The 113,729-nt window shown below is 70.3% G+C and carries 105 protein-coding genes (2 of these 105 cut by a window edge); 57 read left to right on the top strand and 48 right to left on the bottom strand.

What is annotated here, in order from left to right:
• The 3 genes in view from QSK18_RS20375 to QSK18_RS20365 are tightly spaced (each overlapping or abutting the next) and all read right to left on the bottom strand, a layout consistent with a single transcriptional unit that may run on beyond the window.
• Nucleotides 1–229, bottom strand: the start of a protein-coding gene (locus QSK18_RS20375; RefSeq protein WP_285621826.1) for an FtsX-like permease family protein. It extends 1,244 nt beyond the left edge of the window; the window shows 229 of its 1,473 coding nt (coding positions 1–229); it begins with the start codon at nt 227–229; the stop codon falls past the left edge of the window.
• Entirely contained in the window at nt 226–948 is a 723-nt protein-coding gene (locus tag QSK18_RS20370) for an ABC transporter ATP-binding protein (protein ID WP_285621817.1), read from the bottom strand. Before QSK18_RS20370 ends, QSK18_RS20375 begins: the two co-directional genes overlap by 4 nt.
• Nucleotides 945–1,463, bottom strand: a complete 519-nt coding sequence (locus tag QSK18_RS20365; protein ID WP_352396598.1) for a PadR family transcriptional regulator — start codon at nt 1,461–1,463, stop codon at nt 945–947. The genes QSK18_RS20370 and QSK18_RS20365 overlap by 4 nt, the downstream gene beginning before the upstream one ends.
• A 214-nt stretch (nt 1,464–1,677) precedes the next feature.
• Between QSK18_RS20365 and QSK18_RS20360 the strand changes: the two genes are divergently transcribed.
• Nucleotides 1,678–1,974 carry a hypothetical protein gene (locus QSK18_RS20360; protein ID WP_285621815.1) on the top strand — a complete coding sequence of 99 codons (297 nt, stop codon included), beginning with the start codon at nt 1,678–1,680 and terminating at the stop codon, nt 1,972–1,974.
• 53 nt (nt 1,975–2,027) lie between these two features.
• On the opposite strand, the gene QSK18_RS20355 is transcribed toward QSK18_RS20360, so the two are convergent.
• Nucleotides 2,028–2,336, bottom strand: coding sequence for an ArsR/SmtB family transcription factor (locus tag QSK18_RS20355; RefSeq protein WP_285621812.1), 309 nt, complete (start codon nt 2,334–2,336; stop codon nt 2,028–2,030).
• A gap of 132 nt (nt 2,337–2,468) precedes the next feature.
• Between QSK18_RS20355 and QSK18_RS20350 the strand changes: the two genes are divergently transcribed.
• Nucleotides 2,469–3,197: a class I SAM-dependent methyltransferase gene (locus QSK18_RS20350; RefSeq protein ID WP_285621809.1), complete on the top strand. Its 729-nt coding sequence runs from the start codon at nt 2,469–2,471 to the stop codon at nt 3,195–3,197.
• Nucleotides 3,194–3,385: a ferredoxin gene (locus tag QSK18_RS20345; RefSeq protein ID WP_285621804.1), complete on the top strand. Its 192-nt coding sequence runs from the start codon at nt 3,194–3,196 to the stop codon at nt 3,383–3,385. The genes QSK18_RS20350 and QSK18_RS20345 overlap by 4 nt, the downstream gene beginning before the upstream one ends.
• A gap of 55 nt (nt 3,386–3,440) precedes the next feature.
• Here the strand turns inward: QSK18_RS20345 and QSK18_RS20340 are convergent, their stop codons facing one another.
• Together QSK18_RS20340 and QSK18_RS20335 are read right to left on the bottom strand one after the other, a co-directional pair.
• On the bottom strand, nt 3,441–9,962 hold the full coding sequence (locus tag QSK18_RS20340; RefSeq protein WP_285621802.1) for a non-ribosomal peptide synthetase: 6,522 nt from the start codon (nt 9,960–9,962) through the stop codon (nt 3,441–3,443).
• A gap of 17 nt (nt 9,963–9,979) precedes the next feature.
• Nucleotides 9,980–11,659, bottom strand: a complete 1,680-nt coding sequence (locus tag QSK18_RS20335) for a (2,3-dihydroxybenzoyl)adenylate synthase (protein WP_285621799.1) — start codon at nt 11,657–11,659, stop codon at nt 9,980–9,982.
• Nucleotides 11,660–11,839: 180 nt separating this feature from the next.
• Here QSK18_RS20335 and QSK18_RS20330 point away from each other — a divergent pair, with 180 nt between their 5' ends.
• From QSK18_RS20330 to QSK18_RS20300, 7 genes are read left to right on the top strand one after another with little or no spacing between them, the layout of a single operon-like run.
• The gene (locus QSK18_RS20330; protein ID WP_285621796.1) at nt 11,840–17,317 is read left to right on the top strand and encodes a non-ribosomal peptide synthetase; all 5,478 of its coding nucleotides are present in this window, start codon (nt 11,840–11,842) and stop codon (nt 17,315–17,317) included.
• A complete protein-coding gene (locus QSK18_RS20325; RefSeq protein ID WP_285621793.1) occupies nt 17,314–18,477 on the top strand; it encodes an NAD(P)H-binding protein in 1,164 nt (387 codons plus the stop codon). Before QSK18_RS20330 ends, QSK18_RS20325 begins: the two co-directional genes overlap by 4 nt.
• Nucleotides 18,474–20,303, top strand: a complete 1,830-nt coding sequence (locus QSK18_RS20320) for a Gfo/Idh/MocA family oxidoreductase (protein ID WP_285621786.1) — start codon at nt 18,474–18,476, stop codon at nt 20,301–20,303. Before QSK18_RS20325 ends, QSK18_RS20320 begins: the two co-directional genes overlap by 4 nt.
• A 7-nt stretch (nt 20,304–20,310) precedes the next feature.
• On the top strand, nt 20,311–21,540 hold the full coding sequence (locus QSK18_RS20315) for a cytochrome P450 (RefSeq protein ID WP_285621784.1): 1,230 nt from the start codon (nt 20,311–20,313) through the stop codon (nt 21,538–21,540).
• A complete protein-coding gene (locus tag QSK18_RS20310; protein ID WP_285621782.1) occupies nt 21,537–22,316 on the top strand; it encodes a thioesterase II family protein in 780 nt (259 codons plus the stop codon). The genes QSK18_RS20315 and QSK18_RS20310 overlap by 4 nt, the downstream gene beginning before the upstream one ends.
• On the top strand, nt 22,313–23,065 hold the full coding sequence (locus tag QSK18_RS20305) for a class I SAM-dependent methyltransferase (RefSeq protein ID WP_285621780.1): 753 nt from the start codon (nt 22,313–22,315) through the stop codon (nt 23,063–23,065). Before QSK18_RS20310 ends, QSK18_RS20305 begins: the two co-directional genes overlap by 4 nt.
• Nucleotides 23,065–24,330 (top strand): salicylate synthase, encoded by a 1,266-nt coding sequence (locus QSK18_RS20300; RefSeq protein WP_285621777.1) that lies wholly within the window; start codon nt 23,065–23,067, stop codon nt 24,328–24,330. The genes QSK18_RS20305 and QSK18_RS20300 overlap by 1 nt, the downstream gene beginning before the upstream one ends.
• Here the strand turns inward: QSK18_RS20300 and QSK18_RS20295 are convergent.
• Nucleotides 24,308–24,943, bottom strand: coding sequence for a TetR/AcrR family transcriptional regulator (locus QSK18_RS20295; RefSeq protein ID WP_285621774.1), 636 nt, complete (start codon nt 24,941–24,943; stop codon nt 24,308–24,310). The genes QSK18_RS20300 and QSK18_RS20295 overlap by 23 nt on opposite strands.
• 122 nt (nt 24,944–25,065) lie before the next feature.
• On the opposite strand from QSK18_RS20295, the gene QSK18_RS20290 reads away from it, so the two are divergent.
• Genes QSK18_RS20290 through QSK18_RS20265 form a run of 6 tightly spaced genes read left to right on the top strand, consistent with a single transcriptional unit; the run spans nt 25,066 to nt 33,178 of the window.
• Nucleotides 25,066–26,589, top strand: a complete 1,524-nt coding sequence (locus QSK18_RS20290) for an ABC transporter substrate-binding protein (protein ID WP_285621771.1) — start codon at nt 25,066–25,068, stop codon at nt 26,587–26,589.
• Nucleotides 26,586–27,539: an ABC transporter permease gene (locus QSK18_RS20285; protein ID WP_285621768.1), complete on the top strand. Its 954-nt coding sequence runs from the start codon at nt 26,586–26,588 to the stop codon at nt 27,537–27,539. The genes QSK18_RS20290 and QSK18_RS20285 overlap by 4 nt, the downstream gene beginning before the upstream one ends.
• Nucleotides 27,536–28,327 (top strand): ABC transporter permease, encoded by a 792-nt coding sequence (locus QSK18_RS20280; RefSeq protein WP_285621765.1) that lies wholly within the window; start codon nt 27,536–27,538, stop codon nt 28,325–28,327. The genes QSK18_RS20285 and QSK18_RS20280 overlap by 4 nt, the downstream gene beginning before the upstream one ends.
• Nucleotides 28,324–29,757 carry an ABC transporter ATP-binding protein gene (locus QSK18_RS20275; protein WP_285621762.1) on the top strand — a complete coding sequence of 478 codons (1,434 nt, stop codon included), beginning with the start codon at nt 28,324–28,326 and terminating at the stop codon, nt 29,755–29,757. Before QSK18_RS20280 ends, QSK18_RS20275 begins: the two co-directional genes overlap by 4 nt.
• On the top strand, nt 29,754–31,475 hold the full coding sequence (locus tag QSK18_RS20270) for an ABC transporter ATP-binding protein (RefSeq protein WP_285621758.1): 1,722 nt from the start codon (nt 29,754–29,756) through the stop codon (nt 31,473–31,475). The genes QSK18_RS20275 and QSK18_RS20270 overlap by 4 nt, the downstream gene beginning before the upstream one ends.
• The gene (locus QSK18_RS20265; RefSeq protein WP_285621756.1) at nt 31,475–33,178 is read left to right on the top strand and encodes an ABC transporter ATP-binding protein; all 1,704 of its coding nucleotides are present in this window, start codon (nt 31,475–31,477) and stop codon (nt 33,176–33,178) included. The genes QSK18_RS20270 and QSK18_RS20265 overlap by 1 nt, the downstream gene beginning before the upstream one ends.
• 42 nt (nt 33,179–33,220) lie before the next feature.
• Here the strand turns inward: QSK18_RS20265 and QSK18_RS20260 are convergent, their stop codons facing one another.
• Together QSK18_RS20260 and QSK18_RS20255 are read right to left on the bottom strand one after the other, a co-directional pair.
• Nucleotides 33,221–34,399: a sensor domain-containing phosphodiesterase gene (locus tag QSK18_RS20260; protein WP_285621753.1), complete on the bottom strand. Its 1,179-nt coding sequence runs from the start codon at nt 34,397–34,399 to the stop codon at nt 33,221–33,223.
• Nucleotides 34,400–34,551: 152 nt separating this feature from the next.
• Entirely contained in the window at nt 34,552–34,971 is a 420-nt protein-coding gene (locus tag QSK18_RS20255; RefSeq protein WP_285621751.1) for a nuclear transport factor 2 family protein, read from the bottom strand.
• Between the two features lie 31 nt (nt 34,972–35,002).
• Between QSK18_RS20255 and QSK18_RS20250 the strand changes: the two genes are divergently transcribed.
• Nucleotides 35,003–35,479 carry a MarR family winged helix-turn-helix transcriptional regulator gene (locus tag QSK18_RS20250; RefSeq protein ID WP_285621747.1) on the top strand — a complete coding sequence of 159 codons (477 nt, stop codon included), beginning with the start codon at nt 35,003–35,005 and terminating at the stop codon, nt 35,477–35,479.
• Nucleotides 35,480–35,488: 9 nt separating this feature from the next.
• On the opposite strand, the gene QSK18_RS20245 is transcribed toward QSK18_RS20250, so the two are convergent.
• The gene (locus tag QSK18_RS20245; RefSeq protein WP_285621745.1) at nt 35,489–35,884 is read right to left on the bottom strand and encodes a nuclear transport factor 2 family protein; all 396 of its coding nucleotides are present in this window, start codon (nt 35,882–35,884) and stop codon (nt 35,489–35,491) included.
• Between the two features lie 106 nt (nt 35,885–35,990).
• Between QSK18_RS20245 and QSK18_RS20240 the strand changes: the two genes are divergently transcribed.
• Entirely contained in the window at nt 35,991–36,584 is a 594-nt protein-coding gene (locus QSK18_RS20240; RefSeq protein ID WP_285621742.1) for a hypothetical protein, read from the top strand.
• Nucleotides 36,585–36,636: 52 nt separating this feature from the next.
• On the top strand, nt 36,637–37,308 hold the full coding sequence (locus QSK18_RS20235) for a GntR family transcriptional regulator (protein WP_285621739.1): 672 nt from the start codon (nt 36,637–36,639) through the stop codon (nt 37,306–37,308).
• A gap of 7 nt (nt 37,309–37,315) precedes the next feature.
• Here the strand turns inward: QSK18_RS20235 and serA are convergent, their stop codons facing one another.
• The 9 genes from serA to QSK18_RS20190 form a co-directional block, all read right to left on the bottom strand.
• Nucleotides 37,316–38,527, bottom strand: coding sequence for a phosphoglycerate dehydrogenase (serA, locus tag QSK18_RS20230; protein ID WP_285621736.1), 1,212 nt, complete (start codon nt 38,525–38,527; stop codon nt 37,316–37,318).
• The gene (locus QSK18_RS20225; RefSeq protein WP_285621733.1) at nt 38,524–39,906 is read right to left on the bottom strand and encodes an aldehyde dehydrogenase family protein; all 1,383 of its coding nucleotides are present in this window, start codon (nt 39,904–39,906) and stop codon (nt 38,524–38,526) included. Before QSK18_RS20225 ends, serA begins: the two co-directional genes overlap by 4 nt.
• Nucleotides 39,903–40,334 (bottom strand): cupin domain-containing protein, encoded by a 432-nt coding sequence (locus QSK18_RS20220; protein WP_285621729.1) that lies wholly within the window; start codon nt 40,332–40,334, stop codon nt 39,903–39,905. The genes QSK18_RS20225 and QSK18_RS20220 overlap by 4 nt, the downstream gene beginning before the upstream one ends.
• 41 nt (nt 40,335–40,375) lie before the next feature.
• Nucleotides 40,376–40,681: a putative quinol monooxygenase gene (locus QSK18_RS20215; protein WP_285621727.1), complete on the bottom strand. Its 306-nt coding sequence runs from the start codon at nt 40,679–40,681 to the stop codon at nt 40,376–40,378.
• Nucleotides 40,682–40,738: 57 nt separating this feature from the next.
• Nucleotides 40,739–41,137: a putative universal stress family protein gene (locus QSK18_RS20210; RefSeq protein WP_285621725.1), complete on the bottom strand. Its 399-nt coding sequence runs from the start codon at nt 41,135–41,137 to the stop codon at nt 40,739–40,741.
• A gap of 25 nt (nt 41,138–41,162) precedes the next feature.
• The gene (locus tag QSK18_RS20205; RefSeq protein WP_285621722.1) at nt 41,163–42,458 is read right to left on the bottom strand and encodes a CitMHS family transporter; all 1,296 of its coding nucleotides are present in this window, start codon (nt 42,456–42,458) and stop codon (nt 41,163–41,165) included.
• Nucleotides 42,459–42,687: 229 nt separating this feature from the next.
• On the bottom strand, nt 42,688–43,851 hold the full coding sequence (locus tag QSK18_RS20200; protein ID WP_285621719.1) for an MFS transporter: 1,164 nt from the start codon (nt 43,849–43,851) through the stop codon (nt 42,688–42,690).
• Nucleotides 43,852–43,856: 5 nt separating this feature from the next.
• Nucleotides 43,857–44,339: a ribonuclease E activity regulator RraA gene (gene rraA / locus QSK18_RS20195; protein WP_285621716.1), complete on the bottom strand. Its 483-nt coding sequence runs from the start codon at nt 44,337–44,339 to the stop codon at nt 43,857–43,859.
• A 78-nt stretch (nt 44,340–44,417) separates the two neighbouring features.
• Nucleotides 44,418–45,095, bottom strand: coding sequence for a GntR family transcriptional regulator (locus QSK18_RS20190; protein ID WP_285621713.1), 678 nt, complete (start codon nt 45,093–45,095; stop codon nt 44,418–44,420).
• 220 nt (nt 45,096–45,315) lie between these two features.
• Here QSK18_RS20190 and QSK18_RS20185 point away from each other — a divergent pair, with 220 nt between their 5' ends.
• Complete coding sequence (locus tag QSK18_RS20185) at nt 45,316–46,461, top strand: ABC transporter substrate-binding protein (RefSeq protein WP_285621710.1); 1,146 nt, start codon at nt 45,316–45,318, stop codon at nt 46,459–46,461.
• Between the two features lie 217 nt (nt 46,462–46,678).
• On the opposite strand, the gene QSK18_RS20180 is transcribed toward QSK18_RS20185, so the two are convergent.
• Together QSK18_RS20180 and QSK18_RS20175 are read right to left on the bottom strand one after the other, a co-directional pair.
• Nucleotides 46,679–46,921 (bottom strand): hypothetical protein, encoded by a 243-nt coding sequence (locus QSK18_RS20180; RefSeq protein ID WP_285621707.1) that lies wholly within the window; start codon nt 46,919–46,921, stop codon nt 46,679–46,681.
• A 39-nt stretch (nt 46,922–46,960) separates the two neighbouring features.
• Entirely contained in the window at nt 46,961–47,110 is a 150-nt protein-coding gene (locus tag QSK18_RS20175; protein WP_285621704.1) for a hypothetical protein, read from the bottom strand.
• Nucleotides 47,111–47,121: 11 nt separating this feature from the next.
• Here QSK18_RS20175 and QSK18_RS20170 point away from each other — a divergent pair, with 11 nt between their 5' ends.
• The 11 genes from QSK18_RS20170 (at nt 47,122) to QSK18_RS20120 (ending at nt 60,208) form a co-directional block, all read left to right on the top strand.
• Entirely contained in the window at nt 47,122–48,222 is a 1,101-nt protein-coding gene (locus QSK18_RS20170) for an ABC transporter permease (RefSeq protein ID WP_285621701.1), read from the top strand.
• Nucleotides 48,215–49,330 carry an ABC transporter ATP-binding protein gene (locus QSK18_RS20165; RefSeq protein ID WP_285621697.1) on the top strand — a complete coding sequence of 372 codons (1,116 nt, stop codon included), beginning with the start codon at nt 48,215–48,217 and terminating at the stop codon, nt 49,328–49,330. The genes QSK18_RS20170 and QSK18_RS20165 overlap by 8 nt, the downstream gene beginning before the upstream one ends.
• Nucleotides 49,331–49,376: 46 nt before the next feature.
• Nucleotides 49,377–50,459 carry an isocitrate/isopropylmalate dehydrogenase family protein gene (locus tag QSK18_RS20160; RefSeq protein WP_285621692.1) on the top strand — a complete coding sequence of 361 codons (1,083 nt, stop codon included), beginning with the start codon at nt 49,377–49,379 and terminating at the stop codon, nt 50,457–50,459.
• Nucleotides 50,456–51,121, top strand: coding sequence for an aspartate/glutamate racemase family protein (locus QSK18_RS20155; protein WP_285621689.1), 666 nt, complete (start codon nt 50,456–50,458; stop codon nt 51,119–51,121). Before QSK18_RS20160 ends, QSK18_RS20155 begins: the two co-directional genes overlap by 4 nt.
• Nucleotides 51,118–52,356, top strand: a complete 1,239-nt coding sequence (gene otnK, locus QSK18_RS20150; RefSeq protein WP_285621688.1) for a 3-oxo-tetronate kinase — start codon at nt 51,118–51,120, stop codon at nt 52,354–52,356. The genes QSK18_RS20155 and otnK overlap by 4 nt, the downstream gene beginning before the upstream one ends.
• Nucleotides 52,353–53,009, top strand: coding sequence for a 3-oxo-tetronate 4-phosphate decarboxylase (gene otnC / locus QSK18_RS20145; protein ID WP_285621686.1), 657 nt, complete (start codon nt 52,353–52,355; stop codon nt 53,007–53,009). The genes otnK and otnC overlap by 4 nt, the downstream gene beginning before the upstream one ends.
• Nucleotides 53,006–54,079: an Ldh family oxidoreductase gene (locus QSK18_RS20140; RefSeq protein ID WP_285621684.1), complete on the top strand. Its 1,074-nt coding sequence runs from the start codon at nt 53,006–53,008 to the stop codon at nt 54,077–54,079. The genes otnC and QSK18_RS20140 overlap by 4 nt, the downstream gene beginning before the upstream one ends.
• Nucleotides 54,076–54,381, top strand: a complete 306-nt coding sequence (locus QSK18_RS20135; RefSeq protein WP_285621682.1) for a putative quinol monooxygenase — start codon at nt 54,076–54,078, stop codon at nt 54,379–54,381. The genes QSK18_RS20140 and QSK18_RS20135 overlap by 4 nt, the downstream gene beginning before the upstream one ends.
• Nucleotides 54,382–54,400: 19 nt before the next feature.
• On the top strand, nt 54,401–57,028 hold the full coding sequence (gene acnA, locus QSK18_RS20130; RefSeq protein ID WP_285621681.1) for an aconitate hydratase AcnA: 2,628 nt from the start codon (nt 54,401–54,403) through the stop codon (nt 57,026–57,028).
• Nucleotides 57,029–57,035: 7 nt separating this feature from the next.
• Nucleotides 57,036–58,496: a hypothetical protein gene (locus QSK18_RS20125; protein WP_232812633.1), complete on the top strand. Its 1,461-nt coding sequence runs from the start codon at nt 57,036–57,038 to the stop codon at nt 58,494–58,496.
• A gap of 77 nt (nt 58,497–58,573) precedes the next feature.
• Nucleotides 58,574–60,208, top strand: coding sequence for an FGGY-family carbohydrate kinase (locus QSK18_RS20120; RefSeq protein WP_285621680.1), 1,635 nt, complete (start codon nt 58,574–58,576; stop codon nt 60,206–60,208).
• 46 nt (nt 60,209–60,254) lie between these two features.
• Here QSK18_RS20120 and QSK18_RS20115 read toward each other — a convergent pair whose 3' ends face one another.
• On the bottom strand, nt 60,255–60,710 hold the full coding sequence (locus QSK18_RS20115) for a lysozyme inhibitor LprI family protein (RefSeq protein WP_232812635.1): 456 nt from the start codon (nt 60,708–60,710) through the stop codon (nt 60,255–60,257).
• A gap of 68 nt (nt 60,711–60,778) precedes the next feature.
• On the bottom strand, nt 60,779–61,159 hold the full coding sequence (locus QSK18_RS20110; RefSeq protein ID WP_232812636.1) for a winged helix-turn-helix transcriptional regulator: 381 nt from the start codon (nt 61,157–61,159) through the stop codon (nt 60,779–60,781).
• Between the two features lie 76 nt (nt 61,160–61,235).
• Between QSK18_RS20110 and QSK18_RS20105 the strand changes: the two genes are divergently transcribed.
• Complete coding sequence (locus QSK18_RS20105) at nt 61,236–61,688, top strand: nuclear transport factor 2 family protein (protein ID WP_285621676.1); 453 nt, start codon at nt 61,236–61,238, stop codon at nt 61,686–61,688.
• 3 nt (nt 61,689–61,691) lie between these two features.
• Here the strand turns inward: QSK18_RS20105 and QSK18_RS20100 are convergent, their stop codons facing one another.
• Nucleotides 61,692–62,369: an SDR family NAD(P)-dependent oxidoreductase gene (locus QSK18_RS20100; RefSeq protein ID WP_285621666.1), complete on the bottom strand. Its 678-nt coding sequence runs from the start codon at nt 62,367–62,369 to the stop codon at nt 61,692–61,694.
• A 140-nt stretch (nt 62,370–62,509) separates the two neighbouring features.
• Between QSK18_RS20100 and QSK18_RS20095 the strand changes: the two genes are divergently transcribed.
• From QSK18_RS20095 to QSK18_RS20080, 4 genes are all read left to right on the top strand, one after another.
• A complete protein-coding gene (locus tag QSK18_RS20095; RefSeq protein WP_285621659.1) occupies nt 62,510–63,364 on the top strand; it encodes a helix-turn-helix domain-containing protein in 855 nt (284 codons plus the stop codon).
• Nucleotides 63,365–63,436: 72 nt separating this feature from the next.
• A complete protein-coding gene (locus QSK18_RS20090; protein ID WP_232812640.1) occupies nt 63,437–64,381 on the top strand; it encodes an alpha/beta hydrolase in 945 nt (314 codons plus the stop codon).
• 93 nt (nt 64,382–64,474) lie between these two features.
• Entirely contained in the window at nt 64,475–66,157 is a 1,683-nt protein-coding gene (locus QSK18_RS20085; RefSeq protein WP_285621656.1) for a long-chain-fatty-acid--CoA ligase, read from the top strand.
• 21 nt (nt 66,158–66,178) lie between these two features.
• A complete protein-coding gene (locus tag QSK18_RS20080) occupies nt 66,179–67,084 on the top strand; it encodes a heme-dependent oxidative N-demethylase family protein (RefSeq protein ID WP_285621653.1) in 906 nt (301 codons plus the stop codon).
• A gap of 27 nt (nt 67,085–67,111) precedes the next feature.
• Here the strand turns inward: QSK18_RS20080 and QSK18_RS20075 are convergent, their stop codons facing one another.
• From QSK18_RS20075 to QSK18_RS20060, 4 genes are all read right to left on the bottom strand, one after another.
• Entirely contained in the window at nt 67,112–68,050 is a 939-nt protein-coding gene (locus QSK18_RS20075; RefSeq protein WP_285621650.1) for a TIGR03619 family F420-dependent LLM class oxidoreductase, read from the bottom strand.
• Between the two features lie 36 nt (nt 68,051–68,086).
• Nucleotides 68,087–68,581 carry a CBS domain-containing protein gene (locus QSK18_RS20070; RefSeq protein ID WP_232812644.1) on the bottom strand — a complete coding sequence of 165 codons (495 nt, stop codon included), beginning with the start codon at nt 68,579–68,581 and terminating at the stop codon, nt 68,087–68,089.
• Nucleotides 68,582–68,666: 85 nt separating this feature from the next.
• Entirely contained in the window at nt 68,667–70,016 is a 1,350-nt protein-coding gene (locus QSK18_RS20065) for a carbohydrate-binding protein (RefSeq protein ID WP_232812645.1), read from the bottom strand.
• Between the two features lie 77 nt (nt 70,017–70,093).
• Nucleotides 70,094–71,542 carry a glycosyl hydrolase family 18 protein gene (locus tag QSK18_RS20060; RefSeq protein WP_285621645.1) on the bottom strand — a complete coding sequence of 483 codons (1,449 nt, stop codon included), beginning with the start codon at nt 71,540–71,542 and terminating at the stop codon, nt 70,094–70,096.
• Nucleotides 71,543–71,681: 139 nt separating this feature from the next.
• On the opposite strand from QSK18_RS20060, the gene QSK18_RS20055 reads away from it, so the two are divergent.
• Nucleotides 71,682–72,365: an HAD family hydrolase gene (locus tag QSK18_RS20055; protein ID WP_285621642.1), complete on the top strand. Its 684-nt coding sequence runs from the start codon at nt 71,682–71,684 to the stop codon at nt 72,363–72,365.
• Here QSK18_RS20055 and QSK18_RS20050 read toward each other — a convergent pair.
• Nucleotides 72,358–73,098 carry a S1 family peptidase gene (locus QSK18_RS20050; RefSeq protein ID WP_285621639.1) on the bottom strand — a complete coding sequence of 247 codons (741 nt, stop codon included), beginning with the start codon at nt 73,096–73,098 and terminating at the stop codon, nt 72,358–72,360. The two genes, QSK18_RS20055 and QSK18_RS20050, sit on opposite strands and share 8 nt — an antisense overlap.
• 421 nt (nt 73,099–73,519) lie before the next feature.
• On the bottom strand, nt 73,520–74,734 hold the full coding sequence (locus QSK18_RS20045; RefSeq protein ID WP_352396597.1) for a GNAT family N-acetyltransferase: 1,215 nt from the start codon (nt 74,732–74,734) through the stop codon (nt 73,520–73,522).
• A 121-nt stretch (nt 74,735–74,855) separates the two neighbouring features.
• Here QSK18_RS20045 and QSK18_RS20040 point away from each other — a divergent pair, with 121 nt between their 5' ends.
• Both QSK18_RS20040 and QSK18_RS20035 read left to right on the top strand, forming a co-directional pair.
• Nucleotides 74,856–75,398 carry a DUF4334 domain-containing protein gene (locus QSK18_RS20040; RefSeq protein WP_285621629.1) on the top strand — a complete coding sequence of 181 codons (543 nt, stop codon included), beginning with the start codon at nt 74,856–74,858 and terminating at the stop codon, nt 75,396–75,398.
• 236 nt (nt 75,399–75,634) lie between these two features.
• Nucleotides 75,635–75,805 (top strand): hypothetical protein, encoded by a 171-nt coding sequence (locus tag QSK18_RS20035; RefSeq protein ID WP_285621625.1) that lies wholly within the window; start codon nt 75,635–75,637, stop codon nt 75,803–75,805.
• Between the two features lie 117 nt (nt 75,806–75,922).
• On the opposite strand, the gene QSK18_RS20030 is transcribed toward QSK18_RS20035, so the two are convergent.
• Complete coding sequence (locus QSK18_RS20030) at nt 75,923–77,500, bottom strand: S53 family peptidase (protein WP_285621622.1); 1,578 nt, start codon at nt 77,498–77,500, stop codon at nt 75,923–75,925.
• A gap of 440 nt (nt 77,501–77,940) precedes the next feature.
• Here QSK18_RS20030 and QSK18_RS20025 point away from each other — a divergent pair, with 440 nt between their 5' ends.
• The gene (locus tag QSK18_RS20025; protein WP_285621619.1) at nt 77,941–78,063 is read left to right on the top strand and encodes a hypothetical protein; all 123 of its coding nucleotides are present in this window, start codon (nt 77,941–77,943) and stop codon (nt 78,061–78,063) included.
• A 115-nt stretch (nt 78,064–78,178) separates the two neighbouring features.
• Nucleotides 78,179–79,996, top strand: coding sequence for a sialidase family protein (locus QSK18_RS20020; RefSeq protein WP_285621616.1), 1,818 nt, complete (start codon nt 78,179–78,181; stop codon nt 79,994–79,996).
• Nucleotides 79,997–80,004: 8 nt separating this feature from the next.
• Here QSK18_RS20020 and QSK18_RS20015 read toward each other — a convergent pair whose 3' ends face one another.
• Nucleotides 80,005–80,685: a nucleosidase gene (locus QSK18_RS20015; protein WP_285621613.1), complete on the bottom strand. Its 681-nt coding sequence runs from the start codon at nt 80,683–80,685 to the stop codon at nt 80,005–80,007.
• 1 nt (nt 80,686) lies between these two features.
• On the opposite strand from QSK18_RS20015, the gene QSK18_RS20010 reads away from it, so the two are divergent.
• From QSK18_RS20010 to QSK18_RS19980, 7 genes are read left to right on the top strand one after another with little or no spacing between them, the layout of a single operon-like run.
• Nucleotides 80,687–81,670, top strand: a complete 984-nt coding sequence (locus QSK18_RS20010) for a tetratricopeptide repeat protein (protein ID WP_232812655.1) — start codon at nt 80,687–80,689, stop codon at nt 81,668–81,670.
• A 45-nt stretch (nt 81,671–81,715) separates the two neighbouring features.
• On the top strand, nt 81,716–82,444 hold the full coding sequence (locus QSK18_RS20005; protein WP_285621610.1) for a FadR/GntR family transcriptional regulator: 729 nt from the start codon (nt 81,716–81,718) through the stop codon (nt 82,442–82,444).
• Between the two features lie 7 nt (nt 82,445–82,451).
• Nucleotides 82,452–83,123, top strand: a complete 672-nt coding sequence (locus QSK18_RS20000; protein ID WP_285621608.1) for a cache domain-containing protein — start codon at nt 82,452–82,454, stop codon at nt 83,121–83,123.
• Nucleotides 83,124–83,167: 44 nt separating this feature from the next.
• Entirely contained in the window at nt 83,168–84,214 is a 1,047-nt protein-coding gene (locus tag QSK18_RS19995) for an ABC transporter ATP-binding protein (protein ID WP_232812658.1), read from the top strand.
• A complete protein-coding gene (locus QSK18_RS19990) occupies nt 84,211–85,386 on the top strand; it encodes an extracellular solute-binding protein (protein ID WP_232812659.1) in 1,176 nt (391 codons plus the stop codon). Before QSK18_RS19995 ends, QSK18_RS19990 begins: the two co-directional genes overlap by 4 nt.
• Entirely contained in the window at nt 85,335–86,249 is a 915-nt protein-coding gene (locus QSK18_RS19985) for an ABC transporter permease (RefSeq protein ID WP_269810568.1), read from the top strand. The genes QSK18_RS19990 and QSK18_RS19985 overlap by 52 nt, the downstream gene beginning before the upstream one ends.
• Nucleotides 86,246–87,055 carry an ABC transporter permease gene (locus QSK18_RS19980; protein WP_232812661.1) on the top strand — a complete coding sequence of 270 codons (810 nt, stop codon included), beginning with the start codon at nt 86,246–86,248 and terminating at the stop codon, nt 87,053–87,055. Before QSK18_RS19985 ends, QSK18_RS19980 begins: the two co-directional genes overlap by 4 nt.
• Here the strand turns inward: QSK18_RS19980 and QSK18_RS19975 are convergent.
• Nucleotides 87,052–87,522 (bottom strand): DinB family protein, encoded by a 471-nt coding sequence (locus QSK18_RS19975; protein WP_232812662.1) that lies wholly within the window; start codon nt 87,520–87,522, stop codon nt 87,052–87,054. The two genes, QSK18_RS19980 and QSK18_RS19975, sit on opposite strands and share 4 nt — an antisense overlap.
• Nucleotides 87,522–88,148: a class I SAM-dependent methyltransferase gene (locus tag QSK18_RS19970; RefSeq protein ID WP_285621598.1), complete on the bottom strand. Its 627-nt coding sequence runs from the start codon at nt 88,146–88,148 to the stop codon at nt 87,522–87,524. The genes QSK18_RS19975 and QSK18_RS19970 overlap by 1 nt, the downstream gene beginning before the upstream one ends.
• Nucleotides 88,149–88,215: 67 nt before the next feature.
• Here QSK18_RS19970 and QSK18_RS19965 point away from each other — a divergent pair, with 67 nt between their 5' ends.
• Nucleotides 88,216–88,782 carry a helix-turn-helix domain-containing protein gene (locus QSK18_RS19965; protein WP_285621595.1) on the top strand — a complete coding sequence of 189 codons (567 nt, stop codon included), beginning with the start codon at nt 88,216–88,218 and terminating at the stop codon, nt 88,780–88,782.
• On the opposite strand, the gene QSK18_RS19960 is transcribed toward QSK18_RS19965, so the two are convergent.
• The gene (locus tag QSK18_RS19960; protein WP_285621592.1) at nt 88,783–89,163 is read right to left on the bottom strand and encodes a GntR family transcriptional regulator; all 381 of its coding nucleotides are present in this window, start codon (nt 89,161–89,163) and stop codon (nt 88,783–88,785) included.
• Between the two features lie 116 nt (nt 89,164–89,279).
• Here QSK18_RS19960 and QSK18_RS19955 point away from each other — a divergent pair, with 116 nt between their 5' ends.
• Nucleotides 89,280–89,837, top strand: coding sequence for a hypothetical protein (locus QSK18_RS19955; protein WP_232812666.1), 558 nt, complete (start codon nt 89,280–89,282; stop codon nt 89,835–89,837).
• Here the strand turns inward: QSK18_RS19955 and QSK18_RS19950 are convergent.
• Nucleotides 89,815–90,579, bottom strand: coding sequence for a cutinase family protein (locus QSK18_RS19950; RefSeq protein WP_285621585.1), 765 nt, complete (start codon nt 90,577–90,579; stop codon nt 89,815–89,817). The genes QSK18_RS19955 and QSK18_RS19950 overlap by 23 nt on opposite strands.
• Nucleotides 90,580–90,696: 117 nt before the next feature.
• On the opposite strand from QSK18_RS19950, the gene QSK18_RS19945 reads away from it, so the two are divergent.
• Complete coding sequence (locus QSK18_RS19945) at nt 90,697–91,923, top strand: flavin monoamine oxidase family protein (protein WP_285621582.1); 1,227 nt, start codon at nt 90,697–90,699, stop codon at nt 91,921–91,923.
• Between the two features lie 2 nt (nt 91,924–91,925).
• Here the strand turns inward: QSK18_RS19945 and QSK18_RS19940 are convergent, their stop codons facing one another.
• The 4 genes from QSK18_RS19940 to QSK18_RS19925 form a co-directional block, all read right to left on the bottom strand.
• Nucleotides 91,926–93,968 carry a beta-galactosidase gene (locus tag QSK18_RS19940; RefSeq protein ID WP_285621577.1) on the bottom strand — a complete coding sequence of 681 codons (2,043 nt, stop codon included), beginning with the start codon at nt 93,966–93,968 and terminating at the stop codon, nt 91,926–91,928.
• Between the two features lie 70 nt (nt 93,969–94,038).
• A complete protein-coding gene (locus QSK18_RS19935) occupies nt 94,039–95,094 on the bottom strand; it encodes a DUF2332 domain-containing protein (protein ID WP_285621575.1) in 1,056 nt (351 codons plus the stop codon).
• Nucleotide 95,095: 1 nt separating this feature from the next.
• Nucleotides 95,096–95,902 (bottom strand): FAD-dependent thymidylate synthase, encoded by an 807-nt coding sequence (locus QSK18_RS19930; protein ID WP_285621573.1) that lies wholly within the window; start codon nt 95,900–95,902, stop codon nt 95,096–95,098.
• Between the two features lie 193 nt (nt 95,903–96,095).
• Nucleotides 96,096–96,719: a superoxide dismutase gene (locus tag QSK18_RS19925; RefSeq protein WP_232812672.1), complete on the bottom strand. Its 624-nt coding sequence runs from the start codon at nt 96,717–96,719 to the stop codon at nt 96,096–96,098.
• 190 nt (nt 96,720–96,909) lie between these two features.
• Here QSK18_RS19925 and QSK18_RS19920 point away from each other — a divergent pair, with 190 nt between their 5' ends.
• Nucleotides 96,910–97,491 (top strand): hypothetical protein, encoded by a 582-nt coding sequence (locus tag QSK18_RS19920; RefSeq protein WP_285621570.1) that lies wholly within the window; start codon nt 96,910–96,912, stop codon nt 97,489–97,491.
• Here the strand turns inward: QSK18_RS19920 and QSK18_RS19915 are convergent.
• Nucleotides 97,475–101,041, bottom strand: a complete 3,567-nt coding sequence (locus QSK18_RS19915) for a serine/threonine protein kinase (RefSeq protein ID WP_285621567.1) — start codon at nt 101,039–101,041, stop codon at nt 97,475–97,477. The genes QSK18_RS19920 and QSK18_RS19915 overlap by 17 nt on opposite strands.
• Before the next feature lie 175 nt (nt 101,042–101,216).
• Here QSK18_RS19915 and QSK18_RS19910 point away from each other — a divergent pair, with 175 nt between their 5' ends.
• The 5 genes from QSK18_RS19910 (at nt 101,217) to QSK18_RS19890 (ending at nt 105,093) form a co-directional block, all read left to right on the top strand.
• A complete protein-coding gene (locus QSK18_RS19910; protein ID WP_232809496.1) occupies nt 101,217–101,765 on the top strand; it encodes a Chromate resistance protein ChrB in 549 nt (182 codons plus the stop codon).
• An 8-nt stretch (nt 101,766–101,773) separates the two neighbouring features.
• Nucleotides 101,774–102,913, top strand: coding sequence for an MFS transporter (locus QSK18_RS19905; RefSeq protein ID WP_269809774.1), 1,140 nt, complete (start codon nt 101,774–101,776; stop codon nt 102,911–102,913).
• 46 nt (nt 102,914–102,959) lie between these two features.
• The gene (locus tag QSK18_RS19900) at nt 102,960–103,289 is read left to right on the top strand and encodes an ArsR/SmtB family transcription factor (RefSeq protein WP_285621562.1); all 330 of its coding nucleotides are present in this window, start codon (nt 102,960–102,962) and stop codon (nt 103,287–103,289) included.
• On the top strand, nt 103,289–103,954 hold the full coding sequence (locus QSK18_RS19895) for a cation diffusion facilitator family transporter (protein WP_232809499.1): 666 nt from the start codon (nt 103,289–103,291) through the stop codon (nt 103,952–103,954). Before QSK18_RS19900 ends, QSK18_RS19895 begins: the two co-directional genes overlap by 1 nt.
• A gap of 131 nt (nt 103,955–104,085) precedes the next feature.
• Complete coding sequence (locus tag QSK18_RS19890; protein WP_285621558.1) at nt 104,086–105,093, top strand: outer membrane protein assembly factor BamB family protein; 1,008 nt, start codon at nt 104,086–104,088, stop codon at nt 105,091–105,093.
• A 9-nt stretch (nt 105,094–105,102) separates the two neighbouring features.
• On the opposite strand, the gene QSK18_RS19885 is transcribed toward QSK18_RS19890, so the two are convergent.
• The 7 genes from QSK18_RS19885 to rhaI all read right to left on the bottom strand — a co-directional run.
• The gene (locus QSK18_RS19885) at nt 105,103–106,203 is read right to left on the bottom strand and encodes an aminotransferase class V-fold PLP-dependent enzyme (RefSeq protein WP_232809501.1); all 1,101 of its coding nucleotides are present in this window, start codon (nt 106,201–106,203) and stop codon (nt 105,103–105,105) included.
• Between the two features lie 35 nt (nt 106,204–106,238).
• The gene (locus QSK18_RS19880; RefSeq protein ID WP_232809502.1) at nt 106,239–107,012 is read right to left on the bottom strand and encodes a sulfite exporter TauE/SafE family protein; all 774 of its coding nucleotides are present in this window, start codon (nt 107,010–107,012) and stop codon (nt 106,239–106,241) included.
• Nucleotides 107,013–107,074: 62 nt separating this feature from the next.
• Nucleotides 107,075–107,959 (bottom strand): alpha/beta hydrolase fold domain-containing protein, encoded by an 885-nt coding sequence (locus tag QSK18_RS19875; protein WP_285621552.1) that lies wholly within the window; start codon nt 107,957–107,959, stop codon nt 107,075–107,077.
• A gap of 2 nt (nt 107,960–107,961) precedes the next feature.
• Nucleotides 107,962–109,203, bottom strand: a complete 1,242-nt coding sequence (locus QSK18_RS19870; RefSeq protein ID WP_232809504.1) for an alpha-hydroxy acid oxidase — start codon at nt 109,201–109,203, stop codon at nt 107,962–107,964.
• 13 nt (nt 109,204–109,216) lie between these two features.
• Nucleotides 109,217–110,680, bottom strand: coding sequence for a rhamnulokinase (locus QSK18_RS19865; RefSeq protein WP_232809505.1), 1,464 nt, complete (start codon nt 110,678–110,680; stop codon nt 109,217–109,219).
• Complete coding sequence (locus tag QSK18_RS19860) at nt 110,677–112,713, bottom strand: bifunctional aldolase/short-chain dehydrogenase (protein ID WP_232809506.1); 2,037 nt, start codon at nt 112,711–112,713, stop codon at nt 110,677–110,679. The genes QSK18_RS19865 and QSK18_RS19860 overlap by 4 nt, the downstream gene beginning before the upstream one ends.
• 45 nt (nt 112,714–112,758) lie before the next feature.
• Nucleotides 112,759–113,729 carry the 3' portion of an L-rhamnose isomerase gene (gene rhaI / locus QSK18_RS19855; protein WP_285621548.1) on the bottom strand. Its footprint extends 193 nt past the window's final position, so only the last 971 of its 1,164 coding nucleotides appear in the window; the start codon falls outside the window, past its right edge — the gene reads right to left on this strand; the stop codon is at nt 112,759–112,761.

Below are 113,729 nucleotides of genomic sequence, written 5' to 3'. Positions count from 1 at the left end.
TCACGATGCCCGGGTGCAGGCCGGGCTGGTTGAGCAGGTCGCTGGTGTAGGGCCCGTCGCCGTGACCGGCGGCCGCCACCGTGGCCGCGGCCAGCAGGGACATGGTGCCCAGGGCCGCACCCACCGCGGTCAGGACGATCCGGGTGCCGTCGTCTCGGCCGCCCTTGCCGGCCAGCCACAGCACCGTCCGCCAGGACATCCGGCCGTCGCGACGGGGCGAGGTGCTCATCGAAGACCGCCCGCAGCAGTTCCCGGCGTGTACGGGTCGCCCTCGAGCCGGCCGTCCGGGCCCTCGACGAGTCCGTCCCGCACCACCACCTCGCGGTCGGCGTAGGCCGCCACCTTGGCATCGTGGGTCACGATCAGCACGGTGGTTCCGACCGACTTGGCCACGTGCACCATCTGCGCCATCACGGCCTCCCCGTTCACACTGTCCAGGGCGCCGGTGGGCTCGTCGGCGAACAGCACCCTCGGCCCGGTGACCAGCGAGCGCGCGGTGGCCACCCGCTGGGCCTGACCACCCGACATCTGCCCCGGCCGCTTGCCGGCCAGCTCCTGCACCCCCAGCCGCTCCAGCCAGGACGAGGCGGTTCGCATCGCTTCGCGGCGGCGGGCTCCGGCCAGCAGCAAGGGAAGGCCGACGTTCTCGACGGCGGTGAGCTCGGGCACCAGCTGGCCGAACTGGAAGAGCACGCCGAAATCGGTGCGGCGCAACCGGGAACGCTCGGAGTCCGAGGCGGTGTCCAGCCGTTTGCCGGCGAAGTGGACCTCCCCGGAATCCGGTCGCAGGATGCCCGAAAGGCACAGCAGCAGAGTGGACTTGCCGGATCCGGAGGCCCCGGTGACGGCGATGACCTCACCCCGGTCGGCGGCGAACGAGATTCCCCGCAGGGCCGGTGAAGCCCCGTACGACTTGACCACCGCCCGGCAGCTCAGCAGTGGGTTCATGAGTTGATCTCCTTGTCCAGAAGTGAGACCCGGGTCAGGGCGTTGTCCATCCACCGCAGGTCGGCGTTCAGGTGCTCGATGGCGTAGTCGGCCTCCAGCACCATCACCAGGCTGCTGGCCGGGTTGGTCTTGACCTGCGTGTACTCGCGCATGCGCTGCAGGTGCGCGGCCCGCTGCCGGCGCAGGTAGCCGCGCGCGCCGTCCTGGCCGGCGGTGAGCAGGAACAGCGTCACCTTGATCGCCAGGGGGTTGGAGACGAACGGGCTGGGCGGTTCCACTTCCTGCAGCCAGGCGGCCAGTTCGTCCTGCCCGGACTCGGTGAGCGTGTACGTGGTGCGGTCGGGCCCGGCGACCCGCTCGGGCTCGCCCGCCACGACCAGCCCGTCGCGGGCCAGGCGGGCCAGCGTGGCGTAGACCTGGGCACTGGCCAGCGGCCGGGCCGCCGGGAAACGCACGTCGTACGAGCGTTTGAGCTCGTAGCCGTGCTGTTCCCCGGCCGTCAGCAGGCCGAGCATGACGTATTTCAGCGAGGACACAGCGGAACTATAAACCGAGTTGCTAGTCGGTTGGCTACCCCCGGCGGGACCGGAGCGGTTCCGCGCTGCGCCTGAGAGTGACTCTCAGTTGCATAGTCATATTGCAATGTTTGCATGTATCTGGTCCACTTCTCTCGGGCCCACTCCCGGGCCGCAGCGGCCGCAGGGTCGCCGAACGAGAGGAACGGGCCTGATGAGCGTCATCGACACGCATGCCGAGCACTCGGTCACCGAGCACCGTCACGGTGCCGACTGCGGACACGAGGCCGTCCAGCACGGCGACCACGTGGACTACCTGCACGGCACGCACCGTCACGCCGAGCACGACGGCCACTATGACGAGCACGAGTCGCCGGCCGAGCACAGCACCGCCGACCACACCCACGGCGGCGACTGCGGCCACGCGTCGGTCGAGCACGGCGACCACGTCGACTACGTGCACGACGGCCACCGTCACGCCGTTCACGGGGATCACTACGACGAACACTGAGACTGTGTCCGGTGAATGAGGCGGCCCGACGGCTGCCTCGTTCACCAGGCCGCTCACTCCTCCAGGACGTGGGCGACGGCGTCGGCGATCACGTGCGTGACGTGGGTGTCGGCGATCTCGTAGGTGACTTCCTTGCCGCTGCGCTCGGCGGTGACCAGGCCGCCGTGCCGCAGGGAGCGCAGGTGCTGGGAGACCAGGGGCTGGGACATGTCGGTCAGGTCGGCCAGTTCACCCACGGTGCGGGGCCGGTCGCCGATCAGGCGCAGCAGCCTCAGCCTCGACTCGTGCCCGAGGATCTTGAACAACTGGGCGGCCTCGGCCAGCCCCGGTTCCGCCTGCACCACAGTCACTCCAGCGTCCACATAAACAGTTTGCAATACGTTGAACTGTACCCCGGGCGATCGCATTGAGAATGATTCCCAGTAAAGCTACTGTGGCGTCAATGATCGATCCGACCGCCCGGAAGGCCCGCGATGAGCAGTGACCATGGCCCGGTGAGCGACCCGTACGCGGCCACCGCCGGCGCCTACGACCTTTTCAACGCGGCCGCCCGGGCCGGGCAGATGGATGCCTTGCAGGTGTGGCTGCCCCTGGTCAGGCCCCGAACGGGGCCGGTGCTGGATGTCGGGGCCGGTTCCGGCCTGAACGTGGCCGAGGTTCTGGAGTGCGTTCCCGGGGCCGAGGTGCTGGCTCTGGAGCCCAGCGCGGCCATGCGCTCCCTGCTCCTGACCCGGATCGCGGCCCGGCCGGACTGGCATGCCCGGGTCACGGTGCGGCCGGAGGACTTCTTCTCGGCGCCCTTGCCGCAGCAGATCGGTGGTGCGGTATTGCTCGGCGTGCTGGGGCATTTCGACCCGGGGGAGCGACTGGCCCTGCTGGCCGAACTGGCTGACCGGCTGCCGGTGGGCGGGGCCGCGCTGATCGATCTCCAGGCTCCGGAAAGCCCGCGGCGCATCGAGCCGTTCGAATTCAGGGCCGCGACCGTGGGGCAGCTGACCTACAAGGTCATCGGTGAGGCCTGGCCGCTCGAGGGTGAGGTGATGCGCTGGCGCATGAGCTATCTCACGCTCGAGGGCGAGCGGGTGCTGGTCGAGGAGACCACCGAGCACCGGTACCGGCATCCGGCCGTCGATGACGTCGTTCGGGAGGCCACGTCGGTGGGGCTGGCGCTGGAGCGGCTTGGGCAGAGCACCTTCTGGATGCTGAGAAAGGCGCAGGCGTGAAGGTTCTGGTGGACAAGAACCGGTGCATCGGCGCCGGGCAGTGCGTGCGGTGGGCGCCGGAGCAGTTCGATCAGGACGAGGAGACCGGGCTGGTCCGGCCGGTCGCCGACCTGATCGACGGCGATCTGAAGGGGGTCGGCGGGGCGGTGAAGGCCTGCCCCTCCGGAGCCATCCGTTTCCAGGACTGAGCCGGGCAGAACGAGAAGGGGCCGGTGGGCGACCACCGGCCCCTTCTCGCTTCGCTCACAGCGTTCCTTCGTCCACCTCCATCCCCGCGGCCTCGACGAGCCGGGCCAGCGCGGCCAGGGTCGGGGTGGCGAACAGGTCCCGGGCCGAAATCGGTACGGCGAACCGCTCACGCACCGTGGCCACGAGTCTCAGTGCGGCCAGGCTGTCGCCCCCGGCAGCGAAGAAGCCCTGTTCCGGGTCGACCTCACGGTTACCGGTGGCCTCGATCCACAGCGGGCTCAGGGCCGTTTCGATCTCCGACAATGGACGTCCGTGAGCGCCTTCGGAGGCGCCGGTGGCTTCCGCGAGGGTCAGGAGAGCGGCCCGGTCGACCTTGCCGTTGGGAGTGAGTGGCACCCGCTCGACGAAGCTGATGCGAGACGGAACAGCGTGCGCCGGCAGCACTGCCCGCAGCGCCTGGCGGATGGACTGGCTGTCTCCGGACGGGCATTCCAGCACCGCATGCAAGGTGCGCCGGTTACGCGGCCCCGGGGCAACTACCACCGCTCGCTCGACCCCGGCCAGGCTTTCCAGCGCGGCCTCCACCTCGCCGAGCTCGAGACGGTGTCCGTTGACCTTGACCTGATGATCGGTGCGCCCCAGGAACTCCAACGTCCCATCGGCCCAGAAACGACCCAAGTCGCCGGTGCGATACCAACGCTCGCCCGCTACGTCGACAAATCGCTCTGCTGTACGCACCGGATCGCCGAGATACCCACGGGCCACCCCGCGTCCCCCGATCCACAACTCGCCGGCAACACCGTCGGGAGCATCCCGCCCGGCCGGGTCGACCACCCGGTAACGCTGCCCGGACAGGGCAGATCCGTAGGGGACGGACGTCCAGTGCGACGGGATCCCGGCCACGTCGTAGGCGTTGGACCAGATCGCCGCTTCGGTGGCCCCACCCAGAGCGACCAGGTGAGCCGTACCGCGGCTCGCCGTGCGCAGTTTCCCGGCCAGGTCCAGGCCGACCCAGTCGCCCGAGACCAGGGCCAGGCGGAAGGTGTCGGGCAGGTCGCCCTCGCCCAGAAGCAGGTCCAGCAGCGCAGGAACGGTGTTCCACAACGTCACGCCGTGCTGGTGCACGTGACTCAGCCAGCGGGCCGGATCGCGGCGTTCCTCCTCGCTGGGCAGCACCAGCGTGCCGCCGGCGCCCAGCACACCGAAGATGTCGAACACCGACAGATCGAACTCGAGGGCGGAAAGACCCAGCACGCGGTCGTTCTGGTTGATCTGATAGCGGGAGACGATGTCCCGGCAGGTGTTCGCGGCCGCATCGTGCGTGATCTCCACGCCCTTGGGTTCGCCGGTGGAGCCCGAGGTGAAGATGACGTAGGCCAGGTCACTCGGAGCCGCCTGCACCGGAGCCCGGCGCGAGGCGCCGGACAGATCAGCCGGGTCGATGCTGGGTGGGCCGGTCGGCGCTGCCTCGTCCGTGATCACGTAGTGGGTTCTGGCGAAGAGCATCTCGCGTCGCGTGGCTGGTGCGGTGCGGCTGACCGGCACATAAGCCGCCCCTGCGGCCAGCACTCCCAGGGCGGCGGTCACCTGGCCCGGGCCCTTGGGCAGGCTCACGGCCACCAGATCGCCCCGCCGGACGCCGTTCTGGGCGAGCAAGCCTGCCCAGCGTTCGATGTCGGCCTGTAGTTCACCGAAGGACGTGGTGGGCGCGCCCGGTTCGTCGGCGGCCACCAGTGCGCAACGATCGGGATGTTGAGCAGCCTGCTCCAGGATCGGGACGAGCAGGGTGGCTGGAGGGCCGCCGTCACCGGTGGCCGAAACCTGCTCGCGCACCCGACGTTGCGCCGGTGGAAGAAGATCGGGCTCATCGTCCCAGTCGTGATCGGCCAGCCAGGTGAGCAGCCGCAGATAGACCTGGAACATCTCCTCCACCACACCGTCGGCCAGCACCCCCTGGGCCGAGTCCCAGGTGATCTGCAGCCCGCCTCGCGAGGGCAGAACCTGGTTGTCCAGGCAGACCTGCGGCGACTGGGACAGGCCCCAGACCGGCTGCGGGAAGCCTTCTGAGCGGTCCATGCTGACGTGTTCGCCCACCCCGACCGCACTGGTGAACACCACCGGCACGGGCTGGCCGTCACCGCTGGCGGAGGCCAGACGGCGCAGCAGCCACGAGGCCGGGACCTCACTGTGATCCAGGTCCTCACCGGTGCGACGGTGAACCGCCCGCACGGCCTCGGTGAAGCTCGTGTCTGCCCCCCTTTCGTAGCCGGCCGGGGCCAGGGAGGTGAAGTCGCCCACCGCCAGGTCGATCTGCGGGTGAACCGGACGGCGCTCGAAGCGGGTGAGGGTGACTGTGACGCCGGTACTGCCGCTCCAGTGGGCCAGGACCTCCCCATAGGCCGCGAACAGGACTGAGGGTGTAGTGACCTTCAGGGCGCGGGCCCGGTTCTGCAGCGCTTGCCAGACGTTCGGCGGAAGGAGGTGCTGGCGGCGCTCGAAGACCGGGACGTCGATGGGGTGCGGCGCCCGGGGCAGGGCAGGGGCCGGTGGCAGTTCGGCCAGACGGTTCTCCCAGTGCCGCAGGTGTTCCGGGTTAGGTTCGCGGTCGGTGTGCGCCACAACGTAGTCGCGGAACGAGGGCCCGACCGGCCCGAGGTCCGCCTCCGGATCGTGGTAGAGGCGGTCCAGCTCGGTCAGCACACGCATGATCGACAGGGCGTCCAGCACGATGTAGTCGTAGCCCAGGCCCAGCCGGGTGCGGACCTGCCCGTCCTGGTGGTAGCGCACCGCCTCGATCTCCACCAGCGGCCCACGGGCCAGATCGACCAGACGGTGCGACATCCGCGATCGCAGTTCGGCCAGAACCGGCGCCGCGTCGGTGCCCGGGGGCACGTCGTGCACCGCGATCCGGGTCGGCGCGGGGTCTTCGTTCACCCGCTGCCGGCCGTCGACGACGACCGCGCGGAGCATGTCGTGACGGGCCTGGACGATGTCCCAGGCCTTCTGCATCCGGCCGAGATCCACGTCAGGGCCGTCGAACTCGTTGTACTGCCAGGTGCCCACGCCGCCCAGGGGGAGTTCCGGACTGCGTCCGATCAGATAGGCCTTTTGGACGTCGGTGAGCGGGAAAGGCGCGAAGCGGCCAGTGGGGTCGCTGGTCAGGGTGGTGGACGCGGGTGCGGCCGGGGTGCCCAGGGACAGGTGCGCGCACAGGTCGGCCAGTTTCGGGTGGCTGAAGACGGCGCCCAGACCGGCACCGCGTACGCCCGCCTGGTTCAGGGCCACGAGCAGGCGGGTGGCCAGGAGGGAGTCGCCGCCCAGGGCGAAGAAGTCGTCCTCGCGGCTGATCTGGTCCGCACCGAGGAGAGTGCGCCAGGCCTGGGCCACGACCCGCTCCACGTCGGTGCGGGGCGGCTCTCCGGTCGCGGAGGTCGGGGTCGCGTGGGCGGCCAGCAGCAGAGAACGTACTGCGGCCCGGTCGATCTTGCCGTTGCGGGTCAGTGGGAGCGCCTCAGCGGTGACGAACCAGGCGCACCGCATGTGCGGGGGCAGGTGTTCGTGCAGCCAGTTGCTCAGATCGCCGGGACCGGGCCGGTCCGCGACCACCAGCGCCGCCAGTTGCACGCCCGGGCCGGTGCCGATCGCCTGCACCGAAGCGGCTTCCACATCGGGATGGGCGGTGAGCACGACCTCGATCTCACCCAGCTCGATCCGGTGGCCACTGACCTTGACCTGGTGATCGGCGCGACCGGCGAACTCCAGCGCTCCGTCGGCCCGGACCACCGCCAGGTCGCCCGTGCGGTACCACCGGCGCCCTTCGGCCTCGACGAATCTTTCGGCCGTGCGCTCCGGATCGCCGCGGTAGCCGCGGGCCAGACCAACGCCGCCCATCCACAGCTCACCCACCACGTCCTGCGGCCGGTCCCGCCCGTCGGCGTCGACCACACGGCAGGCCACGCCGTCGAGCGGCAACCCCCAGGGCAGGCTCGGACTGGCCGGATCGATCTCGTCACCGGGCCGCACCTCGAACACCGTCGAGTGGATGGCGGCCTCGGTCATGCCGCCCAGTGCAGCGAACCGGGCGGCCGGGGCCAGCGTGTGCAGGCGGCCCGGCAGGTCACCGGTCACCCGGTCGCCGCCCAGCAGGACGGTGCGCAGTGGGAATCCCGTGGGGCCGGCGTGCTCGGCGGTACGCAGCAGCAGGTCGAAGATCGGCGGCACGGTGTTCCAGACGGTGACCCGGTGCCGGGTCACGGCGGCGTACCAGGCCACCGGGTCGGCCCGGTGCTCCTGGGGCAGCACCACCAGCGTGCCCCCGGCCGAGAGCAGGCCGAACACGTCGTAGACGGACAGGTCGAACTCCAGCGCCGACAGTGTCAGGACACGGTCGTCCGGGCCGATGCCGAAGCGCTCGTTGATCGAGTCGATGGTGTTGGCGGCCGCCGCGTGCGAGATCTCCACCCCCTTGGGCTCGCCGGTGGAGCCCGAGGTGAACAGCACGTAGGCAACGTCGTCGGCCGAGGCCAGGTCGGCGCCGATCGGGCTGTGGGCGGCCTCGGTGGGCACGAACACCGGCCGGGCCCCGGCCGGCTGGACGAGCCCGGCGTGGGCCGGGTCGGTCAGCGCCACAACGGCCCCCGAGGCCCGATGGATACGGGCCCGGCGGGTGGCCGGCTGGTCGATGCCGACCGGCACGTAGGTACAGCCGGCCAGCAGCACCCCCAGAGCAGCCACAATCTGCTGCGGTCCCTTGGGCAGGGTGATGACGACGCTGTCGCCCGGCCTCACCCCGGCCTCGGCCAGTTCGCGCGCGGTCAGGGCGGCCAGGTCGTGCAGTTCGGCGTAGCTGAGCACCTCGTTGCCGAAGAGCACAGCGGGCCAGTGCGGATCACGGCGCACCTGTTCCAGGAAGCCGGCCTGCAGCAGACGCGGACGATGAGCGCGCGCGGTCGCGTCCAGCCCCCGCCGGGCCTGCACCTGTTGCTGGGAAAGGTCCGCAGCACCCGGGCGCTCCCAGGCCGCCGGGTCGACGGCCAGCGCGGTGACCAGCCGCTGGTAGGCGTCGAAGGCGGCCCGGGCCGGCTCTTCGCGCAGCGCGTCCAGCCGCACGTCCCAGTTCAGCAGGAGCCCGCCGTCGTGCTCGGTGACCTGGGCGTCCAGCCACACCTGCGGGCCCTGCGAGACCGTCCACACCGGCGAGCCGAAACACGAGCGCACCTGTGGGCCGTAGATCTCACCCAGGCCCACGGCGCTGGTGTACACGACCGGTGCCAGCACCGTGCCGCCGCGCAACCGGGCCAGGTCACGCAGCACCTCCACGCCACCGTAACTGCCGTGCGCGACCGCCGCGTGCAGGTCGGTGCGCACCTGGCGGGCCCGGTCGGCGAAGCTCAGGCGGCCCGACACATCCACCGCCAGCAGGACGGACGAGGAGAAGTCACCGAGCAGACTGTCAACATCGGCCACGATCGGGCGCCGGTTGAACAGGGGCAGGTTCAGCAGGAACTCGGGCTGCTCGCACCAGGTGCCGATGCTTTCGGCGAAAGCCGTTGCCAAGGCCGCGGCCAGGGTGACGCCGTGGGCCGCCGCCGCCCGGTTCAGCGCCGCGGTGGTCGCCGGACTGGCCCAGTGGTGCAGCCGCACGCTGCGGGCCGCAGTGCCGGGGGCACCGGCGTCCGGCCGAAGCGGGAGCATCGGGGCGCCGGGCAGGTCAGGGGCGCGCTCGGCCCACCACGATCGGTCTTCGGCCCGGCGCTCGTCCGGCGCGGCCGAAAGATACTGCCGATAGGTGGATCCGGGGGCCGGGGCTGCCCAGTCCGGATCGGCGTAGGCCCGGGCCAGATCGGCCATCAGCACGCGCAGGCTGAGCGCATCGGCGGCAATCATGTCCAGATCCACGTGCAGACGGGTGGCGCCGTGCGGCAGCAGGCTCAGCTGGAGATCGAGAACCTGGCCCTCGTCCACCGCCATCCGCCGATGGGTCAGGCGCTCGCGGGTCTGCTCCAGGGTTCGCTGCAGTTCGTCCCGGCCCAGGGCGCGCAGGTCGTGCACGGTGATGTCGGCCTGCTCGGCGGTGGATGCGGGTGCCGTCCACTGCCGGCCTTCTGGAGTGATCCGCATCCGCAACATGGCGTGCCGGGCCACGATCCGGCGAAGGGCACCGCGCAACCGGCCCGGATCGACGCCGTGCCCGTCCAGTTCGACGTAGAAGTGCGCGGCCACCCCGCCGAAGGGCTGCCCGTCCTGCCGGCCCACCCAGTAGGCGTGCTGCAAGGTGGCCAGCTCGAAAGGTTCCCCATCGGCCTCGTCGGCCAGTCCGTGCGGCTCGGGCGGGACCGGTCCGGGCGCGGCAGCGGCCGAGCGGGACAGGGCCTGGCGCCAGCCGGCCGGGGTGGGGTTCTCGACCAGGTCGGCGAAGCCCACCTCGAACCCGGCCCGGCGCCAGCGACCGATGAGCCGGATCACGGTCAGGGAGTCGAGGCCGAGCTCGAAGAGGTCGCTCTGGTCGTCGAACTCGGACGGGTCGAGCTGCAGCGCGGCAGCCAGGTCGGCGATCGGGTCGGACTGGACGGTCACGGGTTTCCCTTCGGTGGTCATCGGGCCAGCCGGGCCCGGAGCGCCTGTTTGTCGACCTTGCCGACGGGCGTCAGGGGCATGGCGTCGATGCTGTGAACTCGCTGCGGTGCCTTGTAGGCGGCCAGTCCGCGCTCGCGCAGATGGGTGGCCAGGGTGCGGACCGTGGGGGCGGGGCCGTCGTGGACGAGTACGGCCACCGCGGCCTCGCCCCAGTCCGGATCCGGCAGTCCGACGATCGCGGCCGCCTTCACCCCGTCGAGGTCGAGCAGGTGCTCCTCCACCTCGACGGCCGCGTACTTCTCACCTGCGCGGTTGATCTGGTCCTTCACCCGGCCGACCACGACCACGGGTCCGGAGGGCAGTCGGCGGACCTCGTCGCCGGTGCGGTAGAAGCCCTCGGAAGTGAAGGCCGAGTCGGCCGCCGGGGCGTTGTAGTAGCTGCGCAGGGTGTAGGGCCCGCGCACGAGAAGCTCACCGCTCTCGGCCGGTTCGGTGGTGCCGGGCCGGACGATGAGCAGTTCGTCGTCCTCGCAACCGGGCCGACCCTGCGTGGTGGCGACGAGTTCGGGGTCGTCGTCGAGCGCGGTGTAGCAGATCAGCCCCTCGGCCATGCCGTAGACCTGCTGGATCGTGGCCCCCAGGGCCGGCCCGGCCCGGCGGGCCAGTTCGTCGGGCAGTCGGGCCCCGCCGACCTGGACCACCTGCAGGGTGGCCAGTGCCTCACGACGGGTCTCGGCCTCGGTGAGCCAATGGGGGACGAGGGCCGGCGTCAGGGCGGTGTGGGTCACCTTCTCGGTGGCGATCAGGTCGAAAGCCGTGGCTGGGCTGGGATCGGGCGCCAGTACGACGGTGCCGCCGACCGAGAGGGTGCCCAGGATTCCGGGGCAGGCCAGGGTGAAGTTGAAGCCGGCCGGGAGTACCGCGAGATAGACCGTGGCGGAGTTCATTGCGGCTGCGCGCACGCCGAGCCGGACGTTGAGGTCGTAGTCGGTGTGGCTGCGGGGAATCAGCTTGGGCCGGCCGGTGGTGCCGCCGGAGATCAGCAGCAGCGCGAGGTCACCGGCGGCCGGGCCGTGCGGGTCGTCCGGATCGGGCTCGGCCACCGGGAGCAGGCGTGCGTCCGTGGAATGGCTGAGGCCGGCCGACACAGGTGCGGCGGACGGCGCCGGGGCGAGTCGGCAGAGCTCGGAAAAGGCAGTGCCCCCGGACTCACCCGGCTCGCCGACGACCACCACCTCGGGAACCGCCAGCCCTCTCCTGCCCAGTTCGGCTCCTACCTCCACGGCCATGGTCCGGAAGTCGAACCGGCCCTGGCGTTCGCCCACCACCAGTGCAGCTGCCCCCGAAGTAGCAGCCAGGTGGACGATCTCGTCGCGGCGGTGGGCCGGCATGGCATGCACCGGCACGGCGCCCAGGCGTTGCAGGCCGAACCACACCTGCAGGAACTCCACCTGGTTGGGCAGCTGGACCACCACCCGGTCGCCGCGCCCCACCCCGAGCCGGGCGAACCCGGCGGCGACGCGGTCGGCGTTCTCGTCCAGCTCCTGGTAGGTGAGCCGTTGACGTGGGTCGACCACGGCCACGGTATCGGACCAGAGCCGGGCCCAGCGTCGCAGTGATCCGCTGAAAGTAACGGGTCGCCAATGTTTTACATAGTGCTGCGGGATTGTCAAGAAATCGGTCCCCGTCCGGTTCATCCCCGTTCCCCTCTGGCGCGATCGTGCTCGGTTGTGCTTGCATGAGGCCACCTGAAGGTGAAAATCATTCTCAATTAGTAGTCAGTCCGAGGCGCCCGGCGCAACCCCCGGCCGGGTGCTCGAACCAGCGGGGGAGACGTCTCGCGGCGTGGTCCGCGACGTGAAAGGACAACCATCTCCGTGGAGCTTGACGACCTTGTGCAGAGTCTCGAGAGCGCCGGCGTCCGCCTCTGGGTGGACGGTGGTGAGCTGCGGTTCCGGGCCCCGCGAGGGGCTTTCGGTCAGGACCTGAAGGATCAGGTGAGGCTTCACCGGCAGGCCCTGGTCGAGCGTCTCGACGGCGCGCTCGGGCTGCCCCGGGCCGTGCCCGACCCGCAGGGGGCGCACCGGCCCTTCCCTCTGACGGAGGTGCAGGCTGCGTATCTCACCGGCCGTAGCGCCGCCTACGAGTACGGCGGGATTGCCTGTCATGCATATGTCGAGATCAGGTATGCAGACCTGGAGCCGGAGGCGGTCCGGAGGGCCTGGACGGAGCTGGTTCGTCGTCACGGCGCGTTGCGAACCGTGGTGCACCCAGACGGGACTCAGCATGTCCTGGAGCAGGTGCCGGAGCTTCCGGTCGGGGAGGACGACCTGCGCGGCCAGGCCTCCGAGGTCGTCGAGCGGGCGGTGGTGCGCACCCGTGAGCGCCTTCAGGCCCGAGACGTCCCGCCGGACCGCTGGCCCCTGATCGACCTGCACCTCACCCGGGGGGACGGCCTGGCGGTGCTGCATCTGGGCATCGAGCTGCTGGCGGCCGACTACGCCGGGGTGCAGCAGTTGCTCGCCGAGTCCGACCTTCTGCTCTCCGGGCGGCAGCAGGACGTGCCGGTTCCGGAGCTCACTTTCCGCGACTACGTCACTGCCCGTCGGGCGATCTCTGAAACCGCCCACTTCCAGCGCGATCGCGCCTACTGGCGCAAGCGCGCCGGAACCCTGCCGGGTGCGCCGGAGCTTCCCCTGGCCGGCGCAAGCGCACGGGCCACCCAGTCCGTGCCCACCTTCAGCCGCTACGAACGCCCGGTCGAGGCCGTCCGCCTGGAGGCCCTGGAGCGCCGGGCCCGAGAGCGCGACCTCAGCCTCTCGTCGGTCCTGATGACGGCCTACGCGCTGACCATCGCCCGCTGGAGCCGCAATCGTGCGTTCACGCTCACCGTGCCCACCTTCGGCCGGCTGCCGCTGCATCCCGACGTGACGCGACTGGTCGGCGACTTCACCACGATCGAGCTGCTCGAGGTCGACCTCACCGCCCGCCGGAGCATCACCGAGCACGCCCGGGCCATGGCCGGTCGGCTGCTCGAAGACCTGGACCATGCCCTGTTCCCCGGAACCGAGGTGGCGGCCGAGGTCGCCCGTCGCACCGGCCGGAGGCCATTGCTGCCGGTCGTGTTCACCAGCACCCTCGACCTGCCGACGGGGCCGGTCGCACCCAGCACCGGCACGGTGGCCTACGTCTCGACCCGCACACCGCAGGTCTGGATCGACTGTCAGACCGTACGGCGTGACGATGCCCTGGTCCTGTCCTGGGACGTGCGCGACGGTGTGCTGGCCGAAGGGGTCGCGCCGGAGGCGTTCGAGGCGTTCGCCGACCTGGTGAAGGAACTGGCCGAGGACGACTCGGCCTGGGACGCGTACGGCCCGGGTCTGCCCGCGCCGCAGGCGGCTCGCCGGGCCGAGGTCAACGCCACACAGGCGCCGGTGCCCGAAGGGCTCCTGCACGAGGCCTTTCTCGCCCAGGCCCGCCGCACTCCCGATGCGATCGCGGTCGACGGGCCCACCGGCGTCCTCACTTATGCGCAACTGAACGAGCGCGCCGGTGCCGTGGCAGCGGCCCTGACCGCAGTGGCGGCCGGCGAGCCGGTCGCGGTGTACCTGGACAAGGGCGCCGACCAGATCGTCGGCGTGCTAGGGGTTCTGCTGGCGGGTGCGGCCTATCTTCCGGTGGAGACCAGCCAGCCGGCCGCCCGGCGCACGGTCGTGCTGGACAGTGCTCAGGTCACCACCGTGGTCACGTCTTCCGCTCTGGCCGTGCACGCCGATCCCAGCGGGTCGCGGCGTGTCGTGGTCGTGGACGAACTCGACCCGGTCACCGCCCGGCCGGGACGACCGGCCCGGCCGGAAGATCTTGCCTACGTCATCTACACCTCGGGGTCGACCGGTGTGCCCAAGGGGGTGATGATCAGCCACCGGGCCGCCCTGAACACTCTGCAGGACGTGGCCGACCGGATCGGCCTGGGGCCGGACGACGTGGTGCTCGGCCTGGCCGGGCTGGGTTTCGACCTGTCCGTGTTCGACGTCTTCGCCACCCTGGGAAGGGGCGGCACCCTGGTCCTGCCCGATCCGCAGCGTCGCGCAGACCCGTCGCACTGGGCCGAACTGGCTGTCAGTCATCGGATCTCGGTCTGGAACTCGGTGCCCGGCCAGCTGCAGATGCTGATCGACTACCTGCGCACCGATCCGGGTACGGTTCCGGCCTCGTTGCGGGTGGCGCTGCTGAGCGGAGACTGGATCCCGGTCACCCTGCCCGACGCCGCCCGCGCCCTGATGCCCGAACTGCAGGTGATCAGCATGGGGGGCGCCACCGAGGCCGCGGTCTGGTCGATCTGGCACACCATCGACGGGGTGGATCCGGACCGGCCGAGCATCCCGTACGGAAAGCCGCTGGCCAACCAGAGCTTCCAGGTGCTCGACGCAGATCTGGAACCGGTGCCCGACTGGTGCCCGGGCGAGCTGTTCATCGGCGGCCTGGGGGTGGCCATGGGCTACCTGGGCGATGCCGAGAAGACGGCCGAACGATTCATCGTTCACCCGGTCAGCGGCGAGCGCCTCTACCGCACCGGCGACCTGGGGCGCTACCGGCCCGACGGCGAGATCGAGTTCCTCGGCCGCGAGGACACTCAGGTGAAGCTCCGTGGCTACCGCATCGAACTGGCCGAGGTCGAGGCGGCGATCCTGGCCGATCCGGCGGTGGGGGCAGCGGCCGCCGTGGTCGACACCGAACCTTCGGGGGCACGGACCCTCGTCGGCGTGATCGAGCCCGCGGTCCTCGAGCCGGGCCCGGTCGACCCATGGCGTGCCGAGTGGGAAGACACCGTGGGAAAGGCCAGGTCGGCGTCCACCCGGGTACAGCAGGCGATGGATCTGAGCGCGTTCGCGGCCTTCCGGGAGGCGCTGGGGCAGGCATCGGTCGTGGCGATGACCAGGTTGCTGCGCGAGCGCGGGGCGGTGCCCGCGACGGGGGCTACTCCGGACGAGATCTGTGCGGCGCTGGGGGCCACCGCCCTGACTGCACCGGTGGTCCGGCGATGGCTGCCGGCCCTGGAAGAAGCCGGAGTAGTGAAGGCGGCCGAGAACGGTCGGTGGCGGTTCACGGACACCGCCCCGGAAGACGCCTCTGAGAGCCTCAAGAACGTCGCAGCAGCCGTGGAGCACGGCGCCGATCTGGCCCGCATCGTGACCATCGGCATCGAGAACCTCGGTGGCCTCGTCGACGGGACCACCGACGTCCGTGAGCTGTTCTTTCCCGGTGCCCAGCCGGAACTGATGCTCGGCGCCTACCGGGACAACCTGGCCGTCGCCCACCTGCACGAGGCCCTCGGAGCCGCCTTGGGCGAGGTGGCCGGGCGCCGCCCGCAGCCGCTGCGCGTGCTGGAGGTGGGCGGAGGCATCGCCGGAACCACCTCGAAGCTGGTACCTGCCCTGGCCGCCCACCGGCCCGACTACCTCTTCACCGACCCGGCGGCCTTCTTCGTCGCCGAGACCACCGACCGCTTCCCCGAACACCCCTGGGTCCGCACCGCCCGTCTCGACCTGCGCGAGGACCCGGCGCTCCAGGGGCTGGGAGCGAACAGCGTCGACGTGGTGGTGGCCGGTAACCACCTGCACGCTCTGCCCGACATCGATGCGGCCCTGCGCCACGTGCACGGCGTCCTCGGACCCGGTGGCTGGATCGCCGTGATCGAGCAGACCCACGACGACGACCCGGCCCTCCTGGTCTCCACCGAGTTCCTCGAGGCCGCGGCCGGCCCGGTGCACGATGCCCGGGCCGTCGACGGGCGGGCCTTCCTCAGCGACACGCAGTGGCGGCAGGCCCTCCACGCGGCCGGATTCGTTGTACGGGGCGAGCTTCCGGGTCCGGACGAGCCGCTGGCCGCCACCGGCCAGCGCCTGATCCTGGCGCAGGCCAAGACCATCCGGGCGGTGGTGGAACCGCAGGAGCTCACCCGTCGGGCCTCCGAACTGCTGCCCGGCTACATGGTGCCCAGCCGCTGGGTGGTCCTCGACCGGATGCCGTTGTCCAGCAACGGCAAGGTCGACCGCACCGCCCTGGCCGCCGTCGTTGCCACCACCGCAGCCACCGCCGGTCCGGCCGGCGCCGGAGGTACCCCTCAGGGCGCATTGGAACGTCAGCTGTCCGAGCTGTGGGCCGAACTGCTGGGCGTGGAACAGGTCGGCCGCGACGACGACTTCTTCGCGCTGGGCGGGGACTCCCTGCTCGTGGCCCGCCTAGTCGCACTTCTGCGCGAGCGGGTGCCGGGGGTCGTCACCGCGGAGTGGGAGGTGGTGCTGCGCGAGATGTTGCGCCGTCCCACCATCGCCGCGCTGGCCGGTTATCTGCGCGGTCTTTCGGGAACCAGAACTGAGAACGAGGGCCAGGAAACAGTGCCCAAGCGCACCAATGCGGTGGTCCCGTTGCACGGAGACCCGCACGGCAACGGCCCGCTGACCGTGCTGGTGCACGCCGGCACCGGCACCGTCATGCCCTACCGGGCCCTGATCACCGAGATCCGCCGCCGCTCGGCCGGAACCGGGCACGTGGTCGGCGTGGAGGTGCCGCACCTGCCGGACTTCCTCCAGGCCGAACCGGAGGGGCTGATCGAGGAGGTCTCGGCCCGCTACGTGAAGGAGCTCCTGCCCCTGGCCCGCGGGCCGGTGCACGTGATCGGCTACTGCCTGGGCGGTCTGATCGCCACCGAGATCGCCCGCGGGCTGGCCGAGGCCGGGGCCGACGTCGCCACCTTCACCGCGATCAGCAGTCACAGCCCTCGTTTCCGCCTGGACGACGAGCTGCTCAGCGAGTACTCGTTCGCGATCATGATGGGCATCGATCCGCAGGCCCTCGGGTTCCCGGCCGACGAACTGCGGGTGGCGGCCGCTGCCGATGCCGCTCTGGCGGCGGGCAACGGCGTGATCGAGAGCGGCGCATTCACCCGGTTGGGAGCCGACTTCGCCGACGTGCGTGAGCGTTTCACCGCGCTTTCGGCGCTGCCCAAGGCGCAGCGGGTGGAGCGGCTGTGCGAGCTGGTGCCCGCCACGGCCGGGATGTACGAGCCCGAGCACATGGACCGGTTGCGCGAGACGTTCCGCCAGAGCGTCTTCGCCATCACCCGCTACCAGCCCGAGCCCTACGCGGGAGACATCACCTTCCTGCGCCACAGTGGCGCCTACCCCTTCCCGGGCAGTCGCGATGCGGTCACTCAGCACTGGTCCGAGCTGTGCCTGGGCGACCTGGACATCGTGGACGTGCCCGGAGACCACTTCACCTGCATCGACGTGGACCATGCGGCCGGTCTGCTGGACACCCTGGTGCGGATCACCGATGGGGCGGTGCTGCGATGAGGCCGATCGCGGTGCTCGGTGCCTCGGGTGAGGTTGGATCAGCCGCCGTCGAAGCGTTGCGGCGGCTCGGGCTCGGCCCGGTGCGGCTCGGAGCACGCAACCGTGCCCGTCTGCAGGCCGCCTTCCCCGGTGAGAATGACGTGGTTGCCGTAGATGTGACCGACGCGGCGGCACTGCGCGCCTTCGTGCGGGGTTGTGCTGTGGTGCTCGACTGCACCGGTCCCAGCTACGAGTTGGGTGAGGCGGTACCGTTCGCGGCGCTGACCGAGGGCGTGCCGTGCGTGCTGGTGACGGGGGAGCAACCGGTCTTCGAGGCGCTGACGGGCGCGGGCAGTGTGGCGAGCGAGACGCCGGTCGTACTTTCCGCGGGCACCCTGCCCGGCCTGTCCGGTCTGCTGCCGCGGCTTCTGGGGCAGAACTATGGACGGGGCGGCGCGTCTTCGTCGGGATCGGTCACCTCTCGAACGTCCCCGGCGACACCAGGCGCGAGTCTGGTCGTGCACACGGGTGGCCGGGAACGGGCCACCACCACCGTGGCCGCCGATCTGGTGCTCTCTCTCGGCGCGGTGGCCGATGCCAACCTGTTCGGTGAGGCCGGGGCGGCCTGGCGCGAGGGGGCCCGGCGTTCCCGGGTTCTCGTGCCGGACGACGATGTGGAGGCGCCCGGCTTCCCGGGCCGGGTCGCGGTTCAGCCCTTCCTCAGTCTCGAGTCCGAACGCGTGGCGGCTGACCTCGGGCTACGCAGTCTGGAGGCCTGGCACGTCCATCCCGGCCCGGCCGTCCGCTCGGTCCTGGCCACGCTGCCGGCCGCCCAGCAGGCGAACACCCCGATGGCCGAACTGACCGAGCGCATCCTGCGGGCGGCCGAGATCGACCTGACCGGCCGGGCCCCCTACTACCGCATGGTCTTCACGCTCACCGAGGCCGCCGGCGCCGAGAGGTCGGCCCTGGTCACCAGCCCGGACAGCTACCGGCTGACCGCAGCGGTAGGAGCCTGCACGGTGCAGCAGGTCCTGGACGGCCAGGTGCCGCCCGGCGTGCACTTCGCCGACCGGGCCCTGGATCCCCAGAAGCTGCTGGAAGACCTGGCCACGGCCGATCCGGGCACCCGGATCGACCTGGTGGAGGGTGGCGCCGAGGACGAGGAAGGAGCGTTGTGACCGGCGGACTCGCCGACATCCCGAGAGTCGTCGTGGTGGGCGGTGGCTTCGGGCGGATCCACGCCGAAGCCGTGGCCGGGAGTCGGGGCTCCTACGAACTGGCCGGCGTGGCCGGAAAGGGCGGCGCGGCGTCCCGCGAACTGGCCCAGGCCCACGGCGTGCCGTACTTCGATCTGTCTCGGAGCCTGGACGACCTGCCGCTCGTGGCCGACATCGCCTGCGTGGCGGTTGGATCGGCCATCTCCGGCGGCCCGGGAACGGATCTGGCGCAACAGCTCCTGAGCCGCGGCCTGCACGTGCTGCAGGAGCATCCGCTGCACCCCGACGAAATCCTGGCCTGCGCCCGCACCGCCCGCCGGCACGGCGTTCAGCACCGGGTGAACCTGCACTACCGCCAGGTGCGGCCGGTACGGGTCTTCATCGAGGCCGCCCAGCGGCTGATCGCCCGCAGCGAGCCGCTTTTCGTGGACGCGGCCGCGCCCGTGCACGTCCTGCACCCTTTGATTGATGTTCTGGCCGCGGCGCTGGGCGGGGTACGGCCGTGGAGCTGGAACGAACCAACTGGGGACGGGGCGCTGCGGTCGATCACGGGAACGCTGGCTGGGGTGCCGGTCACCTTGCGAGTACAGAACCAGCTCGACCCGCTGGACCGGGACAACCACGCGCTGCTGTGGCACCGGATCGCCCTGGGTACCTCGGCCGGGGTGCTCACGCTGGCCGACACCCACGGCCCGGTGCTGTGGAGCCCGCGCTGGCACGCCGACCGCGATGAGCATCACCGGCTCGTGCTGCGGGGAGACGAACGACTGGACCAGGCCAGCACGACGGTCCTTGCCGGTAGCGAGGCCACGACCATGGCCGAGGCGATGGGGCAGTGGTGGCCCGAAGCCGTGACCCGGGCCCTGGACGGTCTGGTCGAGGCGGCTGCTGCTCAGGCCGACCCGTTGAAGCAGGCGCAGCTCGACCTCTCCACCGCCCGGATCTGGAACAACCTCACGTCTGTCCTCGGCCCGCCGGAACGGATCACCGCTTCTGCTCCGGTGATCATCCCGGTCGGCGACCTCACAACCGGGCACGAACCAGCCGGAGCGACGGTGCCGCAGGGGTACTCGCTCGAGGCTGAGTTCTACGACCTGGTGGCCGGGCAGCGCACCGACGCGGTCAGCAACGTGGTGGGGGCGCTGGCGGGTCTCACCGATCAGGACGGGCCGATCGTCGAGATCGGCGCCGGCACCGGGCTGCTCACGGCCGCCGTCGCCAGGGCGCTACCCGGGGCCAGAATCATTGCGGCCGAGCCCGACCCGATCATGCGGGCGGTGCTGACCTCCAAGGTGGTCCGCGATCCGCACCTGCGCGACCGGGTCACGGTCACCGACGGCGCGGCCCCCGACCTGGAACTGCCGGAGCGGATCGGCGCCGCCGTGGTCTGCGGGGTGGCCGGGCATCTGAGCACCGACGCGCGGCGGACGCTGTGGAAGCGGCTGTCGGAAAGACTCGTACCCGATGCCCCGCTGGTGGTCGAACTGCTGGCACTCGGCCCTGACGCAGACTTCGGGCCTCTGCGACTGGGCGAGACGCGCATCGGCAGCGACGACGTCCATTGGTCGCTCTCGGTCGCCCCGCATCCCGACGGCAGTGAGATGACCAGCACCTGGGAAGTCTCGCGGGCCGGTGCCGTACATCGTTCCGCCGTTGCCCAGCACATCTGGCGGCCCGTCACCCTGGCCGACGTCGCGGCCGAGTCCGGCCTGGAGCTGCAGGTTCTCAACGCCGACGGTGCCGTACCGCTCGGCGTCCTGCGCCCCGCATCCCTTCACCAGCACTAGAGGAGCCATGAGCACAAACCCCGAACCGCGGTGCCCGGTCACCGGCGCGACCCTGGCCGACTTCCCCTTCACCCGCGAACAGCCGTTCGCACCACCGGCGGCCTACCGCACGATGCGTGAGGACGACCCGCTGCCGCAGGTCCGGATCCCGACCGGCAAGACCCCGCATCTGGTCACCCGCTACGCGGACGTGCGGGCGGCCCTGGCCGATCCGGCGGTCAGCTCGGACGTGCGGATCCCGGCCTTCCCGGCCATGGGGGCGGGGGAGCAGGAGGCTGCGGCCAAGGCCCGGCCGTTCATCCGCACCGACCCGCCCGAGCACACCAGGATCCGCCGCATGCTGGTGGCCGAGTTCACCATGCGCCGCACCGAGGCCCTGCGGCCGAGGATCCGGGCCACCGCCGAACGCCGGCTCGACCTGATGCAGCGCACCGGCGCCCCGGCCGACCTGGTCACCGACTACGCCAACGTGCTGTCCACCACCACCGTGCTCGAACTGTTCGGGGCTCCAACCGACGACGTGGAGTTCTTCCGCGACGTCACCCGGGTCTCCGGTGGGCGCGACAGCACCGCCGAAGAGGTCAACGCGGCTCTGGGGCGGTTGTTCGGCATGCTCAACGCCCTGGTGGACGAGCGCATCGACAAGCCCGGCGAGGATCTGCTGTCGGCCCTGGTGCAGCGCTACCTGATGCCCGAGCTGATCACCCGCCAGGAACTGCTCTCCACCATCGGTATCACCATCGTGGCCGGCCGCGAGACCACCACCAGCATGATCACCCTGGGCGCGCTCTACCTGAGCCGCAATCCGCAGCTGCGCGACCGGGTGCTGGCCGATCCGAAGCTCTGGGCCCCGGTCATCGAGGAACTGCTGCGGGTGCTGAGCGTGGCCGACACCATCCCGCTGCGGGTGGCCCGCTCGGACGTCGCCCTGCCCGGCGGAACCGTTCCCGAGGGCGAAGGCATCATCGCGCTGCTCGCCGCGGCCAACCACGACCCGGCCGAGTTCCCCGACCCGGAACTCGTCGACCCGGAGCGTCCGCAGAAGCACCACCTGGCCTTCGGCCACGGAATCCACCAGTGCCTGGGACAGAACCTGGCCCGGGTCGAGCTGCACGAGGCCCTGGCCGCGCTGTTCGCCCGCATGCCGCACCTGCGTGAGGCCGACCCGGGCGCACCACTGGACGTCAAGCCCGACTCCGCCACCTACGGCCTGGAATCGCTGCGGGTCGCCTGGTGAACCCCTGGCTGCGTTGCTACAGGCCGAAACCGGCGGCGGCCGTCCGGCTGGTCTGCTTCCCGCACGCCGGGGGCGGCCCGTCCTCCTTCCGGGCCTGGGACGCCCTGCTGCCGGACTCGGTGGAACTGCTGTCGGCCTGCTACCCGGGCCGGGAAGACCGGTTCGGCGAGCGGGCCGCCTCCGGCCTGGCCGAGATGAGCAAGGACCTGGCCGAGGCGCTGCGCCCGCTGCTGGACCGGCCGTGGATCGCGTTCGGCCACAGCATGGGCACGATGGTGGCCTACGAGACCGTCCGCCAGCTCCAGGACCAGGGCGCCCGCCTGCCTCTGTCGCTGCACGTCTCCGGGCGCCGATCTCCCGACCGAGGGCTGGGCGGCTCCGTGCACAGCTCCGACGAGGAGGGGCTGCGCGCCGAACTGGAACGTCTGGGCGGCACTCCGGCCGAGGTCCTCGACGACGAGGTGCTGCGCTCGGCCGTGCTGGGTACGGTCCGCGACGACTACCGGCTGGTCGAGACCTACCGCCCGATCCCCGGCGCGCCGGTGCACTGCCCGATCCGCGTCCTGGGCGGGCGCGAAGACCCGGAACTGGCCGGGCCCAGCGAGGACGGCGCATTCGGCTGGACCCGCTTCGGCACCGGCCGCGTGGTCACCCGCATGCTGCCGGGTGACCACTTCTACCTGGTGCCCCAGCGCCGGGCGGTGGTCTCGGACGTGCTGGCCGTGCTCGACCCCGCGCTGACCGGGACCGGCCGCAGTTGGCCGGACACACCGTGAGCGGCGAAGACGTCGGCGCCTACGCAGACATGGCCGAGTTCTACGAACTGGTCGCCGAGCAACAGGCCCGGCGCAGCGGCCCGCTGCTGCGCCAGGCTCTGTCCGGCTCGCCGGCAGAGGCCGGAACCCTGGTCGAGATCGGCTCCGGCACCGGACGCATCACCGAGATCATCGCCGACACCGTTCCCGCCGCCGACATTCTCGCGGTGGAGCCGGCACCCGGTATGCGGGCCGTACTGACCTCCCGGCTCACCGGCGACCTGCGCTCGCGGGTGACGGTCTCGACCGAAGCCGCCCCGGAGCTGGCGTTGCCCAGCCGGATCCGGGCGGCAGTGGTGTTCGGGGTGGCCGGTCATCTGGACGCCGAGGCCCGCACCCGGCTGTGGGGGCGGCTGCGGGAGCGCCTGATTCCCGGCGGCGTGATCGTGGTGGAACTGATGGGCGTGCGCAGCAACCGGCCACTGCCGGAGGTCTGCCAGTTGCGCTCGCACGTGGGCGATCTGACCTACGAGTGGTGGGTCGGCGGCACCCCTGAGCCGGACGGCGCCATGCGGTTCAGCTCCCGCTGGGTGGTGCGCGACCCGGCCGGTGCAGTGAAGCGAGAGGTCCGCGGCGGCTACCGGTGGCACGCCGTGGGAGTCGAGGAACTGGCCCGGGAGTCCGGTCTGCAGGTCGAGCCGCTCGGCGGACGCACCGGCTCCGGCCTGCCCGAGGTCGCAGTGCTGCACGATCCGAGAAAGGTCCACTGATGTCCGAAACGCTGACCTCGCCGGCCCAGGCCCAGGCCCCGGAGGAGGAGGTGCTCGAGACGGCGGTGCGTATGGCCGCGGGTGGCCCGCTCGTCGTGTACCAGAACGGCCCGGTCACCCGGCACGCCGTGGGAGTCCGCGCCGAGCTGAGGTTCTCGGCCCAGAAGCTGACGTCGTCGTGGGCCGCACCGGTGAGCCGGCCGCAACTGAGCGACGTGGCCAGGGTGCTCGAGGCCTGCCCGTACCCGCAGTGGAGGGTGTTCGGCTGGGCCCGGTTCGAGCTCGCGCTGCACCGGGCCGGTCTGGAGACCGGGCTCGAGGGGGACGAGACCCTGCTGCACCTGATCGTGCCCGAGGTCGAGCTGGTCGCCGATCGCCCCGACGAGCCGGGGGAGATCAGCAGCTCGGTCAGCCCGGTCAGCCCGGTCAGCCCGGACCTGCTGGTCGGCGCAGACACCTACCGTTCGGTCGTGGCGCAGGCGGTCGAGGAGATCCGGACCACCGCTCTGGACAAGGTGATTCTGTCTCGGGCCGTCGAGCTGCCGCCCGGAATCGATCTGGTGGCAACATTTCGGCGGGGCCGCAGGGCGGTCGCGGCGGCGCGGAGCTTCCATCTCGATCTGGGCGGCTGGCAGGCCACCGGCTTCAGCCCGGAGACCGTGGTCGAGGTGGCGCCGGACGGTCAGGTCAGTACCCAGCCCCTGGCCGGTACCCGGGCCTTCGGGCTGGGGCCGGAGAAGGACGCGGCCAACCGCTCCGAGCTGCTCTCGGACCTGAAGGAGATCGCCGAGCACGCGACCAGTGTGCGGCTGGCCCTGGACGAGGCCGAGGCGATCTGCGAGGAGGGCAGCGTGCACGTGGGGGAGTTCATGCGGGTGCTGCCGCGCGGCGCGGTGCAGCATCTGGCCTCCCGGGTGAAAGGCCGGCTGCGGCCCGGTTACGGCGCCTGGGACGCGTTCGCGGCGTTCTTCCCGGCGGTCACCGCCTCGGGTATTCCGAAGGCCGCGGCCTACTCGGCGATCCAGCGGCTGGAGAGCACCCCGCGGGGGTTGTACTCCGGGGCGGTGATCGTGGCCGATCACACCGGGGCGCTCGACGCGGCCCTGGTGCTGCGCAGTGTCTTCACCAACGAAGGACGGTCGTGGTTGCGTGCGGGGGCGGGTGTGGTGGGCGCTTCCCGGCCCGAGCGGGAACTGGAGGAGACGTGCGAAAAGCTCGCCAGCGTCGTCCCCCATCTGGTCCTCAGCCCGGCGCCTCGGTCCTGATCCCGGCGACGATCCAGTCCAGGCCGGTCTCGAAGACGACCTCGCCGGAGAGCGTGAAGAACTCGGGGCCGATCCTGGCCGCGGTGGGATGGTCGGCCTCGTCCACCGTCTGCAGGCCGTCCACGAAGGCCTGGGAACGCCCGGGTCGGCGGGCTGGGAGTTCGGCTGCGTCCTCGATGCTGATCCGGCTGAACGTCCAGCTCATCACCAGCGCGGTGCCCCGGGCGGTGCGGGCGTCGTCCAGCCCGGCGTCGGCCAGGGCCGAGGCCAGGTACTCCAGCAGCCGGTAGGCCTGCGGACCGGAGGGGCCGTTCTCGATCAGCCAGGCGGCCGTGCCGGGGTGAGCACGCAGGACCGCGCGCTGGGCCTGGGCCCAGGCCCGGACACGGTCCTCCCACGGGGCGTCCGGGGCGGCCGACGGCCGGATCGCGGTGCCGATCCGATCGGTGACCAGGCGCACCAGGGTGGGCCGGTCGGTGATGTGCCGGTAGAGCGCCATCGGCGTGACCCCGAAACGCGCACCGACCGCCCGCATGGTGACGCCCGGCAGCCCCTCGGTGCGGCTGATCTCGAGCGCTGCCTGCACGATCGCGTCCTGGTTCAGGGTTCCCACCGGCACGAGGGTAGTGGTTCGAACTACTTGATAACCGTTCTCATTACCGTGGTATACATAGTAAACGTCCGGCATCGGCCGGGCTCGAAGGCATGATCGAATTGGATCGGAAGGGTCGGATGATGGCCACGAGAAGCCGCGCACTGGGCGCCGGCGTTGCTGCGGTACTGGCCGTTGGCCTGGTCGCCGGCTGCGGGGGCGAGTCCTCCGAGGCCGAGGGCGCCGAGGCCGGCGCCAAGAGCGCCGGCACCCTGCGGGCCGCCTTCGCCGGCGGGGCGTCGGAGACGCTGAACTACCTGCAGGGGCCCACGGCGCTGGACTACGTGCGGGCCAAGCTGGTGCACGCGCCGCTGTGCGAGCTGGACGCCGAGGCCGAGAACGGCGTCTCCTACGGCGTTCTGGAGAACATCGAGGTCTCGGACGATCTCGGCGAGTACACGCTGAAGGTGCGCGGCGGCGTCAAGTTCACCGACGGCTCCGACCTGACCAGCAAGGACGTGCTGTACTCGCTGCAGGCGCCGGCCCTGCTGCAGGGTCTGCCGTTCACCCAGCTGGTGTCCCGCGGATTCGACCTGAAGAAAGCGAGCGCCCCGGACGCGTCCACGGTTGTGCTCCCCACCCTCTCGCCGATCGCCGACGGGCGTGACCTGATCTGTCAGAGCATGCTGGCGATCAAGGACGGCACGAAGGAGTTCACTCCCGAGACGCCCTCGTCCGGCCCGTTCAGCATCACCGCCTTCGAGCCGGGGCGCTCCACCACGCTCGAGCGCAGCGACTCCTACTACGGCCAGGCCCCCACGCTGGACGCGATCGAGCTGGTCTCGATCGCCGACCCCACCGCCCGGGTGAACGCCCTGCAGCAGGGGCAGGTCGACTACATCAGCGGTATCGCCCCCGCCCAGGCCAAGACGCTGGAGAGCGCCGACGGCGTCACCGTCACCTCCAGCGAGCTGCCCTACGCCTCGTACCTGCAGTTCAGCATGAACCCGCAGGCCGAGCCGTTCAGCGACGTCAAGGTGCGCCAGGCCTTCAAGCTCGCCGTCGATCGGGAACGGATCGTCGAGAACGTCTACTTCGGGCGGGCATTCGTGGGCAACGACGTGCCCGGCCTCGGCTTCCCCAACTACGACACCGAGCTCGAGCAGCGCGCCCACGACCCGGAGAAGGCCAAGGAGTTGCTCGCCGAAGCCGAAGCCGAAGCCGGGGCCGAAGGGATCGAGGTCGAACTGACCGCCGGACCGGAGATGCCGGGCATGCTCGAGACCGCCACCCTCATCGTCGAGGACCTGAAGGCTGTCGGCGTGAAGGCCACGCTCAAGGAACTGCCCGCCGGTCAGCTGTTCGCCGACTACCCGGCCTACCAGAAGCTTCCGTTCAAGGCCGGATACAACCCGCCCGCCACTTTCGAGCCCAACCACGTCCCGGGGGCCTTCCCTGAGGTGGACGCCCTGGTGGCCCAGGCCCGCAGCGCGACCTCGCCCGAGGCCCGGCTCCAGGCCTCGCACGAGGCCCAGAAACTGCTGTGGGAAGAGGGCAACCAGATCGGCGCGGTCTTCGTGCCCAGCATCAGCGCCGCCCGCAACGGAGTCAGCGGCGTGCGAGAGCTGCAGTTCCCCGACCTCTCCCAGGCAATCGTCTCCGAATGAGCCTGCCCCAGTGGATCGCGGTGAGGGTCGCCACCGGTGCGGCCACTCTCACCGCGCTCTGCGCCCTGGTGTTCTGGGCCACCGAGGTCCTGCCCGGTGATGCGGTCGGCGCAGTTTCGGGCCCAGGAGCAACGGACGCCGAGCGCGCGGCAGTGCGCTCGGCTCTCGGTCTCGATCGTTCGGCTCCAGAGCGGTTCTTCGAGTGGGCCGGGGGAGCGCTGCAGGGAGACTTCGGCACGTCGCTGGTGTCGGGCCGGGACGTCGGGGAGGTCCTGGCCGACCGGGCCGGAGCCAGCCTGGCCGTCCTGGTTCCCGCAGCCGTGCTCATCCTGGTGTTCGCCGGAGGGTTGGGCGTCCTGGCCGGGGTACGGGCCGGGAGCCGCCTGGACAAGATCCTGTCCGGATCGACGCTGGGCCTGATCGGCACCCCGGACTTCCTCATCGCCACCGCCCTGCTCCTGTTGTTCACGCTGTGGTGGCCGGTACTGCCGGCCGTGGCCGTCGTGCCCCTGGGCGAGTCGCCGTGGCAGCACCCCGACGTGATCGTCCTGCCCGCGCTGGCTCTTGCTCTTGGCGGCTTCGGCTCGACCATGCGTCTCCTGCGGGCCTGCGTGGCTCAGGCCACCCGCAGCCCCTACGCAGAGTTCGCTCGCCTCAACGGCATCCTGGGCCCGCGCTATCTGCGCACGGTCGTGTCCAACGCCGCCGGGCCTGCGGTCCACGCCTTCTCGGTGATGACCGCGGGTCTGCTCGGGGGCGGCATCGTGGTCGAGACCCTGTTCAACCTCCCGGGCCTGGGCTACGAACTCACCCGGGCGGTCGGCACCCGCGACGTGCCCCTGGTCCAGGGGATCAGCCTGGTGCTGGGCGCAGCCACGCTGCTGATCCTGCTCGGCGGGGACATCGTCGCCCGGCTGCTCACACGCCGTGGCGTGGAGACGAGCTCATGACCCGCTGGCTGCCGACCGCGGCGGTGGTGTTGCTGGCCCTGGCCGGGCCCTGGCTCGTCGGTGGAAGCATTTCGGCGCCGGTCGCTCCACCCTTTGTGGCGGCCAGTGACGAGCATCTGCTGGGTACCGACGTCCTGGGCCGCGACGTGCTCGACCGGGTGCTGGCCGGGGGCCGTGCGCTGGTGCTGCAGGCGGCGGGCGCGACCCTGCTCGGCAGTGCCGTCGGCCTGGTGCTGGGCATCACCAGCGCCCTGACCCGAGCCCGGGTCGTGCTGCGCATCGTGGACGCCTTCGCCGCCGTACCCGCTCTGCTGCTTCTTCTCCTGCTGGCCTCCGGCTTCAGTGGCAGTGACACCGCCGTGGCGCTGGCCATTGCTCTGGTGAGCGTGCCGTTCTCCGTACGGGTCATTCACGAACGCGTTGCCCACCTGGCCACGACCGACTACGTGCGGGACGCGCAGGCCCGGGGCGACTGCACCCTCGTACTGATCCGTCACGACATCCTGCCGGGGCTGGCCCCGGTCGCCCTGGCCGAGAGCGGCATCCGGTTCGTCGCTGCCACCCAGCTGGCCGCCACGGCCGGATTTCTCGGACTGGGAGCCGGTGCCCCGGCCGCCAACTGGGGCCGCATGGTCCGCGAGAACAGCACCGGCCTGACGATGAACCCGCTTCCCGTGATCGTCCCCGCCGCCCTGCTCGTCGTGCTCGCCGTCGGAGTGACCCTCGTGCTCGACCGGGCGGCGGGGCTTCGGGCCGGCGGGGTGGAGCAGACGGGGCACCTGACATGAGCCTCGCCATCGTGGCGGGACTGAGCATTCACGCCGCGAACGGCACCGCCGTGCTCGACGGCGTTGATCTGCAGCTGTGGCCGGGCACCGTCACCGCTGTCGTCGGAGAATCCGGCGCCGGGAAGACCACGCTGGCCCTCGCCCTGCTCGGCCACCTGGGCCCTGGGCTGCGCCTCACCGGGGGCCAGGTGAGGGTAACCGGGCGAGACCCGTTCGCCGACCGGAAGGCGCTGCGCGGCAAGGTCACGGGCTACCTGCCCCAGGACCCGGCCAGCGCGCTGGACCCGCAGCGCCGCCTTCAGGCCCAACTGCTGACCGCAGCTCGTATCGCCCACCCCGGCCAGGAACGCCAGCAGCTTCAGGAACGCGTGCGTGAAGCTGCCGAGGCCGCCGTGCTCGAGCCGGGACTTCTCAAACGCCACCCGCGCAGCCTGTCCGGCGGTCAGGCCCAACGGGCTCTGCTGGCCTGGACCTTCGTCACCCGGCCCGCGTTGCTGATCCTGGACGAGCCGACCAGCGGCCTTGATGCTGTCACGGCCGCGAGGGTGCACCAGGCCTTCACCACCCTGCCGTGGTCGCCGGCCGTGTTGGTGATCAGCCACGACCACGACCTGGTGGCTGCGGCGGCCGACGAGGTGAGGGAAATACGCAGCGGGCGGTGGGCGCCACCATCATCGCAGCCCGACCAGCCGGCCCGAAGCGCACGCCCGGCCGGGGCCATGACCGACCCCAGGCCCACCGACCGGAAGACCGACGAAAGGCCCGGCCAGGCGTATCTATCGGCCACCGGCCTGTCGCTGTACCGAGGCGGCCGCCCAGTTCTCGCCGCGGCCGACTTACACCTTGATCGCGGCGAAATGCTTGCGATACAAGGCGTCTCCGGCTGCGGCAAGACATCCCTGGGCCGTGCGCTCGCGGGCCTCGCACCACCCACCTCAGGCTCCCTGCTTCTCGACGGGCAAGTGCTCGACTGGGACGCCGCAACCCGCGCCCACAAACGTCAACCATTCATCGCCTATGTCGGTCAGGACGCCCGCGCAGCCCTCAACCCTCACGAAAGTGTCGGCCGCACCCTGCGCCGGGCCGCCGCCGCAGCAACCAGAGCAGGACGAGAAACCCGGATCGAACCCGCCGACCTGCTCAAGCAACTCGGCCTGCCCGAAGACGTAACCCCGCGCACCCCGGACGAGTTCAGCGGCGGGCAACGCCATCGCCTCGCCCTCGCCCGGGCCCTGACCGCCGCCCCCGACGTGCTGATCGCCGACGAGACCCTGGCCGCGCTGGATCACGCCACGACCGAGCAGGTGCTGGAAGCCCTGCAGAAATGGCGCGAAAGCCACGGCATTCCCATGCTCCTGATCACCCACTCCGAGCGCGTCGCGGCGAGCGCCGACCGTGTTCTCACCATCTCCGGAGGCCGACTTCGATGAAAGCGTCCGAACTGCTCCGGCCGGTCCGGGGCGCCCTGACCGCGGCCGTGACGCTCCAGGCTCTGGCCGGCGCCCTGGTGCTGGTGCCACTCATCGTCCTGATCCGCTTCGCCCAGGCCGCCCTGGACGAAGACCCGCTGCCCGGAGGCACTCTGGTCGCCACTGCGGTCATCGCCACGATCGGGGCGGCGCTGCTGTCGGCCGCAGCCACCGTGCTCACCCACCGGGCCGACGCCGACCTGACCTACCAGTTACGTGAGCAGATGGCCGAGACCATCCGCCGGGCTCCGCTTCCCACTGTCACCGGCGCCGGGGCGGCCCGGATCAAGAAGGTGGTGCAGGACGACACCGAAGCTCTGCACTACCTGGTCGGGCACACCCTGCTCGACGTCACCGGCTTCGTGGTCACCCCGGTCGTCGGGCTGGTGGCACTGGCCGTCTTCGACTGGAGACTGGCCCTGATCGGCATCGTGCCGCTGGCCCTGGGCGTCACCTGGTACCTGAAGGCACTGAACGCCTCCGGCGGAGGATTCGCCGAGTTCGGGCGCACACAGCAGGAAATAGGCGCCGCCGTGGTCGACTACGTGCAGGGCCTGCCCAGCGCCAAGGTCTACGGCGGGGCCGGGGGAGCGCGTACTCGCTACCTCGACGCCACCAACGCCTTTCACGACTTCTTCCGAGGTTGGTCTCGGAGTACCGCAGCCGTGACCACAGCTTCCTGGCTCGTCGTGGCTCCCGGTCTGACCGCCGCCGGGTTTGCCCTGATCGGCTGGGCCGGAATGGAACTGGGCTGGGTCGGCCCGGGCGGGCTGGTGGCCGGAGTGCTGTTGGGCCCGGCGATCGGGGCTCCGGTGGCCGTGGTCGGGCCGAGGTTGCAGGCGGTGCGCTCCGGGTTGGCCGCAGCTTCGTCCATCGGCGAGTTCCTGGGGCAAGAACGTCTGGTCTGGGGCAGCGAGCAGGCGAGGGGTGCTTTGCGGCTGGAGCAGGTGAGTCACCGTTACCACGGCGAGCGCGTGGCTTTGGAGAACGTCAGCCTGGACCTGCCCGAGCGTGGGCTCATCGCGCTGGTCGGAACATCCGGCAGCGGCAAGAGTACGATCGCGGCACTGCTGGCCCGATTCACTGATCCCACTGAAGGACGGGTGCTGCTGGGTGGGGTGGATCTGCGCGAGGTGTCGGAGCAGCACCTTTACGAACGGATCGGGTTCGTCTTCCAGGACACCGCTCTGCGGCGGGCCACGGTCCGCGACAATCTGACGGGCGGCGGCGTGATCCCGGACGAGACGGTGATCGAAGCAGCCCGAAAAGCACTGATCCACGACGAGATCAAGGACCTGCCCAATGGGTACGACACGGTGCTCGGGGCGGATTCCGAGCTCTCGGGTGGGCAACGGCAGCGGGTGTGCCTGGCCCGGGCATTCCTGCGAGCGCCCGATGTTCTGGTGCTGGACGAGGCTCTTTCGGCCGTTGATGCGCGCACCCGGTCCGGCCTGGTGCAGACCTTGCGTTCCGAGGCTCAGGAACGGGCCGTGCTGCTGATCGCGCACCAGATGCATCTGGTGCGCGAGGCCGACCTGATCGTGGTGCTGGACCAGGGACGGGTGGCCGGCCTCGGGGCCCACGACCAGCTGGCCCTCACCTGCCCGGCCTACCAGGCCCTGCTGACCGACGACGAATCCGGCGCCCACGGGGCTATCCCGACAGGGAGCCACCTCTGATGCTGCGCAAATTTCTGGCTGTCCTCCCTGAGCGCGACCGGCGCAGTCTGCGCGCGCTGGTCGGCTGGCTCACCGCGGCCGCCGTCCTGCACGGAATCGCTCTGGGCCTGACCGGCCTGCTGATCGCGAACCTGCTCGACCCGGGGGAGTCGGCCGCCCCGGCCGGCATTGCCCTGGGGATGGTCACCCTGGCCTTCGTAATGGTCCAGTGGATCGCCCAGATGATCGCCTTCCGGGTGGGCAGTGAGACCGCCCGGGCCCTGCACACCGAACTCGGCGAGCACGTGGCCCGGCTCCCCCTGGGCTGGTTCACTGCCACCCGGCAGGCCGAGGTGATCGGCTCGGCCACAGGCGGAGTCACGTCACTCATGTCCTACCCGGCGCTACTGCTGCGCCCAGCCCTGACCGCCGTCATCACCCCGATCAGTGCCGCGGCCACGCTGGCCCTGCTCGACTGGCGCTACACCCTCGCCGCGCTCGGAGCCGCCGCGATCAGCTGGTGGGTGAGCCGCTTCAGCACCCGGAAGGCAGCCGAGGTGGACCATCGCCGCCACGAGACCTCGGCCGAGGGCACGAGCCGCCTGCTCGAGTACGCAACCCGGCAACCCCTGATCCGGACTGACCGCGCCTGGGCTCCCACCCCGTCCAAAAGCAGTGATCTTCATCGTGCTCTCGCCGAGGTTCACCGAGCCGGTCGGCGTTCGGCGACCGCCGTCGTCCCCGGTTTGCTGCTCTTCGGAGTCACTCTGAACGCGCTCTTCGCCGGCCTCATCGCCCTGGGTCTGGCCTGGACCGGCAACGGGGGCAGCGCCGTGTTCATCGGCGTCGTCGTGGTTCTGGCCCGGCTCAGCGCCATCGCCTCGACCGGCGCCGAGCTGGCCGCCGGCCTGCGCCTGCAGCAGGGCGCCCTCACCCGGCTGACCGACATCCTGACCAGCCCGCCCCTGGCTGTGCAAACCGTCGAAAAGCATCGCAGCGAAAAAATTGTGGACGTCCGGCAGGTCACCTTCGGGTACGGCGAGACCCCGGTCCTGAGTGACGTGAGCTTCACCCTGCCCCAGCGGGGGCTCACCGCACTGGTCGGGCCCTCAGGTGCGGGCAAGACCACCCTGATCCGCCTGCTCGCCCGCTTCTGGGACCCGACCACCGGTTCCGTGCAGCGTAATGGCGAAGACCTGCGTGCCCTTTCGCCCGAAGACCTCTACGCCGGTATCGGCACGGTGCTGCAGGACGACTACCTGCTCGACACCACCCTGGGCGAGAACATCCGCGCCGGCCGCCCCGACGCCACCGACGCTGAAGTGGCCCAGGCCGTGGCGGCCGCCGGGCTCACTGACCTGATCGCCGAGATCGGCCTTGATGCGCCGGTCGGGCCCGGCGGCAGCAAACTGTCCGGTGGGCAACGGCAACGGGTCTGCGTGGCCCGCGCCCTGCTGAAGTCAGCCCCGCTGACCCTGATGGACGAGGCAACCTCGGCCCTGGACCCGCAGAACCGGCGCCTGATCACCGAAACCGCCTATCAGCTGGCCCAGAACGGCAGTGTGGTCCTGGTCGCTCACGACCTGGACACGATCCGCCGGGCCGACCAGATCCTGGTGCTGGACCAGGGGCGGATCGTGCAGCGGGGCAGGCACGAGGATCTGGCCGCCCAGGACGGCCTGTATCAACGACTCCTGCGCGAGCACGGCGTGCCCACCGTCTGAGAACAGATGTCCAGAGCCTGCGTTCGGCACCGGATCACCCGTTCAGATCGGATCGATCCGGTCGAACAGGCTCCGGGCGATCTCGAGCACCAGATCGCGGTCGTAGGTGATGACACACTCGAAACGACGTTCGCGGTCCGGTCCGCTGTCGCCGAGATCCTTGGCCACGAGCGCTCCGCTGAAATGCGGGCCGATGACGGCCACCACCCATTCCCCGGCCAGGCGGTCGTCGCTGCGCAGATCGGCGCCCCGGACGCCGGGGGCGGGCGCTGCTTCCATACCGGCGCCCAGCGCGGCCACAAAAGCGCACTGCTGCGAGAGCTTCTCGTAACGGATCGCGGTTTGGGGGGTGAAGTGCGTGACGTCCTCGAAGGCAGACAGCAGCACCGGTGTGCTGTCGCCCAGGGCGTGGTTCTCGAGGTAGTGGCTCATCGGCAGCACCAGGTCCTTGGTGCTGATGCGGGCCGGGCGGACCTGACGAACCGCCTCGAAAGGGGTTGCCGGAGGACAGTGGTGCCCGCGGGTGAAGGACAGGTCGTGCTGGGGGACAGGATGGCGACCGGGCAGCGGGCCGGGACGTCCGAGCAGCCAGCCCTGCCCCAGGGTTGCTCCCATGGCCAGGGCCCGGGAACGGTGCTGCTCGGTCTCGATGCCCTCGGCGAGCACGATCGCGCCGGTGCGCTCGGCCTGGGCGATGACCGCGTTGATCACGGCCGCGATCTCGGCGGTGGTGTTCTGCTGGATCAGCCGCAGATCCAGCTTGATCACGTCCGGCTCGATGAACGGCATCAGGGCGAGCGAGGCCGGATGAGCCCCCACGTCGTCCAGTGCCACTCCCCATCCGGCCTGGCGGACCTCGCGGACCGCGGCGAACAGGCCGGCCGGATCGGCCACCAGGGCGCGTTCGGTGATCTCGACAACTACTTGAAGACGTTTGCGGGCCTGGTCGCGTACCTGCGCCAGCGGACCGGGCCAGGGCACGTGCAGCCAGGCCGGCTCGGCGTTGATGAACAGGGGGACGGAGGCCGGCAGCCTGCGCTCGAGGGCCCCGGTCATGGCCGCGGCCTGACAGGCGAGGTCCAGATCGGCCTCGCAGTCGTTGCGGCGGGCCCAGGCGAACAGGTCGGCCGGGCTCTCCAGCGGGGTTCCGCCCTCGCCCCGCGCGAGCGCCTCGTAGGCGACGACCTCGCCGGTGACCAGGTCGACGATGGGCTGGTACACCGATCGCACTGTCGGCAGACCCGTTCCGGCTGTTCGGGCAGACCCAGCCAGGTCGGAACGCGTCACCCCGCCCGTATCGGCAGGATCCCCGGCCGTCTTGAGTCTGCGATGTCGGGCAGGCCCCAGACCCTTAAGACCACCTCGGATGTTGGTCAGTCGAAGGGTTCGTAGCAGTCGAACGTCTCGTGCTCGCTCACCTGAGCGTCCTGCACCGTGAGCAGCGCGGCAACGTGTGCGGTCAGGTGCTGCCCGGCGCGGAAAGGCCCTGCGTCGGAGGCGATGACGCCGCGCCAGGTGGCCCGCACCGTCACTCGTGAGCCCGATGCGAGTACCTCGTGCACCTCGAAGACCTGGTGCGACAACAGGGCTTTGCCCGCCCGGAAGCCTGCCAGGGTGGCTTCCCGATCCCGGGTGGCACCCCGCGGGGTGAGCGCGTTGGGGTGCTCGACGACCTTCACCGTTGGGGACAGCAGTACGCGAAGGTCGTCCTCGGTGGAGGAGAGGTCGGAGACCACGGCGTAGTAGCGCCGCGCGACGGTTCCGGGATCGGTGGCGGTCTGCGGGGTTGCCATGTCTGCCACGATACACAACCATGGTTGTGTGTTGGAAGCGCCGCTCCCCGAACTCGACATGTCCTCGGCCCTCACCCTGCTGGGCGATGCCGTCACCGGCCAGGTGCTCGAGACGCTGCGGGGCACGGGCCTGCGCCCGGGCCACGGCTATCTGATCCAGCGCCTGCTGGCGGGCCCGGCCACCGCGACCGAGATCGCCGAGGAGCTCGGCATCACCCAGCAGGCGGTCTCCAAGGTGCTGAAGGAACTCGCCGCGCTCGGCCACGTGGAGCCGGCCGTCGACCCGGCCAACCGTAGGCGTCGACCGGTCGCCCTGACCGCAACCGGCCGCAACGCCGTCGAGGCCACGCGGCGCACCCGGGCCGAGATCGACGCGCGTCTGCGGGAAGCCCTGACTCCGGAAGGCTTCGATACCACCATGGCCGCCCTCAACGTCGCCTTGGAGACGCTGGGGCTCGGTGAACGGGTCCGGCGACGTACGGTCCAGCCGCCCGGCGGAACCATGTAGGGGCGGGGGCTAGCGTGGGCCGGTCGCGCCGGCCAGGTTGTCGTCCGAGCCGGCATCGAGGTACGTGCCGTGCCCCTCGACCACCAGGCCCTCCTCGAAGCGCAGCACCTCGCAGACGAGGCCGCCCTTGTGGTTGCGGTAGTGGATCACGATCGTCGAGATCCCGGCGTACACCCCGACGACCTCGAAGCGCAGGTCGGGAATGAGCTGCAGGCCCCGGGCCCAGTAGGCGCGTAACGCGCTCTTGCCGCGCAGCACGCCGTCACCGTCGTCGAAGAGCTGAGCCGCGACGGGCGATGTGAACACGACGTCCTGGGCGAAGTGGCTGAGCACCGCCTCGACGTCGTGGGCGTTCCAGGCGTCGGCCCAGGCCCGGGCGAAGGACTGTGGCTCCGGAATCGTCATGAACCGCATCATGCCGCCGGTACCTGAGCCCGAGGGTCCGGATCCCGGACCTGTCCGGTCTGCGTGGGAGGATCGGCCGGACCATCGGTGCTCGGAGGAGAATCTTGTGAACGTCAGGCGTGTCGCGCTGTCACTGGCTGTTGTGGCGATCAGCGCCGGCGTCTTCGGGGTCGTCGGTAGCCAGGTACGTTCCGACGGTGACGGCCAGGCCAAGGTGGTCAGTGGCGCGGAGGCGGTCTCGGCCGGGCCGGCCGACGTGACCAGCAGCTACGACGAGATCCCGGAAGAGGCGGTGGACGAGGACGGTTACGCCCTGCCCGGCCTGGAGTTCGGCTTCCTCACCAAGGTCTCGCAGAAGGACGGCAAGGTGCGGCTCACGGTGCAGGAGGCCGAGTTCTACAGCGGCAAGGCGGCTGCCACGATCAACGGTGGGGTGGTCCCGCCGAACAGCTACCTGATCGCCGAGAACGACACCTCGACCGAGGCCCAGTACGTCCTGGCCGAGGACGCCAGCCTGATCGGGATCAACATGCTGATCGACGACCCCTCCGTGGTCGAGCGCCAGAGCATCACGCGCGAGCAGCTGGTCGAGAACTTCCGGCGCGCCGAGGGCCAGCGGGTGCCGGTCTGGGTGCGCCACCCCGATCCCGCGTTCGAGGACGGGCCGGTCACGGCACTGGCCGAGCAGTACGTCCCCTGAGCCGAGCCAGCGCCGCGGTGTATACATGTGCCCAGAGCAGAGGAGTGGGGACATGGCAGGGCAGATACGAGGGCAGGTACGGGGTTCGGGCGGGCACTTCGTCTACAGCGAGCTCAAGCGGCGCATCCTGGAGCTGGAGTTCGAGCCCGGGCTTCGCCTGTACGAGCCGGCGCTGGCCGAGGAGCTGGGGGTCTCGCGCACCCCGCTGCGCGAGGGCATCCGCCGGCTGATCACCGAGAACCTGCTGGAGCAGCAGCCCACCGGCGGCGTGGTGGTGCCCCGGCTGGACGAGCGCGAGATCGCCGAGCTGTACGACGTGCGGGCGGCCCTGGAGGCTCTGATGGCGGCCGAGGCGTGCCGCCGGATCACGCCGGAGGAGGCCGAGGTGCTGGAGGGGGTGGTGGCGCGTAACGCCGCGCTGGTGACCTTCGCCGAGGACGCGATGCGCTCGGGCCGGGAACTGCACGCGCGGATCGCCGGGATCGCGGCCAACACCTGGGCGCTGCGGATGCACGAGCAGATCGGCAACCAGATGCAGCGCTACCGGGCCTTCACCAACCACACCCAGGAACGGCGCGACCAGGCGCTCGCCGACCACCGCCGGATCTGCGCGGCGGTGGTCGGCGGTGAGCCCGAGGAGGCCGGCCGGCTGGCCTTCGAGCACGTGGTCTCCGCCCGGGACGAGGCGTTGCGGGCCATTGGGGGACGTCTGTCGGCTCAGTAGGGCGGTCTCAGGCGCCCGGGGTCCGGCAGTCGATGGCCGCCGGCAGCGCGGCGATCCTCGAACGAATGGACGCGTCGGCAGCCTTGTCGAGTCCGGTCACCACGTAGCCCAGCGAGCCTGCGGTGGACAGCGCCTGCGAGGTGATGTTGAAGCCGGCGCTCTGCAGTTCCTGGTTCAGGTCGGCCATCACCCCGGGCACGTTGCGGTGCAGGAGGGTCAGCACGTGCCCGGGCTCACCGGCCGCGGCCTGCACGTTGGGCACGTTGACGGCCAGCCCGGTGGAGCCGTCCCGCACGTAACGCAGCAGCTTGCCGGCCACGAACCAGCCGATCTCCTCCTGGGCCTCGAGCGTGGAGGCGGCCACGTGCGGGGTGAGGATGACGTTCTCCAGACCTCGCAGACCGGACTCGAAGGCGTCCCCCTGTCTCTTCGGCTCGATCGGGAAGACGTCGAGCGCGGCGCCGGCCAGGTGCCCGGACTCGATGTTGGCGCGCAGGGCCACGTCGTCGACCACCATGCCCCGGGAGGCGTTGACGAACAGCGAACCGGCTTTCATCGCCGCGAACTCGGCCGCGCCGAACAGTCCGGCGTTGCCCGGGCGGCCGTCGACGTGCAGGCTCACCACGTCGGCGCGCTGCAGCAGGGCCTGCAGGCTGGGCATCCGCTGGGCGTTTCCGTGAGCGGGGCGGTCGGCCACGTCGAAGAAGACCACCCGCATGCCGATCGCCTCGGCCACGTTGGACAGTTGCGTGCCGATGTTGCCGTAGCCGACGACGCCCAGGGTGCGGCCGCGCACTTCGTGGCTTCCGCGGGCGGACTTGTCCCAGATGCCGGCGTGCAGCAGCCGGTTCTTGTCCATCAGCCGCCTCGAGAGCGCGATGATCTCACCGATCACCAGCTCCACCACGCTGCGGGAGTTGGAGTACGGGGCGTTGAACACCGGAAGAGCGCGGTCGGCAGCAGCTTCCAGGTCTACCTGGTTGGTGCCGATGCAGAAGCAGCCCAGCGCCTTGAGGTCGGTGGCGGCGGCCAGGGCGGCTGGGCCGACCGAGGTGTTCGAGCGGATGCCCAGCAGTTCGACACCGGGCAGCGCCTCGGCCAGTTCGCTCTCGGCCAGCGACCCGGCCCGCAGGTCGACCTCGTAGCCGCCCTGTTCCAGCACCTCGACGGCGCTGGGGTGGATGCCTTCCAGCAGCAGGGCGCGGGGCTTGCCGCTCATGCCGGGCCCACCCAGTAGGTGCGTGTGCTGGTGAACTCCAGCATCCCGTCGGCCGCCAGCTCCCGTCCGTAGCCACTCTTCTTGGTGCCCCCGAAGGGAACCCGGGGGTCGGAGGCGACGACGGCGTTGATGAACACGGCGCCGGAGGTGATGCGCTCAGCCACTGCCACACCGCGCTGCTCGTCCCGCGTCCAGATGCTCAGGCCGAGACCGAACTGGGTGGCGTTGGCCAGAGTGACTGCCTCGTCGTCGTTCTCGGCGATGGTGAGCGCCGCCACCGGCCCGAAGGTCTCCTCGTCGAAGGCGGCCATCCCCGGCTTCACATCGGCCAGGACCGTGGGTGCGAAGAAGAAGCCCTCGCCCTCCACCGCCTGACCGCCGGTCAGGACCCGCGCTCCGGCCGCCACCGACTGCTCGACCTGACGGGCCAGGGCCTCGCGCAGGTCGTCGCGGGCCATCGGGCCCATGTCGGTGCCCGGCTCGGCCGGGTCGCCCACGCTCAGCTTCTGCACGCCCGCCACGAACCGGGCGACGAAGTCCTCGGCGACTGCTGCGGCAATGATGAAACGCTTGGCGCACACGCAGCTCTGGCCGCCGTTGGTGAACCGGGCCTTCACCGCGGCCGCAGCGGCGGCCTCGACATCCGCGTCCTCCAGCACCACGAACGCGTCCGAGCCGCCCAGTTCGAGCACCGACTTCTTGGCGGCCCGGCCCGCGGCCGCCCCCACCGCCGCACCGGCCCGGTTGCTGCCGGTGAGTGTGACGGCCGCGACCCGGTCGTCGGCGATCAGCGACTCGATCGTCGCGGGCACCTGCGGCTCGGCCACCACCAGGGTGGTGAGGAGCCCGGCCGGGAAACCGGTCTGCTCGAACAGGTCCTGCAGGGCCAGGGCGCTGCCGGTGACGTTGGGGGAGTGCTTGAGCAGCACACCGTTTCCGGCCGCCACGGCCGGCACGGCGAACCGCATCACCTGCCACAGCGGGAAGTTCCAGGGCATGACCGCCAGCAGCAGGCCCAGCGGCTCCTGGGTGATCCAGGCCCGTGCGGGGCCGACCTCCACCGTGCGGCGGGCCAGGATCGCCGAGGCGTTGTCGGCGTAGTACTCGGCCGTGAGCGCCGACTTCTCCACCTCACCGCCGGCCTCGGCCAGCGGCTTGCCCATCTCGGCCACGATCAGCCCGGCCAGATCGTCCCGGTGTCCGCGCAGTTCCTCGGCCAACTGCTGCACCAACTGCACCCGCTGCTCCAGCGGCACCCGGCCCCAGGCCGCCGCAGCGGCGGCGCCCCTGGCCACGAGGGCCTCGATCTCGTCGGGCCCGTGCGTCGGGTAGGTGTGCAGGGGTGCGCCCGTCGTGGGGTCGATCGTGGTGATGCTCACTTGGCCTGGGCTCCCTTGTCCGAGTTGGACAGGTGCTCGAACGTCTCGCCGGTGGCCGTCATCGTGCGGGTGACGTACCGGCCGCCGTAGACCCAGTAGATCCGCATCACGCCAGCGCCGCGGTTGAAGAACCGGTGCGGGACGTTCGCGGGCACCCAGGTGGCGTCGCCCACCTCGAGATCGAAGTGATCGTCGCCGATCTGGGCGGTGGCCAGCCCTTCGAGGATGATCACCGACTCCTCGACGTTGTGGCTGTGCAGCGGCAGGCCCCGCCCCTCCTGGAACACCGTCTGCCCGGTGGTGACCAGGTTCTGCTCGCTGTTCCACTTCCCCACGTAGGGGATGGTCGCCACGCCGGAACCGCGGTCGAACGGTTCCACCTGGCCGGGGCGGATCAGCAGGTTGGGGGCGGGGGGCTGCTCACTCATCGGTGCTCCGTTTCGATTGTTCCCGAGGGGGTTCCGCCCGATCAGGCGGTCAGGTGCACGAGGCGGTCGGCCAGGTGGTTGACCTGCGAGCCGGGCTCGATCACCCGGGCTGCCACCTCCCGCCAGGCCAGGAAGTGCGGCGCCTGACGGTGCGCGTCGATCGCGTCCTGATCGCGGTAGACCTCGTAGAGGAAGAAGTGGTCCTCGTCCTCCCGGTCGCAGGTGATGTCGAAAGACACGCACCCGGGCTCGTCGGCCACGCAGGCCTCGGCGTTGGCGGTGATCGCGGTGAGGAACTCCTCCCGGCAGCCCGGGCGGACCCTGAGCGATACGACGAGGGCGATCATCGGTACCTCCACGAATGGTGAGCTCTCTGGATACATGTATACACCATCTCGCGGAGCTCAGGCCTGCGGTTTCACCAGCAGGATCGGCACCGGCACCTCCAGCAGCAGGCGCTGGATGTCGCGGCCCATCAGCAACTTCCCGACCGCCGAGCGCCGCCGGTTACCGATCACCAGGACCCGCGGCGCCACCTCCTCCACCCGGGCCAGCAGCGAGTCGACGGTGTCGGCGGCGGTGTCCGGGCCGATCAGCTCGATGGTGCGCGAGACCGCGGTGGGCACCACGTCGTTCACCTCCTCCTCGACCGAGGCCAGGACGGCCGGCCGGGCCGCCTCGCCCGCCTCACCGCGGGAGACCAGGACGAGCAGAGCTGCGTTGTGGGTGGTGCACTCGGCGGCGGCTGCGGCCAGGGCGCTGCGCCCGGCGTCGGAGGCTGCGTAGAGAACGGCGACGGTCATGGGGACTCCTTGGGACGAGGGTGGATCAGAGGATGCTGATGGCCCCGGTCAGGACCGCGAAAAGGGTGAAGATCAGCGACATTCCCAGCACCCAGAGGATGGCGAAGCGCTGGAAGTCGCCCAGTTCCGCCTTGACCAGGCCGAGCAGGACCCACAGCGGGGCGGAGGCCGGGCCGATGGAGTGGGCCATCTGGCCGATCACGCCGGCCCGGGCGATCTCGTTGGCGTGGATGCCGTAGGTCCCGGCCGACTCGGCCAGCACCGGCAGGACCCCGAAGAAGTAGGCGTCGTTGCTCATGAAGAAGCTCAGCGGAATGCCGATCAGCGCAGTGAACAGCGGGATCCAGCCACCCATGGACGGCGGCACGACGCTGAGCAGGGCGTCGGCCATCGCGGTGATCATGCCGGACTCGGACATGATGCCGGTGAACACGCCGGCGCCCAGCACCAGCATGACGACGGGTACGGCGCTGACCGCGTGCTTCTTGATCAGTTCCTGCTGGTCGGACAGGTCGGGGTAGTTGACCACCAGGGCGATGATGAAGGCACAGATGAACAGCACCTGCAGCTCGGCGACCTCGGTGACCAGGAGGACCAGCAGGAGCACGGTCAGGAAGGCGTTGAACCACACCCGCCAGCCGGCCCGCTCGGTGCGGGCCCGGCGAGCCTCTTCGATCTCGGCGGCCAGCTCGGTGATCGCGGCCGGGTCGACGTTGCGGCGCTGACGCAGGCCGAAGTAGTACGCCAGCGCGATGATGGTGATGCCGGTGAGCAGCAGGCTGGGGATCATGTGGACGAAGTACTCGCCGGCGTCCAGGTTGAGCACCGAGATGGCCCGGGTGGCGGCGCCACCCCAGGGGGTCGAGCCCGAGATCAGGCCCAGCGCCATGGTCGCGATGGTGGCGATGATCAGCGGATTGATGCCCAGGCGGCGGTAGATCGGCAGGAACGCCGAGCAGATGATCATGTAGCTGGTGGTGCCGTCACCGTCCAGCGCCACCAGCAGGGCCATCACCGCGGTGCCGACGCAGATCCGCACCGGGTCGCCCTTGGAGAAGCGCAGGATGCCGACCGAGATCGGGTCGAACAGCTTGGCGTCCATCATCAGGCCGAAGTACAGGACCGCGAAGAGCAGGAGGACGGCGGTGGGGGCGACGGTCTCCAGCCCGGACATGATCATGTCGCCGAGTTCGGAGCCGTGCCCGGCGATCACGGCGGCGGCGATCGGGGTGGCGATGATCGCGACGAAAGCGGTGGCCCACCGGCGGATGACGGTGAGCATGAAGGTTCCGAGCGTGGCGAACCCAAGGACTGCGAGCATGCGGATCTTCCTTGATCGTTGCGGTTCGAGCGGGTGGGCCGGGACCGGAGTTCAGAGGTGGGACCGGCGGCGAAGGGGCGACAGGGGGGCTGGAAGCGCCCACCGGGGAAACTGTCGGGCCGTAAGCGATCGACGTTTCAGGGATACTTGTGTACAGCGGCACCCGTGTCAAGGTGTCCGGGTGGTGATTCTTACCGTGAAAATCGTTGTGAGACTTGGATTTGGGCCGTCACGGCGCGTCGTCCACCGGCAGATGACGGGCATTGAACGCAATCAGGGCCAGGCCTGCGCCGGTGATCCCGAGAACGCCGGCCGCCCCGGTGCCGGCGGCGAGGATGCCTGCGGCACTGGGGATGACGACCTGCCCCGCGCGATTACCCACCAGTCGCAGGGACATCGCCCGTCCCCGGGCTCCCGAGGGGGCCGATGCGGCCAGCCAGGACATCGTGATCGGCTGTCCCGCACCGAGTCCCAGCCCGGCCAGGACCATCAGGACGACGGCGAGCGGGAACGGTACCGGCAGGGCCGTCAGCAGCAGGGCCACGGCCGCCAGCAGTGTGCTGGAGACCAGCACCCGGCGACGTCCGAAACCCGCGGTGAGCCGGCCCAGGAACAGGCGGGTGGTCATCGAGGAGACTGCGCGCACCGTGAGCAGGACACCGATGAGTGATGCCTCGATGTTCCGCTCGGCGCCGAGCGCAGGCAGGTAGACCAGGGTGATGTCGACCGCAGCGATGATGACGCTGCTGGTCAGCAGGGCCTGGCCCAGTCCGGGCAGGCCCAGCAGGGCGCGGAGGCCGGTCTGCTCCGGCCCTTCGCCGGCCCGGGACCGGCGGCCGGGGCCGCGCAGCAGCGCCGACAGCAGGACCAGGACCACTGCGGCCACCACGCACGAGACGAAGATCTGCTGAGTGTCCGGAAGTGTCCCACCGTCGGTGAACAGCACCAGGGCGGCCGGCCCGATCGCCTGCCCCAGTGATGCGGCGAACGTGTAGTAGCCGAAAGCGCTGTCCAGGCGGCCGTTCTTGGTCGTCGAGTTGGCCACCAGGGTCTGCTGGGAAACGACGCTGCCCAGGTGCCCGACACCCAGCAGGCAGGTTCCGGCGGCCAGACCGGCCACGCTGTCGCCGGAGACCGTCAGCAACAGCGCCGAGGAAGTGACGGTGAGGGCGCCGATGAGCGCCGTTCCGCGTTCTCCGATGCGGTCGACCACGGCCCCGCTGGGAAGTGCCAGAACGAGTGGGGCGATGGCGAAGCAGGCCGACAGCACACCGAGCCAGGCGGCCGGGGTGTCGATCTCCAGAGCCCGGTAGGTGGTGGCCGGGCGCAGGAGGAAGGTGATGACCTGGGTCAGGACCGAGTGGGCCAGCAGGGCGGCGGTCGCCCGTGACACCTGCGTCAGTCGGCGGACTTGACGACGATCCCGTCGTCGTCGCTGAAGAGCAGGTCGCCGGGGCGGAAAGTGACTTCCCCAAAGGAGATCTCGACGTCCCGCTCGCCGGCGCCGGTCTTGGAGCTCTTGGCCGGGTTCGACCCGATCGCCTTGATCCCCAGGTCGACGTCGGCCAGGATCGCCACGTCGCGTACGCAGCCGTGGATCACCACGCCGGCCCAGCCGTTGTCCCGGGCGATCTTGGCGATCATGTCGCCCATCAGGGCGCAGCGGCGCGAGCCGCCACCGTCGACGACCAGCACCCGACCCTCACCGGGGCCGGAGACCACCGACTTGAGCAGGGCGTTGTCCTCGTGGCAGCGCACGGTGGAGATGGGCCCGCTGAACACGCTGCGGGCCCCGTACTGCAGGAAAGGCGTCTGGCAGGACTGCAGGACCGCGCCGTACTCGTCCCACAGGTCGGCGGTGGCGCTGGGCAGGCTGGACATGGATCTCCTTTGATCGTGCAGGTGCCAGGACGTCACGGCCGGAACCGGACATCCTCGGATGAAACGGGTTTCGTGCGGTCAGTCGGTGTGCTTCTTCAGTCGCCACGCCGCCTGGGCGCCGAGGCTGGTGTCGATGTGCTCGCGCATGAGGGCCGAGGCGCCCGCGCTGTCGCCGGCGATCACCAGGTCGAGCAGGCTCTGGTGCTCGTGCGCCTTGCGGTCGCGGGCCTCCTGCCCCCGGTCGACCTGCAGGGCCATCCGCCGGTAGCGGTCGGCCTTGGTCCACAGGTCGTCGAGCACGCTGATCAGCATGTCGTTGTGCGAGGCGGAGTAGACCGCGGCGTGAAAACGCCGGTGGTGCACCAGTTGGTCGTAGCTGGGGTCGTTCGGCAGCGACTCCAGGCCCTGGTGGGCCAGGCGCATCGCCGCTATGTCGGACCTGGTGCGCCGCTCGGCGGCCAGACCGGCCGCCAGCGGGTCGAGGGAGCGGCGGATCTCGAGCAGGTCGCGAGCCTCCTCGGCGGACAGGGCCGAGACCCGGCCGTCGCGGTGCGCGTCGAGCTCGACCAGACCCTCGCCCTTGAGCCGGCGCATGGCCTCGCGCAGGGGGGTGGTGCTGATCCCGATCTCCTGAGCCAGCGAGGCCTGGTTCAGCACCTCACCAGGCTGTAACCGGCCGTCGAGGATCATCTCGCGCACCCTGTCGTACGCGTAGTCGCTCTTGGTCGTGTACAGGCGGCGTGCTGGTTCGGTCATATCCGCTCCTCCGGTCAGGGTTATAGCGTACAGACCGATGCGCGTTTGAGCGACGGACCGGCAACTTCCCTGTTCAGGACCGTTCTACCGAGGCGCTCGCGACCTTGTCCAGTCGGCAAATTTCACCGGGCAACCCCGTTGACGTTGCAGGTTATAACCTGCAATCTGTTCGCAGCGCTGAGGCCACCCGGCCTCCCGTCGCCGTCAAAGGAGACAGCACATGAAGGTCACGCGCCGCAGTCTGATCGCCGGGTTCACCGTCTCGGCCGTGCTGGGGGTGAGCGCCTGCGGGGGCGGCAGCTCCACCGCCGAGAAGGCCCCGGCCAACCCGATCGCCGTGGAGGAGGTCCCCTCCTACTACCCGGCCGAGTACAGCAAGGTCATCGAGGCCGCCAAGGCCGAGGGTGGCTCCCTGACCATCTACTCCAACACCGACCAGGAGAACTGGGCGCCGATCTTCCGGGACTTCCAGAAGAAGTACCCGTTCGTCAAGAAGATCGCGGCCAACAACCTGGACAGCGACGAGGTCTTCCAGCGCGCCCTGAGCGAGCAGGCCACCGGCAACTCACCGGCCGACCTACTGGTCTCCAACGCCGCGCAGGCCTGGGCCGAGTACGCCGAGCGCCCCAGCACCCTCGCCGAGTACGCATCGCCCGAGGTGGCCGAGCTGCCCGAGCACGCGACGCTGCTGCCCAACGTGTACGCCATGTCGCTGGACCCGATGACCATCGCCTACAACACCGCGCTGATCGGCGACACCAAGCCCACCGGGCTGGCCAGCCTGAGCCAGATCGTGGCCAAGGACCCGGAGAAGTTCCAGGACAAGCTGACGGCCCGCGACGTGAACGGCGCCTTCGGCTTCAGCGTCTCCTACGACTTCGCCCAGGCCCGCCCCGACGCCTGGTCCGACCTGGAGAAGGTGCTGCCGCTGGCCCGGCCCGAGCAGTCCTCCGGCACCCAGACCGAGAAGATCCTGGCCGGTGAGTACCTGGCCGGCTTCTTCATCAGCGCCGCCCCCGCCTACCCGGTGGTGCAGGACAGCAACGGCCTGATGGAGGTCACCTTCCTCGATGACGGCACCGTGGTGCTGCCGCGCGGCATCGGCATCGCCCCGGACGCCCCGCACGCGAACACGGCCAAGCTGTTCGTCGACTTCGTGCTCTCCGAAGAGGGCCAGCGGGCCGTCGCCGAAGGCGGCCTGACCTCCTACCGCGAGAACGTCAAGGCGGCAGCCGGTCTGCACACCTACCAGGAGGTCGTGGACGCCGTCGGTGAGGAGAACGTCATCCTCGCCGAGTACGAGAAGGTCTCCGAGACCGACGTGGACACGTTCCTCAGCCGCTGGAACGGACTCCTGGCGAGATGACGACCGCCCTGCCCCAGGCCCCCGCCCCCGAACAACCGCCGGGCCACCACCCTCCCCGCTACCGACGTCCATTGGGTGTCGGCCGTGAGACCTGGATCCAGTACGGCGTTCTCGGCTTCTTGGCCGTGCTCGTCCTGGCCCCGATCGTCCCCACCCTCTACCAGTCGGTCCTGGACCGCCCGCTGTACGAGGCCGGTGGAATCTTCACCGCCGACAACTACGTGCGGCTCTTCCGCGACGCCGGCTTCGGCGAGGTCATCCTCAACACTGCCCTCTTCGCCGCCCTGACCACCGTGCTGTCGCTGTTGATCGCGGTGCCGATGGCCGTGGTGGTGGTGCGGACCAAGCTGCCCCTGGGTGGATTCTTCGCCGCGGCCATGCAGTGGCCGTTCTTCATCTCCTCGCTGATCCTGGGCTTCGGCTGGATCGCCATGTACGGCCCGGCCGGCTTCGTCAGCACCTGGATGATCCAGACCTTCGGCGACGTGCCCTGGAACCTCTACTCCATCCCCGGCATGGCGCTGACCGAGGCGGTGGCCCTGGCCCCGATCGTGTACACCTTCTGCGCCGGGGCCCTGCGCCAGAACGACGCCGCGCTGGAGAGCGCCGCCCAGGTCTGCGGGGCCGGGCCGCTGCGGATCCTGCTCACCGTCATCCCCGATGTTGCGCCCGCCGATCGTGTACAGCTCGATCCTGGTGGTCAGCATCTCGGTCGAGACCCTCAGCGTGCCCCTGCTCTACGGCACCCCGGTGGACATCAGCGTCTTCTCCACCTTCCTCTACCGCAACGGCCTGACCTCGATCAGCCCCGACTACGGCATCCTCGGCGCCGCCTCCTCGATCATCCTGCTGGTCACCGTCGGACTGGTGTACGTCCAGGCCAAGCTGCTGAAGAACGCCCAGCGCTTCGTCTCGGTGCGGGGCAAGGCGACCCGCCCCCGCAAGCTGGACCTGGGGTGGCTGAAGTGGGTCAGCGTGAGCGCGATCAGCATCTACGTGGTGTTCGGGGCGCTGATCCCGATCGGTGGGCTGGTCTTCCGCTCCTTCACCCTGATCTTCACCCCGCTGCAGTCGCCGCTGCAGAGCCTCACCGGCGAGAACTACCAGCGGATCTTCGAGTACCCGGTCTACGTGCAGTCGATCCGCAACAGCCTGATCGTGGCCGGCGCCGGGGCCGTGCTGGTCAGCGTGCTGGCCCTGGTGGCCGTGCTGGTGGCCCGGCGCTCGCAGTTCCGTTTCGCCCGGGCGGTGGAGTACCTGGCCCTGGCCCCGCAGTCGATGCCCGGCATCATCGTCGGTATCGGCCTGTTCTGGGCCTTCGCCTTCCTGCCGGGCGGGCTCGGCGGCTTCTTCCAGGGCACCCTGCTGGCCCTGGTGATCGGCTTCGGGGTGCGGGCCCTGCCCAGCGGTTTCGGCTCGATCGCCCCCGGGGTGATGCAGATCGGGCAGGAACTGGACAACGCAGCCCGGGTGTCCGGGGCCGACTGGCTGCGCACGGTGGTGCGGGTGCTGCCCAAACTGCTCACCGCGCCGTTCGTCGGGGCGCTGATCCTCACCTTCGTCACCATGCTGAAGGAGTACTCACCGGCCGTGTTCCTGGGTGGCGCCGAGACCAACATCTTGGGAACCACCATGCTGGAGCTGTGGCGGCAGGGGAACACCGGATCCGTCGCCGCCCTGGCCACCATCCAGATCGTCATCACCGCGACCTTCGTCGCGATCGCCGGACTGCTGCTGAGGAAGGGGCGTAACGATGCCTGACGTGAGCGTGCGCGAGTTGCGCAAGACCTTCGGCTCGACCACCGTCCTGCACGGCGTCGACTTCACCATCAAGGACGGGGAGTTCTTCACCCTGCTGGGGCCCAGCGGCTGCGGCAAGTCCACCACCCTGAACTGCATCGCCGGCCTGGAGAGCCCCACCGGCGGCAGCATCTCGGTGGGCGGTACCACTTTCGTGGACGAGAAGACGTTCCTGCCGCCCGAGGCCCGCAACCTGGGCATGGTGTTCCAGTCGTACGCGCTGTGGCCGCACATGACCATCGCCGCCAACCTCGCCATGCCGCTAAGCATCCGGAAGATGAAGCGGGCCGAGCAGGCGCCGCTGATCCACGACGCACTGGAGAAGGTCGGCCTGGCCCACCTCAAAGACCGCTACCCACACCAGCTCTCCGGCGGGCAACAGCAGCGCGTGGCCCTGGCCCGGGCGCTGGTGTACTCGCCGCGGGTGCTGCTGCTCGACGAGCCGCTCTCGAACCTCGACGCGAAACTGCGTGAGCAGGCCCGGGCCTGGCTGAAGCGGCTGCAGGAGGAGCTGGGCATCACCACGGTCTACGTCACCCACGACCAGGACGAGGCGCTGGCCCTGAGCGACCGCATCGCGGTGATGTCCGAGGGGCACATGCTGCAGGTCGGCACGCCCAAGGAGATCTACGAACGCCCCGCCGCCGCCCAGGTGGCTGCCTTCGTCGGGCGCTGCAACTTCCTCGACGGGGTCGTGACGGGAGCCGAATCACACGGCCTGGTCATCAGAATCGACGCCACAGGCGATACGATCCGAAGTGCGGAAGGCAGTTTCGCCGCGGGGGATCGCGTCACCGTGGCCATCCGTCCCGAGCGCATCGCCATCCTGGAACGGCACGAGGCGGTGCCCGCCGGTGCCGGCGAACTGCGCGCCACAGTGCTCAGCAGCTCCTACCTCGGCTCCCGCTACGAGTACGACCTGAAACTGGGCAACCAGGTGGTGCAGGTGGTCTCGTCCGAGTCCGGCCTGGGCGGTGAGGTCACCCTGGCCGTCAGGCCACAGGCCCTTCTGGTCTACCCGCCCACCGAGGTCCTTCCCGCCGAGGTCACCGACCTGATCACGGTCTGAACCTCGCCCCTGCACTTTTCCCGATCCAACCAGCAAGGAGAATCCATTGTCCGAGAACACCACTCACCGCATCGGCCTGCTCGAGGGCGACGGCATCGGCCCGGAGATCGTGCCCGCCTCCGTGAAGATCATCGACGCCGCGGTCAAGACCGTCGGCGGCACCGCGATCGAGTGGGTCGAGCTGCCCCTGGGCCGCACCGCGATCGACACGCACGGTGCCGCCACTCCCCAGGAGACGCTGGACGCCCTGGCCGGCCTGGACTCCTGGCTGCTCGGCCCGCACGACAGCGCCGCCTACCCCGAGCCGCACAAGTCGCAGCTCAACCCCTCGGGCACGCTGCGCAAGCACTTCGACCTGTTCGCCAACATCCGCCCGGCCAAGTCCTTCCAGGGCTCGGAGCCGGTCGTGCCGGGCACCGACCTGGTGATCGTGCGGGAGAACACCCAGGGCTTCTACGCCGACCGCAACACCTACGCCGGCACCGGCGAGTACATGCCCTCGCCCGACGTGGCGATCGCGATGGGCATCATCACCCGCCCGGCCGTGGAGCGGATCGCCAAGGAGGCCTTCGAGCTGGCCATGCGCCGCGACAAGCGGGTCACCATCGTGCACAAGGCCAACGTGCTGCGCCTGACCACCGGCCTGTTCCGCGACGTGTGCCGGGAAGTCGGTCAGAACTACCCGGAGGTCAGCATCGACGACTTCCACATCGACGCGATGACCGTGCACCTGGTGCGCCGGGCCAACGCGTTCGACGTCCTGGTCACCGAGAACATGTTCGGCGACATCCTCTCCGACCTGACCGGTGAGCTGGCCGGCTCGCTCGGCATCGCGCCCTCGCTGAACTCCTCGCACGAGAAGGCGATGGCCCAGGCCGCGCACGGCTCGGCCCCCGACATCGCCGGCCAGGACAAGGCCAACCCGATCGCCATGATCCTGTCCTCGGTCATGCTCCTGGAGTGGCTGTCCGCCCGCACCGGCGACCCGAAGCTGGCCGAGGTCGCCACCCTGGTCGAGCGCGCGGTCGAACTCACCGTCAAGGAGGGTGTGATGACCGGAGACATGGGCGGCCGCGCGACCTGCTCCTCGTTCACCGACGCCGTCATCGAGCGCCTGGCCCGCGCATGAGCCAGGGCCCTCTGGTGGCGCTGATCCACGCCACCCCTCTCGTGATCGAGCCCGCCAGAGCGGCCTTCGCTCGAGTGTGGCCCGAGGCCACCCTCTGGAACCTGCTCGACGACCGCCTGATGCTGGAGGCCGACCAGGCCGGCGGCATCACCCCGCCCCTGCAGGAGCGGATGAACACGCTGATCGGCCAGGCGGTCGCCGGCGGGGCCGAGGGTGTGCTGCTGACCTGCTCGATGTACGGGCCGGTCCTGGCCGGCTACACCGGCTCGGACCTGCCCCGGCAGGGTTCCGACGAGGCCATGTACGCCGAGGCGGCCCGGCTGCGGCCCGGCCGGGTGGCGGTGCTCGGCACCACCCCCAGCACGGTCGGCGACTCGGCCACCCGCCTGCGCGGCCTGCTCCCTCAGGCCGAGGTGCAGGCGGTGGTGGTCGAGGGCGGTCTGGAGGCGGCGCGGGCCGGCGATGTCGAGGCCCTGAGGGAGCGCCTGTCGGCCACGGCGAAGGCGGCAGCCGCGGACGTCGATCTGATCCTGATCGCGCAGTACTCGCTCACCCCCGGCTTCGACCAGGAGTGGGTCGCAGCGCTGGGCGTCCCGGTGCTGAGCCCGGCCGACCTGGCCGCCCAGAGGCTGCGCGACCAGGTGGCGGGGGAGCGGTCGTGATCGGCCTGGTCGCCGACGACTTCACCGGCGCCACCGACGTGGCCGCAGGGCTGCGCCGGGTGGGTCTGCGCACCGCGCTGGTCTTCGACGTGCCCGCAGCAGAGATGGTCCTGCCCGAGTGCGACGCCATCGTGATCGGGCTCAAGACCCGCACCGTCCCCGCGGCCGAGGCCGTCGCCCAGAGCCTGGCGGCGGCCGGGTGGCTGCGTGAACAAGGCGTTCAGCAGTACTACTTCAAGTACTGCTCCACCTTCGACTCCACCGCTCAGGGCAACATCGGCCCCGTCGCCGACGCGCTGCTGGAGTTCACCGGTTCGCCCGTCACCTTCGTCACCCCGGCCAGCCCGGAACACGGCCGCACGGTCTACCAGGGGCACCTGTTCGTCGGTGACGTGCTGCTGAGCGACTCCCCGATGCGCCACCACCCGCTCACCCCGATGACCGACCCGGACATCCGCGCGGTGCTGGCCACCCAGACCGGGCTCAAGGTGGGCCACCTGCCCCTGCCGGTGGTCCGGGCCGGCGAGGAGGCGGTCCGCGCCGCCGTGCAACAGGCCCAGGACGAGGGGGTTCGCTACCTGGTCACCGACGTGGTGCAGGACGAGGACCTCGACGTGCTGGCCCGCGCCGGGCAGCACCTCACCCTGCACACCGGCGGTGCCGGACTGGGCCGGGCACTGGGAAACGTGCTGCTGGGCCGGGAAGCCGGGCAGTCCGAGTCGGAACTGCCGCTCGGACCGGGCCTGGCGCTGGCGGGCAGCTGTTCGGCCGCAACGCTCCGGCAGGTCGCCTACGCCCGCAAGCGCATGCCCTCGCACCGCATCGACCCGGTCGCAACACCCGATGCCGAGCAACTCCGGCGTGATGCGCTGGAGTGGCTCCACAAGCACCAGGACGACGAGTACGTCCTGATCTACTCCTCGGCCCCGGCCGAGGAACGCGGTGACAACCCCCTGGGGCCCGACACCGCGAACGTCCTCGAATCCATCCTGGCCACCGTGGCCCGGGCCGCCGCCGAGGCCGGGCGCGCGCGGATCGTCGTGGCCGGTGGCGAGACCTCCGGTGCCGTGGTCCAGGCGCTGGGCGTGCAGGCGGCCGTGGTCGCCTCCGAGGCCGACACCGGCGTGCCCTGGATCCTGCCGGTCGACGGCGAGAACCCGGCCCTGCTGCTGAAATCCGGAAACTTCGGCCGCGACGACCTGCTCGTGCGCGGTCAGGAAGGAACGAGGAGATGAGTTCCGCCGACGAGGACCGGTTGCGGCAGGAGGTGGTGGAGCTGGGCGCCTCGCTGTTCCGGCGCACCCTCACCTTCGGGCGCACCGGCAACATCAGCGTGCGCCTGGGCGAGAAGATCCTGGTCACCGCCACCGGGGTCAGTCTGGGGTCGCTGCGCCCGCAGGACCTGGCCACCATCGACCTGAACGGCAAACCGCTCGAGGGCCCTCAACCCTCCAAGGAGGCCTTCTTCCACGCGGCTGTCTACCGGGCGCAGCCCCGGACGAACGCCGTGGTGCACCTGCACAGCACCAATGTCGTGGCGGTCTCGTGCCTGGCCGACCTCGACCCGGCCGACCTGCTGCCGCCGCTGACCCCGTACTACGTGATGCGGGTGGGCAAGCTGCCGCTGCTGCCCTATCACGCCCCCGGCGACGACCGGCTCGAGCCGCTGGTCGAGAAGATCGCAGCCGATCACCAGGCTTTCGTGCTGGCCAACCACGGATCGGTGGTCTCGGGCCGCGACCTGGCGGCCGCCGCCGATGCAGCCGAGGAGCTGGAAGAGACGGCCAAGCTCTACCTCATGCTGCGGGGCCTGCCGGTGCGTGCCCTCAACGCCGAGCAGGTTGCCGACATCCAGTCCCGCTACGGCAGTCAAGCGGCTGTGCGATGAGCAGATCCGATCTCTCCGCTCCCCTGGAACCGGACCATCTGATCGAGGTGGCCACCGGCGTCCTCAGTTCGTTGGGGGTTCCAGCAGAGGACGCCCGTCTCGTCTCCCACAGTCTGGTCACCGCGGATCTGTGGGGGCATCCCTCGCACGGGTTGCTGAGGCTCGGCTGGTACGTAGAACGCCTGCGCTCGGGAGTCATGCACCCGGTCACCCGGCCGGAAATCGTTGTCGACGGTGGCGCACTGGCCGTCATCGACGGCAAAGACGGCGTAGGCCAGGTAGTCACGGCGCACGCTGCGGACGAGGCGGTGCGCCGCGCGGGCGAGCACGGGGTGGGCGTGGTGGCCGTACGTAACAGCAATCACTTCGGCACGGCCGCCTACTTCACCCGCCGGATGGCCGGGGCCGGCTGTGTGGCCATCCTGACCACCAACGGCAGCCCAGCCATGGCTCCCTGGGGCGGGCGCCGCAAGACCGTGGGAGCCAACCCCTGGTCCATCGCCACCCCCGGCGCCGCCGGACGTCCGCCGGTGGTCCTTGACATTGCCAACACCGTTGTGGCCCGGGGAAAGATCTACGCGGCGCTCGAGAAGGGCGAAGCCATCCCGGACGGCTGGGCGATCGACGCCGAAGGCGCCCCCACCAACGACCCCCGGGCTGCGATCGAGGGCATCGTGCTGCCGATGGCCGGGCACAAGGGCTACGGCATCTCGTTCATGATGGACGTGCTCAGCGGTGTGCTGACCGGCAGCTCGTACGCCGAGGGCGTGGCCGGGCCGTACGTGCCCGACCGGCGCAGCGGCTGTGGGCACCTGCTGATGGCCATCCGGGTGGACGGGCTGATCGACCCGGCCGTGTTCGATGCCCGCCTGGACGAGCTGATCACCACGACCAAGGCGGTGCCGCTGGCTCGGGGGGCACAGGAGATCTTCTACCCCGGCGAGATCGAGGACAGGGCCCTGGCCCGGGGGCAGCGCGAAGGCCTGAGGCTGCCGGTCAAGACCCTCGACGACTTCGTGGCCCTGGCCGAGCAGTGCAACGTCGAACACCGGCTGGGCGCAGCGCGATGAGCTACGTGGTGCTGGTCACGCTCGACATCGACGTACAGCAGGAGAAGGACTTCCTGCACGAGATCCAGGTCAACGCCGAGGCCTCGCTGCGTGACGAACCGGGGTGCCTGCGCTTCGACGTGCTGCGCGTGGACGCCGAACCCGGCCGGTTCCTGCTCTACGAGATCTACCGCAGCCAGGAGGCCTTCGAGGTCGACCATCGCAGCACCGCGCACTACGCTCGATGGCGGAAGGCCGCCGCGCGGTTCGTCCTTCCCGGCGGGCACGTCAACACCTACTGCTCGCCGGCCCTCGCACTCTGATCCGAGAAGAGGCACCCTCATGGCCTCCGTTTCGAATGGCAAAGACGCCTTCGACACCCGGCGCGAGCTCATGGCAGCCGGGCGGAGCTGGTCGATCCACGACCTGACCCGGCTGGACAGCGAGCACCTGCCCTACAGCCTGAAGATCCTGCTGGAGAGCCTGCTCCGGGCTCAGGCGCACGAGCAGGTGCAGGCTCTGCTGGGCTGGAGCGCGGACGCGACCCCGGATGCGGCTGTGGACCTGTACCCGGGGCGGCTGTTCCTGCACGACACCAACGGCGTGCCCACCCTGGTCGACCTGGCCGGGATGCGCGACGCGGTGGCCGATCTCGGGCTTGACCCGGCGCTGGTCAACCCGATGATCCCGGCCCAGCTGGTGGCCGACCACTCGGTGATCGCCGAGGCGTTCGCCCGGCCTGACGCACGGCAGCTGAACGTGCAGATCGAGTACCGGCGCAACCGCGAGCGTTACCGGTTCCTGAAATGGGGTCAGGCCGCACTGCCGGACTTCGTGGTGGTGCCGCCCGGCACCGGGATCATGCACCAGGTCAACATCGAGTACCTGGCGCAGGTCGTGGTGGATGCGGGGGAGTGGGCCTACCCGGACGTGTGCCTGGGCACCGACTCGCACACCACCATGGTCAACGGGCTGGGGGTGCTGGGCTGGGGCATCGGCGGGATCGAGGGCGAGGCGGTGCTGCTGGGCCAGCCGTTGTCGCTGCCCCTGCCGCCGGTGGTCGGCTTCCGGCTGGAAGGTGAACTGCCGCCGGGCAGTACGAGCACCGACCTGGTGCTCACGGTCACCCAGATGTTGCGCCGGCACGGGGTGGTGGGCAAGTTCGTCGAGTTCGTCGGGCCGGGGGTGAGCGGCCTGACCGTGGCCGACCGGGCCACCATCGCGAACATGGGCCCTGAGTACGGCTCCACGGCAGCCATGTTCGCCATCGACGACGAAACCCTGCGCTACCTGCGGATGACCGGCCGCAGCGCTGGCCACGTGGATCTGGTGGAGCGCTACGCCAAGGAGCAGGGGCTGTGGTTCGAGCCCGACTCGCCCGTGCGCTACAGCGAGAACATCACCCTCGACCTGTCCACCGTGGAGGCCTCGCTGGCCGGCCCGCGCCGGCCGCAGGACAGGGTGGCGCTGAGTTCTTCCCAGAACGCTTTCGCCACCGAGGTGGGCGGGCAGCGTCACCGCAGCACGATCGTCCTCAATCAGGAAGAACACGAAATTGAGGACGGGGCGGTCGCCATCGCGGCGATCACCTCGTGCACGAACACCTCGAACCCGTCGGTGATGGTCGCTGCCGGGCTTTTGGCCCGAAACGCGGTGCAGCGTGGGCTTTCTTCCAAACCCTGGGTCAAGACCACGCTTTCGCCGGGTTCCCGGGTGGTCATGGACTACTACGCCGCGGCCGGTCTCACCGGGGACCTGGAGAAGCTGGGCTTCCACCTGACCGGGTTCGGCTGCATGACCTGCATCGGCGCCTCTGGGCCGCTGATCCCCGAGGTCACGGCCGCGGCGCACGAGGGTGTCCGGGTGGTGTCGGTGCTCTCCGGCAATCGCAACTTCGAGGGCCGGATCAACCCCGACGTGCCCCTGAACTACCTGGCCTCGCCGCCGCTGGTGGTGGCCTACGCCCTGGCCGGCACGATGGACCGCGACCTGACCACCGAGCCGCTGGGCACCGGCAGCGACGGCGAACCGGTTTATCTGCGCGACATCTGGCCCACCGAGGCCGAGGTGCAGCAGGTCATCGGTGCCAGCCTCGACGCCGACATGTTCACCGATGCCTACGCCAGCGTCTTCGACGGCGGCGCCGAGTGGCAGGCGCTGCCCGCGGAAGCTTCGACCACCTTCGACTGGGACCCGGACTCCAGTTACGTGCGCCGCCCGCCCCATCTCGACGGTTTCACCGAGCAGCCCCGGCCGGTCGGTGACATCCACGGCGCCCGGGTGCTGGTGAAGCTCGGCGACTCGGTGACCACCGACCACATCTCCCCGGCCGGCGCGATCCCCACCTCTACCGTGGCCGGGCGTTACCTGGCCGGGCTCGGGAACAAGCCGTCCGAGTTCAACACCTACGCCTCCCGCCGGGGCAACCACGAGGTGATGGTGCGGGGCACCTTCGCGAACGTCCGGCTACGCAACGAACTGGTCGCCCCCACCGTGGGCGGGGTCACCAAGTGCTTCGCCCGCGACGGCGAGGTGCTGCCGGTCTACGAGGCCGCCCTGGCCTACCAGGCCCAGGGCACACCGTTGGTGGTGCTGGCCGGAAAGGAATACGGCAGCGGCAGTTCCCGCGACTGGGCCGCCAAAGGCCCCGCGCTGCTGGGCGTGCGGGCCGTGCTGGCCCAGTCGTTCGAGCGCATCCACCGCTCGAACCTGATCGGGATGGGCATTCTGCCCCTGGAGTTCCGGCCCGGGCAGAACGCCCAGACGCTCGGTCTGAGCGGCGAGGAGGAGTTCGACGTGCTCGGCCTGGAACCGCTGGGCCGGGGGGTGCGACCGGAACACGTCACCGTGCGGGCCGGTTCGCACACCTTCGAGATGATTGTGCGCCTCGACACCCCCCGCGAGGTCGACTACTACCGGCAGGGCGGGATCATGCCCTACGTGCTCCGCTCGATGCTGGCCCGGCAATGATGGGGGCATGGCAACGCAACACCAGGCCTGGATCACGCCCCGGGCCGACGAGCCCCTGCGGAGGCTGAGCCGCTTCGACGGCACCACCTTCCACCCGGTCGAGCCGGGCAGCGTCAAGGCCGGCTTCGTCCACGTGTTCGTGCACGGCTGGCAGCCCGGCTTCTGGCTGCAGGAACGCTTCCACGCCGTGGGTGACCTGGTCAGCGCCCTGCCCGCCTGGGACCCGCGGCTGATCGACCCGACCGGGCGCACGCTCAGCTCGTACTACCTGCAGTTGCTGGAGGCCCTGGCCGGCCTGGGGCCCGAGCACTGCGTGCTGCACTACTCGTGGCTGGACGAGTCGGCCACCGACGCCGAACTGTTCCTGGCCTACCGTTCGCGTCAGGCCACCCAGATCAACGGCCGCCGGCTCGCCCTGGCCCTGCAGCAGGCCCTGCATCAGACGGGGAGCGAGCCGGACGCCCGGATCCAGCTGATCGGGCACAGCCACGGCAGCGCCGTCGCCGTGCACGCCGCCGCGGCCCTGGAGAAGGGGCCCGAACAGGTGACGTTGCTCGACGCCCCGGAGAACCGGCTGTCCCGGTTGAGCGGGGCGGCCAACCTGATGGACGTGGTGCTGCCGCGCCTCACGCCGGGGCGTACCGAGGGGCGGACGTTCGTCGACTCGTACTCGTCCGTGTTCGGCAGCCCCTACCACCGCATGCCCGGCCTGTCCGGGGTGGTCGACGTCATGCTCACCCCCGGCAACGCCCCCAGCCACCACGTGGTGCGCGCGGTCAACGCCGCCCACCTGTACGCGGTGGACTGGTACGCCCGCTCGGTGCGCGAGGCCACCCGCGGCGTGGGTTACGGCTGGTCACCGCTGGCCGGCGCCGCCGTGGCCCGCCTGCACCCGGCCTACCGCTCGCTGTGGCCCCTGCGTCCCCTGGAACTGACCCGCATGCCCGAGGTGGCCTGGAAGCCCTGGGAGCGGCGGATCGAGGCCCGGGCCGTCCGGCGGGGTCGGATCACCGGGGCCGAGCTGCAGCTGGATCCGGCCCGGCCGACCGCTGCCATGATCCTCAGCAGTCTGCCCGGCGACGGGCTGATCGAGTTCGACGTGGAGGTGGAGGGCGGCGACGGCAGCGAGCAGGTGCAGCTCGACCTGGACGCGATCACCGTCTACGTGGCCCAGGCCCGCTACCCGGTTCCGCCGTCCGGGCGGTACGTGATGCTGGCCGACGGCCGCCCGGGCGACCATCTGCTCACCGCCCGGCTGGTGGTGGGCGACCCCGACTCGCAGGTGAAGGTCAGGGTCACGAACGTCACCATCGTCTCCTGGCCCGCGGCCGCCCCCGGCTTCACCTTCCGCCGCCTGGCCTGGACCACGTTCACCTCCGGCGCGCTCAGCGGCAGCGTGGCGACGGTGCTGGTAGGCGCCGGTCTGGCCGGGCTCCGGCGGCGCCTGCGGGGGCGCAGCCAGGGGTGAGGGCCGACCCGCGTTGCCAAGACCATGATCATGGTGCTGAAGTTCAGCCGACAGACAGACCAGGACGGGACAGAAACATGACTTCGGGTACCTCGGCCACCGGCGACACGGCGGCGGCACGGCAGGCCATCGACGAGGGGCGCACCGCGCTGGGCATCGAGCTGGGCTCGACGCGGATCAAGGCCACGCTGATCGACGAGTCCGGCCGGGCCCTGGCCTCCGGCTCCTCCACCTGGGAGAACCAGTTCGTCGAGGGGCTGTGGACGTACTCGCTGGAGGCCGTGCACGCCGGCCTGCGCGAGGCCTACGCCGACCTGACGGCCGAGGTCGCCCGGGCCTACGGAGTGACCCCGAGCACCTACGGCTCGCTCGGCGTCTCGGCGATGATGCACGGCTACCTCGCCTTCGACGCCGACGGTGAGCTGCTGGTGCCGTTCCGGACCTGGCGCAACACCAACACCGGGCCCGCGGCCGAGACGCTCTCGCAGTCGTTCGGGGTCAACATCCCGCTGCGCTGGTCGGTGGCGCACTACTTCCAGGCCCTGCTCGACAGCGAGGCCCACGTGGCCCGGGTGAGCTCGCTCACCACCCTGGCCGGCTACGTGCACAAGCTGCTCTCCGGCCAGAACGTGCTGGGCGTCGGCGACGCCTCCGGCATGTTCCCGATCGACGCGGCCACCGGTGGCTACGACGCCACGCTGCTGCAGCGCTTCGACGAGCTGGCCTCGGCGAAGGGCGCCCCGACCGGCCTGCTCGAACTGCTGCCGCCCGTGCTCCCGGCCGGGGCCGAGGCCGGCACCCTGACCGCCGAGGGCGCGGCCGTGCTCGACCCCAGCGGCACCCTGCAGCCGGGCGCCCCGCTGTGCCCGCCCGAGGGCGACGCCGGCACCGGCATGGTGGCCACCAACGCGGTGGCCAAGCGCACCGGCAACGTCAGCGCCGGCACCAGCATCTTCGCCATGGTGGTGCTGGAGCGCCCGCTGGCCAACATGCACCACGAGATCGACGTGGTCACCACCCCCGAGGGCCTGCCGGTGGCGATGGTGCACTGCAACAACGGCTCCAGCGAACTGGGCGCCTGGGTGGGCATCTTCGCGGAGTTCGCGGCCGCCCTGGGCGTCAAGGCCGAGTCCGACCAGATCTTCGGGGCGGTGCTCGGCAACGCGCTGGAGGCCGGTGACGGCGCCGACGGCCTGCTCGCCTACAACCTGCTCTCCGGCGAGCCGATCGCCGGAACCGACGAAGGACGTCCGTTGTTCGTGCGGACCCCCGGATCCCGGCTCACGCTGGCCGGTTTCGGGCGGGCGCAGCTGTACGGCGTGTTCGCCACGCTGAGCCTGGGCATGCGCATCCTGGCCTCCGAGGGCGTCGCGGTGGACACGATGTTCGCGCACGGCGGCCTGTTCCGCACCGGCGGTGTGGCTCAGCGGGTGCTCGCCGCCGCGGTCGGCTCCCCGGTGGCCGTGGGCGAGGGCGCCGGCGAGGGTGGCTCGTGGGGCATCGCCCTGCTGGCCGCCTACACCCGCGCGGTCAAGGACGGCTCGGCGGCCGGCCGTGACCTCGGAACCTGGCTGAACGAGACGGTTTTCGCCGCCACCGCGGTCGAGCCGGTGACGCCGTCGGAGCAGGACGTGGCCGACTACGCCGCCTACCTCGAGCGCTGGCAGGCCGGTCTGGCCGTGCAGCACGCGGCGATCAAGGCCATCAGCTGACCTGATCCGCCGGCACTGAGGGAGGGCACCGTCACGGTGCCCTCCCTCAGTGCTGCAACTTGTTCAGCCGCTTCTTGCTCAGCTGAAGCATCTTCTGCGCCGACCGGATCGAGTCGATGCTCCCGCCCTGGCGCACCTCCCGGGCCTCGGCCGCGCGCTTCTTCAGCCACTGCGCGTCGTTCTTCAGGTAGGCCCGCCGCTGCTGGTCGGAGCCGGCCTCGGAAAAGCGTTCTTTCTGCAGGGCATTGATCTTCTTGTCGGTGCTGACGACCTTCTTCAGGAAGCAGTTCGTCATCTCGAGGGTGTTGCCCTCGGGGTCGCACGCGCCGACCGGCGTGGTGAACGGCTCCTGAATCGGCTTGTATTCCAGCGTCCCAGCGGTCGAGACCTGGTTCTGCGCGCTCGCGCCGCCGGCCGTGGCCAGGGCGGTGCCGACGATCGCGGTGGTGGCGACGGCGGCGCCGGCCAGGGTCGTGACGCTGCGGTTGAAGGACGTGCGCATCAGTCTCTCCTCGAACGGGATGTGGTTCTTCGGAACACCTACTGAGATGCACCCCGGCCCGGAAAAGTTCAGAGTCGGCGCGGTCGTAGGTGTTCCTCGGCCCAGCGGGTGAGCTCGGTGAGGGCCGGGCGGATCGCCGCGCCGTGCTCGGTGAGCTCGTAACGCACCCGGATCGGCCGGCCGTCGAGCACCGTGCGGGTGACCAGGCCCAGCTCGACCAGTTCGACCAGCCGCTCGTTCAGCACCCGGTCGCTGATCCCGGGAATGCCCCGCCGTAGCTCGCTGAAGAACACCGGGCCCTGCAGCAGGGTGCTCCACACCACGCCCGTCCAGCGCTTTCCCAGCAGGGTCATGACCTGCGACAGCGGCTCGCTCAGGGTCTCGCACACGCCGCCCTCGCCGGCCGGGCCGAACAGCTGCGCCCCCTCGTCACCCAGGTCGCTTGACATGCCTCGTCACCTCAACTTACGTTTCACAAGTCACTTACAAAAAGTGAGTAGCAAACCTCTCTTCAAAGGATCCCACATGGACGTCGAGGCCCTGGAACGGCGCGTGCAGCAGCTGGAGGACCGGGAGGCGATCATCGCGGCGGTGGTCGAGTACGCCCGGGCGATCGACCGGGCCGACTGGCAGGCCTACGGCGACCTGCACACCGACCCGGTCCACATCGACTTCTCCGAGGCCGGGCTACCGCCGGCCGACTTCCCTCGCGAGCAGTTCGTCGGCTTCGCCGCCCAGAACCTCGAGACCTGGGACGCCCGCCAGCACCTGAGCACCAACCACCAGGTGCGGTTCGACGGCGACGACCGGGCGGTCTGCGCGTCGTACCTGTACGCCCAGCACTACCGCAAGGGTGAGCCGGTCTATCTGATGCGCGGCTGGTACGACCACCACCTGGTGCGGGTCGAGGGCGCCTGGTGGATCAGTGGCGTGGTTCAGCACATCAGCTGGCTCGAGGGAGCCCCCGAAACCCGATAAGGGTCACCAGGGCAGCGGGCCGTTCTCGTCGACGAAGGTCCCGGTCGGGCCGTCAGCGCCCAGGTCGGCCATGCGCACGACCACGCGGGCGCTCTCCCGCGGGTCACGCCCACCTTCGAAGCCCTCGGTCATGTCGGTGGTGGTGAAGCCGGGCTCCACGGCGTTGAACCTGATGTCGGTCTGGAACTTGGCGTACTGCATGGTGAGCATGGTGGCGGCGGACTTCGAGGCGCCGTAGATCGCGATGTTGAGCGGGAAGTCCGGGCCGGTGGTCACGCCGAACGAGCCGGCGGAGCTGGAGACGGTGACCACGTTCGGGTTGGCCGAGCGGCGCAGCAGGGGCAGCGCCGCCTCGGTGACCCGCACGATGCCGACCGCGTTCACGTTGAAGGTGCGCAGCGCGGAAGGACCGTCGAACGGCCCGAACTCCTGCACCCCCGCGTTGTTCACCAGGACGTCGAGCCGGCCCTCGGCCGCCTCGACGGTCTTGAACGCGGCGGCCACCGAGGCGTCGTCGGTGACGTCGATCGCCACGAAGTGGGCGCCGATCGAGTCGGCGGCGGCCTGACCGCGTTCGGCGTCCCGGGCGCCCAGGTAGACCGTGTGGCCGAGCTCGGTCAGCTGCTTGGCGGTCTCGAAGCCGATGCCCTTGTTGGCGCCGGTGATCAGGGTGATGGTCATACGTTTCCTCCTTGTCCAAGGGCCCCTGGGGGGGCGATGGGAAACGTACGAACCGGCCGGGGAGGCCAGCCAGGATCCTGAGGAGCCGGGGGCCTGGCAGGACCCCGGCTACCCGGCCCGGGCCGTCTTATGGTGGCCAGGTGAGTGAGACGACGAGTGGCCTCGGGGCCTTCCTGCGCGCCCGGCGTGAGCTGGTGACGCCGCAGCAGGCCGGGATCCCGGCCGTCGGGGTGCGGCGCACGCCCGGCCTGCGGCGCGAGGAGGTCGCGATGCTGGCCGGCATCAGCGCCGACTACTACCTGCGGCTGGAACGCGGGCGCGATCGCCGTCCCTCGGTGCAGGTGCTGGAGTCGATCGCCCGGGTGCTGCAGCTGAACGACGAGCACCTGGCCCATCTGCTCTCCCTGGCCGCCGAAGGCCCCCGGCACCGTCGTCGTCGCCCGCGCAAGGAGGTCGTGCCGCCCGGCGCGCTGCGCCTGCTGGACTCGCTGGTGCAACCGGCCTTCATCGAGGGCCGCTACCTCGACGTGCTGGCCTCCAACCGGCTGGCCCGGGCGCTGTCACCAGGACTGCAGGTCGGGCGCAACCAGCTGCGAGACATGTTCCTCGACCAGGCCGAGCAGGCGTACTACCCCTCCTGGGAGGCCATGGCCGAGTGCTACGTGGCCGGCTTCCGCAAGGCGGTGGGCAACGACGTCGACGATCCCCGGTTCATCGAGCTGACCGGCGAACTGTCGCTGGCCAGCCCGCTGTTCGGCCGGCTGTGGGCCCGGCACGAGGTGCGCGAGCAGACCGAGACCCTGCTGACGGTGAACCACCCGCAGGTCGGGCGGATCCGGCTGAACCGGGAACGGCTGAGCATCGACGGCTCCGAGGGGCTGCGGATGGTCGTGTACTACCCCGATCCCGCCTCGGGCGACGCCGACCGGCTCGCCCTTCTGGCCTCCGCGGACCTGCCCGTGACCAAGGCGACCTCGGCGCCATCGGCGCGTTGAATCGTCCTTAATTCGTAGTTCTGGCCCTCGCAGTGCTAGGAATTCCCATCCAATTGCTGGGGTGGGGGAGTAATGAAGCGTCGGATCGGGCTGGGCCTCGGGGCCGTGGTGGTGGTGCTCGCCCTGCTGGTCGGGCTGCTGTACGTCTGGCCGCTCGGCAGCGACCGGTTACGCAATGCCGAGCCGGACGTGCTGTCGTTCGAACTGGCCGCCAAGGCCGGAAACGTCGCGGTGGAAGAAGATACGGCGAATCCCCAGGTGCGCAGCGAGTGCCGCAGCATGCTGCGGGTGCACCCGCGCAAGACCGCGCGGGCGGTGCTCATGCTGCACGGCTACACCAGCTGCCCGAAGGACTACGCGGAACTGGCCGACGTCTTCTACGAGCGCGGGTACAACGTCTACGTGCCGCGCGAGCCGCACCACGGGCTGCAGGACGTGACCGAGGCCAGCCAGGTCGCTTCCGACGGGCTGGCCGACTACGCGGACGAGGCGCTGAACGTGGCGGCCGGCCTGGGCGAGGAGACCGGCGTGATCGGCCTGTCCGGCGGCGGGGTCCTGGCCACCTGGCTGGCCGAGTACCGCTCCGACGCGGTCAGCCGGCTGCTGGTGCTCTCGCCGTTCTACCAGCCCGCGGCCTCGCAGGCCCCGCCGTTCGTGGTGCGGCCCCTGATCGTTCTCTACGGCAACCGGGTGCTGCCCGACCGCACCGTCGGCGACCTGAACTTCACCCTCAGCGGCCTGGCCCAGTACCTGCGGGTGCGGCGCAACTACCGCGACGACCCGGTCAACGACCGGCTTCAGCACGTCGCGGTGGCGGTCTCGCACGCCGACCCCTACATCGACCTGGACGTGGCCACCGACATCCCGACCGGGATCGCCGAGGCCAACGACCTGAAGGTGGCCACCCACGAGTTCCCGGAGCAGGAGGCCCTGCCGCACAACATCGTGCGCCCGGACTACCTGGGGGAGCGGGCGGACGAGGTGAACGAGCTGTACGTGGAGCTCTACGAAGGCTGAACAGCTGGGCAGACGGTCCCGATGGCGCACGGGAACTCAGGACCCCGTAACCTACGTTGGCGTAGGTTCACCCCCCTTCACGAAGGAGTTCGCGTGCCCGACCCGTCGATCTGGGCAGGTTCCTACGGACCAGGAGTCCCGCTCCACCTCGAGTACGGCGACGAGACCCTGGTCGACCAGCTCGAGAACACGATCGGGCGCTTCGGCGACCGCCCGGCCCTGGAGTTCCTCGGGCGTTCCACCAGCTACACCGAGTTCGGCGACCAGGTGGCCCGGGCCGCCGAGGGCCTGCGTGGGCTCGGGGTGCGCGCGGGCGACCACGTGGCCCTGCTGATGCCTACCTGCCCGCAGCACCTGGTGGCCTTCCACGCCGTGCTGCGCCTCGGCGCCACCGCGGTCGAGCACAACCCGCTGTACACCACCGGCGAGCTGAAGAAGCCGTTCGCCGACCACCAGGCGAAGGTGGCCCTGGTCTGGGACAAGGCGGTGAAGACGATCGCGCCGATCCTGCGCGATCCGCAGATGGCCCTGCAGACCGTGGTCACCCTGGACATGACCCAGGACCTGCCGCTGGCCAAGCGGCTGGCGCTGCGCCTGCCGGTGGCCAAGGCCCGTGCCACCCGCGAGGAGATGACCGCCGCGGCCCCCGGGTTCCCGAAGTTCGCCGACCTGGTCAAGGCTGCCCCGCTGGACCCGGCCCATCCCCGGCCGGGCGCCGACGACGTGGCCCTGCTGCTGTACACCTCGGGCACCAGCGGCACCCCCAAGGGCGTCCCGCTGCTGCACCGCAACGTGGTCGCCAACTGCGCCCAGGGTGTGGCGTGGGTACCGGAGCTCAAGTACGGCCAGGAGCGATGGCTGTCGTCGCTGCCGATGTTCCACGCCTACGGCCTGACGGTGGGCCTGCTGTGCGGTATCCGGGCCGGCGCCGAGCTGGTGCTGCTGCCCAAGCCCGACACCGCGCTGATGGTCGACGCGCTCAAGCGCCGTGAGCCCACCTTCGTGCCCGGGGTGCCGCCGATCTACCGGCGCATCCTGGAAGAGGCCAAGCGGCGCGGAGTCTCGATGCAGAGCATGCGCTTCTCCATCTCGGGAGCCATGGCGCTGCCGGCCGAGCTGGTCCAGGAGTGGCAGAGCGCCACCGGCGGCTCGCTGGTCGAGGGCTACGGCCTGACCGAGACCGCCCCCCTGGTGATCGGCAACCCGATGAATCAGCCCCGCCCCGGCTCGATCGGTGTCCCCGTGCCGGACACGCTGGTACGCATCGTCGACCCGGAGAACCCGGGCCAGGAAGTGCCTCTGGGCGAGCGCGGTGAGCTGGTGGTCAAGGGCCCGCAGGTGTTCGGCGGTTACCGCGACCGGCCCGAGGAGACCGCCGAGGTGCTCGACGCCGACGGCTGGTTCCGCACCGGCGACATCGTGACCATGGCCGAGGACGGGTACATCTCGGTGGTCGACCGGATCAAGGAGGTGGTGATCGTCGGCGGCTTCAACGTCTACCCCAGCGAGGTGGAGGAGGTCCTGCGCTCCCACCCCAGCGTGCAGGAGGCGGCCGTGGTGGGCGTGCCCGACGAGGACGGGCACGACGAGGTGGTGGCCGCGGTGGTGGCCGCCGAGGGCCAGTCGATCGACCAGGACGCCCTGGGGGCCTTCCTGCGTGAGGAGCTGACCCGCTACAAGGTCCCGCGCCGGTTCGTGCCGGTGGAGAAGCTGCCGGTCAACCCGATGGGCAAGGTGCTGCGCCGCGAGGTCGCCGATCTGGTGAAGAAAAGCTAGGCGTTCACGCACACTGGAGCGATGAGGACCTCGCCCGAAGAGCTCGAGGCGGCGCTCCCGGCCGAGGCGCTGCGGGCGGACGACGCGTGGTGGCCGAAACCGGCCCCACGCCCGTTCCGGCACGTGGTCGGCGCGCGCACCCTGCCCCCGCAGCAGTGGCTGCGCCCTCGGCCGCTGGATGCGCCGTTGGTGCGCTGGCGCCGGGCGCTGCTCGATGCCGAGGGCGAGCGGGCGTTCGCAGCGTTGCCGGGCACCGAGGTCGCCGGGCAGGTGCTGCTCGACCTGCTGCGCCCGATGCTGGGTGAGGAACCGGATCCGCCCTCGCCGTCGGGGCATCCGCTCGACGTGGCCGGGCGGCTGGTGGCCGAGGACCTGTGCCTGGTGGACATCGGCGACGGCCGCCCCCGGCTGGTGGGCGCCAGCCTGGCCATGCCGAACCGCTGGCTGCTGGCCGAGAAGCTGGGCCAGGACATGGTCGGGATCCACGTGCCGGTGCCCGGTTACGCCGACCAGCTCTCGGCCGCGGTGGACAAGTTCCTCACCTCGCTGCGGGAGAACCGCATCATGACCCGGGCCAACTGGGCGATCACCGACGACCCGCGCCTGTACCAGCCGGCCGCCGATTCCCGCGCCCGGCAGGGGATCCGGGTGCGCACCGGGCAGGAAGCGGCCGAGGCCCTGCATGTTCGGGTGGAGTACCAGACCCTTCGCCTGCTTCCGGCGCCGGCTCGCAACAGCGTGCTGTTCACCATTCGCACCGCGCACGAACCGCTCTCGGCGCTCGCCGACCGTCCGGCGGTGGCCGCCGACCTGGCCTCCACGATCGAGGTCATGCCCGCGGCCGACCTGGAGTACAAGGGTGTGCTGCCCTATCGCGATCCGGTTCTGGCCTTGTTGCAGCAGTTTTCGAACAATGGACGGGTGTAGCGCACCGATCGCTCGGGGGAGGCCGCGCTACAGTCCGGCCGCGCGCACGGCGGAGTGGAACGCGGCGGCCCAGTCCAGCAGCTCGGCCCGGTCACGGGCAGCGCTGGACGAGGCCAGGAAGACGTGGTCCACCCCGGCCTCGGCCAGCGCGGCCACGTCCTCCGTGAGCTGCTCGAAGTCGCCTGCGTAGGCGGCCCGCCCGGCGGTGGTGACCCGCTCGAAGTCGCGCTTGATCACCTGGGTGATGCAGCCGATCTCGCCCGGGTCGCGCCCGTGGTCGGCGGCCGTCTGCCGTAGCTGGGTGAGCTGGGTGCCGATCTGTGCGGGCGTGAGGTTGGTCGGGAGCCAGCCGTCGGCGCGCCGGGCGATCCGGTCCAGCGCCCTGCCCCGGCCGCCACCCAGCACCACCGGGATCCGGCGGGCGGGCTTGGGCCCGACGGTGGCCGGCGTTATCTCGTAACGCTCGTTGTGGAACTTGACCGGGTCCGGGCCCCACACCGCCTCGGCCACGTCGAGGAACTCGTCGAGGGCGGCGCCCCGCTCGGCGAACGGCCGCGGCGCGGTGGCCTGGTACTCGTCGATCGACCAGCCGGTGCCTAGCCCGGCGATCAGCCGGCCGCCGATGATCTCGTCGACGCTGGCCAGGGTCTTGGCCAGGCGCACGGGCAGGTGCAGGGGAGCCACGAGCACGTTGGTGCCGAGCTCGATGCGCGAGGTCACGGCCCCGGCGGTGGTCAGCACGGTCAGCGGCTCGGGGGCGTCGCGGTAGTAGTCCGGCCAGGGCACGTCCGGCATCTGGAACAGCCCGTGGGCCCCGCTCCCGCTCTGGTCTTCGGGCACCAGCAGACGCTCGAACGCCCAGGCGCTGTCCAGCCCGATCTCCTCGTAGCCCCGGGCCACCGCGGCGACGTCGGTGCGCAGGTCGTACCAGTGCAACTGCGGAAGGCTCATCCCGAGCTTGATCACCAGCGGCTCCTCCTGACCGGGGACGGAAGCCGCAGGCTATCCGGAATGTCCGGAATTCTGAACGGTGGCCGGAGCACAGGGTCGTTCGCCCCGCTCCGCAGCCCGGGAGGCGACGTCCCGGTCCGAACAGAACCCCGTGAGCCGGCGCTTCAGACACAGAAGCCCGACCAGTCGTCCATCGGTATCGACCACTGCCCGCCGCCGCTGCCCAGCCGCCACCAGCACCTGCCGCGCCTCCTCGGCCGAGAGGGAAGCGCTGAGCGTGCGCTCCTGCAGGCTGGCGTGGGCCAGTGCGGCGCCGGCGGCGGCGTCTGCGAGATCGTCGCGCACCAGGGTGCCGGCCAGTCGCTCGTCCGCCTCCACCAGCAGCAGCATGTGCACGTGGTCGTCGTCGAAGGCGGCCCTGGCCTGGGCGACGGTGGCCCCGGCAGGCAGGGTCTTGGGCCGCTGCAGCAGCACATCGGCCACCAGCAGACCGACGAGTTCGCCGGGCGCTCGGGTACTGCCGGTACTGCCGGTACCGCCCGCCATCGCTTCCACATCCTTCACAGACCGGTGTGCCCTCCCAGCATGACCTGAGAGGGCACTTCCCGTCCTGGCGGGGGTCGGTTGTGCGTCAGTTGCGGAAGGTGAAACTGTCCAGATCCACGAAGTCCGAGGGCTGACCCGACTTGAAGGTGAGGTAGACGTCGTGGTTGCCGGTGACCCCGGACAGGGCTCCGGGCACGTCCCGGTAACTCGTCCAGCCACCGGTGTTGCCGACCGCGATGGTGGAGACCGGGGCTGCGGTGGCACTGTCCAGTCTGACCTCGATCAGCCCGCTCACCCCGCTCGCGGCTCCCGAGGCGACCCGGGCCACGAACGTGCGGGCCGGGTTGGTGCCGAAGCGGACGCCCTTGTACACGGCCTGGTCGCCGTTGGAGATGTAGCCGAGCTTCACCCCGTCGACCACCTGTGTGCCGGACTGGCTGTCGAAGCTCTCGGCCTGGATGGTGCCGTAGGCGTCGCGGCTACCGCCGGTGGGCGGTGGGGTGGTGGGTGGCGGGGTGGTGCCGCCGTTCTTCTGCGAGACGGTGACGTAGTCGACGATCATCGGGACGCCGGAAGCGGTCTGCGCGGTCGGGGGACCGGGCCAGCTGCCGCCGACCGCCACGTTGAGGATCAGGAAGAAACCGTGGTGGGTGGCGTTGTTCCAGGTCGTCGCGTCCATCTGATTGGCGTTGACGGAGAAGAACTGCTGGCCGTCGACGTACCAGCGCAACTGTTCCGGTGAGGTGCTGCGGTCGAGTTCCACGGCGTAGGTGTGGAATCCGGCCTGGGGTGAGGGGTTCAGGTTGGCCCGGCTGCCGCTGAGGCCGCTGAACTCGTTGCACGGGCCGCCGGGGGCGACGCCGCAGTGCAGGGTGCCGTAGACGGTGTTCTGGCCGTTCACGTTCTCCAGCACGTCGATCTCGCCGACGCCGGGCCAGTTGGTGTAATTGCCGCGGAAGGCCTCACCCAGCGACCAGAATGCCGGCCAGATGCCCTGCGCCGCAGCGCCGGTGACGTTCGGCAGCTGGATGCGGCTCTCGAACCGCACCACACCGCCGGCCGGGGCCGCGAAATTGGTGCGCTGCGTCTCGATCCGGGCCGACGTCCAGTTGCCGGCCGAGTCCCGCCGGGGCGTGATCCGCAGATTGCCGCTGCCGTCCAGACTCACGTTCTGGGTGCTGTTGGTGTGGTAGGCGATCTCGCCGGTGCCCCAGTTGGCGGCGCCGCCGGGGTAGTTGTGGCCGATGTCGAAGATCCAGTTGGCCGAGGAGGGAAGGGTGTTCGCCGAGCCGTTGAAGTCGTCGCTCCAGACCGTGGTGAAACCGGCCGGCGGCGAAGGAACGGCAGCGGTGGCCATGGATGCCCCCAGTCCCAGCGACGATGCGATCAGGACCGAGCTTACGGCTGTGGCGAGGAGGTTTCTACGTTTGGGCATGGTGATCCTCTACGTCGAGTTTCACGATGGTGAAAGGGCGCCCGGCCGGCCCCCCGCCGGACCGGGCGCCCGCCGGACTAGCTCAGGCCGTTGGCAACGGCCTTGGTCAGTTCCGCGTTGGACGTGTCACCGGAGAGGTCCCAGAAGAACGACCCGCCCAGGCTCTGCTGCTTGGCGTAGGTCATCTTCCCGGCGATGCTGGCCGGCGTGTCGTAGCTCCACCAGTTGCTGCCGCACTTGGCGTAGGCGGTGCCGGCGACCGTGCCCGTGGCCGGGCAGCTGTTCTTCAGGACCTTGTAGTCCTCGATGCCCGGCTCGTAGGTACCCGCGGCCGGCCCGGTGGCCGATCCGCCCGGAGCCGCCTGGGTCACGCCGGTCCAGCCGCGACCGTAGAAACCGATCCCCAGCAGCAGTTTCGAGCTGGGGATGCCCAGGCTCTTGAGCTTCTTGATCGCGGTGTCGGAGTCGAAGCCCGGGTTCGGCGCTCCGGTCCAGCCGGTGAGCGGGGAGTGCGGCGCGGTCGGGCCGTCCGCGTCGAAGGCGCCGTAGAAGTCGTACGTCATGGGCAGGTACCAGTCCACGTACTGGGCGGCCCCGGCGTAGTCGGCCTTGGAGATCTTGCCGCCGGGCGTGCCGTCGGCGGTGATCGCGGAGGTGACCAGGTCCTTCCCGAACTCGGTGCGCAGCGCCTGCATCAGCTTGCGGTAGGCGTCGAAACCGCTGGTGTCGGTGCTCAGACCGGTGGCGTTGGGGTACTCCCAGTCGATGTCGATGCCGTCGAACACGTCGGCCCAGCGCGGGTCCTCGACCAGGGCCCGGCACGACTTGGCGAATCCGGCCGGGTCCTGCGCCGCCTGACCGAAGCCGCCCGACCAGGTCCAGCCGCCGAACGACCAGATCACCTTCAGGTTGGGGTGCTTCTTCTTCAGCTGGCGCAGCTGGTTGAAGTTACCGGCCAGCGGCGAGTCCCAGGCGTCGGCCGTGCCGCTGACCGAGTCGGCCGCGGTGAACGTCTTCTGGTAGTCGGCGTAGGCGTCGCCGATCACGCACTTTCCGCCGGTGACGTTGCCGAAGGCGTAGTTGATGTGGGTCAGCCGGGCCGCGGCCCCGCTGGTGTCCAGCGCCTTGACCTGGAAGTTGCGCTGGTAGGTGCTCCAGTTGGTGTAGTAGCCGATCACCTTCTTGCCGTTGGTGCTCGGCGGGGGAGTGGTGGTCGGCGGCGGAGTGGTGGGCGGAGTGGTCGGGTCGGTGCCACCGCAGGCGCCGTTGTCCACCCACACGTTCTGGGCGTTGTTGCCCGGGATGTCGCCCTGCGTCCACCATTTCGCGGTCCAGGTGTGACCCTGGTAAGTGACCACGTTGCCGCCGACGTAGGCGACGTCGCGGACCCAGTTCGGGCCGGTGCAGGCCGCGGCGGCCCGGGCGGTGGGGGTGGCGGCCTGTGCGCCGGCCGGGACGAGGGTGGCGATCAGGCCCACCGTTGCAGTGGCCGCAAGGCAGGCAGCAGCCAGTCGAACACGTTTCATGAGTTTCCCTTCAGGGCGGGAGACATGATTAGTGAGGAGGGTTTACATATTGCTCCCACAAGGTTACAAGCCGTCTTCACAAAAAGGGAAGTAGGCAGATTGTTGCGATCTGTTGACGGCGCCCTGGGATGCTGGCTGCATGAAGCCGGCCCGCGTCGTCGAAGCCGTTCTGCTCGACCTGGACGGCACCCTGCTCGATCACCGGGCCGCGGCCCGGGTGGCCTTTTCGGGCGCGTGCCGACACTGGGTTCCCGCGGCGGCCGTCGGTGAGGCGCTGGAATTCTGGCGGTCTCTGGAGAAAGTGCACATGCAGAGATATCTCGCCGGGGAATTGAGCTTCGCGGAACAGCGCCGGGCCCGGATGCGGGATTTCCTGACGGCCTACGGTGCTGCGGTCGATCACCTCGACGAGAAATTCGCGATCTATCTCGGTGAGTACGAACGGGCCTGGCGGCCGTTCGAGGACGTGGCCGAGGTGGTGCCCAAGCTCGGGCGGGCGGCAGTGCTCAGTAACGGCGACCGGGCCCAGCAGCGCGCGAAGATGGTTCGCCTGGAACTCGATTCACGGATGCCACTGCTGGTTCCGGCTGACGTCGGAGCGGCCAAACCGGCCGCGGCCAGCTTCCTGGGCGCGTGCGGGCGACTGGGCTGGGACCCAACCCGGGTGCTCTACGTCGGCGACGACCTGGCCACCGATGCCGAGGCTGCGGCGGCGGCCGGGCTGGTGGGCTGTTGGCTGGACCGTGACGGCTCGGAAGAGGCTGCCAGGCCGGAGGTCACGGTGATTCACAGCCTGCGGGAACTACCGGCACTGATCAGCTGATGACCGACCTGATCCACCGGCGCTGCTGTGCGATCGAGGCGGCGCCGGCCATCTTCTCGCGGTCCGAGCCCCAGAAAACGCCCACGAGCTTCTGCTTGCCCTTGGGCGCGACCGTCATGACCGGCCCGCCCGAGTCACCGCCGGCCGGGATGCCGCGCACCTTGGTGGCGCAGAAGTCCTTGCCGGCCGGGCTGGCGTAGTACTCGCAGCCCTCGGTGCGGGGTGAGCGCACCACCAGGTCGGCCTGGCGCAGATTGTTGGCCTGGCACTTGTTCTCGTCGTCGGTGCAGGTTGCGCCCCAGCCGTACACCCGCACCGGCTGCCCGGCCTTCACCTTGGCCGTGGACAGCTGGGCCGGCTTCACGCCCTTCATCTTCTGCACCTTGATCATCATGACGTCGGCGCCGTCCGGGTTGGCCACCCGGCTGCCCCGGACCACCCGCACCGTGGTGCCCTTGAGCTGGTTCAGGTTGCCCACCTGGTAGGTGATCCGGCGGTCGGCGACCGGGGCGTCGGGCTGGTCGAAGAAGCAGTGCGAGGCGCTGATGATCCACTGGTTGCTGACCGCCGTGCCGGTGCAGTGTGGCTTGCCGTCGACCATCATCCGCACCGCCCATGGCCCGTACGTGCTCTTCTTGCCGTCGATCACCGCGTGCGCCGACCCCGGGGCGGCCACCAGCCCGGCCATCGCCATCGCCACCGTTGCCAGGGCCGTCCTGCCGTACCGCTTCATCAACCTGCTCCTGTCCGCTTCACCGTCTGCCGGAAGGTGAGATGCAGCGAGCGGCCGGTTTGTTCGAAAGTTTCTCCGGCGGGCGCCGCCCGCGTCCTCGTGCCTGAAGTCCCGAGCCACTTCCACCTGCTGAGTACTACGCGAACCGGCCCAGGCACATCGCTACGGCAAGGCTGGGTCTGGAGATCAGGGATGGTGATCCTCGCCAGGCGCCGACGATCCATAAAGTTCTGAGCCCTATGTCTGCTCGATCGTCTCGGCCATCGAAAGTGGAACCATCATGTCCGGCGGCTTGAGCGTCCTCCGTGGGCCCTTCCCGTCTCACACATGGCCCGCCGTCGGCACACGTGTTCCCGAGCTCTCGCCGAAAACACCACTCTTCATCTCCAGTACGAGTTCGAGCCGCCATCCCCGTGACGGGTCAGAACCAGTGCAGGCAGTGCGGCAGACGGTCGCTGCGGAAGAGGACGTCGGCCCGGGCGGCAGCATCGTCGGTGTGGCTCTGGATGTGGCCGGCCCGGACAAGCGTGCTCGGGGTGGTGCCGCCCAGGTAGATGGCGCCCAGGTCGCGCACGTCGAGGGTGAGGTCGGGTGGGAGGTCGGTGGGCTCGCACTCGGCCTTGCCGTCGCGGACGTGCAGGCGGTAGCGGCCCTGCTTTTCCAGGAACGGGTCGTGCACGTCGAGGACCAGTTCGCCGTCGTGAAACCAGCCGCGGGCGGTGAGGGCCCGGGGGATGTCGAGCAGACGCACCCAGAGCCAGTCGGTGACCTTGCCGACCCGTCCGGCCCTCAGGTCGGCCAGTTGCCAGCGCAGTGGGTGCTCGGGCGGGACGTGCCGGAAGACCACCGAGGTGAACAGGTCGTGATCGAGCAGGTAGCGGGCCAACGTGGTGAACACCTGGTCGCTGGGGGCGACGATCTCGTCCACCTTCAGCGACGAGCCCTCGCCACGCGCGTAGCTGGCGTAGCCGTCGGCCAGACCGTCGGCATCCCGGTGAAGCGCGATCAGGCGGGGCTGGGGGGCGATGGGCGGCTGCCCGGCTCGTAAGGACCACCAGCGGTGCGGCCGGGACAGGGCGCCGGGCTGCTGGCGGCGGTAGCGGTCGTACACGTCTTCCAGGATGGGCAGGCACTCGGCGCTGGGCAGCAGTTCGATCGAACCGCGGTTGGGATCAGTCCCACCGGCCCTCGGAGGGGCGAAGGCGTTCTCGTGCCGTCGCACCGTGAGTTCGGCCTCGTAGGTGGCGGTTCCGTAGCCGAACCGGCCGTAGATGCCCGCCTCCGAGGCCAGCAGCACCGACAGGAACTCGCCGCGCTCACGCAGGTCGGTCAGCTGGTGCCGCATGATTGCGCTGAGCACGCCACGCCGGCGATGGGTGGGCAGAACACCGACGGCGGTCACCCCGGCCGCCGGCGCGATCCTTTCACCCGGCAACGTGAGCTCGAAGGGGTAGGAACCGGCGGTGCCGACCGCCTTGCCTTTCGGCGTGAAGGCCAGCAGGCAGCGTTCCGGCTCCAGAGCCGACCACCAGAGCCCGCCGCCGTCGACCGGGGCCTCGGGCAGTCGCGCGAAGGCCGAGTGAACGGTGTCGACGAAGACCTGGAAGTTCTCCTCGGTCGTGGCGCGAATCTCCATTGCGGCCGGTATCTCCTCGTTGTCGGCGGGGTCCTCCGCAGACAGTGCAGCGTCCTCGCTCACTGGGGCAAGCCGATTCGGGCACAGGTAGGCTTCGCTACCGAGGCTGGGAGGATCGCGGATGACCGACGCATCGCAAAGGCTTGCCGAGCTGCTGACGGGCAGCACCACCGACCAGGCGCTGGAGTTGTTCGACTCGCTGCCCGCGGTCGGGCTGGATCAGCTGATCGGCCAGTGGCGGGGCACGGGGCTGCGCACCGGCCACGTGTTCGACGGTCAGCTGGAGGCGGCCGGCTGGCGGGGAAAGAACTTTCACAGCACTGAGGACGTCGATCCGCTCGTTTTCGAGCAGGGTGGCCGTCCGTTTCGGGTCAACCCTTCTCTGCTGCCACTCGGGGCGGGCGTGCGCTACCCACAGTTGCTCGGGCGGCCTGCCGTGATGCGCACCAGCGGCCGTCTGCTGCCGCTGCTGAAGACCTCGAAACCCCAGGCACGGCTGCGCATGGTCGAGTACCGGGGCGTGGTGACGGGGTCGATGGTCTACGACGCACTGCCGATCATCGACCACTTCCGTCCGGTCGACGCCGGCACGCTGCTGGGGGCGATGGACATGCGTGGGCTGCCCGAGCCGTTCATGTTCGTGCTGCGCCGCTCGGCCGACTGATCCGAGACGCCGGATCCGAGCCGGCTGAGTGGGGCGGCCGGATCTGGGCTGGCTGAGTGGGTGGCTGGGTTCGGGCTGGCTGAGTGGGTGGCTGGGTTCGGGCTGGCTGAGTGGGTGGCCTGGATTTGGGTTGGCTGGGTGGGGGGCTGGGTTCGGGCTGGCTGAGCGGGGTCGCCGGATCTGAGCCGGCTGAGCGGGGGCGGCCGCGGTGGCGGCCTCTGCGGAAAGCTGGGAACATGACGAATCCCAGTGAGCCCACGGCCAGCCCGACCGAGCCGGCCGGTCTGGACCAGGAGGTTGCCCTGCAGGACGAGCGGGAAGCCCTGCGCAATTCGACCGGTACCGCCGACGACGAGCGGGACGTGCTGATCGACGACAAGCAGCCTGGCGAGTCCTCCGAGCAGTAGCTTGCGGCTCAGGGGCTCAGGGGCTCAGGGGCTCAGGGGCTCAGGGGCTCAGGCGGCTTAGCGGGTCAGGGGCTTAGCGGCTCAAGGGGGCTCAGGAGCTCAAGCGGCTCAAGCGGGTCAGGGGAGGCGTTCGCGCAGTACGGCCAGCAGGTCCTCGCCGTGCGGTGAGCCCAGTCCGGTGTTGGCGTCCCAGCCGGGGCGGGCCGCGTAGCCGCCGTTGTCCCCGTTGATCACGTCGCGGAACCCGGCGGTGACCGAATTGGCCTGCAGGTCCTGGTAGATCAGGGGCTGGAGCAGGCCCAGCGGCTGGCCCAGCGACTGGGTGAGCCGGCAGATCAGGGCCGCCCACAGCGGGGTGGCCGCGCTGGTGCCGCCGACGCAGATCTGCCGGCCGCCCAGTAGCACCTGGTAGCCGGTGTTGTTGTCGGCGTTGGCCGCTACGTCGGGCACGCCCCGTCCGGGGTCGTCGCTGCCCGAACGCTTGGGCACGTCGGCCGCCGCCTGCCAGTCGGGCAGGTCGAACACGCCGCTCACCCCGCCCCCGGTGGCGCTGGAGGTGCCGGTGTTCCAGGTGGTCTCGGCGTGGATGGTGTTGGTCTGCACGTCGGCGATCAGCGTGGTGCCCCCACAGGCCAGCACGTACGGGTCGGAAGCCGGGAAGTTGACGTGGTGGCCGCCGTCTTTCATTCCACTGACGCTGCCGGTGTCGCCGCTGGCCGCGCAGACGGTGATGCCCAGCGCCGCCGCGTCTTCGAACAGGTCGTGCATGGCCAGGGCCAGTTGCCCGGAGTAGGTGATCTCCGGCGAGCCCCAGCTGAGGCTGATCGCGGTGGGCGCCGGCGTGGCGTGGATGGCCGCGCGCAGCCCCAGCAGGATGCCCTGGCCGTTGTTGCGGGTGACGTAGTTCAGGATCTGCGCGCCCGGCGCCAGGGCACCCGAGATCTGCAGGTCGAGCGTGACCTCGAGGTCGAACTTGGTGGCCGGACCGGTGGGCGGTGAGATGTCGGCGCCGTCGACCGAGATGTGGGTGATGCTCGGCGGGGTCAGGCCCAGGCCGGTGAAGTAGGCCTGCAGGTCTTCGGGATGGCAGTTGCCGCCCAGCGACACCACGGCCAGCCGCTGCCCGGTGCCGTCCATGTCGGCCGGAAAGCGGTACAGGCGGCCGAGTTCGATGGGGGAGTAGACCGAGTTGGGCTCGCCGTCGGGGGTGTAGAACTCGGGGCGCGCGACGGGCTGCGTCTCCAGCCCGACCACCGACAGCACCACGCCGTCGAGCTCGGCCGGCAACAGCAGGTCGCCGGCCAGGCGCCGGTAGTGCACCGGACCGGGCCGGAACGGGTCTTCACCCTCGAACAGCCGCAGCGAAGCGCCGAAGACACTGGTCAGCGCGGCCAGACCGGCCTCCACGGTGACCAGCCGGTCGCCCGCGTCGGTGACCTCCAGCCCCCGGGCGCCCAGCACATCCTTGACCAGCTGCACATCGTCCGGAGCAGCGCCGTACTGGGCGGCGAGCTCGTCGAGAGAGATGACGGCGGGAGTCTCCAGGAGTGCATTGGGCAGCGGAGCCCGTCTGCGCAGCAGCAGCGTGAGCCGGGCCGGAGCGTCGGGGTCGGGCTCCCGGTCGAGTGGGTGTTCGGGCAGCCACTGCTGACCGGCCCCGCCGCTCAGAACAACCCTGTTCTGCTTCGTCCCCATGGTTCCCCCCCAGGCTCGACGCGTCGTTCTCATTCTGCTCAGATGGGGTGTAGGGGACAAACGGGTTGACCGATCGGGCAGTGACTAGTTCTCGGAGCAACTGCTCGCCCGCAAGGGGGTGACACGCCGGGTTCTTCCCGGGGTGGCCGATTTGGTTCGGGCGGGGTAACTTTCTGCTTGGCCGCCGTGAAGGTGATCCGGCGCCAATCCTTCTTGCTGTGCAGTGCTGCCGCTTTGCGTGCTTGCTGCGCGAATCCCACCTGTAGATCAGGGCGCTCAGCCCTACCTCGAACCAGGAGTCACATCTCATGAACTGCCTTGACTGCGCTCTCCAGAACGGTCTGCAGGCAACCGCTTTCGGTTGCTGCCGACACTGTGGCGCGGCGATCTGCCTCGACCACGCCACCGTTGTCACCCCTCGGGCCACCCCGGTCGGCCTGATGCCGGCGCAGCCGCAGCGCCGCACGGTCAGCTGCCTCGACTGCACGCCGCGCCCGCACGGGCTCACTCCGGCCGCCCAGATCGTCGGTCAGCGGTCTGCCGAAGTGTTCGCCCCGGCCTGACGCCCGCTCTCCCAGACTGCACGACCCGGGGCACGATCTGCGGTAATCAGTGCTGCTGGGTCGGCCGAAGTGGAGTTCGGGCCTGCCGGTAGGGCCCGGCTGCTAGCTTCGGCCCATGACGGACGTGACAAATCCGGACAAGACGCTCGGAGATCTCCTGGCCCTGGAGCTCTACTCCGACCAGAACGTGCTGGTCGGAGGGGGCCGGGTTCGGGCCTGGGGCGATGCGCGGGGCGGCGGTCTCACGGCTCGCCAGGCCAACCCGGCCGCGCGCCCGATCCGGGTGGCCGGTGCTCTGAACCAGCACCCCGCCGTTCGTTTCACCACGCCGCAGGCCGATCTGGCCGACTGCTTCCTGGGCATTCCTGACGCCCCGGAGCTGAATCCGGGCAAGGGGCCGTTCCGGGTGCTGGTGGTGGCCCGCAACCGCAGCATGGAGACCACGGGTCCGCGGAACACGTTCCTGTACAAGGGAAACGGCATTCACGGTTCCACTCCGGCCGGGTACTCGATGTACCTGGAACGCATCAGCCCGGCCTCGATGGGCACCGTCTTCCGGGTGCGCGATGTCACGGGCAACGCCGGGGCGCGCACGCATCGCGAGACCACCGCGCGGGGGCTGGGGGCGGTGCGTCTGTACGAGCTCGCTCTGACCGGGCAGGATGTGCGGGCCGCGTTGGACGGCGACTTCGCTGCGAAAATCGTTGCCGGTGGCGGCGGTACCGACAACTCCGGCTACGCCGCCTCGGTCACCACCTCAGCACCCCTGCGATTGGGTGGGGTGAACCGGGGTGTTGATCTTTTCGCTGTCCTGGTGATCAAAGGTGCGGTTACCGAACGACAGCTCACCGACGTCCGTACGTATTTGGCCTCTCGCTACTCGATCCCGGTGGTGCCGGCCGCCGTGGCCCCCGCCGGGCCGGAGCAGACGAAGGTCATCTCCACGGTCGAGGGTGGCCGGGCCCGGATTCCGGCGATCGTGCGCTGCGCCGACGACTCCGTGGTGATCTTCGCCGAGCACCGCTGGGACGGCGACGCGGACTCCGGCCACATCGGTCTGGTCGCCCGGCGTTCCACCGACGGTGGGAAGAGCTGGGGCGAGCAGATCACGGTGGTGGACGACGGTGAGAACACCCGTGGTAACCCGGTTCCCGTTCTCGACCGCAGCACCGGGCGGCTGCATCTGCTGCTGACCGGCAATCTCGCCACCGACAACGAGGTGGAGATCAACGACGGGACGGCCGAAGACACCCGCCGCGTCTACCGCACCTTCTCCGACGACCACGGAGTCACCTGGGCGCCGGTGCGAGAGATCACCGACAGCACGAAAAAGCCCTCCTGGCGCTGGTACGCAACCGGGCCCGGTGGGGCCCGGCAACTGGCCGGCGGTCGTCTTCTGGTGCCCTGCAACCATTACGACCCGGCGCGTTCGGCCTACCGCAGCCACGCGATCTACTCCGACGACCACGGCGAGACCTGGCAGCTGGGCGGCATCGTGCCCACCGACAACACCAACGAGATCCAGGCCACCCAACTGCGCGACGGCACCCTGCGGGCCCACGTGCGCTGGGCCGCCGACAACAACCCGCCGGGCTGGAAGTACGTCACCACCAGCACCGACGAGGGCCTGACCTGGAGCCCGGCCACCCCGGAGTACAGCCTGCCCTCCACCCCGGTGCAGGACGACCTGATCACCCTGCCGGACGGGCGTCTGGTGGCGACCAACCACCAGGACTTCACCGGTCGCTACAACCTGGCGATCAGCACCTCACCCGACGACGGCCGGACCTGGCCCGCCTACACGGTGGTGAGGGAAGGTGCGGTGGGTGACGGCGCCGGTTACGCCGACCTGGAATCGCTGGGCGGCAACCGGATCGCCGCGGTCTGGGAGGCCGGGCGGCAGATCTCGGTGCAGTTGTTCGACGTGGTCTGAGCCGGGCCTCAGGCGCCGGACTCGCGGGCTACCCAGTCGGCCAGCACCTGGGCGCAGGCGGCCACGGTCTCCGGCCAGGTGCGGGTGGAGTTCTCGTCCGCGTCGTCGCTGACCTGCTTGATCAGCCGCACCGGCAGGCCCAGTCGCTGGGCGGCGGCGGCCACCGCGTAGCCCTCCATGTCGACCAGGTGGGCGCGCTGGGCCAGGGCGTCCCGCTGGGCGCCGTCCGCCACGAAGGTGTCGCCCGAGGCCAGGGTGATGTCCCCGGGGGCCGAGAGGTGGATCGGCGCTCCGTAGGTGTTGCCGGTGAGCCGCAGCAGCAGGTCGGTGTCGAGGTCGTGCTGCACGACGGTACTGATCTCGTGCAGGCCGTGCAGGCCGGGCCGCAGCGCGCCGGCCGTGCCCAGATTGATCAGGCTCGCCGGGCGGGGGCCGCCGGCCACTGCACCCAGCACCGCGCCGGTGGTGTTGATCTTCCCGATCCCGGTGATCAGGACCGGCAGACGGCCGTCCAGGAACTGGGCCTCTTCCGCGACCGCGACCACCAGGAGGGGCCGGTCGCTGCTGACGGTACCGATGAGCTGTTCAGTGGTCACGGCTACTGCAATATCACGCTCCACCCGCAGCCCCGGGCCCGAGGGGCGACGCACCGGCGCGGGCCGGTCCACGCCGGTGCGCCAGAATGCCACCGTGATGTTCCGACGCCGTGACCTGTCCGGCCGGCCGCTGCCCGAGCTCTCCGACCGGCAGCTGATGGCTCGGTACCGCTCCGTGCACCCCGAGATCGACGCGGACGACAACCCGCAGGGGCGGGCCGAGCTGCTGGCGGCGCTGGCCGAGGAGGCCACCCGGCGCCGGCCGGACGACGACTCGTTCTGGTACGACCGCGGCATGTACGCCAAGTGGCGGGCCGACTGGGCGCACTCGGCCGAGTTCAGCCGCCGGGCCCTGGAACTCATCCCGGACCATCACCGGCAGGAACAGCCGGCCGCCTGGAACCTGGGCATCGCGGCCACGGCCCTGCGCGACTGGCCGACCGCGCGGGCGGCGTGGGAGACCTTCGGCCTGGTGCTGCCCTGCGCCGCGCTCCCGAACGAGGCCGTGACCGCCGATTTCGGCCCCGCCCCGGTGCGGCTGAACGCCGAGCCCCGCTTCGCCGGGCAGGAGCCGTTGTCGATCGACGGCCAGGTGTGGGAGACCGAGGTGGTGTGGACGCAGCGCCTGTGCCCGGCCCGGGCGCAGATCGTGAACGTGCCCACGCCGCAGTCCGGGCACCGCTTCGGCGACATCGTCCTGCACGACGGTGACCCGGTCGGCTCGCGCCGGATCGACGGGCAGGAGGTCGGGGTGTTCAACGAGATCATGCTCTGGGAACGCAGCACCGTGCCCACCCTGACGGCCCAGGTGGTGGCTCCGGCCCCGGACGACGTGGAGGAGCTCACCGACCTGCTCCCGGCCGCCGAGGACTGGGGGCAGACGGTGCGGATGCTGTGTACGGCCTGCAGCGAGGGCAATGCCGTACCCGGTCACGACCACAGCGCGGACGAGGTGTGGGCGCCGGAGCGGGAGGTCGGGATCTCGGCCGAGCCGGACGAGGCCCGGGAGGTGCTGGAGCGCTGGGCGAGCGACGCGGAGGGGCGGGCGGTGCGCGCGCTGGAGGTTGCGCTGAACTGAGCGGGCCCTGCTGGGCTGGTCGTTTCCGGCCCGTATCCTGGACCTGTGTCTGTTCGCCGCGCCTCACGTTCGCGCTCGGCGGTGTTCGCCCCCCTGGGCGAGGTGGGCCGGGCGGTCCGGGTCGAGCAGCGCCTGGCCGACGCGATCCGGGTGGGCCTGCTGGCCGACGGCGAGCGGCTGCCCAGCGAGCAGGAGCTGGCCACCATGCTGGGCGTGGCCACGGTCACCGCCCGCGAGGCCCTGCAGGCCCTGCGGGACAAGGGGCTGGTCACCACCGTACGGGGGCGCGGGGGCGGCAGTTTCGTCCAGCGGCCGCACAAGCTCGACGAGCAGGTGCTGGCCCAGCGCCTGGCCGGGATGTCCCGGGTCGAGCTGCGCGACCGCGGCACCCTCTACCGGGTGATCCTGGCCGGTTGCGCCGAGCTGGCCGCGGAGTTCGCCGACGAGCAGGACGTGCAGGAACTGCGCGAGCTCGTCGCCCCGCCCGACCGCGAGGACGTGGCCGCCTGGCGCCACCTGGGCATCGAGTTCACCCTGGCGGTGGCCGCGCTGACCCAGTCGGCCCGGATGACCCGCGAGATGATGCGGCAGGAGGCCGAGTTCGGGGTGCTGCTGCGGCTGTCGGCGCGCACCCCGCAGCAGGCCGGGGAACACCACGCGAACCTGGTCGACGCACTGGCGAAACACGACGGTGACGCGGCCCGGCGGATCGTCCAGACCCAGGTGGACGCCGCGCTCACAGGTCTGGCCGAGCTCCACCGCACGGTGCGATGATGCGGCGGTGCGCACCGAGACCACAATGGGTGCTCTTGCCCGCGATGTCTCCGACCTCTTCGAAGGTCTCTTCGTAGCGCTCGAGGACATGCGGCAGTGCCTGGCCGGGCTCTTCGCCCAGGGCCCGGCCGTGGCCGAGACCGTGGTCGAGGCCCTGCGCGAGCGGGCCCGTGCGCGACTGGACGCGGGACTCGTCCTCGGTTGTGGTTTCGTCTCCTCGAAGGACGCGCTGGCCGACCGCTCGCTGTACCTGGCCTGGTGGCAGGGCGAGGGCCGGCGGCTGCTGGGGGAGGCCGGCTCACCCGACGGCGACCTGCTCGACTACACCCGCCGGGAGTGGTTCCGGGTGCCCGAGCGCACCCGACAGCGTCACGTCACCGGCCCCTACGTCGACTACGTGTGCACCGACGAGTACGTGGTCACCCTCAGCCAGCCGGTCGTGGCGGGTGACCGGATGCTCGGCATCGTCGGGGCCGACACGCTGGTCGAGACGCTCGAGGACGTGCTGCTGGCCGGGCTCGGGGCGGCCGGCGCGACCCTGGTCTCGGACCACGGGCGGGTGATGGTCTCGGCCGACCACCGGCTCGCCGCAGGCAAACTGATCGACTTCGCCGACTGCCGGGAGCGCACCGGGTGCGGCGACCTGCCGCTGTCGTTGGTCCGGGTTGTTACAAGTTAGGTCACCTCTGGACGTTTAAACATCTGGTCCCATAGGTTTAAAGGGTGCAGTCAACCCCACCCGTCGTCCTGCGCGCCCTCACCAAGCGGTTCGGTGAGGTCGTGGCCGTGGACGGCCTCGACCTGACCGTCCACGACGGCGAGTTCTTCTCGATGCTCGGGCCCTCCGGGTCGGGCAAGACCACGGTGCTGCGGCTGATCGCCGGCTTCGAGCGGGCCAGCTCGGGCACGATCGAGCTGGACGGCCGCGACGTCACCGCCACCGCCCCGTTCGAGCGCGACGTGAGCACCGTGTTCCAGGACTACGCCCTGTTCCCGCACCTGAGCGTGCTCGACAACGTGGCCTACGGGCTGCGCGTCCGCCGGGTCGGCAAGCGGGAACGGCATGCCCGGGCCCGGGAGATGCTCGCCCTGATGCGCCTGGAGCACGTGGAGGCCCGCCGCCCGCACCAGCTCTCCGGCGGCCAGCGCCAGCGGGTGGCCCTGGCCCGGGCGATCGCGGTGCGGCCCCGGGTGCTGCTGCTCGACGAGCCGCTCGGCGCACTGGATCTCAAGCTGCGCGAGCAGATGCAGGTGGAGCTGAAACAGCTGCAGCGCGACCTGGGCACCACGTTCGTCTTCGTCACCCACGACCAGGAGGAGGCCCTCAGCCTCAGCGACCGGGTGGCGGTGTTCGACCAGGGCCGCATCGTTCAGGTCGGCACCCCGGCCGAGATCTACGAGCACCCGGTCTCCCCGGGTGTGGCCCAGTTCGTGGGCACGTCGAACCTTTTCGACGCCGAGTCGTCGCGCCGGCTGTTCGGCCTGGAGGGCAGCCACGCGCTTCGGCCCGAGAAGATCCGGCTGACCGAGCAACCGGTCGAGGACGACGCGGAGATCCGGCTCCAGGGTGTGGTCACCGAGTCGATCTACCTGGGGGCCGCCCACCGGGTTCACCTCCGGCTGGACGACGGAACCCCGCTCGTCGTACTCGAAACGACATCCCAGTCCCGAGAGGACCGAGGCGCGAAGGTGACGGCCTGCTGGAACCGCCGCGACCTCGTCCCTCTGGAAACGAGAACCCCTGCCGAAGGCGAGATGAGCACGCAATGAGGAGAAACTCCCGCACCGCCGGTGCGCTGGTGTCGATGCTGGCTCTGACCGTCCTGGCCGGGTGCGGCGGGGACGGCGACGGTGACAGCGAAAGTGCCCAGGCCCTGACCGAACTGGGCGAGAAGGAGGGCCAGGTCTCGATCCTGGCCTGGCCCGGCTACGTGGAGGACGGCACCAACGACCCGGAGGTCGACTGGGTCACGCCGTTCGAGGAACAGACCGGCTGCCAGGTCACCAGCAAGACCTACGGCACCTCGGACGAGGCGCTGAACCTGGCCAAGAGCGGCGACTACGACGTGGTCGCGGCCTCCGGCGACCTGTCGCTGCGACTGGTCGCCTCCGGCGAGGCGGCCGCCGTGAACACCGACCTGGTGCCCAACTACGCGGGGGTCTTCGACTTCCTCAAGGACACCGAGTGGAACACGGTGGACGGCGTCAACTACGGCATCCCGCACGGTTACGGCGCGAACCTGCTGCAGTACAACGCCGACGTGGTCACCGAGCCGCCGACCTCCTGGGGTGCGGTGTTCGAGGAGTCGGAGCTGGCCAAGTACAAGGGCAAGGTCACCGCCTACGACTCACCCATCTACATCGCCGACGCCGCGCTGTACCTGATGAAACACGACCCGGACAGCGGTATCACCAACCCCTACGCCCTCGACCAGAAGCAGCTCGACGCGGCCGTGGCCCTGCTGAAGACGCAGCGCGAGTACGTGGGCGAGTACTGGTCGGACTACCTGAAGCTGATCTCCGCGTCGGAGACCGGCGACACCGTGGTGGGCACCACCTGGCAGGTGATCGTCAACGCGATCGGCAAGGACAACATCAGGGCGGTGCTGCCCGAGGAGGGCTCGACCGCCTGGAACGACACCTGGATGCTCTCCTCCCAGGCCGAGAACGTGAACTGCGCCTACGCCTGGATGGACTACATCGTCAGCCCGAAGGCCAACGCCCAGGCCACCGAGTACTTCGGGGAGGCGCCCAACAGCGAGGCGGCCTGCGCCGAGACCACCGACCCGAAGCACTGCGAGACCTTCCACGCCGGCGACGAGGAGTTCTCCCAGAGCCTCTGGTACTGGCGTACTCCGATCAAGAAGTGCCTGGACGGCCGGGACGTCGAATGCACCGACTACTCGCAGTGGACCGCGGCGTGGACCGAGATCAAGGGCTGAGCCGCCGCACGGGCGCTCTGCTGGCCCGGCGCCCGGTCCTGCGCCTGGGCCTGCTGATCGCAGCCCCGCTGACCTGGCTGGTCGCGGTCTACGTGGTGGCCCTGGCCGCCCTGCTGGTGACCGCGCTGTGGCAGGTGGACAGCTTCACCGGCGACCTCGACCGCAGCACCCTGTCGCTGGACAACCTGCAGACCGTGCTCACCGGCAGCCTCTACCGCACGGTGACCCTGCGCACCGTGGGCGTGGCGGCCCTGGTCACCGTGATCGACGTGCTGATCGCCCTGCCGATCGCGTTCTTCATGGCCAAGGTCGCCTCACCCCGGTTGCGCCGGGTCCTGCTGATCGCCGTGCTCACCCCGCTGTGGGCCAGCTACCTGGTCAAGGCGTTCGCTTGGCGGGCAACGCTTTCCGACGGCGGGCTGCTGGAGTGGCTCGGTGCGCCGATCGGCCTGCAGAGCCCGGGCTACGGCCTGACCGCGGTGGTGATGACCCAGGCCTACATCTGGCTGCCCTATGTCATCCTGCCGATCTTCGCCGGGCTGGAACGGGTTCCGGACTCGCTGCTGGAGGCCTCGGGCGACCTGGGCGGCGGCACCGGCCACACGCTGCGCTGGGTGGTGCTGCCCCTGCTGTTCCCGGCGATCATCGCGGGCTCGATCTTCAGCTTCTCACTGACCCTGGGCGACTACATCACCGTGAACATCGTGGGCGGGGCCAGCCAGATGCTCGGCAACCTGGTGTTCGTCAACGCGGGGGCGGCCAACAACCTGCCCCTGGCCGCCGCCGTCGCCCTGATCCCGATCCTGGTCATGCTCGCCTACCTGGCCGCGGTCCGCCGCACCGGAGCCCTGGACAACCTATGAGCCTCAGCCGCACCGCCCGCCGCGTCCTGGCCGGCCTCACCGTGCTGGTCCTGGCCGGGATCTACCTGCCGCTGCTGGTGGTGGTGATGAATTCGTTCAACACCGACCAGGCCATGACCTGGCCACCCAGCGGCCTGACCCTGGAGTGGTGGCGCCGCGCCTGGGGCAGCGCCGGAGCCCGCGACGCCGTCCTCACCAGCCTCCAGGTGGCCGCTCTCTCCACCGCGATCGCACTGGTCCTGGGCACCCTGCTCGCCCTGGCCCTGCAACGCTTCTCGTTCTTCGGCCGCAACGCGGTGAACCTGCTGGTGATCCTGCCCATCGCCCTGCCCGGCATCGTCACCGGCATCGCCCTGAACAACGCCTTCCGGGGCATCATGGGCCTGCGGCTGACGCTCTTCACCGTCGTCGTCGCCCACGCCACCTTCTGCATCGTCACCGTGTTCAACAACGTCCAGGCCCGGCTGCGCCGCCTCGGCGCCACCCTGGAAGAGGCCTCGGCCGATCTGGGGGCCGGGCCGTGGACCACGTTCCGCCTGGTCACCTTTCCCCAGTTGCGCTCGGCGCTGCTGGCCGGGGCCCTGCTCGCCTTCGCCCTGAGCTTCGACGAGATCATCGTGACCACCTTCACCGCCGGCAGCGGGGTGCAGACCCTGCCGATCTGGATCCTCAACAACCTGTTCCGGCCCAGCCAGGCGCCGGTGGTGAATGTGGTTGCGGTGGTGCTCATCCTGATCTCGATCATCCCGATCTGGATCGCCCAGCGGCTTTCCGGGGTGAACGAGCTGACCAGCGGAACCCGTTAACGGCCGGTGCGACCGTCGATCAGTTCCCGAATGATATCCGCGTGCCCGGCATGCCGGCCGGTCTCCTCGATCATGTGGGTCAGGGCCCAACGGACGCTCGGCGCACCTCGGTGGGAAAGCGGGGCGCCCGGGTCGGGACAGTTGTCCAGGACGGCATTGGCCTGCGCGACCGTTTCCCGGTAACGGGCAACCACTTCGGCGACGGTGTCGGTCTCGGCTGCCCGAAAGGTGGCTTTCCAATTGCGGACGCTCGCCCCCAGGAACGTCGAGCGCTCCACCTCGGTGAGGTGGTTGAGTAGACCAAGGAGATTGGTGCCCGACGGCACCGCGGCCTCGCGTACCTGTGGTTCGGGGGCGCCCTCCACCTTGGCGGCGACCGAGGTGCGCAGGTAGTCGAGAAAACCTCTCAGCACCTCGATCTCGGTATTGCCCGTTCGGGGTGGGGGAGTGTCACGGCGGCCGGGCATCAGGGACGGCTCCGGCGGATCACCAGGACGTGATCGATCACCTCGGCGGTCTGCCCGCCCGGCCCGGTGGCGGTGCGCCGGGGTGAGTCGGCGCGCTCCACCGTCCAGATCTGCGGATCGAGGGCCAGACCGGCCGCGATCTCGAGCGGTCCGGGAAAGCGCGCTTCCGGGTCCTGATTCCAGGACCAGGGGGCCGACGAGCCGTGGTCGACCACCAGCAGTCGCCCGCCTGGGCGCAGGGCCGAAGCCGCCGAACGCAGTACCGCAGAGCGGTCCAGGTCGAACGGCGTCTGGAAGTAGTGCGCGCTGACCAGGTCGAACTGGCCGGCCGGGAAGGAGTGGGCCAGGTCGTGCTGCACGGCGGTGATCGGCAGCCCGAGTGAACCGGCGAGTTCGGCCAGTCGCTGCACCGCCACGGGGGAGATGTCGGTGGCGGTGACCTGCCAGCCCTGACGAGCCAGCCACAGCGCATCGCCACCCGACCCGCATCCGAGGTCGAGAGCGTCCACAGGCTCGAAATCGGTTGCCAGTTCGACCAGACGGGCATTCGGCCGAGGATCGGTGACGGTGGGCCGCCCGGAGTACAGGCTGTCCCAGAAGGTCAGCGGATCGTCGTGGTTCGTCATGCCCGCAGTCTCGCCACGCAGGGCCCGGGCTGGCACGTCTTCTTGCCGATCCGGCAAGCTGGACGCCGTGGATCCGGAAACCGAAGACGTCCTCAGCACCGTCGGGGCACGGCTGCGCACCCTGCGGCGGGAGCGCGGCATCACCCTGGCCGAGGTCTCCGTGACGACCGGGATCTCCGAAAGCACACTGTCCCGGCTGGAGAGCGGGCAGCGCCGGGCCACTCTGGAACTGCTGCTGCCGCTGTCGCGGATCTACCGGGTGCCGCTGGACGACCTGGTCGGCGCCCCGTGCACCGGCGACCCCCGGATCCACCTCAAGCCGATCGAGCGGTTCGGCATGACGTTCATCCCGCTGTCACGTGATCCGGGCGGTGTGCACGCGTTCAAGATGATCATTCCGGCCCGGTCCGAACCCCTGGAGCCGGAGCTGAAGACGCACGAGGGCGGTGAGTGGTTGTACGTGCTCTCCGGCCGGCTGCGGCTGGTGCTGGGCGACCGGGACATGACGCTGCCGCCGGGCGAGGCGGCCCAGTTCGACACCTCGCTGCCGCACTGGCTGGGCAGTGCCGACGGGCGGGCGGTGGAGCTGATGATCCTGTTCGGGGTGCACGGGCTGCAGACCCACGTGCACTGATCAGGTGATCGTGGCCCGGAAGGTGGTCTGGTAGAGCGCCTCGATGTCGTCCGGCTCCAGCCCTGAGCGGGTGGCCTGGAGCAGCCACTCGCGCAGGCTCTCGCGCAGCTCCTGGTGGGTTTCGAGCAGGTTCGGGCCGGATGTGCAGGTGACGAACGTGCCCACCCCCGGCCGGGGTGCCACCAGGCCCTCACGCTCGAGTTCGCGGTAGGCCTTGAGCACGGTGTTCGGGTTGATCGCGAGCTTGGAGACGACCTCCTTGACCGTGGGCAGCTGGTCGCCCTCGGACAGCAGCCCGAGCCGCAGGTTCTGCCGTACCTGCTGCACGAGCTGCAGGTACGGCGAGACGCCGGACCCGGCGGACAGGTAGAAATCGATCACTGTGCATCTCCAATGAACTAATCACCTAGCACTATAGATGATCGTTCCGGCCTGGGCCGTTTGTCCCGCTTTCGTCCCCGCATGCGGGTGGTCCGATGCGTCCCTACGATTCGATCATGACGGAGTTGCAGACCCCTGAGCAGCGCCCCGTGTTCGGGCCGCTGAGCCGGCAGTTCCCCGCAGACCAGCCGCTCGACGAAGACCGCGCCCGCAGTCGGATCTCGGCCTACGTCTACGGCAACATCCTGGTGCTGGCGGCCGTCATCGGCACCGTCGGCGCGCACGACCACGACAAGTCCTGGCTGGTGGTGCTCGCCGCGGTCCTGACCACCTACATCGCCCACATCTTCGCGCACAACGTGGGTGAGCGACTGGGCCGCACCCCACGCGAGCACGCCGGGCACCTGCGCCAGGAAATCCGCGATGCAGTGCCGATTCTCAGCTCGGGGGTGGCGCCCACCCTGATCTTCGCCGGACTCGCGCTGCACCGCTTCGATCCGCTGGCCGCCGAGATCGCCGCCGCCGGTCTGGTCATCCTGCGCCTGGCCGCCACCGGTCTGGCCGTCGAGCGCCTCAGTGGCCGCCGCACCTCGGCCGCCACGCTGTGGAGCGGGATCGGCATCGCTGTCACCGGTGCGGTCATCGCGCTGATCAAGGTGAAGCTGTCGCACTGAGCCGCGCCAGCACGAACTGGGCCCCTTCGTCGCGCATGCCATTGGTGAAGTAGGAGATGTGCGGATCGAACTGGCCGCCCGACTGGCAGACGAAGTCGTGGGCCACGCAGTAGCTGCGCAATCGGCCGGCGAACGCGTCGAGATCGCCGGCCGAGCGCGGCCTCAGCATCCCGTTCACGCTGCGGTCGTAGGTGCCCGCGTTGAACGGCTCGCTACCCACGAACCGCGGATCGCCGTAAACCACCGCAGCTGCAACGTTCTCGGCTGCTCTTGAGTCGAGTTCCGCTTCGTCCTGACCGGCATCGCGCCGATCGGGGCTGATCAGGGCGTCCCCGACCACCAGAGCGCCCTGCGAGAACCCCATCACCACCGAACGTTGTTGCGGGCACTGCTCGGCTGCTGAGTTCAGCTCGTTCAGTACCAGACGCACGCCATCGTCGGCACTTTCACCGAAGTAGGCGTCTCCGGGAGCAGTGCTGAGCGACTCGGCGCTGGCCGGGTAGGGCACGTCGTAGTGCCTGGTTCGGCCCGGATGGGCCGCGGCGATCTGCTCGGCCACCGGCCCGAGCAGGTTCGAGCCGTCCAGGGGCTCACCCGTGCCCCGCACCGTCACGATCAGGTAGTCGTTGCACTCCATGGTCGGGGTGTTTGAAGACGTCGGTGGGCGGCTCGGGCTCTCGTCGTCGCCGCATGCACTCAGCAGCATCAGAGCCGACAGAGCGGCGACGGTCCAGCGGGTCACGGCTTTCCTTTCGGGGATAGGTGACGTCCGTTGTTCCAGCCAACCACGGGGCCGCGGCGCTCGCCCTGCGAACATAAGCGCTTGGATCCACCCGCTGCGGGCGCTAGCTTCCCAACCATGCCGATCGTGCCCGTCGCCTACGCCGTGTCCCGCTGGGGTGAAGACCCCTGGTCACGCGGTTCCTGGAGTCTGATCGGCCGCCACGGCAGTCCGGCCGACAGGGTTCAATTGGGGACGCCGGTGGGCACCCGCCTGCGGATCGCCGGGGAGGCGACCCATCCCACTCGCTCGGGTATGACCCATGGAGCGTATGAGAAGGGTGTCGAGGCGGGGATCTGGGCTGCGGAGCTCGGGCACCGGCGGGTGGCGGTGGTCGGCGCGGGGATGGCCGGGCTGGGGGCGGCCCGCGAGCTAATGGCCCGGGGAGTGTCGGTGCAGGTGTTCGAGGCTCGCGAGCGGCTGGGCGGGCGCACCGCGGGGGTGGACCTCGACGGCTGCACCTTCGACCTGGGGGCGAACTGGCTGCAGCAGTACGACGAGAACGTGCTGGCTCGCCTGGCCGAGCGCCTGGGCCTGACCACGACGGTGACCGACTTCAACGACCCACGCGAACCGGGGCCGGTCGCTTCCGAGGCTGGGCTCGAGCAGGCCCTGCACGACCGGCTGCAGGCTGCTCCCGCCGGGGCCTCGGTGGCCGACGTTCTCAGCGAGTGGCTGCAGAGCCCCGAACCCTGGACGCCGCTGGCCATCCGCCGGTACGTGGACGCCGAGATCACCATGGACACCGGCGCCCCGCTGGAGTGGCTCAGCGCCCGCCACGGCTTCGAGGCCGGCGTGGGCGAAGGCGACGCGTGGATCACCGGCAGCTATCGGCTCCTGGTGGACCACCTGGCCGACGGGCTGGACGTGCGCCTGGGACACCCGGTGCAGAGCATCCGGGTCGAGAGCGACGGTGTGCACCTGACCGGGCTCGCCATCGACCACCGCGCTGACGCGATCATCGTCACCGCACCCGTCAACGTACTGGCCGCCGACGTCATTCATTTCGAACCGCCCCTACCGGCCGCCCACCGCGCCGCCCTCGGCCGCCTGGGCATGGGCCGGGTGGAGAAGGTGATCCTGCGCTTCGACGAGCGCTTCTGGCCCGAGCACACCAGCGGGTACTACCGGATCCACGGGCCGGACGAGGGCTCGGTCAGCGAGTGGCTCGACGCCACCGCGGCCGACGGCAACCCCACGCTGGTCGGCCTGTTCTCCGGCCCCTGGCTGGATGCGCTGTGGGCCCGCCCCGACGCTGAGATCGCCGGGGCGGCCGCCCAGATCGTGCATTCAGCGGGCTGGTGAGCTCATGAGGTGATCGCCGACTTCACGAAGGCGAATTCCTGAGGAGCCAGTTCCCGGGAGCCAAATTCTTCCCCAGTCAGCAATTCTGTGCCGGGGATGCTCACGGTTGCAGCCGTAGGGCCGTGGTTGATGACCGTCACCACGTCTCCCCGCCGGGCGACCTCGACGCCCTCGGGGAGGTTCTCGATCACCGGGGCGACGGAGGCTTCGCGCAGGAGGCGGCCGATCACGGCGTCGAGGGCGGCCGGGTCGGGCATGGTGCCGACGTACCAGGCCTGACCGCCGGATTCGTGCACGCGCCGGGTGAGGGCCGGGCGGGTGGCGGAAGGGCCGGTGCGGAAGGTGGCGAGCACCTCGGCGTCGTCGGCCCAGAGGGCCTCGGCGAAGTGGGTGCCGCGCAGGGTGGAGCCGTCGGTGAGGTCCAGCTCCACGTGGTCGCTGCTGCTCGGGTGGTCACCGCCTGACTCGATCTCGGCGGTACCGGCGCGCTCAGCGATGGCGGTGGCGCTGGGCAGGGGGAGGGCGCGGAAGTCTTCCAGGCCGACGCCGAGGACGGGGCCGAGCTGCTGTAGGAAGCCGCCCAGGCGGAAGCGGTCGTTGGCGTCGACGATGTCGCTGAACGGGCCGGCGCACAGCACACCCCCGGACTCGACGAACCGGGTGAGGGCGGCTGCACCTTCGTCGCGCAGCAGGTAGAGGAATGGCGCGATGGCCAGGTGGTGGCGGTCACTCACCTGTTCCGGCGGCACGATGTCGACCATCACGCCGCGGCGGTGCAGGGCTCCGTACCACTCACGGACCAGGCTGAGGTAGTCGAGCGTGGTCGGGTGGTCGGGGTTTTCGATCGCCCACCAGTTCTCCCAGTCGAATACCAGCGCAACCCGCGCATCCTCGTCCTTGGGTTGAGGTAGTTCCGGCAGGGCGGCCAGCTGCCCACCGAGCGCCGAGGCCTCCTGCCAGGTGCGGGTGCGCGTACCGGCGTGGGGAAGCATTGCCGAGTGGAACTTCTCGGCACCGGCCCGGGACTGGCGCCACTGGAAGTAGAAGATGCCATCGGCCCCACGGCCGACCGACTGTGCGGTCTCGGCTGCCAGCTGGCCCTCCTGTTTGGAGACGTTCGTACGTCGCCAGTTCACCGCGTCCGTTGCTTGTTCCATCAGCAGCCACGGGGTGCCGGGCTTGAGCGAGCGCATCAGGTCACGCTGAAAGGCGGTGTTGCGCGGGCGTTGCGGATCCAGCGGGTCGGGGTAGCAGTCATCGGTGATGACGTCGATGTGTGGGGCCCAGGACTGGTAGTTGCCGGGCTTGAAGGCACCCATCATGTTTGTCGAGATCGGCTGGGTGGCCCCGGCGGCGCGGATGATGTCGCGTTCGGCCAGGTAGCACTCGAGCCACATGTCGCTCATGAAGCGGTGATAGTCGAGCAGCTGGGCGGGGTTACGGCTGTAGGGGGCCTTGAGCGGGGGCATGACTTCTTCCCACTGGCCGTAGCGCTGCGACCAGAATGCCGTGCCCCAGGCCTCGTTCAGCTCGGCGACGCCGCCGTAGCGCTTCTGCAGCCAGCCCCGGAAAGCAGTCTGCGCCGCGTCGGAGTACTCCGACGGCAGGTGGCATCCGTATTCGTTGTTCACGTGCCACATCACCACCGCCGGATGATGGGCGTAGCGCTCGGCGAGCTTGGTGACGAGCTGCGCAGCCAGGCGGCGGTAGGTCGGTGAGGCGGGGGAGTAGTGCTGGCGGGACCCGTGCCAGTAGGTAGCGCCGTTCTCGTCCACTGCCAGCACGTCGGGATGCTCCACGCTCATCCACGGCGGCGGGGAGGCCGTGGCGGTGGCCAGGTTGACCCCGATCCCGGCCTCGTGCAGCTTGCCGATCACCCGGTCGAGCCAGTCGAAGTCCCAGGTGGTGGGCGTCGGCTGCAGGCGGGACCAGGAGAAGATGCCCAGGCTGACGGTGGTCACGGAGGCTTCACGCATCCGCTCCACGTCCTCGTCCCAGACGTGTTCCGGCCACTGCTCGGGGTTGTAGTCGGCGCCGTAGAGCATGGGTACGTCAGCGTCCTTGCCACTCGGGGGTTGCGAACGGCACCACTTAATCAGGCAATGGGCGTCTGCTCTAGCCCGCGGTCCAGCTCAGCATCCGCCCCTGCGACCAGCTCCGGCCCACCGCCTCGACCTGCATCTTCGAGCCCTCCAGCAGGGCCAGGCCGATGATGCTGTGCCCGGAGGCGCGCCGGTCGCCGAATGTGGGCACGGCCGGGGCCACGCCCACGCCCTCCACCGAGATCCAGGCCAGCGGACGCGTGGCGGCGGCCTCGTCGAGGCGGTGCAGGAAGCGTAGCCGGTCGTCGAGGGCCAGGTCCCTGAGGGCCCAGGTGGTGAGGACGATCGGGAGGACGTCGGTGGGCACCTGGGCGAGGGCGGTGGGCAGGGTGTCGAGAACGTCGCCCTTCACCAGCACCGGGGGATCGGTGGCCGCTAGGTCGAGTTCGGCCTCGAGCAGCCGGAGCTGCTCGCGCTGGGACGGCTCGACGCAGGCCCGCAGCCAGCGGGCGTCCTCAGGTTTGCTCGTGTCGATCGGATCCGGGTCAAGGCCTACGCGAGCGGCCACTCTGGGCATCGGCCAGGTCGGCAACGGAGCCTTCCCCACTACCGAGGCCGCAAGCTGGACGGGAGACGTCGCGTCTCCCAAGAACTGCCCGTTGCTGTAGGCAATACCGACGCGGCCGACGTTGAGATTCAGGCCGGCCGAGCACATCACGTCGACCAGACCCACCGTTTCGGCGCCGGCCCGGTGGGCTGCCTCGGCGATCACCGGCCACAGCACGGCGTACCGCCCGAATTCGTCGGCCTGCAGGGTACGGCGGCCGAGCAGCTCCACCACGTGCTCGGGGTGCGACAGCAGAGCCTGGATCGCTGCCGGTGCGGCGGCTTCGGCATCGTCGGCCGCGTACGCCCGGGCCAGCGGTTCGGCCCGTCCGGACAGGGCCAGGTCGTGAAGGGCCGCAAAGACCAGGGCGGGTCGTCGTTTACGGCCGGGCGCCCCTTCGACCACGGCCAGAGCCTCGTCGGACTCGCTCAGCGCCCGGGCAACCCTCTGATAGAGAGGGTTTTCGGCATGGGCCGCGGAATCGGCGAAGCGTTGGAAGTCCTGCCTGGTCCGCGTGGCCATCTCAGGGGCCGACTTCGACGTCGTGCCGCAGCTGACGCCACCCCCGCAGGTTGCCCAGCTGCTTCTCGGTGGCGGTGATGGGGCGGGCCACGTGCTCCAACGGGCTGGCGTGCATGGGTTTTGCCGAGACCAGCCGATCGTAGAGCTCGAGATCCTTCGCGGTGTCACGAATTCCGTCGTGCGTCAGGTACGAGACGCGGGCGCAGCGAGCGGAACTGATTTTGAGGACGTCCTCGGGCTTCAGTTGTTCGTCGTCCCCGACGTACGGCGTGTGCCACTGCCCGGCCTCGAACTCGACCGGCGTGGAGGCCTGCATGGCCGCGCGCATCGCCTCGGCGCAGGCGCGGATCTCGGGCTGGGCCAGCGGGCTGCAGCGCTGCTCGTAGAAGTTGTCCCACTCGGTGGAGGTGACGATGACGGTGTGCCACATGAAGGGCTCGAGCAGGCGGTTGCTGATCTGCTTGTGCAGTCCGGCGGCCAGTAGTTCACCGGCGGCCGCCACCGCCGCGTCGCGGGCGCGCAGCCAGGCCTTCTGGGCCAGTTCGAGATCCTCGCCCTGCAGTGGCGCGGCCGCCTGCATGCCCGGCTTGTTCGCACCCCATTCCAGGGGCAGCGCCGGATCGTCCTGCACGGCCGCGATCTGCTTGGCCACCGGGATGGCCCGCGAGCTGGCCGAGTTCCGCGAGAACACGCGGTGGGTGTTGAACTCGGCCAGCACGTAGCGGTGCATCTTCGCCTCGATCGTGGTGAGGCGGACGCCGGACGGGCTGATCGAGTCGGCGACGACCCGGGCGGACGGCTGGGACATGGGGGTGGACCTCCTGGGACTTGTACGGCGCCCGAGCCTACGAGTCCAGGGGCAGAACGACAGAATTGAGGACGGCGCCGGGCCCGCTTCCGGCGCCCAGGCGCCGGCGTGCGGGTCCCATGTCCCGGCGCCGCCCTCAACCGAAACCTGCGGATCGGGTTGCTAAGCCTTCAACCCGCCCGCAGGAACCTGGTCACGGGACGATCAGACCTGCGGTCTGGCTGCGTGCCCGCTCGAACCGGGCCTGTACGTCGGCCCAGTTGATGATGTTCCACCACTGCTTGACGTAGCTGGCCTTGTCGTTGGTGTACTGCAGGTAGAACGCGTGCTCCCACATGTCGAGCATCAGCAGCGGCACCATGCAGGTGGCCACGTTGCCCTGGTGGTCGTACAGCTGCACGATGTGCAGCCGTTTGGCGATCACGTCGTAGGTCAGGATCGACCAGCCCGAGCCCTGGATGCCCAGCGCGTTGGCGGTGAAGTGGGCCTGGAAGGCGTCGAACGAGCCGAAGAACTCGTCGATCGCGGCCGCCACCTCGCCGGTGGGCTTGTCGCCGCCGTCGGGCGACATGTTCGGCCAGAACACCGAGTGGTTCACGTGCCCGGCCAGGTGGAAGGACAGGTTCTTCTCGTAGGCGCCCAGGGCCCCGAACGACTGCTTCTCCCGGGCCTCGGCGAGCTGGTCGATCGCCGTGTTCGCGCCGGTGACGTAGGCGTTGTGGTGCTTCGAGTGGTGCAGCTCCATGATCTTGCCGGAGATGTACGGCTCGAGCGCGGAGTAGTCGTACGGCAGTTCCGGCAGGGAGTAGTCGGCCACTTCGTCCTCCTGTTGCGAACTCTTGGCAACAACGAACCTAGTCTTGTTGCGAAAGGTTGGCAACAACCGACGTCCTCTGGTGTTGGGCTGTTCAGGTGGCTTGCGCTCACGTCGCCCCCGAGGGCGCCGACCGACAGCCGGAACAGGCCTGCGAACGCCGGCCCGCGACGTCTGACGGAGGGTCCGACCCGTGACACCCCTGGGCCCTGACTCGGTCCTGCCGACCAGCCCCCTGGCCCTGAACGGCCGTCCCGTTGTGCGTTGTGGTGTCTGTGAGCGCCGCTTCGCCACCGTCGACGAACTGGGCACTGCGCTGCCTGCGCACGTCGGCATCGACGGCGAACCCTGCCCGGCCAACCCGACGCTGCACTTCCAGCCGAACCTGCGCCGGTGCCGGGACTGCCTTGCCCACGTGCAGCCGCTCTACCTGGAGCAGTACGGCGAGTACCTGCCGCAGCACAATCGCTCGCAGGGCACCGAGGAGTGGGCCGTGGAACCGTGCCCGGGCAGTGGCAAGACCGCCGCAGTGGTGGGCCCCGGTGAGCTACCCCGCCAGCGCCCGCCTGCCCCGGCCAGCCCGCCTTCCGGGATAGATCTGAGGCGCGGCGGGCTGCCGGTCTGGCTGACCCCGTTCCTGAACGCCCTGATCACCTGGGCGTTCCTGGTGGGCGCGCTTATCGTCGTGGTCAGCGTGCTCTGGCTGATCGTCACGCTGACTCAGGACGACGGCACTTCCCAAGCCCTGCCGGCCCTGCTTACTTGGCGGGCTTGAACGTCTCCGTGACGATCTCGAAGTCGTCCAGGCGGGACTTCCAGTCCCCCTCCGGGATCGACCACACCAGGGCGTAGGCCCGCTGGTCGCTCACCCGCATGTTCCGGTTGATCACGTGCAGCGGGTTCCCGTTGGACGTCGTCCAGGTGTACTCCCAGTCGGCCGCGTTGTAGTCGCGGTACTTGATCCGCTCCAGACTGATCAGCTCGTAATCTCGGAGCCGCTGCCGCACCGAGGGTTCGTTCGCCTGCCAGTCCTTGAGGGCGTCGTCCTTGGGTTCAGTGGTGGTGTCGACCTGCAGGTAGGCGCCGCTGTCGGGGTCACGGAAGTACACGCTGCTGTTCTTGGTCGAGCGGTCCCAGCCCTTCGGCAGCGCGACGCTGAAGCCGGTCGGGTCTTTCCGCACCGCGAAACCGTCGGGCAGGGCATCCGGATCAGAGGACGTCGCACTCGCCTTGGGCGTGGTGGGCTCGGCCGCCGTGGTGGTGGCGGGCGCGCTCGTGTCTTCGGGCGAAGCAGAGGACGTCTGCGCCGGCTTCTCCCCGTCGGTCGCCGTTGCGCTGATGGTGGGTTCGGCAGCAGGGGTCTCGTCCGGATCGTCGGGCTGCAGCTGGAACAGGGCGAAGGCGATGGACGCAAGCACGGCCGCGATCGCCAGCACCACCAGGAAGCGGCGCCCTTCCGGGGGAAGGCTGCGCGCGTTCCCAGGTCCGGATGTGGCCCCCGGAGGTGCGGTGGCCGGTGTCGGGGTGGCCGGGGGCGGGGTGATTGCGGACGGGGTGGTCGCGTTGGGTGGGGCGGTGGTCAGGGCCTCGGTGGCCTCGGGGCGGGGCGCCGGGGCAGATCCCGCGGAGGCAGATCCAGTGGGGGCAGATCCAGTGGGGGCAGATCCAGTGGGGGCGGATCCAGTGGGGGCGGATCCAGTGGGGGCGGATCCAGTGGGGGCTGCGGCGGCCGAGGCAGCCGCGGTTCCGGCAGTCGTAGCCCGGGGAGCGGTTGCCTTGGCTGCGGGGGCAGCGTCGGCTCGGGGGCTCTTGCCGCCCGCGGGTGCGTCTTTGCGTTCGGGCGTACCTGCCGATGCGTTCTTGGCGGTGACGGCCGGGGCAGCCTTGGACGTGGTGACTGCCGGGGTGTCCTGGCCCGTGGTGGTGGCCGGGGCGGTGTCCTTGCCCGTTGAGGCGGTGGCCGATGAGGCGCCGTTCGACGTGGTGGCTGCCTCGCCTGCGTCGGTGCCGGTGGCCGTGCCTGCGTCGGTGTCGGTGCCGGTGGTCGTGCCTACGCCGGTGTCGGTGCCGGTGGTCGTGCCTGCGTCGGTGTCGGTGCCCGTGCCGGTGCCGATACCTGTGCCGGTGCCGATACCTGTGCCGGTGCCGATACCTGTGCCGGTGCCGATACCTGTGCCGGTGCCGATACCTGTGCCGGTGCCGATACCTGTGCCGGTGCCGATACCTGTGCCGGTGTCGGTGGTCGTGCTTGTGCCGGTGCTGGTGTCGGTACCCGTGCCTGTGCCCGTGCCCGTGCCCGTGCCCGTGCCCGTGCCCGTGCCCGTGCTGGTGTCGGTGTCGGTGTCGGTGCTGTTGTCGGTGTCGGGTGAGCTCGGCGTGGGCGCTTTCTCGGATACGACGTTGTCCGCCGAGGCCTCCCGCGGTCCCTGTTCGCCGGCCCCGGACGCGCTCGGATCGGCAGCGTCTTCGGGTGTGGCGGTTACGGCGTTCGCGGGGGAGGCGCCCGCAGGAGACGCGAGTGTGCCCGCCGCGGGTGGCTCGGGGGTGCTCGCTCCGGCAGGTGCCTGGGGTGAGCTTGTTCGGGTGGCCGACTTCGCAGCAGGGGCTTCGGGAGCGGCGTCGCCGTCCGGTGTGGCCTTGGGGGCGTCGGTCTCTGGTGAAGTGGCTGCGCCCGAGACGGCAGTCGGTGTGCTGACTGGCTCGGCGTCGGAAGCCGGCGTTGCGTCTGCGTCGGGATCGCCGTCGGCCTCCCCGGCCGCAGCAGCAGACTCGGGAATGTCCTTGGCAGAGGTGACTTCGGGCGCGGGGGCAGAACCGTCCGCGGCGGTGGCTGCAGAACTTGGCGCTGCGCTGGCCGGGGCATCACCGGTCGAGGCAGTGCCCGCTGAACCGGACTCAGCCCCGGCGTCCGGAGCATCCTCGTCGGGGATTCGTGAGCCCGCATTCGACGCGTCGTCCTGGGCCTGAGCGTCCGCATCAGCCGCAGCGCTCGCCTCGTCGGCGGTTCCGGGCGCATCCTCGGCGCGAGTGGTCTTTCGGACAGCCTCGCCCACCGCGGCGGCTGCCCCGATCACGGCACCCGCAACAGCTCCGGCCGGGCCGGACGAGGCAGGCTTCCCCTCACTCCCACTCCTGGACAGCGCGCTCGCGTCACTGCCCGCTCTGGACTCGTCGGACGAGCCGGTGTCGCGTTGTGCCCCGCTCTGGTCGGCTTCATCCTGGCCGGCCGTGCTGATACCGGCCGCCGCCTCAGCTACAGGGCTTGCGGCTGCGGCTTCCGGCGCGTCGGCCTGCTGCACCACTTCTGGTGTCGCAGCATCGTTCTCAACAGGCGGGGCAGCGGAGGCCTCGCTGACAACCGGGGTGCTCACACCGTCGGCGACGGTCTCACCCACGACGGGGGGCGCGGCGGCCGCGGTCTTACGGGCGGACTTGGTGGGCAGCCCGAGCATGGGCGGTACGACGCGGGCGCGGGCGCCGGCCTCGCGCAGCTCTGTGCGGGCCTGGCGCAGGAGCTGCCGGGTGGCCGCGGTGTCGGGGCGGGCGGCCACGTCTTTCTGCAGCATCTGCGCGATCACCCGGCCCAGCGGCCCGGCATTGCGCGGGGTGGGCGCGGGCTCGTTGACCACGGCGGTCAGGGTGAGCACGGCCGACTGGCGGCGGAACGGGGGCATGCCCTCGGTCATCGCGTAGAGCGTGGCGCCCAGAGACCAGAGGTCGCACGAGAACGCCGGGCTCTCGCCGCGGGCGCGCTCGGGGGACATGTATCCCGGTGAGCCGACGAACATGCCGCTGTTGCTGAGCGTGGTCTCGTCGGTGATCCGGGCGATGCCGAAGTCGGTGAGCACCGCCCGGCCGCTGTCGGTGACGATGATGTTGCCCGGCTTTACGTCCCGGTGCAGGACCCCGGCGCGGTGCGCCGCCTCCAGCGCGTCGAGCAGGTCCAGGCCGATGTCGACCGCCCGGGTGAGCGGGATCGGCTCCTCGTCCTTGATGATCTCCGACAGGTTGCGGCCGGTGAGCAGCTTCATGACGATCCACGGCCGGTCGTCGGCCTGGAACACGTCGTAGATGGTGACGGCCGAGGGATGGTCGATCCGGGCCGCGGCCCGGGCCTCGCGCAGCATCCACAGGTTCAGGTCGTCGCGCTGCTGCTGGTTGACGCCCGCGGCGGGCATCAGTTCCTTGATGGCGACGTCGCGGTGCAGGAGGACGTCGAAGCCCGTCCAGACCGCGCCCATGCCTCCGCGGCCGAGCAGGTCACCGATGCGGTATCGATCGGCCAGCAGTCTTCCGCCGGCCCGTTGGTGTCCGGACGTGGTCATGACGCGGCACTCACCCCGCGCTCCTTCCGTCCGTTCGCCGAAGCCCGCTCGACCGCGGGCGAAGAACTCCCACCGGTCTTGTATCCGAGATCGGGTGAACGACACAAACCTGGCATGTACAAGGCCGGTTCGCCAAGTCGCCCAGGTGAATGTAACGGCTGCTACATTTACTGCTGTGACAGGCGACGTCCCATGGTTGATCCTGGTGGTCAGACTGCCCGCCGAGCCCTCCCGGCATCGGGTGGCGGTGTGGCGTGAGCTGCGCAAAGTCGGCGCGCTCTCGCTCGGTCAGGGCATCTGGGCCGCGCCCGACGTGCCGGTGTTCACGGCCGGGGTCGAACGCGCCCTGGCCCTCACCGAGCGCGCCGCCGGGGTGAGTGTGACGTTGCAGGCCGCTGGGCGCACGGCTGAGGACGCCGAGCGCTTCCAGCAGATGTTCACCGCCGAGCGCTCGGAGGAGTGGAAGGAGTTCCTGGCCGACTGCTTCAAGTTCGAGCAGGAGATCGCCAAGGAGATCCGGGTGGCCAAGTTCACCCTGGCCGAGCTCGAGGAGGAGGAGCAGAGCCTGGAGCGGCTGCGGCGCTGGCACCGCGACATCTCGGTGCGTGACGTGTTCGGTGCCCCGGCCGCCGACGAGGCGGCGGTCCGGCTGAAGCAGTGCGCCGAGGCCTGTGAGGACTACGCCGAGAAGGTGTTCGCAGCTCTGCACGGGAGTACCTCGTGAACCGGTCCATGTGGCCCTTGTACGCGGCCGGTTTCACCACGGCCTTCGGCGCCCACGGCATCGCCGCCAACCTGGGCGGTTTCTCCGACGACGCGGTGAACTCGCTGCTGGTGCTGGGCGCGCTGCTGGCCCTGTACGACGTGGCCGAGGTGGTGCTGAAACCGGTCTTCGGGGCCCTGTCGGACCGGATCGGCGCCAAGCCGGTGCTGCTGGGCGGGCTGGTGGCGTTCGCTGCGGCCTCGTCGGTCTACGTGGTCGCCGACAGCCAGGCGTGGCTGTGGGTGGCCCGCCTCGGGCAGGGGGCTGCGGCCTCGGCCTTCTCGCCCTCCGCCTCGGCCCTGGTGGCGCTGATCAACCCGGCGGCCAAGCGCGGGCGGGCTTTCGGCAGCTACGGCTTTTACAAGTCCATCGGCTACACCCTCGGCCCGCTGCTCGGTGGGGTGCTGGTCTGGGCCGGCGGTCTACGGCTGCTCTTCGCCGTGATGGCCCTGTGCGGCGCCGTCGTCGCAGTCTGGGCCTGGCGGGCGGTGCCCGACATCAAGCCGCTGCCCCGTCGTCGTCAGACCCTCGCCGACCTGGCCCGTCGCCTTTCCGACCGCGCCTTCCTCGGCCCCACGGCCTCGCTGGCCGCTGCTACGGCCGCGCTTTCGGCGGGGGTCGGCTTCTTACCGGTGTCCGGCGCAGCCGCCGGTCTGGGCACGATCGCGACCGGCGCGGCGGTGTCGGTATTGGCGGCCACAGCGGCAGTGGTCCAACCAAGGACGGGTCGGCTCCTCGACGAGGGGCGCCTCACCGTTCGTCTGGGGTTGCTTACGGGGCTGTTCGTCGCGGCCGCAGGCCTGGCGTTCGCCATGGTGCCGGGCCTGGCCGGCGTGCTGATCGCCGCCGCGCTGATCGGCGCGGGCACCGGCATGGTGACGCCGCTCGGCTTCGCCGCCCTGGCCGCGTCCACCCCGGAAGAGCGCATGGGCCAGACCATGGGCTCGGCCGAACTGGGACGCGAACTTGGAGACGCCGGTGGGCCCCTTCTCGTGGCCGGTGTCGCGGCCGCTTCGGCTCTGGTTTACGGCTACGCGGCTCTGGCCGTGATCCTGGCCGCGGGCGCGCTGATCGCCCTGGTCGGCGGCCGGCAGAGGACCAGTGCCTGACAGTTCAGCCTTTGCTGTATTCAGCATTCGCTGTAGCGTTGGCCGGGTGGAGACGCTCACGCACGGCCAGGTCCTCGCCCGCTTCGGTCACGCCCTGTCCGACCCGACGCGTGCGAAACTCCTCCTGGCCCTGCGTGAGAAATTCGGCTACCCGGGCGAACTCGCCGACGCCCTCGGCGTCACCCGGCAGAACCTGTCCAACCATCTGGCCTGCCTGCGCGGCTGCGGCCTGGTGGTCGCGGTGCCCGACGGCCGGCGCACGCGCTACGAACTGGCCGACGGGCGCATCGGTCACGCCCTGGGCGACCTGCTCGGCCTGGTGCTCGCGGTCGATCCGGCGGCCTGCCCCAGTTCGGACGAGGAGGGCTGCTGCTGATGACCAGTCTGACCCTGGGCCCTTCCCCGGCCGAAAAGGCCCGGCTCACACGAAGAGTGCGCCTGCTGGTGGCGGCCACCATCACCTACAACGTGATCGAGGCCGTCGTCGCCATCACGGCCGGTGCGCTCGCCTCGTCCACGGCCCTGATCGCGTTCGGGCTGGACTCGGTGATCGAGGTCTCGTCCGCCGCCGCCGTCGCCTGGCAGTTCTCCGCCAGCGACCCGGAATCCCGAGAGCGCACCGCCTTACGCCTGATCGCACTGTCGTTCTTCGCGCTCGCCGCCTACATCAGCTTCGAGTCGGTGCGCACCCTGACCGCCGGATCCGAGGCCGAACACTCCACGCCCGGCCTGATCCTGGCCGCCTTGTCGCTGGTGGTCATGCCGTTCCTGTCGTCGGCCCAGCGCCGGGCCGGCCGGGCCCTGGGCTCCCGCAGCGCCGTGGCCGACTCCAAGCAGACCCTGCTGTGCACCTACCTCTCCGCGGTGCTCCTGGCCGGCCTGGCCGTGAACAGCCTGTTCGGCTGGTCGTGGGCCGACCCGGTCGCAGCTCTGGTGATCGCCCTGGTGGCGCTGAAGGAGGGCCGCGACGCCTGGCGCGGCGATGCCTGCTGTGTCCCGGTGGCCACCACCACCGAAGGCGACTGCGCCTGCTGTCGGTGACCAGAAACGTCCTAAAACAATAGGGAGCCGGTTGGATCCGGGTGTTGGGCGCCGCCAGCACGGTCGAGATCGGGGCATGGGCAAATTCGGGCTCGCGACCACCCGCGGCGTAGCGATGCAATCATGGAACGATGACGGGCGCGCCAGGTGATGTGTTGTGGTCTCGGTGCCTGCACCAGTCCTCACGGGCCATGGCAGTGTCGGAGGGCTCTGTCGTTGTGGCGGAACGCAACTCGCGCCTGGTCGGGCTGGATCCGCTCAGCGGAGAACCCCGGTGGGACGAGCGCGTCGAGGACTGCTGGGGTACCGCCGTCGTCGCGGGTGACCGTGGCCTCTATCTGAGCCAGGCCGGAGTGCTGCACTGTTTTGATCTGGCGACCGGGCAGCGGCTGTGGGCCACGCCCGGTCTGAGCTGGTGCTACCACGTCACGGTCAGCGCCGACGTGGTCTTCGTGGGCGGCTGGCGCGGATACCGGCCGTTGATGCGGTTGTCGCTCGTCAACGGCGATCGCCTGCCGCTCGACGAGACGCCGCTGGTGGACCTCGGGCCCCTGGCCTGGCCGCTGCCGCTCCGGTTGGGGCGACCTGGCCAGAATCAGGCAGTGCTGGTGGCCGGTACTGAACGATCCGTGCTGCTGATGATGGCCTCTTCCGGCACCGTCCTGGCCGAATGGTCTCTGCCGCAGCCCATCCGGATCCCGGATGGTGATGCCGCGTACGATGCCGGCCCCGGCGGCCGGATCGCGTTCCTCAGCGGCCCTAGGACAGTAATGGTGCTCGACCCGGTGCACGGAGCGCAGGTGCTCTGGCAGCACACCCGGGATGTTCGGGCGGTCCCGCCGTTGCTCGCCGACCGAACCCTGTGGCTGTTCGACAGCGCCGGGATCGCCGTCGTCGACCTGGACCGCGGACTCGTCGCTGCGGTCAGGACCCACTCGTACGGGGCTCTCACCGCCGCGACCCGGGCCGGCGGCCGGGCCTGGTTCGCCTTCGCCGACGGTTCACTGATGGTGGTCGACCGCTCCGGCAGCCACACCATGGTCCCGCGGCTCCTGCCCCGCATCGATCGAATGGCCGCCGGAGAAGGTGGTTTGATCCATGCCATCGCCAAGGGACACCTCGTAGCGTTCCGTCAGTAACAGGAGAAGTCAGTTCCTGAGCAGACGGCAGACCTCTTCGATCGCCGCCGCCCTGGTGGTGGCGTGCACGCTCAGCCGGATCCGGTCGGAGCCGTGGGCCGTAGCCGTGAAACCTTCCTGCGCGAGCCGATCCCGCACCGAAGCCGCCTGATCCACCCGGGCCACAACGATTCCCGCCCGGTTCTCCTCATCACGAGGTGAAAGCACCTCCACATCAGCCGACCTCAGGCCGGACGTGAGAAGGCTCGCGGACTCGGCCACCTGTTTGGCCACGGCCGGGGCCCCGGCCGACTCGAGCAGTTCCAGCGCCGCCCACAGAGCCGCGGAGGTGAAGGGCGAGGCGTAGGTGACCGAGAGCTGGCTCGCGCCGCCCGCAGGAGTGTGTGGCTGACCGTCGTAGTCACCCGGATCCGAAACCCCGGTCCAGCCGCCCAGAATCGGCTCGAGCTGGTCGACCGCACGTTCCGAGAGCGCCATGAAACCGGCACCCCAGCCCGCCCGCAGCCACTTCTGCCCGCCGACCACCACCGCGTCGGCCAGCTGCCAGTCCTGATCCAGCACGCCGAAGCCCTGGATGCCGTCCACGATCAGCAGACGCTCCCCGATCACGTCGCGCAGCGCGGCCAGATCAGCGCGGTAGCCGGTGCGGAAATCGACCGCGCTGACCGCAACCGCCGTGGTGGACGGGGTGATTGCCTCAGCGACAGCGTTGGCGGTCATGCGCACCGGAACGTCGGGGCGCTCGCGGGTGACGTGGCGCACCGTGAGCAGCCCCGCCTCCTGCGCGTGCCACCACGGGTAGAGGTTGGCCGGGAACTCGTCGCGGCTGACCAGCACGTCGGCCCCGCGCAGGCCGAAGGCGATCTGCTGCAGCCCGGCCGAGGTGCTGGTGGTGAGCAGGCAGCCCGCCCGGTCGAAGCCGGTCAGCCGCGAGACCGCGGCCAGCGCCCGCTCGTCGTGGTCGTGCAGCCCCGCCGCGCCGCCGGCAGCCGCCTGCGCTGTTCCCGAGAGCGCCTCGACCACCGGCCGGGAAGGCGGCCCGTAGCTGGCGAAGTTGAAGTAGCCGGACGGTTCCTCGAACTGCTGGGTGTACTCGTCGAACCCGCTCACACATGCTCCTCGATAGCCGTTGCCCCCGGATTCTTTCACCGAAGCGCCACCGCGGCACCGGAGATCACCAGCAGCACCAGGTAGGCCCAGGCGTGCACGGTGTCCGGCACCGGAACCCGGCGAAGGCGCAGCACGATCACCACCGGGATCGCCGAGACGAGCAGGCACAGCGCGGCGACGACGTCGACGGAACCGACCAGAAGACGTCCGGAGTCGTCGGCAGCGGGGGTGGACAGGAGGGCGACGAGAGTGGCCGGCAGGGCAATGGCGAACGTCAGGGGATTGGCCAGCGCCGTCGCATCAGCCATGGAAACGCCGGAGCGGCGCATGGCGGGGACGGTGAGAACGCTGCCCCCTACGCCGAGGAACGAGGCAACGGCGCCGATCGGGATACCTATGGACGGCGGTGCCTTACGGTCAGTGGGGGAGCTGGGGTGCACGAAGCCCGGGCGGAACAGGATGTCCAGCACCGTCAGGGCGATGTAGGCAACGAACGCCCACTTCAGCACGGTGCCGTTGACCAGCGGATTGGCCAGGGCCCCCAACGCGCCCCCGACCGCCAGACACACCACCAGCGCCGGGCGGATGCGGGCCAGCAGCTCACGACGTGAAGACAGAGTGGCCACCAACGCGTTGACCAGCATGATCAGCAACGACGTCGACGTAGCCACCCCCAGCACCTCGGCCCCGTCACCGCCGTGCGCCCAGGCGATCACCGGCACAGCCACGAACCCGCCCCCGAAGCCGAACCAGACCGTGCTCACCCCGAGCAGCACGCCGACCGCCAGCAGGATCAGGTTCACCGTCATGGTGAAGACCCAACCGCCAATGAAGGACGCCGTCGAGCCCGCCGGCCGCTCGGGGCAGGGGGTCAGTTCCTCTCGTGGGCGCGGCCGAGGAGGGTGGGGGAGGTGAGCCAGTCGCCGATGCGGGTGATGCTGCGCTGGGCCTCGGGCTCGTCGGGGGTGTTGAGGTGGCCGTGCCGGGCGCCTGGTTCGCGGATCACCGTGACGTCGACCCCGGCCGCGGCCAGTTCGGCGCCGAACTGCTCGCCCGAGGCCCGCAGGGTGTCGTGGTCGGAGTTGAGGACGAACGTGGGGGGCAGGCCGGACAGCTCGTGGCCGCCGGGGAAGGCGTAGGGCTGGTCGAGCTGGGCCGGGTCTTCCACGTAGTTGAGGTTCATCGCGCGCACCGTCTCCGGCCCGAACACCGCTTCCTCCGGCAGAGCCTCGGCCTTGGCCCGGAGCTCGGCCGACAGGGGCGGCAGTTCGGCGTGCACGACCGGATAGACCAGGAGCAGGGCGCGCGGGGCAGGCCCGCCCCGGTCCCGCAGGCGCAGGGCCGCGCCGGCCGCCAGGTTGGCCCCGGCGCTGGCGCCGCCCAGGGCCCAGGTGCGGGCGGTGTCGTGGTTGACCGCCCAGACCCAGGCCGCGGTGACCTCCTCGGAGGCGACCGGGAAGTGGTTCGGGCGCGTCCGGTCGGCCTGCGGGGGTTCGCCCGTCCAGCGTGAGCTCACGGCCTGCGGCATGGGCACGAGCCGGTAGTCGACCGTGACCACACGCACGCCGCGCTGGGCCAGTTGCCGGGCCACCCAGTCGTTCTCGGGCATGTCGAGGTCGCCGGCGGCGAAACCCCCGCCGTGCAGCCAGACCAGCCCCAGACCCTCGGTCGTACCGGTGGAGGGCCCGCCCGGGGAGTAGATCCGCAGGGGGATCTCGCCGTGCGGGCCCTCGATCCGGCGTTCCTGGATCGTCACCCTCACTGGGTGCGGCGGATCGGGCCGAGGCGCTCGAGCTGGGTGACGTGCTGCGGGCCGAGCTCTTCCAGGCTGTGCGCGCCGAGAAGCTTCATGGTGCGCACCACCTGGTCGGACAGGATCTCGATGGTCTTGTCCACGCCCTGGCGCCCGCCGGCCATCAGCCCGTACAGGTAGGCCCGGCCGACCAGCGTGAACTTCGCCCCCAGGGCGATGCAGGCCACGATGTCGGCGCCGTTCATGATGCCGGTGTCGACCACGACCTCGACATCCTTGCCCACCTCACGGGCCACGTCGGGCAGCAGGTGGAACGGGATCGGGGCCCGGTCGAGCTGACGCCCGCCGTGGTTGGACAGCACGATGCCGTCCACCCCGAGATCGGCCAGCTTGCGCGAGTCCTCGACGGTCTGCACGCCCTTGATCGCGATCTTGCCGGGCCACATCTCGCGGATGATGCGCAGGTCCTCGTAGCTGATGGTCGGGTCCATCGCGAAGTCCAGCAGCTCACCCACCGTGCCGCCGGTCGACGACAGCGACGCGAACTCCAGCTTCGGCGTGGTCAGGAAGTCGTACCACCACCACGGCCGGACGCTGGCGTTGAGCACGGTGCCCAGGGTGATCTGCGGCGGGATCGAGAAGCCGTTGCGCTTGTCCCGCAGCCGGGCCCCGGCCACCGGGGTGTCCACGGTGAAGAACAGCGTGTCGAACCCGTTGGCGGCGGCCCGCTCGACCAGGCCGTAGGAGATCTCCCGCTGCTTCATCACGTACAGCTGGAACCAGTTGCGGCCGTTCGGGTTCGTGGCCTTCACGTCCTCGATCGACGTGGTGCCCAGCGTGGACAGACAGAACGGGATGCCCGCGGCCGCGGCCGCCCCGGCTCCGGCGTACTCGCCCTCAGTCTGCATCAGCCGGGTGAAACCGGTCGGCGCAATACCGAAGGGAAGCGCCGAGGGGCCACCGAAGACCGTGGTGGAGGTGTCCACCGCAGCCACATCGCGCAGCACCTGCGGGTGGAACTCGACGTCCTCGAACGCGCGGCGGGCCCGGTCCAGCGAGAGCTCGCCCTCGGCGGCCCCGTCGGTGTAGTCGAAAGCCGCCCGCGGCGTGCGGCGCTTGGCGATCGTACGGAGGTCGTAGATGGTCAGCGCCCTGTCCAGACGGCGCTTGCGGCCGTTGAACTCGGGCTTCTTGAACTTCATGAGCTCGAAGACCTCGGCGGGCTTCGGAACCTGACGTTGCACCACGGTGTGCCCTTCCTCAGCTGGCGCGGGGTTCGTGTCGGACGGGGGTGAAGGCCTGCGCCACCAGCTCGCGCAACTCGGCCAGCCCGCCCTCGGCCAGCCCGGCGGTACGGGCCTGGACCAGGATATTGCCGACCGCGGTGGCCTCGACCGGCCCGGCCAGCACCGGCAGCCCGCTGCGGTCGGCGGTGGCCTGGCACAGCAGCTTGTTCTGGGCGCCGCCGCCCACGATGTGGATCACCTCGACCCGCCGGCCGGCCAGCTCGGCGGCCTTGAGCACCGAGTCGGCGAAGGCCTGGGCCAGGCTGTCGATGATGGCGCGGGCGAACTGGGCGTGGGTGACCGGCGCGGGCAGGTCGTGCTCGGCGTACCAGGCGGCGATCCGCGCGGGCAGGTCGCCCGGGGCCATGAACCGCGGGTCGTTCACGTCGAACACCGCAGCCGCCGGGGGAGCCGCGGCGGCCTCGGCCAGCAGTTGCTCCAGGTTGCTGGAACGCTGGGCGCTGTTGGCGGCCCGGTCCCACGAGCGCACCGACTCCGACAGCAGCCACAGCCCCATCACGTTGTGCAGGAACCGGATCCGCCCGTCGACGCCGCCCTCGTTGGTGAAGTTGGCCTCGCGGGCGGCGTCGGAGAACACCGGCTCGTCGAGCTCCAGCCCGACCAGACCCCAGGTGCCGCAGGAGATGTAGGCGAAGTCGCGGCCGGTGTTCGGCACCGCGACCACGGCCGAGGCGGTGTCGTGCGAGCCGACTGTGACCACGTCCAGGGCCCGGCCGACCACGGTGGCCGCGTGCGCCCGCAAGGGGCCCACCGACGTCCCCGCATCGACCAGACCGGGCAGGATGTGCTGCGGGATCTTCAGCCCGGCCAGCAGTTCGGAGTCCCACTGCCCGTCGCGCGGGTTCAGCAGGCCGGTGGTGGAGGCGTTGGTGCGCTCGGCCACCTCGACGCCGGTCAGCCAGTAGGCCAGCAGGTCGGGCATCAGTAGCAGCCGGTCGGCCAGCTCCAGCCGCTCCTGCTCGCAGGCCAGCTGGAACACCGTGTTGAACGGCAGGTGCTGCAGCCCGTTGCGGCGGTACAGGGCCGCCGGGTCGTACTGCGCGTGAACCGTTTTCACGCCCTCGGCGGTGCGCTCGTCGCGGTAGTGGTAGGGCACCCCGAGCAGGGCGCCGCCGCGCAGCAGACCGTAGTCGACCGCCCAGGAGTCGATGCCGACGCTGATGATCTCGCCCGGTGACTGCCGCTCAGCCTCGGCCAGGCCGCCCAGCACCTGCTGGTACAGCTCCAGGGCGTTCCAGTGCAGACCGTCGGGCAGTTGCACCGGGTCGTTGGCGAAGCGCGCGACGTGCCGCATGCGCAGGCCGCCGTCCGCGATCGTCCCCAGGATCACCCGTCCGCTGGTGGCTCCCAGGTCGACTGCGGCGACCGTGCCGGCCGGGCCCTTCGCGAGGGCCCGGCCAGGAACAGGAACGCTCATCGCAGGAAGGCTGCCGCGACGCCGGAGTCGACCGGGACGTGCAGGCCGGTGGTGCGGCTCAGCTCGTCACCGGTCAGCACGAACACCGCGTCGGCGACGTGCTCGGGCAGGACCTCGCGCTTGAGGATGGTGCGGTTGGCGTAGAACTGGCCCAGGTCCTCCTCGGCCACACCGTAGGTGGCGGCCCGGTTGGCGCCCCAGCCGGAGGCGAAGATGCCCGAACCGCGCACCACCCCGTCCGGGTTCACGCCGTTGACCCGCACGCCGTAGGCGCCCAGCTCGACCGCCAGCAGCCGCACCTGGTGGGCCTGGTCGGCCTTGGTGGCGGAGTAGGCGATGTTGTTCGGGCCGGCGAAGACGCTGTTCTTGGACGAGATGTAGATGATGTCGCCGCCCAGGCCCTGCTCGATCAGCGCCTTGGCCGCGGCCTTGGACACCAGGAACGAGCCCTTGGCCATCACGTCGTGCTGCAGGTCCCAGTCGGCCTCGGTGGTCTCCAGCAGCGGCTTGGACAGCGACAGGCCGGCGTTGTTGACCACCAGGTCGAGGCCACCGAACGCCAGCAGGGCGTCGTTGACGGCGTTCTGCACGTCTTCCGCGGAGGAGACGTTGGCCGCCACCCCGATCGCCACGTCGCTGTTGCCGATCTCGGCCGCCGCGGCCTGGGCCTTGGCCAGGTCGAGGTCGGCGACCACCACGCAGGCGCCCTCGGCGGCCAGACGCTGGGCGATGGCCTTGCCGATGCCGGAGGCCGCACCGGTCACGAAGGCCACCCGGCCGGCGTGCGACTTCGGCTTGGGCATGCGCTTGAGCTTGGCCTCCTCCAGCGCCCAGTACTCGATGCGGAACTTCTCCGCGTCGGAGATGGGCGTGTAGGTGGACAGCGACTCGGCGCCACGCATCACGTTGATCGCGTTGACGTAGAACTCACCGGCCACGCGGGCGGTCTGCTTGTTCGCGCCGTAGCTGAACATGCCCACACCCGGCACCAGCACGATCAGCGGGTCGGCGCCGCGGATCGCCGGGCTGTTCTCGTCGGCGTGCGCCTCGTAGTAGGCGGTGTAGTCGGCCCGGTACTCCTCGTGCAGCTCCTTCAGCCGGGCGATGCTCTCCTCGACCGTGGCGGTGGCCGGCAGGTCGAGGATCAGCGGCTTGACCTTGGTGCGCAGGAAGTGGTCGGGGCAGCTGGTGCCCAGTGCGGCCAGCTCCGGCGCGCGCTCGCTGGCCAGGAAGTCCAGCACCACGTCGGAGTCGGTGAAGTGCCCGACCATCCGCTTGTCCTTGCTGGCGATCCCGCGCACGGTGGCGGCCAGGGCGGCGGCCTTGGCCCGGCGCTCGGTCTCGGGCAGGGCCTCGTAGCCGCTGCGCACCCCGCCGAACGGCTCCTTGGAGCCGTTGGCCTCGATGTAGGCGGCCGCGGTCTCGATGATCCACAGGGAGTTCTTCTCGGACTCCTCGCTGGTCTCGCCCCAGGCGGTGATGCCGTGGCCGCCCAGGATCGTGCCGATCGCCTGCGGGTTGGCCGCCTTGATCGCGGCGATGTCCAGGCCGAGCTGGAAGCCCGGGCGGCGCCAGGGCACCCAGACCACCTTGTCGCCGAAGATCTGCTTGGTCAGGGCCTCGCCGTCGGCGGCGGTGGCGATCGCGATACCGCTGTCGGGGTGCAGGTGGTCCACGTGCGCGGCGTCGACCAGGCCGTGCATCGCGGTGTCGATCGACGGTGCGGCGCCGCCCTTGCCGTGCAGGCAGTAGTCGAACGCGGCGACCATCTCGTCCTCGCGCTCGATCCCCGGGTACACGTCCACCAGGGCCTTCATCCGGTCCAGGCGCAGTGCGGCCAGGCCCTTCTCGGTCAGCGTGCCCAGGTCACCGCCGGAGCCCTTGACCCAGAGGAGTTCCACCGGCTGCCCGGTGACCGGGTCGGTCTCGGTGCCCTTGGCGGAGGTGTTGCCGCCGGCGTAGTTGGTGTTCTTCGGGTCGGCCCCGAGGCGGTTGCTGCGGGCGATCAGCGCGGCGACGGTCTCGTTCGTCATCTGTTCTGGATCCCTTGAATCGGTGTGACGGGAAACGGGATTGGCTCAGGCGCCCCAGCCGGCCTGGGTGCCGCCGACGCGCTCGGACTCGATCTGCTGCTGGTAGCCCGAGGCCAGGTAGGCCTCCATCGGGTCGGCCGGCAGGCCCCGGGTCTCGCGCCAGGCGGCCAGGTCGGCCCGGACATCGGTGTAGAAGGCGTCCATGAAGATCCGGTTGGCCTCGAGCACGTCACCGGACTCCTGCGCGGCGGTCAGCGCGGTGGTGTCGACCAGCAGCGCCCGCGCGGTCATCTCCTGCACGTTCAGCACCGAGCGGATCTGGCCGGGGATCTTCTGCTCGATGTTGTGGCACTGGTCGAGCATGAAGGCCACGTCCGGGTTGCCGTAGCCACCGCCGCGGATCACCTCGAACAGGATGCGGAACAGCTGGAACGGATCGGCCGCCCCGACGATCAGGTCGTCGTCGGCGTAGAAGCGTGAGTTGAAGTCGAAACTGCCGAGCTTGCCCAGCCGGAGCAGCTGCATGACGATGAACTCGATGTTGGTGCCGGGGGCGTGGTGGCCGGTGTCGAGGCAGACCACGGCGCGCTCACCGAGGGCGGCGACCTGGGCGTACGAGGTACCCCAGTCCGGCACGTCGGTGTGGTAGAAGGCCGGCTCGAAGAACTTGTACTCCAGCACCAGGCGCTGGTTCTCACCGATCCGCTCGTAGATCGTGGCCAGCGACTCGGCCAGCCGGTCCTGGCGGCCGCGCAGGTCGGCCTGGCCGGGGTAGTTGCTGCCCTCGGCCAGCCAGATCTTCAGGTCGCGGCTGCCGGTCGCGTTCATCACCTCGATGCACTCGAAGTGGTGGTCGATCGCCTTCTGCCGGACCGCCGCGTCGGTGTGGGTGAGCGCGCCGAGCTTGTACTCGTCGTCCTGGAAGGTGTTCGAGTTGATCGTGCCCAGGGCGACCCCGAGGTCGTCGGCGTGCTTGCGCAGGGCGTCGAAGTCCTCGACCTTGTCCCACGGGATGT

It is taken from the genome of Kineosporia sp. NBRC 101677 (assembly GCF_030269265.1).
GTDB lineage: Bacteria > Actinomycetota > Actinomycetes > Actinomycetales > Kineosporiaceae > Kineosporia > Kineosporia rhizophila.
Note: the sequence above shows the minus strand (reverse complement) of the source record. Positions and strands in the feature narration are given on the sequence as shown.

Bases quoted from the DNA above. Each gene is read 5' to 3' on its own strand.
- QSK18_RS20370 (WP_285621817.1), bottom strand. From the start codon at position 948: ATGAACCCACTGCTGAGCTGCCGGGCGGTGGTCAAGTCGTACGGGGCT.
- QSK18_RS20365 (WP_352396598.1), bottom strand. From the start codon at position 1,463: ATGCTCGGCCTGCTGACGGCCGGGGAACAGCACGGCTACGAGCTCAAA.
- QSK18_RS20360 (WP_285621815.1), top strand. From the start codon at position 1,678: ATGAGCGTCATCGACACGCATGCCGAGCACTCGGTCACCGAGCACCGT.
- QSK18_RS20335 (WP_285621799.1), bottom strand. From the start codon at position 11,659: ATGAACCGGACGGGGACCGATTTCTTGACAATCCCGCAGCACTATGTA.
- QSK18_RS20325 (WP_285621793.1), top strand. From the start codon at position 17,314: ATGAGGCCGATCGCGGTGCTCGGTGCCTCGGGTGAGGTTGGATCAGCC.
- QSK18_RS20315 (WP_285621784.1), top strand. From the start codon at position 20,311: ATGAGCACAAACCCCGAACCGCGGTGCCCGGTCACCGGCGCGACCCTG.
- QSK18_RS20300 (WP_285621777.1), top strand. From the start codon at position 23,065: ATGTCCGAAACGCTGACCTCGCCGGCCCAGGCCCAGGCCCCGGAGGAG.
- QSK18_RS20290 (WP_285621771.1), top strand. From the start codon at position 25,066: ATGGCCACGAGAAGCCGCGCACTGGGCGCCGGCGTTGCTGCGGTACTG.
- QSK18_RS20285 (WP_285621768.1), top strand. From the start codon at position 26,586: ATGAGCCTGCCCCAGTGGATCGCGGTGAGGGTCGCCACCGGTGCGGCC.
- QSK18_RS20280 (WP_285621765.1), top strand. From the start codon at position 27,536: ATGACCCGCTGGCTGCCGACCGCGGCGGTGGTGTTGCTGGCCCTGGCC.
- QSK18_RS20275 (WP_285621762.1), top strand. From the start codon at position 28,324: ATGAGCCTCGCCATCGTGGCGGGACTGAGCATTCACGCCGCGAACGGC.
- QSK18_RS20270 (WP_285621758.1), top strand. From the start codon at position 29,754: ATGAAAGCGTCCGAACTGCTCCGGCCGGTCCGGGGCGCCCTGACCGCG.
- QSK18_RS20265 (WP_285621756.1), top strand. From the start codon at position 31,475: ATGCTGCGCAAATTTCTGGCTGTCCTCCCTGAGCGCGACCGGCGCAGT.
- QSK18_RS20255 (WP_285621751.1), bottom strand. From the start codon at position 34,971: ATGGCAACCCCGCAGACCGCCACCGATCCCGGAACCGTCGCGCGGCGC.
- QSK18_RS20245 (WP_285621745.1), bottom strand. From the start codon at position 35,884: ATGACGATTCCGGAGCCACAGTCCTTCGCCCGGGCCTGGGCCGACGCC.
- QSK18_RS20235 (WP_285621739.1), top strand. From the start codon at position 36,637: ATGGCAGGGCAGATACGAGGGCAGGTACGGGGTTCGGGCGGGCACTTC.
- serA (WP_285621736.1), bottom strand. From the start codon at position 38,527: ATGAGCGGCAAGCCCCGCGCCCTGCTGCTGGAAGGCATCCACCCCAGC.
- QSK18_RS20220 (WP_285621729.1), bottom strand. From the start codon at position 40,334: ATGAGTGAGCAGCCCCCCGCCCCCAACCTGCTGATCCGCCCCGGCCAG.
- QSK18_RS20215 (WP_285621727.1), bottom strand. From the start codon at position 40,681: ATGATCGCCCTCGTCGTATCGCTCAGGGTCCGCCCGGGCTGCCGGGAG.
- QSK18_RS20210 (WP_285621725.1), bottom strand. From the start codon at position 41,137: ATGACCGTCGCCGTTCTCTACGCAGCCTCCGACGCCGGGCGCAGCGCC.
- QSK18_RS20205 (WP_285621722.1), bottom strand. From the start codon at position 42,458: ATGCTCGCAGTCCTTGGGTTCGCCACGCTCGGAACCTTCATGCTCACC.
- rraA (WP_285621716.1), bottom strand. From the start codon at position 44,339: ATGTCCAGCCTGCCCAGCGCCACCGCCGACCTGTGGGACGAGTACGGC.
- QSK18_RS20190 (WP_285621713.1), bottom strand. From the start codon at position 45,095: ATGACCGAACCAGCACGCCGCCTGTACACGACCAAGAGCGACTACGCG.
- QSK18_RS20185 (WP_285621710.1), top strand. From the start codon at position 45,316: ATGAAGGTCACGCGCCGCAGTCTGATCGCCGGGTTCACCGTCTCGGCC.
- QSK18_RS20170 (WP_285621701.1), top strand. From the start codon at position 47,122: ATGTTGCGCCCGCCGATCGTGTACAGCTCGATCCTGGTGGTCAGCATC.
- QSK18_RS20165 (WP_285621697.1), top strand. From the start codon at position 48,215: ATGCCTGACGTGAGCGTGCGCGAGTTGCGCAAGACCTTCGGCTCGACC.
- QSK18_RS20155 (WP_285621689.1), top strand. From the start codon at position 50,456: ATGAGCCAGGGCCCTCTGGTGGCGCTGATCCACGCCACCCCTCTCGTG.
- otnC (WP_285621686.1), top strand. From the start codon at position 52,353: ATGAGTTCCGCCGACGAGGACCGGTTGCGGCAGGAGGTGGTGGAGCTG.
- QSK18_RS20140 (WP_285621684.1), top strand. From the start codon at position 53,006: ATGAGCAGATCCGATCTCTCCGCTCCCCTGGAACCGGACCATCTGATC.
- QSK18_RS20135 (WP_285621682.1), top strand. From the start codon at position 54,076: ATGAGCTACGTGGTGCTGGTCACGCTCGACATCGACGTACAGCAGGAG.
- acnA (WP_285621681.1), top strand. From the start codon at position 54,401: ATGGCCTCCGTTTCGAATGGCAAAGACGCCTTCGACACCCGGCGCGAG.
- QSK18_RS20125 (WP_232812633.1), top strand. From the start codon at position 57,036: ATGGCAACGCAACACCAGGCCTGGATCACGCCCCGGGCCGACGAGCCC.
- QSK18_RS20120 (WP_285621680.1), top strand. From the start codon at position 58,574: ATGACTTCGGGTACCTCGGCCACCGGCGACACGGCGGCGGCACGGCAG.
- QSK18_RS20115 (WP_232812635.1), bottom strand. From the start codon at position 60,710: ATGCGCACGTCCTTCAACCGCAGCGTCACGACCCTGGCCGGCGCCGCC.
- QSK18_RS20110 (WP_232812636.1), bottom strand. From the start codon at position 61,159: ATGTCAAGCGACCTGGGTGACGAGGGGGCGCAGCTGTTCGGCCCGGCC.
- QSK18_RS20105 (WP_285621676.1), top strand. From the start codon at position 61,236: ATGGACGTCGAGGCCCTGGAACGGCGCGTGCAGCAGCTGGAGGACCGG.
- QSK18_RS20100 (WP_285621666.1), bottom strand. From the start codon at position 62,369: ATGACCATCACCCTGATCACCGGCGCCAACAAGGGCATCGGCTTCGAG.
- QSK18_RS20090 (WP_232812640.1), top strand. From the start codon at position 63,437: ATGAAGCGTCGGATCGGGCTGGGCCTCGGGGCCGTGGTGGTGGTGCTC.
- QSK18_RS20080 (WP_285621653.1), top strand. From the start codon at position 66,179: ATGAGGACCTCGCCCGAAGAGCTCGAGGCGGCGCTCCCGGCCGAGGCG.
- QSK18_RS20070 (WP_232812644.1), bottom strand. From the start codon at position 68,581: ATGGCGGGCGGTACCGGCAGTACCGGCAGTACCCGAGCGCCCGGCGAA.
- QSK18_RS20065 (WP_232812645.1), bottom strand. From the start codon at position 70,016: ATGCCCAAACGTAGAAACCTCCTCGCCACAGCCGTAAGCTCGGTCCTG.
- QSK18_RS20060 (WP_285621645.1), bottom strand. From the start codon at position 71,542: ATGAAACGTGTTCGACTGGCTGCTGCCTGCCTTGCGGCCACTGCAACG.
- QSK18_RS20055 (WP_285621642.1), top strand. From the start codon at position 71,682: ATGAAGCCGGCCCGCGTCGTCGAAGCCGTTCTGCTCGACCTGGACGGC.
- QSK18_RS20050 (WP_285621639.1), bottom strand. From the start codon at position 73,098: ATGAAGCGGTACGGCAGGACGGCCCTGGCAACGGTGGCGATGGCGATG.
- QSK18_RS20045 (WP_352396597.1), bottom strand. From the start codon at position 74,734: ATGGAGATTCGCGCCACGACCGAGGAGAACTTCCAGGTCTTCGTCGAC.
- QSK18_RS20040 (WP_285621629.1), top strand. From the start codon at position 74,856: ATGACCGACGCATCGCAAAGGCTTGCCGAGCTGCTGACGGGCAGCACC.
- QSK18_RS20035 (WP_285621625.1), top strand. From the start codon at position 75,635: ATGACGAATCCCAGTGAGCCCACGGCCAGCCCGACCGAGCCGGCCGGT.
- QSK18_RS20030 (WP_285621622.1), bottom strand. From the start codon at position 77,500: ATGGGGACGAAGCAGAACAGGGTTGTTCTGAGCGGCGGGGCCGGTCAG.
- QSK18_RS20025 (WP_285621619.1), top strand. From the start codon at position 77,941: ATGCCGGCGCAGCCGCAGCGCCGCACGGTCAGCTGCCTCGACTGCACG.
- QSK18_RS20020 (WP_285621616.1), top strand. From the start codon at position 78,179: ATGACGGACGTGACAAATCCGGACAAGACGCTCGGAGATCTCCTGGCC.
- QSK18_RS19990 (WP_232812659.1), top strand. From the start codon at position 84,211: ATGAGGAGAAACTCCCGCACCGCCGGTGCGCTGGTGTCGATGCTGGCT.
- QSK18_RS19985 (WP_269810568.1), top strand. From the start codon at position 85,335: ATGCACCGACTACTCGCAGTGGACCGCGGCGTGGACCGAGATCAAGGG.
- QSK18_RS19980 (WP_232812661.1), top strand. From the start codon at position 86,246: ATGAGCCTCAGCCGCACCGCCCGCCGCGTCCTGGCCGGCCTCACCGTG.
- QSK18_RS19975 (WP_232812662.1), bottom strand. From the start codon at position 87,522: ATGCCCGGCCGCCGTGACACTCCCCCACCCCGAACGGGCAATACCGAG.
- QSK18_RS19970 (WP_285621598.1), bottom strand. From the start codon at position 88,148: ATGACGAACCACGACGATCCGCTGACCTTCTGGGACAGCCTGTACTCC.
- QSK18_RS19955 (WP_232812666.1), top strand. From the start codon at position 89,280: ATGACGGAGTTGCAGACCCCTGAGCAGCGCCCCGTGTTCGGGCCGCTG.
- QSK18_RS19945 (WP_285621582.1), top strand. From the start codon at position 90,697: ATGCCGATCGTGCCCGTCGCCTACGCCGTGTCCCGCTGGGGTGAAGAC.
- QSK18_RS19940 (WP_285621577.1), bottom strand. From the start codon at position 93,968: ATGCTCTACGGCGCCGACTACAACCCCGAGCAGTGGCCGGAACACGTC.
- QSK18_RS19935 (WP_285621575.1), bottom strand. From the start codon at position 95,094: ATGGCCACGCGGACCAGGCAGGACTTCCAACGCTTCGCCGATTCCGCG.
- QSK18_RS19930 (WP_285621573.1), bottom strand. From the start codon at position 95,902: ATGTCCCAGCCGTCCGCCCGGGTCGTCGCCGACTCGATCAGCCCGTCC.
- QSK18_RS19915 (WP_285621567.1), bottom strand. From the start codon at position 101,041: ATGACCACGTCCGGACACCAACGGGCCGGCGGAAGACTGCTGGCCGAT.
- QSK18_RS19905 (WP_269809774.1), top strand. From the start codon at position 101,774: ATGTGGCCCTTGTACGCGGCCGGTTTCACCACGGCCTTCGGCGCCCAC.
- QSK18_RS19895 (WP_232809499.1), top strand. From the start codon at position 103,289: ATGACCAGTCTGACCCTGGGCCCTTCCCCGGCCGAAAAGGCCCGGCTC.
- QSK18_RS19890 (WP_285621558.1), top strand. From the start codon at position 104,086: ATGACGGGCGCGCCAGGTGATGTGTTGTGGTCTCGGTGCCTGCACCAG.
- QSK18_RS19880 (WP_232809502.1), bottom strand. From the start codon at position 107,012: ATGACGGTGAACCTGATCCTGCTGGCGGTCGGCGTGCTGCTCGGGGTG.
- QSK18_RS19865 (WP_232809505.1), bottom strand. From the start codon at position 110,680: ATGAGCGTTCCTGTTCCTGGCCGGGCCCTCGCGAAGGGCCCGGCCGGC.
- QSK18_RS19860 (WP_232809506.1), bottom strand. From the start codon at position 112,713: ATGACGAACGAGACCGTCGCCGCGCTGATCGCCCGCAGCAACCGCCTC.